Here is a 114,026-nt window from a genome sequence, read left to right as displayed (position 1 = left end):
GGCGCGCCCTGCACCTTGTTGATCTTGGCGAGCATGCGCGCGGCGGCTTTCCGCTCGGCGCGGTAGGACGCCGCCGCCCTGAGCGGCTTACTGGTCTGCATCGGTGGTCTCCTCGACGGCGCGGTAGGTCGGCTCGTCACGACGCAGCCCGAGGGCGCTCAAGATTTTCGGGCCGGGCTCGGCATCGCCGGAGACGACGGCGCCGACGTACGAGGGCGACACGGAGTGCATCCGAGCCCACCGCCGCTGACCGCCGACCGCCGCGCAGGCGTGCACGAGGCGCTCCCGCACCGACACGCTCGACAGCGCCCTTGTTGTTCTTCGCCCTTGCACCCGCGGCCTCTTGAAGTCGCGACGACGACAATATGCGCGCCGAGGTGCTCGATCACAATAGTTCTGACGGCAGATCGAATATAAGCACCATAAACACGTCAAAGGTAGTGTTTCTGGTGGCTTTATGATACCACTTAATCCGTGCAAGAGCGGCGGGTAATCGTGGTTAACGGCGAGGATTGCTTGTTATCGGCCAGTGTCTTGGCTATAACCGTCGAATGATCACAGTCCGCATGAACGCCTCGCGTTGGCTCTGGGGCGCCGAGCTCGCCGACCGCGCCACCGGCCACGTCGCCAATAGTTTTCCACAGCGACCTGTCCGATACGAAGGGAGCGGCCTTGCCATGGTGGCGGTCCACGAGGTCGACGCCGAGCCCGGCACGCTGCTGGTTTCGACCCCGGCCGGGACGTCCTCCCGCGGCGCCGGGCCCTGGGGCGGATCGCATCAGGTCCACCGCCTCGGCGCCGACGGCTCCCTCACGCACGTAGAGAAGGATGTCGCGGCCGACGAACTCGACCCGGCCGGCGCCGAAGCCCGCCGCCACCGCCGGCTCGCCCTGGCCGCGGGGCTCTCCCTGGAGACGACGCGCATCCGGATGCGCGAGGGGCACGGCTACGAGGCCGGCACGTGCACCGAATGGGGTGGCTATTGGGCCGTGATCGAGAAGGCGACCCGGTTACAGGTTTGGGCCCGTGCGCCCAGCCACGCCGAGATGACCGATGCGGGCTTGCCCATCACCCGGTCGGACACACCCGAGGCCCGGGCCGCCGCGGCGAGGATCTGGGGCCCCTGAATAATCCGCACGTGCGCTCTGGTGGGATGCATACGTGCGCGGAGAATGGTGTTCGGGACCACGCACGTACAGGGAAGGGATTACGACATGCGCACACTCAGGAAGGTGGCCGTCCTCGCGATGATGATGATGGCCGCGATGGCCAAGACCGTCTGGGAAGGCGGGAAATGGGTGGCGAAGTCGCTCCTGCCGAACCTTTTTCCCCCGCCCGCCGGCGACGACGTCGAGGAGGCCATGGAGCGGGTCGCGGCCACGCCCCCGGCGGACGGCGGCGCGCCCCTGTCGCTCGTCTCGGTCGACGCCGGCCAGGTCGTCTTCGACTTCGCCCTATCGAGGCTCTCAAACGGTCGCCACCCGGCGCCGTCGATGGCCGAACTCCCGGACGACATCGTGCGGTGGGCCTCGCGGCTCTCCGCCGCTGACCTTCACCGGCTGACGCAGCACGGGCCGCGCAGGATCGGCGAGCACGTCCTGGGCGTCCGGGCGATCCCCGAGATGCCCCTGTGCCGTGAGGCGCGCGTCGAGGCCGGATTCGCAAAAATCGGCAACGAAATCCGCTACATCGGCAAGGTCCACAAGGCCGACATCGGGCCTAACCCGGTCCGGGAGCCGACGCCTCACGAGCACGCCCTGGCGATCCTCGAAGATCTCATCAACGACCAGCCCGAGCCGGTGGGCCTCAAGGCCGCCTGACCAACCCAGCCAGCGCAAACGAACAGGGCCGCCCCGGCATCCGGGGCGGCCCTTCTTTTTTGTGTGAATTCTTGCTTGAGAGGGTTGTGCCTTGCCCTGTGCGCACATCGTCAGCACACGTGCACACACTGTCGTGCGCACACGTGCCGACGTCATGCCGCGCGGCGCGAACCCCTCAGCGTCCGAAGGGCACCGGCGACATCCTCCAGGCGCCCCTCAGCGCCTAGGGCCCGCACGCGCCACTGATCGCTCTCCGCGCGCAGCCGCGCGACCTCCGCCTGCAGGGCCGCGATGGTGGCCGCATCGTCTCGAACCCGGGCGGCGACCCGGCTGACCGCGGACATGGACCGCTCGCGCTGCTCGTAAGCGGCTTCCTGGCGGGCGATGGCGCGATCCTGATGCATGTCGAACGCGAGCCCGACGAGGCGCTGCAGGCCGCTGTCGAACGTGCTGGCGATGGCGTGTGCGGTCATGGCGGCCTCCGTCGTCCCGTACATGAGATCGCTACCCGGCGAATCGTGGCAAGTGCCGAGTCGTGCCGAGGTGAACGCTTCCCTGGCCGGGAATACGTAATTGCCAGCTTCGGGACCTGCCTGCAGGAGGGCGTTCGTATGGTTGAGGAGCGCCCCGTTACGTCCTCGTCCTGTAACGCGGACGGGGCGATCCTGTAACGGAATGTGGGGGAAGTACGTAGGCCTCCCCCGCAGGCTCGCCTGCGTTAGGTTTGCTACAGGGCATCTTCCGCTTTCCGCGTGTACCGAGAGCAGCAGCATGCGCCATCCCCTGAGAGGCGCCTTTCTGCCGGTTATTTGCGAAGCCAGGCGTGAAGCGGCTCGAACGGCCGCGACCCTCTATGGGCCCTCTGGGCCCAGGGGAGAGCGTTCCCCGTTATGAAACGTGTGAAATGGGCGCGCCTTCCCTCTCAGGACGAGTGAGCTAGGCAACCGAACCTTGGCGCGGTCGTTTGGGGCGGGACCAAAACCGAGGCAACCACTGGTCCTGCGTGGCCCGGAACTGGCCAAGGGCGCGCGCCGTTCGGCATCCCAGCCGCGTCGGCGGCTCCCAAGGCCCGTACCGTGCACTGCCCCACTTCAGACATCGCCACCGCGTTCTCGACGACCAGCACCGAAGCCGTCGCCGAGGTCTCCTTCGCCGTCGCCCGCTGCGTCAACCCTGCCACCTACGGCTCCGTGTGGCCGGCCGGCACCGAGGCCAGCTCCGGCACGGTCGCCGTCACCTGCACCCGCTGTGGTTTGACCGGCATCCTCGACCTCGACCTGGTGGCCGAGCTCGACGCCGCGGAGGCGCAGGCGTAACCGGGCTTCAGTTCCAGGGGCTTCACCAGCGCCGCGAGGCCGAGTGGGTCGGGGCCTTCGTCTGCCTCGGCGAAGCCATCACCCTGCTGATGCCGGGGCCGACTTTCTCGCGCTCCACTTTCGGGTCATTTGGGGCCGTCGCTCCGGAAGGCACCTGGGGCATGGTGCTGCTCGCCGTAGCCCTCATCCGCAATCTGACCGAGCATCACGCCGCTCTGCGTGCGCCGCCGTCTCATGCCGATGGCCGCGAGCGGCTTCGCTCCATACTGAAGGACTAAAGCCCGAGCTCGGTCTTCCCGCCGCTATCGGCGGGGGATGACGAGCATGGTGGTCACTTGCGTCGCGCTCTCGTAATGGCCGGCATGGCGCTCCTTGTCGAGGACGACGATGCTTGGGAGCGTGTCGACGCCCTCGTGCGGCGGGTCGCGTTCACGCTGACTCCGAAGGGGTTGCTCGCCATCCCCACGTTCATAGCGGCGCTCGCGCTCGTCCCCGCCGGCCCATGGGACAACACCAGATCGAGCCGCTTCAGCCGTGGCTGAGCCTCGCACCGCCATTGACCGCACTCCTGCGGAGACCGCGGCCCGTATGGTACGTCCCCTTGGCGAGCCTCACATCTCAAGCTCGTCCAGGCGCTGTTGTATAAACTCGGCAAGCTGCCGCGCCGTATAGTGCCGGGCCTCGACGTAACCATCGTTGGGCAGCACGCCCTCGACCGAACCCTCGCCGGTTTTGATGTACATCACCCGGTCACCCTCACGCCTGTTGATGATAGTTCGGATGGCGTGGAACTCGACGCCGCACCAATCTTTGGCTTGATAGCTGCCGCTGATAAACACGACGATCAGTTTCGATCGCTCCCGGTAGATGCCCTGCAGCAGGATATCCATCCCCGGCCGGGCCAGGTGGCCGGTGTAGTTACGGTCGTAGAAGCATCGATCCGGACCGAGGTCATGCTCTAACTCGGCTGCGATCTGTTCGACAAGCTTTCTCTCCTCGCCCGGAAACGACAAGGCGACCTCGAACTGATGCGTTGAGATGTTGATTCGAGGCCGCTGGGCCCAATCCGGGAGAGGGATGCCTTTGCGGGCAAGCTCCCGCACCAGGTTGGCTTCCTTCACGGCCCAGTGGGTCCGGTTCATCTCCATCTTGCCGATCTCGAGCTCGAACTCCATGCCGGCCAGGTCGTCTTGGATCAGGAACGGATTGACCGGCTCGAGCCGGTACTCGACCCGCACTTCGTTATGCCGTCGGGTCACGTCTACGATACGCCCGAAGTGGGGCGGCAGCTCGTGCACGGCCTCATAGGCGAACAGGCAGGGCAGCCGTTTGAGCGCGGCCACCGCTTGCCGGTCGAGGCTGCCGTACCGCTCGGAGATGTCCGGTGCGGTGTACTCCCGAACGCACCGGGACAGCTCGATCTCGAAGGGCTCGCCGTGCCAGGCCTCGTCGTTCCCCGAGACGAAAAGGTTGTACATCTATTCGAGCCTGCGATGCGTGTGCCGACCTTCTACCAACGTCCGGTACGCCGAGACCAGCAGCCCCGGCCAAACGGCCGTCCTCCACATGATGCTCTTGGCCCGCCGCTGGACAGTCGCGTGTGCCGGGGCAACCATGCCCGTTCCAAATTCACCGAACCGACAGAACGGCGACGCAGCGCGATGGCGCAGATTCCTCCTTCGATCATAGCAAGAGCCTCCGACGTCCTCGCCGACTACTACACGCATACCGACCTGGACGGCCTGTTCATGAGCGCCAAATTCCCGGGCGATCCGCCGGTTGGGAACAAAGTTCGGAAGTGTCAGATCTGGCTGCGCAGCGGCAACGAGACTCTCGCAGATCCGCTCTGGTCATTCGGCCGGCTGATCGCCGAGATGATGGACGTGGACCCGATCAAGCGGGCTCCCCCTCCTTGGCTCAAGGAGGCCGATACGCCAGAGCCGCCGGCGCACCGCGACCGGATGCAGGAAGCGCTCGGGCAAGAGGGCCTGAAGTACACCCGCGGCGGCCGCATCATCGGCCACACGCTCGCGGAACCTTCGCGATCGCTGGCGGACAAGCTCAAAGACCACGGCGTGGCCGCGATCGAAGAGGAGTACAACCGGGCGTATCTGGCGATCTCCACCGATCCGCCAGCCGCTCTGACGGCCGCCTGCGCCATCCTCGAGAGCGTCTGTCGAACATATCTTGAAAGTCGGGACATTACCCCGCCGAAGCTGCGCGGGCTCGGGGCTGTCTGGCCCGAGACTGCCCGCCACCTCGGCCTCAGTCCCGGCAGCGTCGCCGACGATGACCTGAGACGCATCTTGCAGGGCCTCTACAGCTTAGCCGACGGTATCGCGGCACTGCGAACACATCAGGGATCGGCTCATGGAAAGGGCGACGAGGAACAACGCAAGTACAAAATTGAGCCACGGCATGCCAGGCTAGCCGTGCACGCCGCGCACACCATGGCGTTGTTTGTCATGGAAACGTGGGAAGCCAAGACGTAGTTTTGGGATGACTTGGCGGCAGGTCGCCCGCCCCACAACGTCCCATTATCAGGCTCTTTGTGGAACATCTATAGAATTACTTGTCGAGACGAAGCGTAGAGCTTCACGAAACAAGGGGTTCGACAAGATGACTCGCAGGAGCTCCAAGAAGGCCGCCGCCCAGACTGTCCTGAGCGCCGGCGACTTCGGTGCCCAAACTTCAGATTGCGCCGACCGCGGGAACCGCAGGGGCCGCGAGGAACGCGCCGTCTCACCCACCCCGACCTTCGCCGCCGAGGGCCTTGAGGAGCGCGACGCCGCGCTCGCGGCCCTTGAGATCCAACCCGAGGATGTTGCCTCCCTGGCGCTCGCCCAAGAGATCGGCGCCCTGGAGCGCTAGCCGAGCGCGGATCAGACCGAAGAGATCGTCGTTCAGCCGATCGAGGAGGTCGAGGACTTTCGGGTACTGATGCTCTCTCACGACGAACTCGCCGTCCAAGGTATGACCGCCGAGATCACGGCGGCGATCGACGCCCGCTCCGCCTTCGAGACGGAGAAGCACGGCGCATCGCACAACATCCACAAGACGCTGTCAAAGGTGCGAAAGGCCCTGATGTGGAATGACACGTCCCGGGTAATGCTCGCGGCGAACGTGGACCCCGCCTTCATCAACCGCACGCTCCACGACGGCTCCCGCTACAACGTTTACACGGTCGACAAGGTCGCGGACGCGGTGAGAGGGCTCGTGGACGGTGCGGTGTCGAACGCGATCAACCGGGCCTGCATGGTCTCGCTCCTCCAGATGCGGAGGGCTGGCATCCCGTTCACCGGGGGGACGCCAAAGCCTGCGCCTCCGACAAGGTCTACGTCGACGTGGCTATCCGCAAGCACCTGCTCCGGCACACGGTCAGCGCCTCCACGGCGCCGACACAGGCCAGCAGCACCATGCAGGCGCTGGAGACGCTCGGGATCGTGCGCAGGGAAGGATCAGCCCGCAACTCGACCTTCCACCTTACCGAAGCGCCCGTCACCCAGCAGCTCGAGGCGGTGCTGTTCGCGCACGCCGCCTGAGAGCTGAACGAAGAGGGGAGGGGCCGGCAAGGCCGCCTCTTCTTCGGGCTCACGCGCGCCGACAGCCGCCGGCGCTGCAGCCGAGGGCCCCAGTCGAACAGCGTCATAAAACTTGCAAATCGCGTTTTGCAAGATTACATGGGTCCCAGGGAGTGAGCGATGACAAACCCTCTGATCGGATTGCGCCTCCGGGCGATGCGCGAGGAACAAAAGGTCAACCAGAGCCGCGTTGCCGAGCTCTTAGGCTTGGCCGACCACCAGAGCGTCTCGAACATCGAGAACGGCGAGCGCCGGGCGAAAGCCGAGGAGCTCAGCATCCTGATCGACCATTTCGGGCTCGATCCCGACTACTTCACCGACCCGTTTCGGTTGGTTGGCGAGGGGAAATTCAGCTGGCGCCAGACGGCGTGCTCCAAGGAAGCCCTTACGGCCTACCAAGCCTCGGCGGGTCGCTGGTTGGCGGCCTATCGCTCGCTGTGCGAGGCGGACCACCGGCTCGGTCCGGCGGAGAGGCGCAGCCTGCGTTTATGGGAGAACTCGACCTACGAGCAGGCGCAGGCGGAAGGCGAGCGCATCGCTCTCGACTACAAGATGAACGACATCCCAGCACTCGAGCTTCCGCGTGTCATGGAGAACGATTTCGGCATCCTGGTGCTGATGGTCGACATGGACGAGGGCATATCCGGTGCGGCCTGCCGGCTGCCAGAGCTGGACGCCGTTCTCGTCAACCGACGCGAGAAGGAGGGACGTCGGAATTTCGATCTCGCCCACGAGTTCTTTCACATTCTGACCTGGGACACGATGCCCCCGAAGCCGATCGAGACGGCCGTCGAGAAGGGCGGGAACCGCGTCGAGCAGCTCGCCAACGCGTTCGCCAGGGCCCTCCTGATGCCGCGTCGCTTCCTGCAGCGTTTCGGTGAGTGGCGGGGGCTCGGCGAAGCCGAACGCGCCGCTCGCATGCGCGAGGCCGCCAATTACTTCCATGTCTCGGTCTCGGCGCTGTTCTGGCGGCTGGTCTCCTTGGGCCTCCTGAGCGCAGAGGCGAAACGTGGGGAGATCGCACCGGCCTCGACCAAGGTCGCTGATACGATGCCGCCCTTGTTCTCGAGGACGTTCGTGACCACGATCGCCAACGCGATCGAGAAGGGTCGATTGTCCGTCGGTAAGACGGTCAAGATCCTCGGGCAGTCCCGGGAACAGCTGCGGGAGATTTTCGCGTCGCACGGCGTGCCAGTCCCGGTGACTGTCTGAGCGGGGCCGGCGCACGATGGCCTCCGCCCGACAGATCGTCCTGGTCGACAACTGCGCCATCTCGGCCTGTGCGGATGCGGGAGGCTGGAAGGCGCTCGTGCATCGCTACCAGGTCGAGACCGTCGAGGAAGTTGCGAGCGAGGCCGGCACCGGCTACCAGCACCGTGAGATCATCGACCCCGAGGAGTTCCGTGCCGAGGTGATGATCCATCCCGTCACGAGAGCCGAGCGCCTCGAGCGTCAGGCCGAACACGCCGGCCTCGGCGTCCTCGACGACGGCGAGCGCGACCTGTGGATCCACGCCCTGGGAAGGAGCGATGGATGGATCCTGTGTGGTCCGGACTCGGCCAGTATGCGCTTCGGCGTGCGGGCCGGCCTCTCGGACCGGCTCATATCCCTCGAGGAGCTGTTCGAGAAGATCGGACAGCCGACCCGGGACCTGGAGGAGCATCACACCAAGCGTTGGTTGCGGGACAAGGTCTCGGAATACAAAGTCGAGTTCGTCTCGGACCAGATGAAGGCCGCCGGCGCCGCGAAGGGGAACGCCACTTCGAAGCGCGGCAGAGTCTTAGGCGGCAGACGCTAGAGCGATGCCCGAGCGGGTTGCCGCGACGAGCAGACAGACCGCACGCGACATTCAGTGGTGAGGGCCTAAAACTCACGATTCCACTCACGCTTGAACGCGCGTCGATGAGGAGGCCGTAGCCCCATGTCCATGTCGATCAGAGCCGAGCGGGCGCTCATAACGCACGACGAGTTTGAAATGCTCGCGCAGATCCATCATCCCGCACTGCACGCCATCTCCGATGACGCCTTGTCAGATGCTCAACGACGCATCCGCGATCTTCGCGCCAAGGAGCGTACCTTCGCCCGAGATCTGCGGCGAACCATCCGCGGCAAGGGCGAGCAGCGGGGCGGCAGCTTCCCGGGCAATGTCGAGAAGCCTGCACGCAGGAAGCAGGTCTTCGCCAGCGCCTTGAAGCGCGTAAACAGCGAAGTAGCCCGGCGACGCGCGGTCGCTGCCCGGGATGCCCTGAAGGAGACCGCACGCCGCGCGATCGGGCTGAAGAATGCCGCGCGCAGTCACCGTGCACCCGCGTACCGAACCAGTCGTTCAGGCATGAGGCGGAGCGAGAACAAGCGCACCCGCGAAACCGTGCAGCCTGCCAAGATTGGCAGCGTCTCCCAGGCGACCAAGAACGCTCAGGCGGCGCGGGACGCACGTGAGTAGAGAAACATCGCACGAGGCCGTGTCGCGTCGGACCGTTCCAATGTGTGCAGATACGGCTTTAGGTCGGCGAGGGCACGGTTCCAACAAAGTCCTCGCTCGCGGACCTTGGTCGAGCGATGGAACGCGCCTATTCGCGAAAGCTACCATTCGCTAAAACGCGCATGGGCGAATGACCGCTTCATCCGCTTCGTGTTGTGACGCGCTGATCAACGATCCGAGGGGATGGGCTCGGCTGTCCCCGGCGACCTCAGGACCAGCGCTCGCCGGAACAGCCCCGCCATCGCGTTCGGCCGGACCAAGGACAGTTTGCTGAGCGTGCCGCATCGCGCCCGTTGCCCGCGCCTACATCCAGCGCCGCATTCAAAAACCGGCTTTGGCAAACGCGGGACGACCAGCAGGTGAGGGGACCCGGCTGCGGGCTTCAAACGGGACGGCCTCAGACGTGGTGCCCATGCGGGTGAGGGACACGAATGCCGGGCCGGCTCCGGGTGGACTCGGCGTGAGAGCCTATTTCAGGAACGGCCGCGTCTTTGTCCGGGATGCGCTCGCCATGGCGGCGTACGGGAGGGGAGTGGGGCTGGAGGCTATGCTTCGGGTTTGCACATCCCACTAGGCATCATCCTTGGGTGTTTAATCCAGCACCTATGTACCGTTCGTCCGCGCGCCGACCCTGACACCCGATACCGGACCGCAGCAGCATGCCTCCAAGAGTGGCTACCTGACCTTGGCCTTCCATCCCGAAGCAGTTGGGGTAGCTGGCTCCCGATCCGGCTGAGGCTGACCTGACCGGCTGGCTTTGCACCGGGCTGATTGGGAGGATCACCCGGGGCCAGGCGATGCTGCCGTAGGTGTCGTTGCAACGAGAATAGATCGTTCCCCTGAGGAATTCTTAATTCCTGCGTAACAACGATGCCGCACAATGTTCCGGCTGCTCTTTACTGCCCAGGGGCTCTCCAAGCATGGCTTCGCTTCCGCTAAAGGCTGCCTTCGCCGGCAGTCTCTCCTTAGCTGCGGTCTTCGCAGCTGGTACCATATTTCTCACGCAGCGTATCGGCTCGTCGTTCGAGGAACAGGCTGCGAGAATACAGTCTGAAACTCTCTCGAACGAAGCTCGCGAGGTCCGCGCTCAGCTCGCCGTTGCTGCTAAAACCGCTGAGAACATCGCCGTTACGGCCGCAGCAATGCGTCAGAGCGGCATCAAGGATCGAGCTGTCTATGACGCGGCACTGCGCGATTTGCTCACCGCAAATCCAAGCCTGATCGGTACATGGACGGGTTGGGAGCCGAACGCTCTTGACCGCCATGACATGGAGTTCGCTGGCACATCGTCATCGGATGCCTCTGGCCGCTTCCTCCCGTACTGGAACCGCGGCAGCGGCGAAGTCAAACGTGAGGTCCTCGCAGGGTACGACACCGAAGCCGATGGCGCTTACTACCAGCAGCCAAAGAAACTCAACCGCTTGGTCGCGGTGGAGCCTTACATCTATCCGGTTGCCGGCAAGGACGTTGTCATGATGTCCTTCGGCGCGCCGATCACGATCAATGGCAAGTACCTCGGTACAGGCGGCATCGACATCGACCTGGGTTCCCTGAATACTGCCCTTGCCTCCGTGAAGCCGTTCGGAACCGGCTACCTGACCCTTGCTTCGGCAAACGGGATCAGCGTGGCTCATCCGGACAGCAAGTCTGCTGGTAAGCCCTTGGGGCAGGTGGATACTTCTGCCGCTGCGGTAGCAAAGCAAGCCATCACGGAAGGGACCAACATCGTGGTCGATGCTCCAGGGCCAGACAGCACAACCTGGCGCTACATGGCGCAGCCTATCCAGGCCGGAGAGACGAAGGACCGTTGGGCTATCGTCGCTGCGGTGCCAGTTGCCACGCTCACGGCAGCGGGTGACCAGGCGAAGTGGATCCTGATCGGCATCTCGGTTGGCTGCGTGCTGGTCGGTTGTGGCGTCCTGTTTGGGCTGATGCAGCGCCTCGTGGGTACTCCCATCCGTGCGCTCGGCCAGACGATCAGCGGCATGGCTGCGGGCAACTACGAGGCGAGCGTGCCTGAGGCAGAGCGCCGAGATGAGGTGGGCCTCGTTGGGCAAGCCGTTTTGCGTCTGCGCGACGGGCTACGCGCGCAGGCAGAGGCTGATACACAGGAAAAGACGGCAGCGCAGGCCCTCGCAGATGCCGGTCGCAAGCAGCTGATGGCGAGCTTGGCTGGCGAGTTCGAGCGAGCTGTGGGCGGCATTGTCGGCACGGTGACCTCGGCAGCCACGGAGTTGCAGGCGACGGCGCAAGGGATGGCGGGCACGGCCACACAGACCGCCAGCCAATCCACGACGGTGGCCGCCGCTGCCGAGGAGGCAGCCTCGAACGTGGGCACCGTGGCGGCTGCAGCTGAGGAGCTTGGCGCCTCCGTACAGGAGATCGGTCGGCAGGTTTATGGATCCGCTCAGCTGGCCCAGGCGGTAGCCAATGAGACAGTGCAGACAGCTGACTTGGTACAGGATCTCAGTGCGGCGGTGACGAAGATCGGGGACGTGGTGACACTGATCAGCGGCATTGCAAGCCAGACCAACTTGCTGGCGCTGAACGCGACGATCGAGGCAGCACGCGCCGGCGAGGCGGGGCGCGGCTTCGCGGTGGTCGCGGCCGAGGTGAAGGAGCTCGCCAGTCAGACCGCCCGAGCCACTGAGGAGATCTCCGCGCAGATCGGCCGCATCCAAGGCTCGACCGGCCAAGCGGTGTCCGCGATCGGCAGCATCACAGCGCGCATCCAGGAGATCAGCGGCATAGCGACGTCGATTGCGGCCGCTGTTGAGGAGCAGGGTGCGGCGACGCAGGAGATCGTGAGGAACGTGGCTCAGGCCGCGGCCGGCACAAGCGAGGTGACCACGAACATCGCTGGGGTGGCGGGAGCGGCCGATCAGACAGGTGCAGCTGCCAGTCAGGTTCTTGCCTCAGCCTCCGAGCTGTCACGCCAATCCGAGCACCTCTCCATCGAAGTCAACCGCTTCTTGGAGACTGTGCGCGCCGCGTGACCTAAACTGCAAGCTTGACGAAGATAAGGGCCGCCTCCCCGGCGGCCCTTTGCTGTTAAGTCTACCCGCTGCCTTGAGAAGACAATTCCACCCCGGGCGAGTGCTGTCAGAAAGGTGCGTGGGCCGATGCGCCGATATGAGCGGCGTGCGTTCGGACCCATAACTGTGGCGCGCTGGCCCAAGGCGTGCCTCAGAGTCTGTCCGGCATCATGATGTTTTCTGACAGAGCTTTCGTGTCATGAGGCGGATGGAGGCCAAGAGGACGAACGCTCGTCCTTTCCGGCTTTTGCATTCCCAATCCTTTGCGAGACGGCGGCAGCGGTTGAGCCAGCCGATGGTTCGCTCGACGATCCAGCGCTTGGGCAGCACGGCGAAGCCCTTGGCTTGATCGGAGCGCCTGACGATCTCGACCGTGAGGGTGCGGCAGACCTTGCGAAGGCCATCTTGGAAGGCCGGTCCCTGGTAGCCGCCGTCGGCGAAAAGCTTGAGCAGGAACGGGTAGAGGCCAAACAGCGTGGCCATCACCAGTACGCCGCCCTACCGATCCTGAATGTCGGCGGGATGACGAGCGCGTGCATCAGCAGGCCCTGGGTGTCGACCAGGATGTGGCGCTTCTTGCCCCTGATCTTCTTGCCCGCATCGTAGCCGGGCGGGTCGATCGAGCGCCCCCTTTTTCCGCGCCCTTCACGCTCTGGCTGTCGATGATGGCCGCCGTCGGGCTGACCTCCCGATCCACCCGTTCCCGGCAGGCGACGTAGAGCGTGTGATGGATCCGCTCCAGCGTGCCGTCATAGTCCCAAAGGTCAAAGTAATCGTGCACCGTCGAGCACGCCGCCAGATCCTTTGGGATCGCCCGCCATTGGCAGCCGGTGCGGAGCCACGTACATCAGGCCGTTCACTACCGCCCGCAGATCGACGCTGCGCTTGCCGCCGCCACGCTTGGCTGGAGGGATCAGGGGCTTGATCAGCGCCCACTCGTCATCCGTCAGGTCGCTCGGATACCGAAGCTCGCTTCGATCGTAGCGAGCCCGGTTCTCGGTCGTCCACATCGGCAGCCTCCATACAGGCTGCCTTGAATCATAAACTCCTCACATCACTCAATATGTCGCCGGACAGACACTCAGGGCTCCTGCAGGTGGAGACCATGGATCAGTTCTGGCTGGCGGACGCACGACGAAGATCCACGCGCTCACCGATCGCTTCTGCCGGCCGCCCGCCGCCTCAGCTTCGCAGGCATCCTCTACCCCACCGCAGCACTCGATTATTTCAGGTGCTGGCGACCGCCTCCAGGGCCCGCGACAGGTCGGCCAGGAGATCGGCCTCGGCCTCCAGCCCCACCGACAGGCGCAGCAGCCCATCGGTGATGCCGGCGATCGTCCGAGCATCCGGATCCATCGCGGCATGCGTCATGGTCGGCGGATGGGCGACCAGGCTCTCGACGCCGCCCAGCGACTCGGCCAGCGTGAACACCCGGAGCGCCGCGACGAAGCGTTTCACCGCGTCGCGCCCGCCCGCCAGCTCGAAGCTCAGCATGGCGCCGAAGCCCGCCTGCTGGGTCTTGGCCAGGGCGTGTCCCGGATGCGTGGGCAGACCCGGATAATGCACGCGGGACACCGCGGGATGCGCGTCGAGGAAGGCGGCCAGGGCCGCGGCGTTCTCCTGCTGCTGCTCCACCCGGACGAACAGGGTGCGCAGGCCCCGCAGGGTCAGATAGGCGTCCAGCGGCGAGCCGGTGACGCCGATCGTGTTCGCCCAGGCGGCCAGTTCCTCGCCCACAGCCTTGTCGGCGGCGATCACGGCCCCGCCGATGACGTCGGAATGGCCGTTCAGGAACTTGGTTGTGGAATGGATGACGAGATCCGCCCCGAGGGCGATCGGCTGCTGCAGGGCCGGCGACAAGAAGGTATTGTCGACCACCGCCAGCGCGCCCACGGCCTTCGCGTCCGCGGTGATGCGGCGGATATCCACGACCCGCATCAGCGGGTTGCTCGGCGTCTCGGCGAGCACAACCTTCGGCCGCTCGGCCAGCGCCGCCGCGAGGGCGTCCGGATCGGTCTGGTCGACGAAGGCCACCCGGTAATGGCCCCGGGCGCTGCGGAAGCTGAGCAGGCGGTGCGTCCCGCCGTAGCAATCGTGGGGGGCGACGAGCAGGTCGCCCGGCCGCAGGCTCGACAGGGCGAGGTCGAGGGCCGCCATGCCGCTCGCGACCATCACGGCTCGGGCGCCGCCCTCGAGCTTGGCGATCGTGTCGGCCAGCGCGTCCCGCGTCGGATTGCCGAGGCGCGAGTAATCGTAGGGTCCAGGCTGCTCGAAGGCTGGGAACTTGAAGGTCGTCGACAGGTGGATCGGCGCGATGACAGCGCCAAAGGCCGCATCCTGGGCCACGCCGTTGGCCGCCGCGATCGTGCGCGCCGCTAATCCCTCGGACATCGGATCTTCCTTTTGGAATCAATCTCTGAATGAGCCTTCTTCATTTGTTAGTTGGCGTGCCTGCAGGGCTAACCATCGCGCGTCGCAAAGATATCGCTGGCTTACAAAGTCGAAAGTTGCAAATCACAGGGCGCTCTTACCAGTGAGCTGCAAATGTCCTGTGTTTGCCTCGCCCCAACGAATTCAGGCCTCGCCCTCGGGCAACTCATGTCCTAACAGCCCAGCAGCGGGCCCACGAGCCAGCATAGCTCTAATGCGGTGATCGCGGCCAACGCGCTGGAGGTTACGAGCAGAGGCTCGCCTGCCCTCAATCGCATTCCTTGCGCCCGCCCTCGTGAAGGCATCAGCGATCTGGTCCAAAAGCTCTGCCTCGCCTAAAAGGCTGAGAATGCGATCATGCTCTGTCACAACCCCAGTCCTACTTCTCACACGCTTACCTCGCCTAGCACTCAAGTAGGTGCAGGCAAGAGCTTCCAATATCGTCCTGCCAGAAATCAATTATTTTCCAGCCAGCCCTGGAGGCGAGAACATGAAAGTCTTTTGGGGTGTATTTGAACGATGTATCAGTAAGTATGCTTTCTCCCGCCTCAAACGTTATTGTCTGACCACCGAGGCGATACTCCGCCGATTTACGTGCCACTAGGTGCGCTTCTACTCGATTAGGATCACGAAGAACCCGTATATTGTGATCAAAATTCTCGACATCGAAATCCGCGTTGCACTCGCGATTTAAGCGTGCGAGTACGTTCAAGTGAAAGGCTGCCATTAGGCCGTCCGGACCCGCATAGGCTCGGTTTAGCCGCTCGGTATCCTGCGTTCCATCTGTACCGATTAGAAAGAGACTTGAGCCAAGTGTTGTCCTTGCACGCTCAAGAAAAGTTCTCGCGTCGTTGGGATGAAAATTTCCAATGCTCGGGCCGGGGTAGAACCCTAGAACCGCACGGTCGGACAAGCTCAGCGGCAAATGCACCGTTTCGGTGTAATCGGCGCAAACCGGGATCATTCGAATGAGTGGGTACTCAGGTCTGAGCTGTTGGATTGCTGCGTTTAGGTATTCACCGGCGATGTCGATGGCAACATAGGTATCTGGCTGAATCAAAGCGTTCAAAAGAATGCGAATTTTACGGCTTGCGCCGCTCCCGAATTCAACAACAGTTGCGCTTTGACCAATCCGCCTTGAAACATCAGATTTTATCGACAATAACAATTCTGTCTCTTGTCGGCTAGTATAATATCCTTCATTGTGACAAATACGATCGTAGAGATCGGATCCGATATCATCCCAAAGATACTTTCCTGGAAGAGTCTTCGGCTGGTGCATCAGTCCTGAAAGCGCATCTCGCAGCATGTCCGCGTGATCGCCTTCAATAGGAGTACCTGCTTGATTGGCCGACATGCTGATGCTCTTCTTGAGTGACAGGTTCTAGGGAAGGCCTCGGAATTAGGGGCGCCTCGTGCCCCAAACCAATCAATGTATGTTGCGGCCACCTGAGCGGCCGTCCATCAAGGCTGTCTCTCAGTTACGACGCTCGTGGAGCTTACCCGAGTCTCTCAACGGTTCTGCTACTCCCTGACATGCAATGGAGTTTGAATTGAAAATTCTCCTATAATCAACCTCCCCGAGCCTCCCTTGAGCAAGAGGATGAAATCGACTCGATGTTTCTTAAATGGAAATGAGTGTTCTTACAAGGAACGAATGCGTGGGGTCGGTGCGTCGTGATGCACTGACAACGGCACGTTGCTCGGTGCTCAGTCGCGGGATCGCCCCGGTGTTCGCTCCGAGACACTCTACCCTCAGACCACGCCGGGGGCAGCCTTGGTTTTGCGGCCCACAAGCAGCTGCAAGCTTGACGCGCAGCCGAGCTCGGCCTGAGGTCGACCTTCGATCCCGCGCATGCGCAGCATCAATGTGTCTGGGCACGCGCACTGGGCCCGCTCAGATTGTTACGCAGCAAAATCAGGCGTTTACGCGCCGCCGCACTGCCAAACGGATCACGGCAGCCCCATGGCCGGTGTCAGGCTCTCACTCATCCGCGGCTAACCGCGAACTTTATGGTTTCGCGGCCTAGTGGTACCCTCGCGGGTCGCTTCATTTCGTGGACTGGACCAACTAACGACATGCTGAACACCGCGTCCAACGCGCCTACCGATGAGAGACGGACTCTCGAGAAGGCTTTAGGCCACCAAATTCGTCTACTTCGGCGCGAGCGTGATCTTTCGGTGGCCGATTTGGGCGCAGCGGCCGGCATATCGCCTGGCATGGTTTCTAAGATGGAGAATGGGCAAATATCTCCGTCGCTTTCATCGATCAACGCGATCGCCAGCGCGCTAAACGTACCCATCACGGCCCTGTTCTCGGCCTTCGAGGAAAATAGAGACTGCTCCTACGTCAAACGCGATCAGGGCGTTGTTATTGAGCGCAGCGGAACGAAAGTCGGGCATGTTTACGAGTTGCTTGGCGCTAGCTTGCGCGGCGAACTCGTCATCGAGCCTTACTTGATCACTCTAAAAGAAGACGCCGAGGCCTACACGAGTTTCCGCCACGTAGGCGTAGAATTTATCTTTATGCTAACCGGAGAGGTGATATACCGACACGCAAATCACGACTATCATCTCGAGCCTGGGGACTCGCTCCTTTTCGACTCAGGAGCTCTGCATGGGCCCGCGAAATTAGTCAAGACTCCCATGACTTACCTCTCTATCATAGCTTACCCGAGAAGATAATCTAAAAATTCCAGCGGTGCTCGGCTCTCAGAGCGCCAGGCCTGCTGAATAGTACCACGGCGATTTTCCAGAACACCGACTTTGACTGGTATCGCCAAGTTTCCAAAATAACGGGCTCAAACTTTCATACTGACTGCGCCCGATGTTGCAATCGGAAGTTCGGTAAGGGACTTTAAACTTCACACGGCGAACCCGAGGTAAGCAGATGCTGGGCGGGCATCTAAAACGTGTGTCGGGAGTTGCTCGGCGTGCTCTGGCAATGGCCTGGCACACGCGCCTTGGTCGCACGCGGAAGCGCGCTTTGCCCCTCGTGCGGTTCGGATCTCGCCGTTTAATCCTCACGGGGCGAAGCGGTTTTGAACGGTTGACTGCAACGAGCTGATCGAGGTGGTGTCGCAACTGCAGCGTTCAGGGAAGTTCCGCAGACCTCTCTGATACTGCCTTCAAGCTCGACTCTGGCCGGTGACCTGACCTGCATGAGCGTGCTGGCAGATGTGGCGACCACGGTAGCCATCGCCGCACCAACATTCTCACCTCTGTAAGCGTAGCTTGCAAATTAGTGGGTCAGGAAGGTGAAGAGCCCGCGCGAGTCCCCCAACAGGGCGGCGCCACGGTGGCTCTCACGCAGGTCGGCGATGGAGACCCGCGCCACGAGCGGGCGGCCGTCCGCGTAGCACAGCGTGGCGCTTGCGTCCGACCACACGTTTGGCCGGACCGTAGTCGCGCTCGCCAGAAACTAGCTTGCGTTTCGTAAAAGGAATGATACTTTCCTTAAGGGATCGGCTGCCGTTTGAGGATTGGCCGACCTATGGGTTTCTTGCAACGACCCAGGAGGGCCTACAAGTGGCTGTAGAGTTGTTGTCGCCTGAGTTCCCTCACACCGTCATCGTGTCCTGTACCGACGAAATGCTTTCGGAACGCCTGTCCCACGCGTGGCTGCTCGGATCCTGCGGCAAGGATTGGACGTGGGGGCGGGCAGGCTTGGAACAGCTGCGGTTCTCCTTCAAGCGCGAGACGGATAGCGCGGAGTTCCGGCTCCGCACGCTCGCTGAAGGTCGTCTTCCCACTGCATTGGCATGCTAGGAATAGCTTATGGCGTGGACCACTTTCCGAGTCACACAATTCCGGGAGAGGGCAAAGGCTAAACTATTTCGGGGCGCTATGCCAACGTCCTGCCGCGGTAACCGCACCAGAAACCACTTTCCGAGCGGCGCCCCGCCAAGTTCATTGGTAGAACCAGGTAAAGGTCATCAAGCACCCGGATTGGATCATCGGGTGTGGGGCGCCCCGCTCGAATTCCGAGCGCTCAATCCTCTGGCTGAACCCCTGTTGGCATCTCGCCAAGCATCAAGGTCGCGGGTTACGTAAGGCACCGGTCTTCCCGACTCACACTTTGGTCTCCATCGGTAGTAGTAAAGTTTTCTAGCTCAACAGCAGAAAACCGAAATGACATCAGATGCATTGGTTCCGAGCATGGGCCCTAAAGGGCGGTATCTTGGGGGTACACCCAAACGTCGGTACATTATTTGTTCGGTCAGGGTGCGCCCGCCGCTTTGAAGCATTTCGCCGGCATACATTCGAAGTGGAGAAATTGAGTCCGGCGGCGCGTTATGACGAACCTTTCTCGACAAGGAGATATCTATGTCAGACCATGTCTATAAGGTGACCGAGCTGGTTGGTTCTTCGACTGTATCGATCGAAGATGCGATCCGAGTAGCGGTCAGTCGTGCGAGCGTCACGTTGCGCAACTTGCGCTGGTTCGAGGTGCTTGAGACGCGCGGGCACATTGAGAATGGAAAAGTTCAGCATTACCAAGTTTCGCTGAAGGTCGGGTTCACAATGGACGACGCGTGAGCGTGCTCAAGGACGCTCCACCTTTCTGGCTGCCCTCTGAAATTAACGCCGCTCTCCGCCAGTATCGGCTTCTCCGCTTCAATGCTCGGTTTGGGAGCATCTGGCGGGGAGGCGACGTACGGCAAATTGCCAATCTATGACCAGCGGCGTCCCACGAAGGTGCGGGAAGAGGATTACAGGCCGAGCGATATAATTGACTTTGCCCACTTACGCGGTCGCGGTTTAATGATTGAAATCAAGCGAGTGGTCAAGCGCAAGCGCCTTTGCGACGAAAATCTAGTTATCTGGGATACACTGTCAAGCAACCGTTCCGAGGAAGCAGACGCAGCGGATCCTGCCAAGCGCTAGCCGTAGTTTGTGACGTATCGGATAAGCTCCCGGTACGCTCTGCCGCCCGGGAACTGATCTGCGCTTCCGACGCAACCGGTTCGCCGATCTACGCCCGAGGCAAGCTCTCGCTTGCTTGAAAATTCAGGTATGGATTTCCTGATACTTGCATTAAAGACGTTCGAGCACCGGCACCGTGCTCGGGCAGCTCAGGTAATTGTTCGGAGCTGCTTAAGACGTCAATCGAGGCGGTTCAGGCAGACGATCCGATGTGATCACCCTGCCTCGGTAAACAGTTGTATTCAGAATTCTAACTTGCCTACAATCTCATCTTCCTCATTGCCCCTGGCAGGGGCTGGGAAGAGAAATTTCGGCTGCGCGGAACCTTCACTTGAGAGAGCAAGGACCGGCGCCGTCTAGTTCAGCGGCTCAAGTACATGCCGACGAGCAGAAAGATGAAGCCGTAAAAACTAAAACTCCCCTCGCGCTGTTTGGTAGCATCGAAGAAGTGAGATAGAGCCCCGCCTGCGCAAAAAAGTGCTCCAGCCGCGATGGTCAACGCCGCCATATCTCCGTTCTCCTTCGTCTTGATCGATTGCAGTTACTGTTTGTTGGCTGGTTAATCTCCGCTTTGCTGGCCAATTACAGTCTATCATCGCAGCTCTTGGACTAGGTTAGTTCCACCAAGCGCACAAATCCTCTCCTTAGGTGAGTCGAAGATAGAGAATTACCCAATGCGTCAAGGCCCGTCCGATCAGCAGTGCGCTAACCGTTGGCAAACTAGAAAGAGAACAAGAGCTATCCGGGCTACCAGCCTACTGAGTCAGCGGGCTCCTAAGATCCACAAGGATAGATCAAGTACCTTGACTGTGCTTCCTTCTTGACGCCGACAGGCAGCGACGACAGACGCTCTGGCCTCGTGGATTGGTACGCGATCGCCGCCGTACCGGTAGACCGTGGCCTCGACCGCGGTCGCGATGTGGGCGAGCACGCAAGCACCGAACAGCGTCAAAGAACCAGTCAGGCTTGCGACGTCGAGATCAGGATTCGACGTTGAGAACGTGGCCGCGTAGATCGAATAAACGAGCAGCACACCGCAAAGTGAGGCCGTCCAGTTACGACGCAACGCCAATGGGACCCAAGAACTCTGGTGCGGCATGGCAGGCATCCCCCAAGGCATCGGTTCTTTAAGGGAGCGAATCGTTCTCGTGCGGAAATATTGTTCAGGGGAAAGATCGGTGTCAACACTGAATTGCGGTGAGCGGCCCGCAGCCTGCTTTTTTTCTGAGCGGCTGGAAAGCGTTGGTACGCTGACACGACTGCTCTCGCGGCGGATTGGGTCTACGGGTCTTAACGTCAGCCGTCATATTTCAGTGCGGCTGGCACAGCGGCGTACTCGACCTGGCTGCGTTTCCGCACAGTCATCCTGGCGACCTGGAAATCGGGCAGCATGGCTCCTCTACAGCCCAACAGTTCGCTCCAATCATTTTGTGAGGCGCGCTGGCCTTACGCCGCACGGTGAAGCGGGGGCAGGGCAGGAGCAGGGACAGGACCGAGTTACACGGAGATGCACTCGCCGCCGGCGGCCACGACCAACATTGCGCGGCCCTTTCAGTCTCAAGTCTGATACTTGGTCCGTGGTATGCGGAACACCAGGGCAACGGACTTACCAAAAACACGATCTAATCTGCCCCAAGATCGGTGCTAAGACTCGGTATCGGCTTTTTTTACGGGAAGTTGCCGCGGGACAGCTTGCCAATTGCACTTTGGTGTGAAATGAGGAGGAGAACCGGACGCGACACCGAGGTCGTGGATGGGGGCATCATATGTTTATCGATAGATTCGAGCTCTTGTCGCCTGACCGCGGCTGGAACTACGAGCCCGAGCGTGCTCAGTTGCTCCAGAAAATTTCTGCTCCCCTATATACTACCGATGCCGAAGGGCGGCTGACCTACTACAACGATGCAGCCGCTGAGCTATGGGGCCGCACCCCCACCATTGGTGAGGAGCGCTGGTGCGGTTCTTGGCGCATCTACGGCACCGACAACGCGCTGATTCCACGCGAGCATTGGCCCCTGGCACTTGCGTTCCGAATCGGCAGCGCACCGCGCTGCCTGCAAGTTGTTCTCGAGCAGCCTGACGGCACGCGAGTGCCTATTATGCCGTATCCGACGCCACTGCGGGACAGACTCGGGAAGATCGTGGCTGGCTCCAGCATCCTCGTGAGAACGAGCCAGCTGTCAGGCCAGCGCGAGCATTCAGCGTACTCACAGAATGTTGATAGGCAAAAATCGAATTAATTCAGACCGCCAATGATGCCCGCCGGTCATTGAGCAAAAAACGGTGCCGACGGCGAAACAGTTCGAGGGCGTATGACAGACGAGAACCGCAAGGCTGCAGCGCAAGAATTCCTAGAGATTATCACTCATCGTGCTCAGCACAGCAGAACCAATTCTGCGCAGAAGTTGCGTGAGCGCCGCCGGCGTTTAGCTCCGCTCGCGGACTTGACCTCGGACGTGCACCTTCAGACGATTCTGGCTGAGCTTGACCGCCAATCGGCAAATTTGGAGTTGGAGTTTGATACGCAATTGCCGACGAAAGCATGATAACACCGCTATTAACCCGTCCGCTCACTGTGATTGGGAATCAGCACGCCACACCTGCAGCTTCGACTTAGTTCAGAGAACATGTGGTGAGCTGCGGTCGAACGTTAGGACCGGCAGATAGCGGTAAAATATGCTCTTTGACTGTGCTGGGCGTGAGAACTTCGAGGTCCTCACCTTGTCGTTGCTCCGCGACTGAATGTAGCTTGAGGTGCTCGGCGCTTGCTTTTCGTCCTCAAGTCGCCTGCAGCTCCTCCAATCTTGGCTGACTATCTTCATCGGCGGCGGTTGAGGCTGGACGTCCAATGACGTCCTCACAAAAGTGAGAAGCACTATGCCTATCCTACGGCGGGCAATTCGACTGCGATTGCATGCATTCCTGCATCGTCCGCGCTGACGTGGTCTGAGATTATGGTACTTGAGTTCGACGAGCTGGTAGACCGCATCTACGAGGCTGCCGCCGTTCCAGATCTCTGGGCTTCCACGCTATCGGAAATCGGCCGGTTCGGTGAGGGCGTTGGAGCTCTATTGTTCATTTTCCAAGGCCACGAGTTCCGCTATGTGGCCTCGCCCGAGCTAGAGCATTGCGTCACCAAATTCATGTCTGAAGGATGGGCGGCTCGCAACGACCGGCCGGCGCGATTATTTTCTAAGCTCGACTTTGGCCACTCATGCGGCTTGGCATAGAGCGTAGGCCCAAGGGCGGGGCAGGACGAAGCGCCGTTTTGGTCTGTGGCGCTGACGGCAAGACAGCACGGAAGCCTGTTCACGCCAGAGCGCGTAGCGCACTGCCGCAAGAGCGTCGACGAAGGTCGGCTTCGGTTTGGCGTACCACGTCGCCGCCGTGACGCGAGTGCGCTCGCGGGTCGGCAGACGGCTGGCGAGCAGTGTCACGATCGAGAACAGCGCGAGCAGGCAGGGAGTGGTGCGAGCGATGGCCTTGTCCGACCACTGCCGCTGCGTCTCCACACCCAGGTGAGCGCGCGCCTCCTGGAAGGTGACCTCGACACTCCAGCGCCGCATGAACCAGGACACGATCTGCACCGGCTCGCGGTCGAGATCTGTGCAGAGCAGGGCCTGCGGTGCGAAGCGGTTCTCAGGATCGCGCACCAGTACCCAGCGGATCGGCACGATCGGGAGGCCGCCGTGCCGCCACACTGCGGTCGCGGAGGCGATCTCAAGGGTGTGCTCACCCGCCCCATACCAGCCGGGCACGACGGTCGCTTGCCAGCCCGTGCTCGCGTCCGCGAGCACGTCAGACAGGCTTGGCAGCCGAGCGCCCTTGGTCCGCGGACGCCCGATCGTGCCGGGCGGCCGCGGCGGGGCCGGCTCGTAGAGAGCAGCATCCAGCCGCAGGCGGGTGATCGCCGTGATGCCACCGCGGCGCATGGCGTCGAGGAACAGCAGTGTGTCGACGCCGGGTGAATGATGGACGGAGGCGCCGACTGAAAAATCCCCAGTTCTGCGCGTGTCCGCAGGGTCGGAGGCGCTGATCTGGGCAGCCGGGCGTCGACACCTCGCCGATGATCGAACCTCGTGAGCGCACGAGGAGTGTCGGCGGTGATCCAGCTCGGAGAACTCGTCATGATCCTGGACCTGCACCGCCAGGGCCTGTCCGTCACGGCCATCGCTCGCCAGCTCAGCCTCGACCGCAAGACGGTACGTCGGTACATCGCCCGCGGCCTCGAACCCCCGGCCTACACGCCACGACCACCCCGCGAACGTCGCCTCGACCCCTTCACAGCCTACCTGCGCGAGCGCGTCGCCGCCTATCCCGCACTGACCGGCTCGCGTCTCTGGCGGGAGCTCAAGGAGCGCGGCTACGCGGGCGGCTACACCGCGGTCACCGACTATCTGCGCGGGATACGCCCGGCGGTGCCCGCCCCGTTCGAGGTCCGCTTCGAGACCCCGCCCGGCCAGCAGGCCCAGGCCGACTTCGCCCGCTTCGTCGTCACGTTTGCGGACGAACCAGGCGTGACGCGCATCGTCTGGCTGTTCTCAATGGTGCTGAGCCACTCCCGCCACGTCTGGGCGCGCTTCGTTCTGCACCAGGATCTGCAGACGGTCCTGCGCTGCCACATCGCCGCCTTCACGGCCCTGGGCGGCGTGCCGCTGGAGATCCTCTACGACCGCATGAAGACCGCGGTGACCGGCGAGAGCGAGGATGGCCACATCATCTACAACCGCTCGCTCGTGGCACTGGCCGCCCACTATGGCTTCCTGCCGCGCGCCTGCCGGCCCTACCGGGCGAAGACCAAAGGAAAGGTGGAGCGGCCGTTCCGCTACGTGCGCGAGGACTTCTTCCTCGCCCGTAGCTTCCGCAATCTCGAGGACCTGAACGTCCAGCTTGGCGATTGGCTCGCCACCGTCGCCAACGTGCGCCTGCACGGCACCACGCTGCGCGTCGTCTCGGAAGCCTTCGCCGAAGAGCGACCCAGTCTGCAGCCGCTGCCGGTCGTACCGTTCCGGGCCGTGCTGCGTCTGGAGCGGCGCGTCACCCACGAAGGCCTCGTGAGCGTCGGCGGCAACCTCTACAGTGTGCCCGACCGGACACGGCGTGTCGTCGAGGTCCACCAGTTCGCCGACGAGATCCAGATCTTCGACGCAGGCCGTTTGGTGGCGGCGCACCCCGTCATCGAGGGGCGTCGGCAGATCCTGGTCGCGCCCGGGCATCGCCGCAGGCCGGAACTGACGCGCCGCACCGCAGCGGGACGCGACGGCCCCATCGTGATCGGCCGCACCGGCGAGCACGTCGCGCGGCGCTCGTTGGAGGTCTACGCCGCCGTCGGCCGCCGCTTGGCCGAGGGGGCCGGCCATGACGGGGCGGCTGGATCCTGCCGCGACCCTGGAGAGCATCCGGCGCAACCTCGTCGGGCTCAAGATGGCTCGGGCATTGGAGGTGCTCGACCAGACCCTGCGCCAGATCGAGCAGGGTCAGATCGGCGCGGTCGAGGCCATCGACGTGCTCCTGACCGAGGAACTGACGCTGCGCCAGACGCGGCGGGTGAAGATGGCGCTGATGACGGCGCGGATCACAACGGTGAAGACGTTGGCCAGCTTCGACTTCGCCTTCCAACCCTCGCTGGACCGCAACCGCGTCCTGGCGCTGGCGGGCCTGGACTTCATCGACCGGCGCGAGGCCGTCCACCTGCTCGGTCCACCCGGCACGGGCAAGAGCCACCTCGCTGTGGCCTTGGGCGTGGAGGCGATCAAGGCAGGGCGCAGCGTCTACTTTGCGACGCTGGCGGACATCATCGCTTCCCTGGCCAAGGCGGAGCGAGAGGGTACGTTGCGCGAGCGCATCCGCTTCCTCGCGGCCTTCGCCCTCCTGATCGTAGACGAGATCGGCTATCTGCCGGTGGTACCGGGCGGGGCAACCTGTTCTTCCAGCTCGTCAACGCGCGCTACGAGCGGGTGCGATGATCCTGACCTCGAACCGTGGCTTTGCGGAATGGGGCGAGGTGTTCGGCGATCCGGTCGTGGCCACCGCGCTCCTCGACCGCCTGCTGCATCACGCGGTTGTCGTACAGATCGAGGGGCGAGCTATCGGCTGCGCCAGCACGCCGACCTGGTACCCGAGCACGTGCGCTCGAAGGCGACGATCACGCCGCCGCCGGCCCCAAGCGCCGCGGTCGTCCGCCAATGCGTCACGAGCCCGAGCCCAATGCGGCCTGACCCACGGGAGTGGGGACTTTTGCTTCGGCGGATCTGAGGACGATGCACTCGGCGTTGACAGCAGTGCGGACAAGCCGCTGTCGCCGACCAGGACAAGGTCGCGTGCGCGCAGCCAACGGCGGGCCTGAAGGGTGAGTTGGCGACCGACTTCGAGCAGCGGCTTGTGCCGGCGCCCGCGCTCCCGACAGGCTCGCTCGGAAGGGACGAGAGCGGTGAGGAACGGCAGGGCCCAGATTCGTCCCGCCCAGGGGACGGGGGCGAGCAGCATCAAGCTCATCCAGCGCAGCCCGCTGGCTTTGACGAAGTGGCTATCGGAGGAGCGGACCGGGTCACGGTAGATGCCTTTGGCCGCGATGCGCTTGCCGCGGCGGCGCTCGATCGTGTCATCGAGCGCAAGGATGACCGGACCACGCGATGCGAAGGCTGAGATGAGCATCCCGAGCAGGATGCGGCTGCCGTTGCGCGGGCACCATGCCGTGCGGTTGAGGATGCGGTGGACGTTCACGAACCGCCGCTCCTGCGCGCGGCCCGTGATGCGCAGGACGCTCGCCACCGTGCGGCGGCCCGGCGTCAGGATCGCGCCGATCAGCAACAGCTGGGCATGGCGCCAGGAGCGGTGGACGAACAGCGGCGCGAACGCCAGGATGATCCCGGCGAAGCGGGCAGGCAGGGGCAGCATGGCGGTGTCTCTTGGCGGGGACGCCAACAGCCTATCCACCACGCCCGCTTCGTCACCTCCGCCCAATCGACGCGCCGCAAATGGCCAAAGTCGAGCTAAGACCCCGTTTCATAACGGGATAAACAGCTTAGCGGTTGGGTGAGCGGCGAGCATCGCGGGCGTTGGGAGAGTGTCTGACGCTCACCCAGGAACCTTGATGTGGACACCCGCCGCCCGCGCGGAGCTTGCGCGCGAGAGCCTGCCCTATGCAACCTGCCTGAGCGATGCCGAATGGACGGTGCTCGCGCCGCTGCTGCCTGCACCGTCCAGCACCGGCCGCCCATGGCGCTGGCCCATGCGGGCGATCCTCGACGGCATCCTATACGTGCTGCGCACCGGCTGCGCGTGGCGGCACCTGCCGCTGGACTTCCCGCCCTGGAGCACGGTGCATCGCTGGTTCTTGCGCCTGTCGCAGGCAGGCGTGTTCGAGCGCCTCGCTCACGCCCTCACGATGGCCGATCGGGAGCGGGTCGGACGCGAGGCCAGCCCGACCGGCTGTGTCGTCGACGCGCAAGCCGCGCGCTCAGGTGGCGTGGGAATGGCAGGCGAGCGCGGTTATGATCCAGCCCGGCGGGCCGTCGGGCGCAAACGCCACGCGCTGACCGACACAGACGGCCGCCTGCTCGTGGCTGGGATCTCCACCGCCGACCTTCACGACAGCCACGGCGGCATCGCCCTGCTGCGAGCCTCACGCGGGCTATTCCCCTTCTTGGCCCACTGCTTCGCTGACCGCGCCTACAGTGGTGAGCGCGTCGGCATGGCCACCGCCATCATGGTCGAGATCGTCGCGGCGGAAGCCGGGCAGAAGGGCTTTGCCGTTCAGCCCCGGCGATGGGTGATCGAGCGGACATTTAGTTGGATCAGCCGCTGCCGCAGGCTCGCGCGCGACCACGAAGCGACCCCGTCCTCCGCGCTTGCCTTCTTCGTGCTCGCTGCGGCCATGATCCTCGTCAGGCGGCTCGCCAAAGCCTTATGAAACGGGGTCTAAGCCGCACACCGGCTTCCTCACCGATCTGGATGTCTACACGCCCGAAGAGATCGAGGCGAACCCGATCTTCACCCAGTTTCTTCGGCCACACGGGCTCGGTTGGGGTGCGGCCACAGCCATTACAGTGCCGAGTGGCGAGCAGATTGTAGTCGATGTCGAGCGAGCTTATGAACGCGGGCCTGTCCCAGCACAGGTGGTAGCGAGGCTTGATCCCCTCCGTCCGCATCTTGCCCGCGCTGCAACTCTCTCCACACGTCTGCGGCTTCAGGTCGTGCAGACCGCGGCCGACGTCCTTGAACTCATCGGACTTCCAGCGGCGGTCCTAGGTCGCAAAGGCCAAGCCGTAGCGATGAATCAGAGTTGCCAGTCGCTGTTGGGTGCAACTGCACGTGACGGTCGCCGTTTCGGCTTCGTGGATGCAGCGGCTGACCGCCTATTGGTAGACGCGCTGCAGGGCTTTGCAGAGCGTGGACTGCCCGGCACACAATCGATCCCCATCCGTGCGAAAGAGGACGCGGCACACGCGGTCGCCCACGTTCTCCCGGTCCGGCGTAGCGCGCGCGACTTGTTTGCCTCCGCATCCGCCGTCGTAATCATCGCGCCCTTAGCCCAGGACGCAGTGCTTGGCCGCTCGGTGCTGGAAGGTCTCTTCGATCTCACTCCTGCAGAGGCGCGCGTCGCTCGCAGCGTCGCAGGCTGCCGCACGGTCGAGCAAATCGCGAATGAAATCGGTATCTCGCCAAACACGGTACGCGCCCAGCTGAAGGCGGTGATGGCGAAGACGGGCGTCAACCGCCAAGCAGAACTTGTAAGACTGCTTTCCGGTCCTGTTCTCGTCTGACTACCCGAGGTCTGAAACCCGATATTTCGTACAGCGCTGGTCGCTTTGACCGACGGACTCAAGCGAGGTCCTCCCGTCTTGGCTGACGTAGATTCAGGCATCGTCCGAGAGGGTCACCTGATAGATGCCGGCAGGAACTGCGAGCGCCGTGGCGAAGCCCCCACAGTTTTCCGGCCTCGGAATGCGCTCTGCGGGAACAAAAAGGCCACCTCGGCAATTGGCTTCAGCTGAAGGTACCCGCCATCTCCTCGGAGCGCAGTGCCGATCGAGGGTCTGAACTTAATCAGCTTGGCCTTGGTGATGTCCGCGACGGGTGGCGAGCCGCCATTGGGTTGCCGCCCGAAAGCCGACATTCCGCTTGGCGCCCAATTCGGCCGTTTATGCGCGTTCAGCAATGGCCTCAAAGCAGACATCAACCGTGCATTCGATCGCATATGCACAGATCGTTGGCAGGCACCGCGCCGTCGTCCTATGCTGAGAATGGGCCGGACACAGTTGGCAATTCAATTAATTGTTGCGTGACTGCGATACAAAAATCTCATAAGCAGCTAATCGAATTATCCTTTAAGAAATCAGCGCATAAAAAAATCTAAGCCATTGGCAGGAATAGTGAAACTTAGCTGAAGCGCCGAGGCGAGGATTAATTGCATCCAACGCTACCACAGAGCGAATTAGTCGCATTGAGCGACGGCGATGTTACCGCAGCGCCGCGCAATACGTTAAGGGAACTTTTGGCTTCTTCGTTGTCAGGCTTCAGACGAAGAACCTCTTCGTAATCTCGGATTGCCGCCTGCGTGTTCCCGAGGGTGATGTTCGCTTTCGCCCTGTTGATGAGCGTATTCGAGAAGGCCGGCCGCATCGCCAGCGCACGGTTGAAGTCGGCGATCGCCGCGGTCGGGTTCTGCAGGCCGGCATAGGCGACCCCGCGATTGTGGAAGGCGTAGGGGTACTGATCATCCGCCCGAATGGCGCTGTTGCAATCCGTCAGAGCGTCGGCAAACGCCCCCCGGTCGATGTTCGCCCAGCACCGTCCATCGAGCGCGATGGCGCGCTGCCGCGGCGTCCGGGCCTCGGCCAGGAGGCGGCTGCATCCGCCGACGCGCATCTCCGGGCTCCCGGACCGACAATCCTGGGCGGCATCAGCCAGAGCGGGGGAACTCGGGAGCGCCATCGACGCGATCAGGCCGGCGTGGACCCATGCAATGAGGGCGAGCAAGGGTGCGCGCATGGTCGATCCGTCCTGCTTCCGGCTTCTCGGGCGGCTCATCGCTCTCAGCCGCAGCGATTGTTGAAGACGTCGCGGCCGGGCAGCTGCATCGAGTTCATCATGCGGAGCAGTTCGGCCCGGTACAGGTCGCTGAACTCGGCAGGGAAACGTCCCCCGATATTCGTGATCGTGCTGCGGTCGTCGCGCCGGATCGTCGCGAAGTCGTAGAAGCTTCTGTCGTCGAAGCTGCCTTGGGCGACGGCCGTCCCGCGGCCTTCGAGCACGAACCCGGCGCGGACCGGCGAGGTGTTGACCTCCTGCGCGCGGCTGATCTGGCTCCGTCGCGGCCGGATCTGCTCCGTGATGAACTGTTGCGCGCTGCCGCAACGCTCGTTCGGGCTGACCTGCACGTACATGGTCACCTGCTGGCCATGCTGGCGCGAGTGCCAGATCGTCGTGTAGGTCTGCTTCTGCGGATCGTACTGGTCGTTGGCCATCGGCGAGATCTCGAGCAGGTTGGTCGAGTAGTTCAGCGTCCAGCCGGAGGCGCTTCCGACCGTGGTGCGCTGCTGCAGCTCACGCTGGCGCCGCTCCTCCTCCGCGCGGCGCTGCTCGTCCTGCTCCCGCTGGCGTCGGGCGTCCGCCCATTGCCGATCCATCTCCTCCTGCCGTCGCCGCCTGTCCTCCTCCTGACGCCGGGCCTCATCCGCCTGACGCCGCGCCTCCTCCTGGCGGCGGGCCTCATCCTGGCGGCGGGCCTCATCCTGGCGATCCCGCTTCCGGATGCATTCGACCGCGAAGGTGTCGACCAGGGCGCGGAAGCGTCCCGCCGGATAGGACGCGCTGTAGCTCGCGGTGGCTGTGGCATCGTCGCAGGAGGCGACCGCCCGCTGATAGGCCCGCTGCTCCCGTCCCGCCTGCAGCCGGTCCTCGAAGGGACGGGCATAGGGATAGGTCCCCGTCATCGCCTCGCAGGCGCGAATCGCTGGATCGAGGCTCGCCCCGCTCAGCGCGGCCGGCTCGGCATTCGGGTCGATTTTGTTGCACTCGGTCCGCAGGCCCGCGAAGAACCCCTGCGGGATGAAGGCGAACGAGGTGGTGAGCGCGCCGCTGGCCCGAGGCTCCAGATCGCTGCCGGCGAGGCCCCGCTTCAGGGTTTCGTGCGATTGCAGGAAGGTCTCACCCTCCTGCGCCATTGCGGCGAGCATGGGATCGCGCAGCGAGGCGCGGCCCGCGAGCGGTCCGCCCGAGGCATTGCGGCGGCCGGCGCGTTCGCCGCCGATGACACTCGCCCCGGAACTCCCCGCCGCGGCATCGAAGTCGCAACGCCCGCCCGCCGCGGATTGACACTCGTCGATCACAACAACGAGTTCGCGGGTCCGGCGGCCGGCGATGCGGCGCAGCACGTCGCTCAGCCGCACGCCCTCGCTGTCGAGCAGGCCCGGGCGCTGTCCGGCGTCGGCCGGGGTGTCCCACGGCATCAGATAGATGTCGTCGGCGCCGCCGATGGTCGGCCCGAGGGCGAAGACCGCCACCTGGGGATCCTCCGGCAGGCGGCCGACGGCCTCGCGCAGTCCGCGATCCAGCTGCGGGCGGTCGGCCGGCCCGACCGTCCACACCTCAAAGCCGATGTCGCGCAGGCGCTTGCGATAGGCTTCCTCGTCGGCGTTGGCCGTCGCCGCCCGGCCGCCGGAGGACGAGGCTTGCGGCACGATCAGCAGCGCGATCCGCTGTCCGGTAACGACGCTGCTGCGCGCGGCGGCGGCCTGGACCGTCAGGCCAGGCGAGGCCGCGTGCCCGGCGGTGGCGGCGGCGACACCGAGCGCGGTCGCGGCGGCCAAGAGCCTCCAGCGACGGCCGGTTCGGGCGGGCGGGGCCATGTCGGGGATCCTGGGCATCGGAGGGGATGAAACGCGCGGGCAGACGGACATCGTGGGATGCGTCGGGACCATCAGGGACGACAGATCGCCCGGAGGCGGTCGGCGGCGGCACTGCCCTCGCACAGCGCCCGGAGCGCCTCGGTGTGGCGGGGGGAGCGGTTGCGCCAGAGGGCGTAGTAGTAGGCGGCCCGCACGACGTCGGGCCGCGCCACCTCGCGGTACGCCGCGTCGGCGTTGCCGGGGTCGTAGAAGCGCGCGAGCTGCCAGGCCGCATCCGCGCTCGTGACCGGATCGGCCTCCTCGAACGCACGGAAGGCCGCACTCCCCTGCCGGGAGGCGAGCGCCGTCTCGCCGAGCGCCAGGAAAGCGCCGGCCGGCGCGCGCTCGTCGACGAGACGGGCGTAGCGCTGCCGCAGCTCGGCGGCCGTCAGGCGGGAATCCGGCTCGGGAGGCGCGGGCGGGGGGCTCGGCTCCGGGGCGGGGGCCTCGCGGCGGGCCACGATATCGGGCAGCCGGTCGCGGTACAGGTAGACGCCGCCCGCGGCCAGCGCGAAAAGCATCAGCGCGACCAGGGGCCAGAGCAGCCGGCTCTTCCGCGCGGCCGGCTCGGGCGCCGGCGGAGCCGCAGGCGCGGCGTCCTGCGGCGGGGCCGGCTCCGGTTCCGGGAGTGGCACGACCGGGACCGCCGGACCGCCGGTTCCGTCCCGGGTCAAAGTCGGAACCGCTGCCGGAAGGCCGGCGAGGATACCCCCGCCGGACGGCGCGGGCGGTATGAAGGGCCACGCGACTACGCCGAAAGAGGTGCCGTCCTGCGCGACAATCTCGATCGGGACCAGTTCCTCGATGCGATCGACGACGTTGGGGCCGAAGCGCGCGACGGCCCGCCCGTCCCGTTCGGTCACCGCGAGCGGCGCGAGCCACGCGACCTCCGGCTGCCAGCCCTCCGCCCCGAGATGCCGCGGCTCGGTGTCCTGTCGGCGGAACGAGAGCAGCGGCGACGTCAGCGGGCGACCGAGATCGATGAAGGCGTAGCCGCCTGACTCGTCCTCGTCCTCGGTGATGCGGATCGTCATGGCGAAGGCTTCTTGGGCAAAGCGGGGCGAGCGGGCGGGGCGGTCAGGCGGCGCGCGCCTGAAGACCGGCGAGGATCGCGCCGATCCGGGCGTTCTGCGCGAGGTCGATCGTGACGCCGGACGCGCTCTTGGCGTTGTCCTCGACGACCCGGTAGAAGCCGTGGAACCAGTCGGTGGCGTAGGTATGGGCGAAGGTCGCGGGGGCCTGCCCGATGCTGCGGGCGTCGTAGCTGACAGGCCGCTGGGCGAAGGCGACCCGATCCCCCGCCTCATCCTGGATCGAGGGACGTTCGCCAGCCGGCGGAACGAGGGTGAACCCGAGGCTGCCGGTCAGCCGGTTGAGTCGGGTCGCCGCGATCAGGGCGAGCTTGACCGTCGACTGCTCGGAGCGCTCGACGGTTGCCAGGTCCCGCAGGTCGGAAGCGATGCCGCCCTCGATGTCGGCGCGGCGGGCCAGGATGATCAGCTCGCTGACCACGATCTCCAGGGCGGTCAGCGGGACAGCGAAGCGGCGTGCGAAGTCCTCGGTCTCGATCGTGCGGCGCAAGGCCCCGATCCAGGCGGCGACCACAGCCCGCGCCATCGCGCGCTCCCGGTCACTGCCTGGGTTTGACGACTCGACGCGGGGTGGCAACGCCGCACCCGGCCGCGGGATAGCCCCGGGGCGAGCAATGCGTGGCGCCGCGACGGGGAGCGCGGCCTCGGTGGTCACGCTCTCCGCCCCGTGCAGGGCGTGCGCGAGCGTCGCGGGGTCCACCATGAGCGCCCGCAGGAGCGAACCGAACTGGCCGGCCGCCACGACCCCGTCGAGCGCGTCGAAGACTTGGCCAGCCGCCTCGCGCCGTTCGGCCAGCCGCGTCTCGATGTCGAGGGCGACGTGGAAGCGGGCGAGCCGCTCCCGCATCTCGGCGCGCAGGGCCTCCAGCCGGGAGGCGATCTGCTGCGCCTTCAGCGCCGGTCGGCAGACCCGCGACAGGTTCTCGACGAGGTAGCTCACGCCGCCGTCATTGAGGCGGAGGGCCTCATCGAAGGCGCGGCCTGGATCCGCGAAATGCGCGGTCGCCTCCGGCAGGGCGGCGAAGCCGGCGCGCAGCTCGGCGATCCGCTCCTGCTTCTCGGGCAGGAACGCCACCTCGCGCCGCCCGTCGTAGCGGATGACCGATTCCGCCGGGTAGTTCGGGTTCCGGAACCAGTAGGTGTTGCGGAACGGCGCGCCCGGCGTCCATTGCCGCGGCCACGTGTGCGCCTTCCCGAAGAAGCCGAGCAGCGAGGCCTCGATCCGGTTGCGGAAGCGCAGGCCCGCATCCTGGCCGACGTCGCCGGCTTTGTCGACGAAGTGGCTGTCGAACCACGTGAGCACGAGGAACAACAGGTTTGGCAGCTGCGCCCGCGCCTCCGGGCTCGATCCATGCGTGAGCGTGATCCAGCGCTCCACGAGGTCGGGCAGCGTCACGACCTCCTGGTTAGAGGGGCGGACGCACAGCATCATCGCGGTCAGCTCTTGCTCGGCGACGTAGCGGTCGAACAGGTAGGCGACCTTGCCGCGCAGGAAGGTCTCCTTCAGCGCGTCCGGGTGGGCGGTCAGGAAATGAGCGAGATCGACCTTCTGCCTGCTGCGGGCGCCGGGGAAATCAAGTAGGTCCGCCTCCTGCAGGAAGGCCCGGGGCGTGTCGGCGATCTCGATGCGCAGCTCCGCGGTGATCGCCGCCACTGTGGCACGCGCCAGCGTGACGGTCCTGCCGCCGGCCGCGTGCACTGTCAGGGTATCGTCCGAGCGAGCCGCCCCGAGACCCGCTAGGGTCGCCACATCGAGGATGCTGCCCTCGCGGGGCACCAGAGCGGCGAGCGGCGCGAAGATTTCCTCCGGATGGTCGAGGCGTTCCAGCGCCTCCGCGAGCTGGCGGTAGAGGGCCGTGAAGGCCGCATGGCCGCCCCAGAGCGGCGCGAACAGGCGGGCGCGCCCGTCAAGGTCGAGGCCCCCGGCCAGGCTGCGGGCCTCATCCCAGTAGCGGGCGAGATCGTCCAGAGGCCGCGTGCCGCGGGCCTGATCGCGCACGTAATCCTGCAGGTCGTCGATCGCGACGTCGCCGAAGCGCGACGTACCGGGACGGGCCTGCGCCTTCAGGCTCGCCAGCAGAGCGGCGATGGCCTCGGGGCCCGGCGGCGTGTCCTTGGTGGCGTCGCCGTCGTGCAGGAAGGTGTTGCACAGGACCTTGACGAGATCGACCTCGCTGAGGACCCGCAGGCGGACCGGCGCACCGGGCGGCGTCTGCTCGGGCAGGGCTCCCGCACCGGCCGTGAAGCGGGTGACCAGCCCCGTGGCCTCCTTCTCGCCGATCGGGTTGATCTCGGCCAGGAAGTCCACCGGCTTGTGCCCGTCGAAGCGGGCCCGCAGGGCACCGTCCTCCGGACGCGCTAGAACCTCGACCAGGTAGGATTTGCCCGCCTGGCTCGGCCCGAACACGCCCGCGCACATTGGCCGGGCCGCCGCGTGGGCCAGCCGCTCGGCCCGGTTGGCCGCCTTCCGGACGTAGCGGATGAGATCCGCACGCTCGCGTCCGACCGCGCCGGCATTGGCCTCGTCGCCGAGCCACTGCTCGGCGTCCTCGGCCAGCCGACCCGTATTCCTGCAATCCTGCGCCAGATGTTCGGTCGACATGCGTGATCTCAATCCAGGGCGAGGATGCCGGTGTCGAGCCAGTATCCCTGCTCCGAGGCCAGGGTATCGAGCACGAGCTCGATCTTGCGTCCGACGTCGAGACCGTCCGCGTCGTAGGCGTCGGTGATCTCGAACTCTTCCTTCATCGACTCCGAGCGCAGCAGGACATCCGGCCCTTCGTCGTCGGGCCGGCCGTCGCCGCTGCGCTCCAGGGTGATCTCGAGGGGCAGCCGCAGCTGTATCGCCTCCTGGCCGGCGCGCATCCGCAAGCGGTAGAGCGGCGTCGCAATCCAGCGCTCCACCGGCAATTGCCGGTACCCTAGGCGCATCGGCGCGTAGTACCGGAGCTTCGCGCTCATCGCCGGTCCCTGGCGCCGGGCCGAGGCCGGCGCGTCGAGATCGACCTCGCGGAAGACTAGGCCCGCGTCGCGGAGTTGGCCGCTCAGCTCCAGCTCGCCGATGTAGCGGGCCGTGGAGCGCAGCGCGAGGCGGCGGGTGAACAGGGTGAAGTTGGTGAGCTGGCCCTCCGCGAGCGCGCAGAGCATGCCGCCCACCGCCGTGGTGGTCTTGGGATCGCCGATGCGGCGGTTGTCCCGCTCCCGGAACGGGTACCACGTGCCGGCCTGATACTGGTGGAGCGGCACGATCCGGTCCGGCGAGACCGCGAGCTTGTCGACGAGGCAGTCTACGAAGGCCTGGAGTCGGGACGGGCGGCCCGAGAGCAGCACCACGTCGACGTCGAGGGCGTGCACGGCCTCGCACAGGTTGTCGAGGACGAGGTCGAGCGTCGCGACCACGCAGGCGCCGACCACGTCGGCCCGGCTCTCGAAGACGCAGTCGGTCAGGGCGAAGTCCGCGGCGCCGCCGGCGCGCGCCGGGATCTCGAGGAAGTCGAGCAGGCGCTGCTGCGGCAGGGCGCGGCGCAGGATCCGGCCGCCGCGTTCGGGGAAGAACTCGGCGAACGGGCGGGCGGTGATCTCCGCGCCCGCCTCGACGTCGCCGAGGATGCGCAGTCCGATCGGTTCCAGCACCCGCGACACAAATTGCCGCCGCAGATGCTTCTCCTGCTCGGCCATGTTGGCGCGGTCGCCGCCGAAGCGCTCCAGCAGCAGGGCGTGCGGGTCGGGATGCCCGGCCGACCGCAGAGCCGCCTCGATCGTGGGCAGGACGAGGCGCTCGATCACCCGCTTGAGGATGTCGTCGCCGGCGATCCGGAACCCCTCGCGGAAGTTCTGCACCGGTTTGATCGCCCGGTTGCCCTCCGCGTAGTAGGTCGTGATCATCAGGTCGGTGGTGCCGCCGCCGACATCGATGCTGGCGATCCGCACCGACGGCTCCGGGCGGATCTCCGGGCCGGGCACGGTGTCGGGCTCCGCGAAAGGCCGGGGGCGGCCGACGAGCCGCAGGAAGCCGTCAACGGCGCCGCCGAGCTTCTGGGTGATCTCCCCGTACAGGTAGACGAACTGGACGCAGCTCGCCTCGTCCCACGCGACGTGGACCTCGGGCTGGGTCAGGCCGGGGGGCGGGTTGTCGGCCCAGCCCATGAGCTGCCAGATGAGCTTCACCGCACCCTCGGCGCGGGACCGGAGCAGGCGCTGCTCCTGGACCGGCATTGCGGGCGGCAGGGTCAGGATGATCCGGCGCAGCTTGCGCGGGGCGTCCTTCGTGCGCCGGCGCTCGCGGACCCCGGCATTGTTGATGGTCGACAGGGCGTGGCAGACCACCTCGGCGACCATGAAGGTGAAGTAGGACGAGCGCGAGAAGGTCAGGCGCGAGGCGCCGACGCGGTCGTCCGGCAGGACTCGGATCCCGTAGCGCTTCCGGTCGGCGTCGAGCTGCGCGATGACGTCGCCGCGGCTGTTGACGAATTGCCGAATCGTGCGGTCGATTAGCGGGCTCGTTCCGTCGGCGCCGTAGTCGCGGTCGGGGAAGCGCCATTCCTGGTTCACCGGGCGGACGTCGCACAGGTAGCGCTTCGGGCTCGACAGGCCGCCCACCGCCTCGGTGCCCTGGGCGAGCTCGCGGAACCGGCTGGCCTCGGGCCCGACCCGGACGGGGCTCGGCCAGAAGAACGCCCGCGGGCGCGCCGACAGGCGCGAGAGGTGATCGCGGCCGAACCGGGCGTGCGACAGCTCGACATGGCTCTCGAACGGCTCGGTGTAGACCTGCTCGGGCTCGGACAGGTCGCGCAGCTGCAGCACGAACGAGTTGTTGAGGTCGACCCGGTCCTCGTTCGGGTGGGACTCGATCAGGATCCCGCAGGTGCGGCTGTTGCCGATATCGAGGATCAGGTCGACCGTGACCGGCCGGATCGCCGGCTCAGCCGTCACCGTATCGGTGAGCCGCAGGGTCCGGGGCCGGACCGCCATCTGCAGATACTCGAGGAAGACCAGATAGCGCGCGTAGTGCTCGAGCGCGTTCGGGATGTCCGTATCGCGCAGGGGGCGGTCGGGCCGCTGCGCCGCCTTGAACTCGCGGTACTGCTCCAGCAGCCAGGCGGGGACCCATTCCTGGAAGCCCGCCAGCCGGCGGGTCTCCTCGTCCTCCCCGGCCGCGCCCAGGAACCAGCCGATGTCACGGAAGCGATGGGCGAAGCGGAACTCGTGCTCGTTGGCGGCATCCTCCAGGCAGGGCGCCGTGTAGGGCCGGTTCGGGCGCCGCTCGAGCAGCTCGGTGTCGAAGGCGAAGATCACCCGGTGGCTGATCGGGCTGTCCGGCGCCCGGTCGGCGACCTCGACGATCCGCACGCGCGCCCAGTTGGTCGGTCCGAGGTCGAGTTCCTCGCCGCCCTCGACGCCGGCCTTGACCCGCAGCATCGGCACCGGGGTCCATTTCTCCAGGAAGACCTCGAGGGCGCCGCGCTCGCCGACCGCGTATTCCCGGTCGTCACCGCGGGCGGTCTCGACCGCGTCGGCACCCGGATCGTCCTCGTTCCAGGTCGGAAGCAGGCGGTAGGTCCGCCGCCCGTCCCCCTGTGGGGCGCCCGTGACCGCGCGCTCGACAAAGCGGCGGGACAGGCGCCCGACCGTGTCGATGTGGAAGGCGTATTCCACGAACTGAACACCGCTGTGCGGGACCAGCCGGATCGTGGGGCCGAAGGGGACGGGATCGACGAACATCGCGGGGGACGGATCTCGTGGGGCGCGTGGCGGCGGGTCGGGGGCAGCTCTGGGCGTCGGGTCGGTCAGGGCACGGCCGCGTTCCCGGTCGGGGCCTGGGGGCCGCTCGGTGGCGTTGCCGCGATCGGCAGGTCGAAGGACAGCACGGCCTGCGCGACCCGCTCCGCCGAGATCCGGCCGGCGCGCTGCTCGACGATCTCGCCGTGGCGCGACAGGATGACCTGGAACGGGATCTCCGGCCTCGCCTCACCGTGACGCGCGAAGAGCCCGACCTCGACGCCGTAGCGGCCCTCGGGGGCGGGGGCGTCGTCCCAGATCACGTGCTCCACCGGCCGGCTGGCGCTGCTCCCGCCCTTCTCGTTCTGGTCGGCCACGAGGCGGGCGCCGCAGGAGGCCCGATGCTCGAAGCTGATGCGCGTGCGGTCCGGACAGACGACCTGGAGGTCGAGATCGGACGCGCCCTCCCACGCGAGCGTCAGTTCAAGACCTTGCCCGCGCTCGATGCCGGTGAGACGCCGCGCGAGGTCGGGCGGGATCACCTGCGGGGCCTCGAGCGCGGCCCGCCGCGGCGGCACCGGGCAGCTCGCGTCGCAGGTGAGCGCCCGGCGCGTGAGGGCGAGTTCGGCGGCCCGCACGGCGTCGTCCGTGGTCTGTATCGTCGCGAGGATCGCCCTGCCGTCGGGATCGAGGGCCACCGACGGCGCGGGGCAGTGATCGGGCTGCACCGCGCGCATCCAGGCGGGCCAGTCGCCGCTGCCGACGGCGCAGGCGCGCAGGAGCCGGTCCGCGAGGACGCCACAGAGCAGCACGAAGACGAGCCAGAGGATCGGCGCGAGCCATGGCCGCGGCGCGGGCGCGAGCCGGACGCCGTGCCGCGGCGCGGCCGCTCCGGCCGTGTCCGGAGGCGGCGCCGGCGGCGCCCAGGGACTGGCCGGGGCTTCCACCGCCGCGGCGCTCGCCGTGATCGCGGCGCCGCGCGCGACGGCCGGGCCGTCCGAGCCGGCGCGCCGGTAGCCCCAGGCCACAAGGACCGGCTGGCCGTCGACCGACCACAGGTGGTCGGCGTCCGGAACAACAAGCGCGTCCCGCAGCAGACGGGCGAGGTCACGCGAGGCCTCGCCCTCGCGCTCCAGTCCGTCCGCGAAGGCGGTGATCTCGGCGATCAGACGAGCCGCGGTCTTGCGCAGGGTCGTGGCGGCGGCGGGATCGAGCGCGGTCACGGGCCGCGCATCGCCGTCGACCGCGGCGAACCACGCGAAGCCGGGACGTCCGGTGCCGGCGACCGCGACGGGGGCCGGTTCAGCGAACAGGTGCGCGTGCGCCGGGCTCAGACGGCGCGCCAGCAGGTCGACTAGCTGCTCGTATTGCTGCGCGAGCTTCGGATTGACTGGGTCGAGGCCGAGGCGCGGCGTCTCGGTGAGCTTCGTGGTCGCGGACATGATGACGGCCCCTCAGCGTGCCGGCGGCCGGGCGTCGCGCCCCGGCCGTGGGGCGGTCCGCGCGTCCGACCGCGGAGCCGTCTGGCTGGTCGGCGCGGCCGGTGCATGGGCGGGCGGCGTCGCGGCAGCCTCGGCCGGCTCCGCCGCGGCGGTCGCCGCCGGGCGGAGCGTCGCTTGGAGATCGCATGGACGGTCGTCGACAGCCGCGGTCACGCCGGCGCGCGCCAGGAACGCCGCGAGACCATCCGCGCCCAGGGCGTAGCGCGCGGTGACCGGCATGCGGTCGTCCGTGCGGCCGAAGGCGTTCACGCCGACGACGCGGCCGCAATAGTCAACGAGCGGGCCGCCGCTGTTGCCCGGCGCGATCTCGGCCCCGTGCAGCACCAGCGTCACGGCGGCCTCGTCGTAGCGCTGCAGGTGGTTGACCACGCCGGTCTGGACCACCGGGACCAGGTCGCGGCTCGCCGCGGCGTCGCCGTCCCGGAGGCGAGCGAAGGTCGGGTCGGTGCCGAGATAGAGGCCCGGGAACCCGGCCGCGACCACCGGCGTCAACGGGCTGCCCGGCTTCGCGAGTGCGAGGGGCCGCCCCCCCGAGTGCGGCGGGACCCGGAGCAGGGCGAAGTCGGTCAGGGTGCCCGGGGCGCCGACCTGCACCAGGGTCGCCGGAACGACGCCGGCGTGCCGCCCGGCGATCATCAGCGTCGAGGCTTGCTCGACGACGTGGCGATTAGTGACGACGAGATCGTCCGCGACGAAGAAGCCCGAGCCGGTGGCGTCGCCGGCCAAAACCAGGACCGTGCTGCGCTCCAGCCGGTCGACCAGCCCGTCGGTGGGCGGCGTGCCGGGCCGACCGGACTCTGCCGGCGGCGCCGACGGCTCGACGGCAGCGCGAGCCGCGGGCGGCGCGGCCGGATCCGCGGGCAAGCGCACGCCGGCGGGGCTCTGCGGAACGAGCCCGGGAAGTTCAGTCCGGAGACGGGGGCAGGCGAAGCTCTCCGCCACGGCGAGGACGTCGCGCCGACGGCGAAGACCGTCGAGCCAGGCCGTCTGGAAGGCTCGGGACTCGGCTGAGACCGCCTGGGGCAGCGGCGGGAAGACCAGAACGCCCGGCACGTAGGAGAGCGCGACCAGGGCCGCCGCAATCCCGGCGGCGACAACCGGCGCGATGCTGCCGCTCCAAGCCAGTCGCGCGGGAACACCGAGCCGCGGTCCGGACTCCGCATCCTGGCCGGCCGAGGCCGCCGGCTTGAAGCGGGCGACCCAGTCGTCACGATCGACCGGCGGATAGGGAAGGTGATCGGGGGCGACCGCGCCAAGTGTCAACGCGTAGTGGCGCACGCGTCCGCGCTCGTCCGCGGCCAATCCCTGAGGGAGCAATCCCCAGTCGACGATGAGCGGGGCGTCCCCGACCGCCAGCACGGCGGAAGGTCCCGCGAGATTGAGGCACGCCGCCGTGAACGCGCCCGCCTCACGGTCTCGCAGCACGGGCTCCAGCGCCGCCAGCGCGACGCCGAGCCGGTGCCTGAGCAGGGCCGCGCTGTCCGGATCGAGGTCGGCCAGCGGCCGGATCGGGCCGTCGAGATTCGTGTACCAATCCACGCGCGCCGGGGCAGCCCCGTTGCTGCGCGAGATGACCGGCTCGGCGAAGAGTTCGGCAGCGGCGTCGCCGCCGTGCTGGCGCAGGATCCGCCGCAGCCGATCATAGGTCTCGATGACCGGCCGGTCATCGGTGCGGACGGCATCCAGTCCGGCCAGCGTCCGGCTGGCGACGAAGCGCGAGGCGCCGGTCATGGCCGCACCGCCCGCGATGCCCGCGGCCGCCGGCTAATCACACCGCACCCCCGTGCCGGTGCCGTCGAGTTCGAGGCGCACGAGCGCGTCGCGCGCCTTCACGGTGCCGCGCTCGGCGGCCTTCACATACCAGGCCCTGGCCGCCGCGGCGTCGGGAGAACCGCCGATCCCGTTGTCCAGGGCGACCGCGTAGCAGTACATCCCTTCCGGGATGCCGGTCTCGGCCGCGTCGCGGAACCACGCGCGCGCCTTGGCGTCGCTCTTCTCGAACCGGCGCCCTTGCTGGTAGAGGATGCCGATATTGACCTTGGCCGCACCGCTGCCCAGTTCGGCCGCGCGCCGATAGGCCTCGAACGCATCCTGGTTGGCGCCCTGCCGGTCGTAGGCGCGGCCGAGCTGGAAATGGAGCCGGCGCAGCAGCGGGGCCTCGGCCACCGCCGCCCGGCAAGCCGTTACGGCCGCGCCGGCGCGCAGATCCCGGAAGTTGACGGTCCGCTGCGCGTCGGGGGCATCCGGATCCCACGGCGCACTCGCAAGACGGTCGCAGGACTGAACAGCCCCGATTCCCGGATCGCCGTCGTGCGCAAAGGATGCAACACAGGACAGAGAACCGACTAGCACAAGGAGTCCAATACTTGCCGCAGATCTCAGCCTGTTCTCGCTAAAATTGCTCAAGGTCGGCACCGGAGGGTCTCTCGAACACGATCGCCGCTTCCACTTATGCGCCCGCAGGTTAATGTGCCTACAATCTAAAGTGGTTAAGACGCGCGCGACGAGATGGCGTGCGAAAACTCAAGGTGATTGTCGTGGGCCGTGGCAGGCTAGCCACACGCGGACCAGGGATCCCCCATCGCGGGGCGGTGCCGCCAGAGTGGTCGGCTACCGGAGAGCAGCCCTGTTACGACCGAGCCGGCCTCAACGGCAGGTGATCTGAACCGTGAAGTCGCGAGCCTTCTCGGCGATCGCGGCGCCGTCCATCGGGTCCGTCATGCGCACGTTGATCGGCGCCTCGACGCCGTTTGCCTCGAGGAAGTTGAGGGCTATCGTCGACTTGATGGCGAAGTTTACGTTCTGCGGCACGTCGCCGGAGGCGAACGCGACCTGCTTGGATTGCACCACCCCGATCACGTTGCCGAACTGGTCAAGGGCCGGTCCGCCGCTGTTACCCTGCTGGACCGGCGCCGAGATCTGGATCTTGCGGGTGTCGTCGCCCGAGCCCGCCGTCGCGGTGACGCTGCCGATCGTGAAATTTCCCGTCGAGGCCAGGACGTTGCTCTGCGGATAGCCGTAGACGTAGACGCTCTCGCCGAGCCGCGCCCGGATCGAGAGCGGCGGCACCACCTTCTGCGGGAAATCGGTGGTGAGCACCGCGAGGTCGTTGGCGGCGTCCCGGGCGACAAGACGGGCCCGGAGGGCGGTATGGCCGGGCTGCTGCACGGAGATATCCGAGCACGCCTCGACCACATGGTTGTTGGTCAGCAGGTGCCCGCGTTCCGACACGTAGAAGCCGGTTCCGGTGCTGGTCATGCCGGCTTCGAGCTTGCGCGGGTTATCCGGCGCGGGCTCTGCCTTCGCGGCCGCCGTCGTCACGTCCTTCTGGCAGCCGATGACGGCGTCGAACGCCTCCGTGGACCCGACGAGGGACAGCACGGCGATCTGCCGGCCTTTGAAAATCACGTTGATGCTGCCGGACTCGGACAGGTCGGCCACGAAGCGTTCCTTCAGCCCCGACTGGTACAGCCCGTGCGCGTCGCCGCGATCGAAGCCCGTGAACGTCCCGTGCCACTTCTGGCGGCCCGCGATCATGTGAAGCTCGTACTGTCCGCCCACCTCCAGCGAGCGCCACTTGGCGTTGGTGAGGGCCAAGTACGACGCGCCGCGGGCACCATTGAAGCCGAACCAAAGCGTCGTCCCGTCGCCGTAGCTCGCCGCCGCCAGGCAGCCGCCGAGGTTCTCGCTGTAGCCGATGGACCAGCCTGCGACCTTGCCGAAGCTCTTGTCGACCGTAAGCTTCGGGGGAGCGGGCGAGGCCGCGGCGGGTTGAGCCACGCCGCCGACGGCCGCCAGAACGGCGAGGGCAACCTTCATGCGAGCCATGCGCGTCGATCCGGCGGGCGTCCTGGAAGTGGTTCTCAGCGAGTCTGGTTGACCGAGGTCGTGGCATTGCCCCGCGGCGATGCGAAGGGGTCTGCCGATGCGTTCACCACCTGCGCTCCTGTCGGGCCGGCGGCTGGCTGCATGGGCTGGCGATTCGCGCGAACAACCTTCCGCCGGGGCGCTGGCACGCGCCGCACCTCATGGATGACGCGAACGGTACGGCGCGGCGCGGCATAGACGACGACGGGGCGCTCACGCGCCGCCTGCGCGGCAATCGAGCCGGCGATGACGCCGCCGAGGACGCCGCCGGCCAAGCCGCCGAATACCGCACCCGCGCTTTGCGCGCGAGAGGGGGTGGGAGCCAGACTCAGTACGATGATCGCACCGGCCGCGCTGGCCGACAACAAGAAACGCGCTACCATCAACTCACCCTCGACAGACCAAGTTCAGAATTAACTGCGGCCTGATCGAAGCTTAGCCATATGTGCGACCCTGTGAAGGGGGATCGACCACCTTTTACCCATTTAAGGTTGCCACTTGCGGAAAAAGGGCAACGGAAAGTTACGTAGACGGGCGACCGATTGCGGCTCAGATCCTCGGATACGCAGAGATTTGTATGGTACTGAACTATTCCCGTGCTACGTGGCCTCAAATTGGGTTGGCGAGCGTTTCGGTCGGTTCGTTACGGACCCGTCTGCTTTTCCGGAAGATCGACCTCGTAGCAGACATTCCGGTTTCGTGAAGAGTTTCGGGCGCCGTGAGGCGTACGAAAGTCTCCGAAGAAGGAACCCGCGGCGACCGAGGCGCTCAGCTATGGAGATTGGTCGTTTCGGCCTGATGGCAGGGTGTCTCGCGACGGCCAGGGCGTGACCGTGTCCCGGCGCGCACGTGCTGGCTGAGACCGGTTCGTTGGCTCGCCAGGATCGCATGAGATGCCGACGCGGGGGCCATACCCTGGCGTGGATGGTCGATGGTGACGTCGGCTGGAACAGGCGTACGACGGTCCACGGCCTGCGGCGTGGTGCTCGCAGCAGGCGACGGGGCTCATGGAGCGCCGGGTCATGTGGCTCTCATCCGGGTTGAAGCCGAGGCGGTCGGCGGACCTCGCGGCTGCATGAAGCGGCCGAAGATCTCGACGACCGTCATGCGTCCGCCGCAGCACCGACAGGGGGTCAGACGGTTGGGCGATAGTGCGGGCTCGCGCGAGATCACCGGCGGCGGGGCGGCGAGCAGGTTGCGGATGCGGGCGAGGTTGGCCCGGCGGCCGGTGCTGGCAAGCAGACCGTAGTGGCGGATGCGATGGAAGCCCTTGGGCAGGACGTGCAGCAGGAAGCGGCGGATGAACTCGTCCGTGCCCAGGGTCGTGATACCGTAGCGCTCGGGCCCGTCGCGGCGGTAGTCCTTGGTGCGGAAGGTGACGCCGGCCCCGTCGAAGGCGACCAGCCGTCGGTTCGAGATCGCCACGCGGTGGGTGTAGCGCGACAGGTAGGCCAGCACCGCCGCGGGACCGGCGAACGGGGCTTTGGCGTAGACGACCCAGCGCTTCGTCCGGGCCGGGGACAGATGGCGCAGGAAGGCCTGGCGCTCGGCCAGGGGCGCCAGGCCGCCGAAGAAGACGAGCCGTCCGGCCGCGTGCAGCGCGCTCAGCCCGACCAGGAACAGGCGGCGGAACAGCTTGGCCAGCACCCGCACCGGCAGGAGGAAGGCCGGCCGCGACGACACCCACCGTGCACCATCAGGCGAGAGCCCGCCGCCCGGCACGATCATGTGGACGTGTGGGTGGTGGGTCAGCGCCGAGCCCCAGGTGTGGAGCACGGCGGTCAGCCCGATCTTCGCGCCGAGGTGCTTCGGGTCGGCGGCGATCGTCTGCATCGTCTCGGAGGCGGCCCGGAACAGCAGGTCGTAGACCGCAGCCTTGTTCTGGAAGGCGATGGCGGCGACCTGCGTCGGCAGGGTGAACACGACGTGGAAGTAGCCCACCGGCAGGAGGTCGGCCTCGCGCTCGGCGAGCCACGTGCGCGCGGCCGCGCCCTGGCACTTCGGGCAGTGCCGGTCGCGACAGGAATTGTAGGCGATGCGCCGGTGGCCGCAGCCGTCGCAGGCCTCGACGTGCCCGCCCAGCGCGGCGGTGCGGCAGGTCTCGATCGCCGCCATGACCTTGAGTTGGGCGAGGCTGACGTGACCGGCCTGGGCCGCCCGGTAGCCGGCGCCCGCGGCCCGGAAGATGTCGGCCACCTCCAGCGTGGAGGCCGGCACGGGGCGTCAGCCGCCGGGCGCGATCTCCCCGATCCGGAACAGCCCGAGCTTGTCCAGCGGACTGGTCACGGTGCGGACCGTTCGGGTGGCGACCTTGGTGTAGAAGGCGGTGTTCTCCAGCTTGGCGTGGCCGAGCAGGACCTGGATCACCCGGATGTCGATGCCGTCCTCCAAGAGGTGGGTGGCGAAGCTGTGGCGCAGGGTGTGCGGGCCGACCCGCTTGGCGATATCGGCCGCCCGGGCCGCCTCGACGACGATGCGGTGGAGGTGGCGGGTGCTGATCGGCTTCATCGGATGCTGGCCCGGGAACAGCCAGCCGTCACGCTGCATGACGCCCTGCTGGCGTCCGACCTTCCACCACTGGCGCAGCAGGGTGAGCAGGTCCGCGGGGAGCAGCGCGTTGCGGTATCGTCCGCCCTTGCCGCGCTCGACCCGGATGAGCATGCGCGCGCTGTCGATGTCGATGACTTTGAGCGCTGCGACCTCGGCCACGCGCAGGCCGGCGCCATAGGCCACCGACAGAGCAGCCTGATGCTTGAGGCAGGTGGCGGCGGCGAGCAGCCGGGTGACCTCGTCGCGGCTGAGCACCACCGGCAGCGTGCGCGGATAGGCGAGCCGGACGAGCCGGCGCGCGAGGTCGGGCCGGTCGAGGGTGTGGGTGAAGAAGAAGCGCAACGCCGAGACGATGGCGTTGAGGGTCGGCACCGGCACGCCGGCCTCGCGCTGCTCGACCTGGAAGCGGCGCAGGTCCTCCGCGGTGGCCGTGTCGGGCCGGCGCCCGAGGAAGGTGGCGAGGCGGCCGACGTCGCGGATGTAGTTGCGCTGGGTCTCGTGCGAGAACCGGCGCAGGCTCATGTCGTCGATAAGGCGCTGGCACAGGGGGCTGACCGCGCTGGCGGGGAGAAGATCGTGCATCGTGGGGCTCCTCGGATGAAGGAGCCGCGATGCTCGGCCCGCCGCCGACGGGCCTCAAACGATGCGCGACGGTCCCGACCCTACCACGCCCTCACCACACGCACCCTCCCGCGCAGCGGGTTCGTTCTCCGGCCAGGAGCTGCCAAAGCCGGCCCACCGTACTGCCTGGAAGCGGACCTTCCGGCCTTCTGCAATAGGTCCAGGCCGTGTCAAAACGCCGGGAATGGGCTTTGCGCTCGGGTGACCCCAATCTTGCGAGAATGGGCGTTCCATCGCTTGGAGCGACCTTTTGCAGTCGAGCGACAATCCGTCTGAGTTGAAGGCGCTGCTGGACGGCTTTTCAGCCCCTCAGTGAGCGATCCAAGGCCCTTGCTCAGGCGGGGATCGCTGCCAAGAGCTTCCGGCTTCCCATGATGTTGAGAACGCGCGTCAGATTGTAGGCCAGGACCTAGAGTGCCATCTCGGTCGAGACGCGCGGCAAGGTCTTGGTCAAGAAGTGCGTCGCCCCCATCCGCGCCTTCAGCGTGCCGAAGGGGTGCTCGACCGTCTCGCGCCGGACCCGCATGGCCAGCGGATCGCCGTCCAATCGGCGCTGCACAGCCTCCAGCACGTCCTCGTGTTCCCACCGGGTCACCCGGCGCTCCTTGCCCGTCGTGCAGGCCCCCCGTCATCGGGCAGGTCGAGCAGACATTCGTCCAGTAACGATGCAGCGTCAGGCCATTTTCCACCGAGGTGTGCCGATAGGACAGCGTCTGACCCGCCGGACACAGGTAGGTGTTGTCCTGACGACGGTAGAGGAAATCATCCTTGCCGAAGCGCCCGACGGCCTTCGCGCCCGAGGTCATCGGCCGGGGCAGCGTCACGGCGATGCCGGTGCGTTCGCAGGCCAGGATCTGTTCACTGGAATAGTAACCCCGGTCAGCCACCGCATCGAGCGTGTCCGCTTCCAGAGCATCTTTGGCCTGCGCGGCCATGCCGCTGAGCTGCGCCCGGTCCGAGCCGGCATTGGTGACCGCGTGCGCGACGATCAGGTGATGCTCGGTCTCGACTGCCACCTGGACGTTGTAACCCACCACGCCCGATCCGCGGCCGCTGGTTGCCATGGACCGCGCGTCGGGATCGGTCAGCGAGACCTGCCGGTCGGGCGCGGCCTTCATCTGCTCCTCCAACTCCGCCAGCCGCTCCATCTCCTGCCCGAGGCGGGCGACCTTTCGCTTCAGCCTCTCCACCTTGGCTGCGAGTTCCGGCGTGGGATCCTGACGATCGGCTGTGTCGAGCTGAGAGAGGTAGCGTGACACGCTCTCCTCGATCTGCTGGCGGCGCTGGTCGAGCTTACCTTGCGTAAAGTTGCGGTCGCGATTGTTGACCGCCTTGAACTTCGAGCCGTCGATCGCGACGCACGTCCCCGTCAGAAGGCCCATCGTGCGGCACAAAGCGACAAAGCGGGCACAGACTCGTCCGATGGCGGGGCCGTTCTGCCGGCGGAACTCGGCAATGGTCTTATGATCGGGCGATAGCTGGCCGATCAGCCACATGACCTCGACGTTGCGGCCCGCTTCGCGCTCCAGCCGCCGGCTCGACGGGACCCGGTTGAGATAGCCGTAGACGTACAGCTTCAGCAGGGCGGCCGGATGGTAGCCCGGTCGACCCGTGCGTGCCGGATCGACGCCCGCAAAGCCGAGCGCGCCGAGTTCCAGGGCCTCCACGAAGGCATCGACGACGCGGACAGGGTTGTCCTCAGCGATCCAGTCTTCCAGGCAAGGCGGAAATAGCGTCGTCTGATCGCGCTCGGCACCGACAACGAACCGTCCCATGCCGCCCTCCGATCGTGCAGAGGAAAGCTACCACCATCGGAGTTTTGACACAGCCCGGGTCGGAAGCAGCCATCTCCTCGGCGCGCAGTGCCGATCTAGAATCAAGCACGAGAAGGTTGGCTACCGCGAACGCAACCTGCTCGCGCCTCACGGACCAAGCGAAGCGGTCGAAAGCGGGTGTCTCATGCGCCGTTGCTGATGTCATTGATGACCCAACGAGGCTTGCCACAAACGAAAGAACGGCCAGGGACCGCATCGTCACACCTCATTCATTGGACGATTGGGAAACTCGAACCCACCGCGGTGGAATCAGACAGCTGCCGGTTCTGTTGCGCCAGCCACAAGTCGCAGCCCTCATCAAGAAAGTTGATGATTGGCAATAGGTTACCAGGTTCAAAGCAAATTCGAGTGTTCGGCCTTGCGTTTCCTGTCAGGCATGGTAGTTTCTTCGTGGGACTTGCACAACCGGGCGGATGTTTTGCCGGTCTCATGGTTTCTCCCAAGGACTTCGCTTCGTCGGTCCCTCCGGCCGACGAGGCTTTTTGTTTTCTGCTTGTACTGCAGGTAAACTGGGTCGAATTCAGTGAGGGTCAGGAGGAGACCAAAAATTCGGAACGATAAGGCGGCGCGAACCAGATCCGATCTGGCCACTGTTCCGCAGAAATCGAAGTTAAAATCTAATTACAATAATGAAAATCGGCCTTTATGCGCGCAAGCACCATCGTTTTCAGACAAATACATTTCTTGATAATTACTGAGACTTGCGTCATGAGCTTGGATATTGATAGCTGAATGCGACCAAAACTATTCGTGATCTGTCGGGCCAGCGCCTGAAGTGCATATGCACTTAACCAAATCGAAGAGTCCCACGTCAGCTACAACGGCTCACATCGATTGGCCTCTATAAACATGCGTTGCCGGATTGTGACACGTCCGGAAGGATAAACGGGGGAGGGCAGGTTACAAGGTTTTTCCTCTTGAGCTTGGCCGGTGACTGTGAGGAAATCGCATGAAGGTCCGGCCGCGCCGGCACCAACCGCGAATGTATTCACAAGGGGCCTGAGGATGATAAGCGTGTCGATGCGGTCGGGATGTTTCCTCGGAGCATTTGCCCTGATTAGTACGGCGGCGGGCGCCGCAGACATGGGTGCCGTTGCGCTACCGCCATCCGCTCCAGAGCACTGCAAGGTCGCGATCTCGACACCCGTTTTCGGGCCGACGATTAAGCCAAACCCCAATCCTGCATGCATTGAGACAGCACTCGGCGACATCTATGTCGGCGGCGTCGTGTCCGGTTTAGCCTATAATTTTTCGCCCCCTTTCAGCCCGCTCTCACCAGTATTTCCCGTTCCGCTGAACTCGGGACGCGACGAGCAGAATCGGGTCGACTTCACAAATATGATGGCCACGGTGCAGAAGGCAGATGGCCAGTTCCAGTTCTACGTTCAGGCCGGCCTTTACTCATTCCCGCTGCTCGGCTTCCCGCTCTACTCCTCATTCGACCAGAATACCCAGTTTTTTGGGCCGGTGCCGATCGCATTTGGCAAGTACCAGATCAACGACGAATGGTCGGTTCAGGGTGGCCGGATGTTCGGAAACATCGGCTCGGAAGGGCTATTCACGTATCAGAGAATCAACATCTCAGGCGGCCTGTTGTTCAACCAGGAAATCTTTCTCAATCAGGGTGTGCAGGTCAATTATTCGAGCGGACCGTGGAACGCCGCGCTTGCAGTAACCGATGGCTTCTTTTCTGGTGATCTTAACTGGGTGACCGGATACATCACATACAAGATCGATGACAACAGCACGGTGGGTATCAACGGCGGCACCCATTTCCAGAATTTTGATAGCCGGTTCCGCGGCTCAAAGTTCCAGGTTGCGACACCAGTCACGCTGCAGAACAGCAGCATTATCAGTGTAAACTACACTTACACGAACGGTCCATGGACGATCACGCCCTACGGGCAGTACACGAGCGTCGATCGGGACGCACGTCTCGGGCTCGGGGGTGCTGAAACCTACGGCGGCGCCCTGCTCGTCGCCTACAACTTCACCGATTGGTTCTCGATCGGTGGTCGCGTCGAGTACATCGCTCAAAACGGCAGCCGGCTAAACCCGGGCACCACCACCAACCTGCTCTATGGTGCGGGTAGCTCGGCGGCATCTTACACGATTACGCCTACCTTCACGTTTGACCGGTTCTTCGTTCGCGGCGAGTACTCGCACGTTGACCTATACGGCATCCAGATCGGCGATCTGGCCTCCGGCACGCTCGGCACCGGCTTTGGCCGCACTGGCAACGTGAGAAGCCAGGACCGCTATATGGTTGAGGCCGGCTTCACCTTCTGAGCCGAACGAATCTCTTCCGAGCGCGGCCGCGGTGCGAGGCGGCTGCGCTACTGGAAGGAGGCAAGAGTCCGTCCGCCGCTGTATCTAGAGCTGTTCCCGCTTAGGTATGGGACGGCCAAGTCGTTCTCGTAGCCCGCTGCGGCAAGGTAGTTGCGGCCCTCCTGCGGGGTGAAACGCATGAATGCCTGTCGGATCGCCGCCCAGTGATCCGGGATCGTGCGGGCGGCCGCACTCCGCAACAGCGCCTTAAGCTTCGCGAAGACCTGCTCGATCGGGTTGAAATCAGGGCTGTAGGACGGAAGGTAGAGCAACCGCGCTCCTGTGGCCTCGATCGCGTCCTTCACGCCGGCAAGCCGGTCGACCTACCGGAGGGTGCTATACTCAGCGTCTCTCGAATGAGTGCCACAGCCCGCGCCGGTAAATCACGCCCACTTTGGACAGGACGATGATCGTCTCGGCGAGAGCGTTACCGTCGATGTCGCCAACGCTGCCGACTGCGGGCTCGACTCCTGCTTCGGCCAAGAGCTCGATGTAGCGGACGCTCACGTGCCGCGATCCGCGGTCCGATTGACACACGAACTGCTGCCGGTGAAGGGGCGCCTCTCGTGCAGAGCCTGTTTCAGAACATCAAGCACGAAGTCCGATCGGGCTGAGCGCGATGCGCGCCAGCCCACAATCCGGCGGACGAAGACGTCGATCACAGAGGCCACGTGGACGAAGCAGCCCCAGGGGGCCACGTAGGTGAAATCCGCGACCGATAGCCGGTTTGGGCACTCGGCCTTGAACCGCCGGATGGACCGGTCGAGAGGACAGGCCGCGGCTGGACTGGGAACGGTCCTGCGAACCCTGCGTCCTCGTACGCCTTGCAGGCACAAGACCCTGTGCTGCCCCACGCCTCACGAGTTCATCTGCCAGCCCAGCTCGAAAGAGCCCGAGCGTTTCAGGCCCGATTCATCACATCACATGCCGGAACCGACCGCCTAATCTCATGCGCATGGGGCATGGCCGAGGTGTGAAACCTCAGCTACCGATTTTCGTTGTGCATTGCCACATAGGGAATACCAATTGAAGATAAAGGCAAGTCCGATGGTCGCCCTGCTCCTCTACTATGTCTTCTGCGCCGGCGTAGCCGCCTCGATGTATTACGGCTTCCGTCTTGCTGTGTCAGCGAGGATCAGTCTCGCTGTTCGCATTGCCGAAAACCTGCGTCCGATTACGAAGGTCCAGAGACCGACGGAGCCTAACTCTTTTAACAACGAAAATATTGTGAGTTCGCGTCATCTCGCTGCGTGACTCTGAGGGCACCCTGAGCGGCGCTCCAAAGTCATGAAAAGGTCCGCCCAGCTAGGCTGCGGCGGGCCTTCGTTTTTGCCACTATAACTGCAGCACGATTGTGTTCGGGCCAGTAAGATGGCTGCCAATCACAAACAGTAGCACGACCCATGCGCCGAAGATTCTCAGGGCACTCAAACAAGCAACGTCTGTCATTCTAGATATTATTCAAAAATTAAAATCGCCCGCTTGGCGGCGACACTCTCGGTATGACAGAGTTTGACTTATCCCAAAGATGACTTGATTGATGTCTCGCACTTGAATTTATGTGCATCCTCAGCGTCCTGCGCTGTGACACGACTCGATGTCTAGTCGTCCAGACCGCATCCGCCGGTAAATTTTCTCGCCCAGCACACGGGGTCCGGTCCGTGCAACGCCCAGCCAGTGTACGACTGAAGCGCGCTCGCGACGCCTCAAGGTATGCCGAGCTTCAGCTAGGACCGCACGCAGAAGCGCAGCACATACCGCTAACGGCTCGTCTTCGGCCGTGGATGGACCGAGCCAACATCCCCATCGATCGCAATAGGCTACCGGACGCCCTTTGGGTCGGCAGATCAAGCGGAGCCGCCAATTTGGAAGGACGGTTCTGGCCAAGCACATGCTCGAGTCGAGGCTGCCAAGAAGGCGAAGATCCTCTTCTCGCAGCCAAGCGTTAGCAGGAGCTGCGTGACCAAAAACTCGTGTAACTATTGAGGCCCACAACTCGTCATCCAACCGATGCGCGTCGAGTGTCCGCGTCAGTAAGCCAGAGAGTATCTCAATCCGTCTTTGGATTTGGTCATCGGCCAAGGCTTCTGCAAGTCGCATGAAGGCTCCTAATCGACATCACCGTTGCCGTCACCGACGCACAAAAGCACCGCTGTCCCAAATCCTTAGAGGGTAACCCTGCGCCATAAATCAGCAAGAGGTCTGGTATGTGGCTATATCTAAATCTTTCCTTCTAAACCCATCGTGTAATATTTGTGGACGATCTTCTCCTGGTTCTCCAACAGCCAGTCGATCGATGGCTCGTTGGTCATCGCCTTGCGGATCGCCTCGGTCATGCCCTTGCGCTGGATCTCGAACAGCGCCTTGTGGTCGACCGTCTGGGCCTCGATCACGCCCGGGCTCAGCCAGACCGAGCAGATGATGCCGAGATCGTTGGCCTTCTCCTTCGGGATGTAGCCCGCCCGCACGGCGTCGAGCACGCCGTTGGCGATGGCGAACTGCACCGTGCCCATCAGGATCGACGTGTACTTGCTCTCGGTCACGCTGACCTTGGAGACGCACAGGGTTACCGGGCGGACCATGATGTCGGTGTTGAGCAGCGCGAAGACGCGGCTGTGGCCAACCACCTGGTCGCCGGTCAGCGTCGCCAGGGCCGTGCCGACCGGCCCGTCGAGCTCGCCGATGATGACTTCCGGCTCGGACGCCGTGTTGGGCGGCCCGCCCGCCACCAGGGCTTCGCCGGCGCGGAGGATGATCCGTTCGCTCATGCGTGAGGCCTTTAGATGTTCTATGATCGGAGCAGTTGCGTCTGGACTAACTTGATCGGTCGCGCCGGGCGGCATGGCCGCCCGGCGAGGCCACGCTTTAGCAATCGAGCGTGTTGTCGCGCTCCCACTCGGTCAGATGACGGCAGTAGGAGTTCCACTCTTCCTGCTTGAGCTTGAGGTAGCTTGGTACGAAGCTTCCGAGAGCGTCATTCAGCACGTCGCAGCGGTCAAGCGCCCGCATCGCATCGAGCATGTTCAGCGGCAGCTGCTTCACACCCTCGACCGTGTGACCCTCGGTGTACATGTTGATGTCGAGACGCTTGCCTGGATCGCGCCGGTTACGCATTCCATCAAGGCCCGCCGCCAGTATCCCTGCCTGCAGGAGGTAGGGATTCGCCGCCCCGTCAGCGAGCCTGAACTCGAAGCGTCCGCCATCCGGAATGCGGATCATATGGGTGCGGTTATTCCCCGTGTAGGTAACGGTGTTCGGAGCCCAAGTGGCGCCAGACGTGGTGCGGGGCGCGTTGATGCGCTTATAAGAGTTCACGCAAGGGTTGGTGATTGCCGCGAGCGCGTCGGCAGAATGGATCAGACCGCCGATGAAGTGGTAGCCCTCCTTCGACATGCCGATCTCGTCGGATTTGTCGCTGAAGACGTTTTGCCCGTCGCGCCACACTGAGACGTGGGCGTGACAGCCTGAGCCCGTCAAATCCATGAAGGGCTTGGGCATGAAAGTCGCTCGCAGCCCATGTTTTTCGGCAATCGAGCGGGTCATGTATTTGAAGAAGGCGTGCCGATCGGCGGTGATGAGCGCGTCGTCGTAGTCCCAGTTCATCTCGAACTGGCCGTTCGCGTCCTCGTGGTCGTTCTGGTACGGCTTCCACCCGAGAGCGAGCATCGCGTCACAGATTTCGGTGATGACGTCGTAGCGGCGCATCAGGGCGGACTGATCGTAGCAGGGCTTCATCTGCTTGTCGGCCAGATCCGCCGGCTCAGAGCCACAGGGCGTAATCAGGAAGAACTCGCATTCGACCCCGGTCTTCATCTGCAGCCCGTCACGGGCGGCGTCCTTAATCAGACGCTTGAGGATGTTGCGCGGGCCCTGCTCAACGGGCTTGCCATCCATCACGAGGTCGGCGGGCAACCAGCCAACTTCCGGCTTCCAGGGCAGCTGGATCAGGCCGTCGGGATCGGGTACCGCGACGAGGTCCGCATCGGCCGGACTCATGTCGAGCCATGTCGCGAAGCCGGCGAAGCCCGCTCCGTTCTTGCAAGTGCTGCGGATAGCAGCGGCCGGTACGAGCTTAGCGCGCTGGGTGCCGAACAGATCAGTGTAGGAAACGAGGAAGTATTTGATGCCGCGTTCTTTGGCGGCGGTCTCGAGATCGAGCGTCATCACGAAGCCCTCCCTAGGGCGGAGATGGATAGAGTGCTTCAATGGAAAAGGCCGCCCCTGGAGGAAGCGGCCTTTGCACTGTTCTCAGAAAGCCGTGTTGCCGGGGACCCAGCCGGTGCCAGCGAGCGGCACCTGAGCCATCGCAGCGGCTTCAATCGTGAGCGCCACCAGATCTTCAGGCTCAAGGTTGTGCAGGTGGCTCTTGCCGCAGGCCCGAGCGATGGTCTGCGCCTCGAGTGTCATGACCGCGAGATAGTTCGCAAGCCGCCGCCCCGCGAGTTCCGGGTCGAGCCGCTTCGAAAGCTCCGGATCCTGCGTCGTAATACCTGCCGGATCCTTACCCTCATGCCAGTCGTCATAGGCGCCAGCCGTTGTGCCCAAGGCTTCGTATTCGGCCTGCCAGCGAGGGTCGTTGTCTCCGAGCGCGATCAGCGCCGCGGTACCGATTGCGACCGCGTCGGCGCCCAATGCCAGAACCTTGGCCACGTCAGCACCCGAGCGGATGCCGCCCGATACAACGAGTTGGACCTTCCGATGCAGGCCGAGATCCTGCAGGGCCTTCACGGCCGGGCGGATTGCCGCCAGCGTTGGGATGCCGACATGTTCGATGAAGACGTCCTGCGTCGCCGCGGTGCCGCCCTGCATACCGTCAAGCACCACCACGTCAGCGCCGGACTTCGCCGCAAGCGCGGTGTCATAGTAGGGCCGCGATGCGCCAACCTTCACGTAGATCGGCTTCTCCCAGTCAGTAATCTCCCTCAGCTCTTCGATCTTGATCTCGAGATCGTCCGGACCCGTCCAGTCCGGATGACGGCAGGCCGAGCGCTGATCGACTCCGGGCGGCAGGCAGCGCATGCCAGCGACGCGCTCAGTAATCTTCTGTCCAAGAAGCATGCCGCCGCCGCCGGGCTTGGCACCCTGACCGATCACAACTTCGATTGCGTCGGCTCTACGCAGGTCGTCTGGGTTCATGCCGTAGCGCGAGGGCAGGTATTGGTAAACGAGCTTCTTTGAGTGACCACGCTCTTCCGGCGTCATACCGCCGTCGCCGGTCGTGGTGGAGGTGCCCGCGAGCGTAGCACCGCGCCCGAGCGCCTCCTTGGCGTTCGCCGAGAGTGAGCCGAAGCTCATGCCGGCGATGGTCACCGGAGTCTTCAGCTCGATCGGCTTCTTCGCAAAACGAGAGCCGAGCACCACCTCGGTGCCGCAGCGCTCGCGGTAGCCCTCCAGCGGGTACCGGCTAATCGAGGCGCCGAGGAACAGAAGGTCGTCGAAGTGCGGCAGCTTGCGCTTGGCGCCAGCGCCTCGGATGTCATAGATGCCGGTGGCCGCGGCGCGACGGATTTCGGACATCACGTCGGGCGTATAAGTCGCGGAGAAGCGCGGCTTGGTGCGCGGGGTGCCGCGTGGATCGTTCGAGTGCTCGGCCATCAGTAGGCTCCGGCGTTGTCGACGTGGAAATGGTAGAGGTTGCGCGCCGAGCCGTAGCGCTTGAACTCGGACGGATCGATTTCGCCCGCGAGTCCGGCGAGCTTCAGTTTGGCGTAGAGCTGCTCGCGGTGCTCGTCGCGCATCTCCTTCTCGATGCAGTCGGCGCCGAGGCTCTTTACCGAGCCTCGAACGAACAGTTTGGCTTCATACAGCGAGTCGCCGAGCGCTTCGCCAGCGTCGCCCAGCACGGTCAGCGTGCCAGCTTGGGCCATGAAGGCCGACATGTGGCCGATCGAGCCCTTCACGACGATGTCGACGCCCTTCATGGAGATGCCGCAGCGAGCACCCGCATTGCCGTCGATCACGAGGAGGCCACCATGAGCCGTGGCGCCGGCCGACTGGCTAGCGTCTCCCCGGACGTGAACGAAGCCGGAAATCATATTCTCGGCGACACCCACCCCCGCGTTGCCATTGATAACAACGCTCGCGAGCTTGTTCATGCCGGCACAGTAGTAGCCGACGTTGCCCTCGATCTCGACGCTAATCGGTGCGTCGAGGCCGGCCGCAATGGCGTGGCGTCCGTCCGGACCCCTCACAGACCAATGCGTCTCGTTGGTGTCCGGCCGCAGCGCATGAAGCGCACGGTTGAGCTCGCGCAAAGGCGCATCGTTCAGGTCATAGGTCGGCATTAGTGGCGCTCCCAGGCGTAGACCTTGGCCGGCTCGGGCTCGAAGACGCGAGCCTTGTCGATGCCGGGTAGGCCGACGAGGGCGCGGTACTCAGAACCGAAGGCAACGTAATCGTCCGTTTCCGCCATAACGGCGGGTTTGCAGGCGATCGGGTCGCGCACGACCGCGAAGCCGGTCTCAGTTCCGACCACGAAGGTGAAGAAGCCGTCGAGGTCGGTCAGGCTCGACTCGAGCGCTTCTTTGAGCGACGCGCCCTCCCGCATGCGCCAGCTCAGGTAGCCGGCAGCAACCTCGGTGTCATTCTTCGTGGCGAAGCTCAGGCCCTCGCGCTCAAGGCGCCGGCGCATGTCGTTGTGATTCGACAACGAGCCGTTGTGCACGAGGCACTCGTCTGAGCCCGTGGAGAACGGGTGTGCGCCGTTCGTGGTCACGGCACTCTCGGTTGCCATGCGGGTGTGACCGATGCCGTGGCTGCCGGACATACCAGCAAGATTAAAGCGCTCGGCGACAGAAGCCGGCAAACCGACCTCCTTGTAGATCTCCATACGGCGGCCCGAGCTGACAACATCGATGCCGGACGTGTTGGCCTTGAGCCACGACCGAATCTGCTCCTCGCGTTCGGCCGGGACGGACAGCACGGTGTGCGTGTCGCGCTCCGTCTTCTCGAAGGTCCGCTTGAGGACCTCCTCAAGACCGGTAACGGCTTTACGCAGCGCGGCCTGATCAGGACCGCGCAAGGTCAGCTTCACGCCCGCGGCATCCGGGCCGTACACCGCGAAGCCGGCACTGTCGGGACCGCGATCGGTCATCGTCTCCAGCATATTAGACAATAGATTGCCAAGCTGCGGCTCAAGCTTGGGGTTTTTCAAAAACAAACCGACAATGCCACACATCGCAAGTTCTCCTTGGCACAGCTCGATGGGAATACTGCTCGCACACTCCGCGCACGTCGTCAACTGTGGGTCACCAAATTTTCTTTGCGGGAAACAAGGCACCGGGGCATCGGGTGGATACGAACCGGTTCGCGGCCATTCGACGTGCGCCCGACGGAGGCCGAAACGGAGCAACAATTTAGGCGGCCCTAATCACTTGCTGTTAGCAACCGCGGCGTTTTCGCAACCCTATTAAGTCCTGCCGGCGCTATAACTCAGCAGCTGCAACAATGAGCCAAAAAATCCTGAGGAGGCCGCAAGGCGGAAGACAGATTATGCATTTTGACAGACGCGGCTTTAGCCTCGACTGTGAGATAAAATTGCCTTCACCGAATCAGCTTTGATTTGAAGTGGTTTAAGCTGCTCGCAATGGGTCCTACGACGAGCGCGACGTTAGCCGGACCACAGGAATATAAGTGCCCAGCGGACGATCGCGCCTTCCTAACGAGAAGCAAACTTTCTCCATAAGCGAGCCGCCGTCAAGCCCTTACGTCGGGCAGAGATGCTAGCAGCCTCATGGGACGGCGAGGCTGTTCGGTTGCCGCTACTGGTGCGAAGACGCGTTCAAGACGTACACGCGGGATGGAATATCGTGCTGCTATTTCAGTGGTTTAGCAAACCCGTCCCGCATCATCTGTCCGCGTCCGTGCACTTGGGCGGACCGCTCAGACGCCACGCCCGTGATGTTCAACGGTGACGCTGGGTAGCCGCGGACAGACCTGCATAAAATTTCGTGTTCGCTCCCGGCCTAACCCGCTTTGGGTCTTGACACAGCCGCCTTTCTGGCAGGATCTTTCCACAAAAGAATGGGCGGTTCCCCGAAAGAAATTATTTTAGTGGAGGGCGTGCCATGCTGCACCAAGATCCCCGGATCTCGTCAATGTTCAAACGTGATTGTGCAGCAGCAGCAAGCTCTGTGTTGGCGGTTTGGCTGCTGTACGCATTCACTTTTTGGAGCATGTGGCGGGTCTTCGAGGAAGCTAATCTGCTGATCCCTATGGCGGCAATCGGGTTTGTCGTTCTGCTGCTCAATACCGCTTCCATCGCTGCTATGATCAAGCACTATGCTGAGGATAAATCGGCAATTTACGGCACTGATATCTTCTATCTCGACCAGCTCCGTGACCTACGTAAGAGCAAGGGAGTGAGCAAGTGAAGAAATTGCCCTACGAGCCGCCCACACAATCTGTTGCCGGTCAGATCTTCGATGCGCTGTTGATGCTCATACTGGTGTTTATTACGCTCTATCTGCCGCTTTGGCTCAAGCTGGCCGGTGGCGGGACGACCACCACTGAATACCCGAACCCTTCATGGCAAGCCCTTCGGCAGAACTCTGTCATGGCGGCACAGTGGGAGAAGCTCGGATTTTCAGCCGAGAAGGCGGCAAGTATTGTCGGTACCCGGTTTGATTATAGTTTTAATTGGATTGCTCTTGCCTTCACTGCACTTATTATCGTTGGATATTTCGTATTCATGTTTGTTTATTCCGATCATGAGTACCGCGATGTTATTGCCGAGCGGTTCGGCGATGATCAAAGCCCCAGGGTGCGCTGAGCTCAGCCTCGTTGCGGGCGCAATCTGGATCGGCCTTACTTCCTTCCTGCGAGGACACTCGTCATGGTCGACATCATGAACTGGAGCGCCTGGGCGATAGCCGGTGCGCTTGCGCTATGGATGAGCGTCAATCTCATTCGCACCAACAAAGCTTTCAGCGAGGACTATCTCCTTTCCTCCGAGGAAGGAGAGATCGTGGATGCCGACGTCGGCGAGACGGCAGCGAGGTCGTGATGCAGAACGTTCAGGTCGCTCCCCGAGCGGGGGTCCACGCCCCTGACATCCGGCTGGCAGAAACCCCTTTGGTGGCGCCAGCTGCACCGGCGAAGAAAATCGCGCTCCTTCGTGTACTCGGGCCCGGTCACGTCTGGGCACTTGGGGTTGGGATCGTTCTCGTCGGCGAGTTCATGGGTTGGAACTTCGCCGTCGGTAAAGGGGGGCCGGTCGCGGCACTCACTGCCTGCTGGCTCGCCGGCATCCTTTACACCTGCGTGGCGATGATCGACTCAGAGATCACCTCGACGGTGGCCGCCGCCGGGGGTCAATATGCGCAGGCCAAGCACATCATCGGGCCCCTCGCTGCTTTCAACGTCGGCCTTTACCTTGTGATGGCCTACACCATGCTTGAGGTCTCGAACGCCATCGTGACGGGCGACCTCATTGAGGCGTTCCTGACCAACCTCGGCGTGGCTGGCGCCGTCGACAAGCGCGCCTTCATGGTGCTCACCATTGTGGCGCTCGCGTTCCTGAACTATCGCGGCGTGCTCGCCTCGCTCACCATGAATCTCCTGATCACGGCCGCAGCTTTCCTCGCCATCGTGGTTCTTTTCGTGGCTGCGCAACCGTGGGCCCCGGGCGCGGTGCTGCAGCACGACGCGCTCCTTGTCGGCCTGCCCTACGGCAACCTCGGCATTCTGGCGGCCATGCATTTCGGCCTGTGGTTCTATCTTGGGATTGAAGGAACGACCCAAGCGGCCGAAGAGGTTCGCTCCCCAGCCCGCGCCCTACCGCTTGGCACCATGACGGGCATGATCACGCTCCTCATTGCGGCGACCGCCACTTGGTACGTCTGTTCCGGCCTGATGCCCTGGGAATATCTCGGACAGGCTGTGACGCCGCTCTACGATGCGGGAAGGCTCACGGGGAACCGCTGGCTCGAGGTCTTCCTGTTCTTTGGGACGCTGTTCGCCACCGTCGCTTCTGCCAATGGCTGCATCAACGACGCGTCCAGAGCCTGGTTCGCAATGGGTCGCGACCGCTATATGCCGGCGTGGTTCGGTGCCGTGCACCCAGTCTACCACACCCCATACCGCTCGATTGTGTTCTTCGTCCCCGTAGCGATCATGTTCGCGGTCTCGACTCCCCTCGACCAGACCATCACCTTCTCGATCTTGTCGGGGCTGCTCGGCTACACCTTGATGGCGCTCTCCATCATCCTGTTCCGCCGCAAGTGGCCGCTGGGAACCATTCAGCGAGGCTACGTTCATCCGCTGCACCCGCTGCCCTCCCTGCTGCTACTGCTCCTGTGCAGCGTGACTTATCTCGCAGTCTTCCTCGGCTACGGGACGCAGCTTGTCGCGATGATGGCCTTCTACATCGCAGCTTCGGCGTGGTTCGTCCTGCACCGCTACAAATATGTTCGGCGCGGCGACCAGTTCACGATGCATTGGCCGAAGCCGAAGGGCTACTAAGGCCGACATGATTGAGTTCCTCGCCCTCCCGATTTTTGGTGCCGCCGGCTACGCGCTCTGCCGGCGTGCACTGGCGGCGTCGGCATGGCGGGCGGGGATGCTCGAGCCCTGCGGCTCGGTCTTAGCAGAACCGGTCTACGGTCGTGACCCTACCGGCTATGGCACACTTAAGGGGCGCTACGCAGGCCTTCCAGTAGAGATCCGGCTAATCCCCGAAGCGCTCGCCTTCCGGCGCCTACCACAGCTCTGGCTCAGCGTTTCTGTGCACCACTCGACAGGACGTTCGGAGATTCTCGACGTTCTACGCCGCGTAGCCGGCGTTGAGTTCTATGCGCCGGGATCCGACCATCTAGCCCGCTACCCCGTCCCGCCCGGCTGGCCGGACGAGACGTTGGTGCGCGGCTCACGAGGAGCCAACGGTCTGCTTCACTACGTCGACGCTCCTATCGCGAAGATCCTTGCCGAGCCACGCGTGAAAGAGGTGCTGCTCACGCCTCGAGGAGTCCGAATTGTGACTCAGCTCTGCCAGGGCGAGCGCGGTGCCTATCTGCTCCTGCGCGAGAACCGGTTTCCGGTCCCGTATGTCGGTCCGGAGCTTCTCCAGCCACTGCTCGCCCAGGCCACTAACCTGGCGCAACATCTCATCGATCAAGGCGCAGCCCATGAACCTGACGACGCCCGTGCGCGCACCGCAGCCTAACCCATACCTTGTCCTTGCAGCGGCACTTCTGCTGCCCGGTGTGGGTCATGTCCTAGTCGGCAAAACACAGCGGGGACTAGGATTCGCATTTTTCACCCTGGTCGGTGCCTGGCTGACCACAAAATTTGCTGCGCCGGACGTCGGTGTTATCGGACGCCATGCGGCGGGTTTCTTCGTTTGGGCTTTGTCGGTCCCCGATGCCTATCGCAGTGCACGACTTCGGGGGCTGAATTTGTCCAGCACCGCCGTATCTGCGCCTCTCGTCCGCTCGATACCGTAATTTCTGCCTACCAGAACCAGCACCGCCGTTGCCGTACTGGGCTCACCTGTTCGGCGCCCGACTCCGCCGCGGACGGGTGCGGGCCACCACTCCGGGATGTGACGCAGGCCATCCAATGACGGGTCTTGCGGCCGGATTGAGCGGACCGCGCGCTCCACATGGTTACGACGCCCGATGGCGGGTGATGCGTCGGCCATTGAGGCCAACCGCGTCAACGTCCACGATTCGACGGCTATGCTGTGGCAAAGCATAAGGCCCTCCAAGTTCGGAGTTGGTGACCAAGGAGGCGATCTTCTTCCGAGCTGTCGAGAGCCCGAACGGAGCAGCCGTATCCAGACTGCCCTAGGACGTATGCGAGCGCCGCTGACCTCGTGTACTGGTAGAGCGTCGAGCACCGCTGCTCCGAGCCAGGGCTGATGTTGATACATCCATTTGAATGAGTGATGTCCCGGTGCAAAGTTCGAGCGGCCGCTGCCGAGGTGGCGTAACAGCTTCCAGCGACGACCAACGCTGTCTGGGTTCTTGGGTGAATTTGCCGCCGCAGGCGGCATACTAGTTCCGACAGTCAATCAAAATGAGCGTGAAGGTTTTGACACAGGAGATTGGGTTTATCCTCATTCCAGGCTTCGCATTGATGTCTTTCGCTGCCGCCTGCGAACCTTTTCGGGCGGCGAACCACCTCGCTGGCAGTTTTCTATACCGCTTACGTTTCTTCGGTGAGGGAACCGCCGGTCGCGTTGCAGCGTCGTCCGGCGCTGAAATTCCTGTTGAGCCATTACCGTCAGACCAATGCCCGTTGCACACGGTCTTCGTTTGTGCAGACGGGGAACCAGTGGCATGGCGGAGACCGGCTGTTTATGCCGTTCTGCAATGTTTGGCTCGCCGCGGAACCCGCATTGGCGGTATATCGGGCGGGCCGTATGTGATGGCGGCAGCAGGGCTTCTTGAAAACTCTGGCTTTACTGTAAGCAGGGAACATGCCGCTGCTCTGACAGAAACGTTTCCTGACTTGACCCCGGAACTCGCCCGCTTTGTTCATGCGGGAGATCGCGTGACCTGCGCTGGCGGCGTTGCCGGTCTTGACATGACACTCGCGCTTATCGCTGATCGCCTGGGTGAGGATTTTGTAAAGCGGATATCGGACCAGCTTCTCCACACCAGGCCTAACGCGCCAGCACACATGCAGGGCGCCTCTCTCGCCGAGCGTTATGGCGCTCATCACCCTGCATTGGTCGCAGCCATCGAAATCATGCAGAGCACTATGGTGGCACCTCTCAGCCGGAGTGACATGGCTGCACGCGTCGGGCTGAGCGAGCGCCAACTCGATCGCCTTTTCCGCGAGAAGCGGCAGTGCAGCTTTTCAGAACAGTACCGGGCGATCCGGGTGAGCCATGCCAAGCGGCTACTGCGTCAGAGCTGCCTGTCAGTCGGAGATATCGCCACGGCGACAGGATTCTCAAGCACCGCGCATTTCTCGCGAAGCTACCGGGCCTATTTCGGCTATAGCCCATCGATAGAACGGCTGCCTGAAGCGGCCTTTCCCGTCGGCGCCCGTAAGGCGGAGCGCGAGGGGAACGCAGTTCCGCGCTGATGCCCTAACAGGCCCCGACGAGTCAGCCGGCCAGAACCCGGTCGCCAAGCTTGTGGTCGACGATCTCGACCGTGCGGTCGATCTCGGCATTCGGCGCGCCGAGCTGGTGCGCGATCAGCTTCACCAGAAGGTCGACGCGCTCGATGTAGGGGGCGCCGTTCGCCACGGCCCGCGCGGCCGAGGACGGCTTCAGCAGGCTCTCGGCGGCCTTGGCGTATTTCTCGAACGGCACCTGATCGGCCGGGTCGGCGCCGAGCTTCCGGGCGATGCCGTCGACGTGGTCGTAGATCGCCCGCGACCGCGCCAGATCGCCGTGGACGGCGTCGTGGATCGATTGCGGCTCGCCGGGCGTGATGCAGCGGTAATTGCCGGTGAGCAGCATCGACCACTTGGCCAGCGGCACGAACAGCGAGTCGAACACCTTGAGCTTCACCGGGACGTCCTGCCCGTCGAGGCGCACGGCGTCGATATCGGCCTCCAGCTCGCGGAGCAGGCGGTTATGCGCCTCGTCGGCGAAGGTCGCGGCCTTGAAGTTCGTCGGCAGCCCGACATGGAGGACGTTCGCCTCCTCCTCGGGCGGCCGGAAGGCCTGCGGATCCGGCGAGCACAGCGACACCAGCCCCGGCTCGAACCGGTCCCAGACGCCGGCATTGGTGTAGGCGTCCTCAAGATCCATGGCGGCGAGCCCCGGAATCCGCTTGAGGTAGGGCAGCGGCGGCATGTTCATGATCGACAGGCACGGCAGCTTCGCCGCCGCGATCTTGATCATGAGGACGCGGATCGTGTGGTTGTTGTACTGCGGCTCCTGCATGGCGAGACCGACGAGATCGTAGCGCGACACGTCGACCTCTTCCGGCGGCATGGCATCGACCTTCCCGGGCAGGTCGCGCGAGTGAATCGCGCGGTGCTCCTTCTCGTCGCGCAGCTTGATGCGGACCTCGGTCCCCTCGCGGTTGATCAGGTCCGCGGTCTTGCGCCGGCACACCAGGGTCACGTTGTGACCGGCCATCAGGAGCTTGGTCCCCAGAAGCGAGCCGTAGGAGGCTCCCAGGATCAAAATGCGGCGTGTCACGGCCAATCCCACAATTCCTTTTACAAGCTGGTCTCAACGCCAACGATTTTCGACCTGGCGTTCCAGATGAGGTGCGCGGAGCTGCTAAGGATCCGGCTCGGATGAGGTTCGCAACTAACTGCGGAGAGTGGCTGAAAACCCTGTTGTCAATACTCGCAGGCTGCTGCAGTTGTAGCCAAAACCTCAAAGGATTTATCATATTGATTCGAAAAGCTACCCACCAAACAAGGCAACCGACGACACAAGTCGGGCACAGCATGCCACATCAAGCGGGACTACTGGGGTATATGATGATCGCGATGTATGTCATTGGCGTTCGTACAAGCTTAACTGGCCCGTGCAGTCCCGCCGAGTCAAACATCAGCGAATCACCAGGCTTGAGGCAGTAATCCTGATTGGCGTGTCTGTAGATCACCTCTCCGGTTAGCATATAGATAAATTCAATGCCGGCATGGCGAAAACTCGTGTAGGGCTCGGCGTCCTCTTCAAGCGTGATGAGGTAAGGCTCGACGACAACGTCCCCCCTTAATGACGCCCCCAGCAGCTCGTAAATATGCCCGGCCTTCGTACCGCCTCTCTCGATCAGAACTCCCTGCCCACCTTTCACAAAAGAGCAGTCACGCTTCTCCTCGAAGGTAGAGAATAGAGAACTGAGCGGCACATTGAGAGCAATTGCGAGCGCGTTGATTGTCGACAGTGAAGGAGATATCTGACCGTTCTCAATTTTCGAAATCATGGCGAGGGAGATACCCGCGGCCTGCCCGAGTTCCGCAGCAGTGAGATCGCGCTCGCGTCGGAGAATTCGTACCTTGTGCCCGAGTGCTTTTTCTAGGGGCCTTGCACTCTCCTGCGGAGCACTGGACGCCGTCGTGAGCTCCACCCCGGGAAACGGTGAGACCGATTTTATCCGGTCACGGGAGCTCGGCGGCACGGAAGATTTGGTGACCTGCGACATATGCCTACCTTCGCCTCATTCCGACAGAACAGGTGATGTTCTGCACTGGCGTGTCGTGGAGAGCCGCAGCATCTGCTATAAATGCAGTGGCCCCGCCGGGATGGGCTGCGGTCGGTCGGTCGGCGATGCGGATGTCGGAGGGTGTTCGTAAGTCACCTCCGATGGACATGGCCGCCGGCGACGCGAGGTCTGCTGGCGGACCATCCAATTGTTCGATATTTTAGCCCTGACAGATCAATGCGCTGGTGCGCGCTCGACCTCGTACCCGAACTCCGCCGCGGCGTGAGTTAGCCAAGACCAGAAGCTATCTGCGAAGCTGCGCGCGACGGTGATGTCGTAAATCGGCGCCTCATCTCGCTGCCAGATCTGCACGTTGATGTGGGCGATGTTCGTAACCGCAGCTTGCCCGCTTCGAAAGACGCGCGGATGCAGGTCGATCGCCATGCCCTTGGCCAGCATCGCGCGGGCTTGTCGGCCTGAGACTCGCACCACGGCGCGTCCATCACTCTGGTCGGTTACCGCCGCCACTCCACGTAGAGCCTCTATGGCAGCCGCCACATCCCGGCGGGAAGCGGAGACTAAAAGCCACTGGCCGGGTGCCGACCAGACAAGGCCTTTCTCGCCTACGATGCTCGTTTTTCCGGCTTCGGGTAGGAGCCAGCCAAGCTGTTCCGCCAAGATCTGCCGGAGCTGGGCCTCCTGGCCATCCGCTACGATGATTGTAGCGAGCCCAATCTCATCCCGAAGTGAGAGCCGGATACCCGCCTCGCCCTGTAAGCGGCCGTGCCGCCCAACTCGAGCGACCCCCGCCCAGGCGCTGCGGGGCTGCCACGCGTTCGTCATCACTGCCTCAGACACGCAGCTTCTCCTCTTTCGGGTCCACGAAGGCGGCCGAGCAGATCTCGACTTCGATGTCCCCGCCGCGCACGGGATCATAGGCACGCACCCGCTCACCGTGGCGCTCAGGCCCGCGCCGGATCAGGCCGATGCCCACCCAATGGCCGAGACTGGGTGAGTAGGCCACCGAGGTCATGTAGCCTTCGTCAGCACCTAGGCTCGGCTCTGCGCCAACGGCGAGGAAGTGGGCGCCGGCACGCAGTCGCTGCGCCGGATCAACCGGACGGAAGCCCACAAGGATCGGGCGATCAGGATCGGTCAGCGCGGGCCGCTCCTTCATCAGGCGCCCGATGTAGTCCTTCTTCTTGGCCAGCATACCCCCGAGGCCGAGATCGCGCGCGGTGGTCTGCCCGTTGACCTCGGCGCCCGCTGCATGGCCTTTTTCGATGCGCATCACCGAGAGCGCCTCGGAGCCGTAAGCCGTGATCCCATGGAGCGATCCCGCCTGCATGATCGCCCGCCAAGCGGCGTCGCCGTAAGCCGCTGGCACCGCGAGTTCGTAGGCAAGTTCACCCGAGAAGGAGATCCTGAACAGGCGCGCCGGGATACCCCCGCCCACTGTTACGTCAGCACAGGCGAGGAACGGGAATGCCTCGTTGCTGATGTCAAAGCCGGGATCGATGACGCCGCGCAAAGTGTCACGAGCACGCGGTCCGGCGACGGCATACTGCGCCCACTGTTCGCTGATCGAGGCGAGCTGCACATCGAGCTCTGGCCAGAGCCATTGGCGACAGAACTCGAGGTGCTGCATTACTCTCGCCGCATTCGCGGTAGAGGCTGTCATGACGTAATGCGTGTCGGCCATTCGGGCGATGGTACCATCGTCCATAACGAGGCCATCCTCGCGCAAGAGCACCGCGTAGCGCGCTTTGCCCACGGTCAGCGTCCCGAATGGATTGGCACACACGCGCTCGATGAATGCCAGCGCATCGCGACCCTGGATGTCGATCTTACCGAGCGTAGTGACGTCGCAGACACCGACTTTGCTGCGGACGGTGTTGACCTCGCGGTTCACGGTCTCGAGCCAGTCGGTCTCCCCGGCTTTCGGGAAGTAGGCCGGGCGCAGCCATAGGCCAGTCTCGACGAAGACCGCGCCTTGCTCCTGGCACCACGCGTGCGAGGGTACGTAGCGGGTAGCCCGGAACTCCTTACCACGATGATGACCCGCGAAAGCGCCGATCGCCACTGGGGTGAAGGGCGGACGGAACACGGTCGTGCCGACGCTCGGCACCGCTTGGCCTGTCAATTCGGCCATGATGCTCAACCCGGCCAAATTCGACGTTTTGCCCTGGTCAGTGGCCATACCGAGAGTGGTGTAGCGCTTGAGGTGTTCGACTGCTCGGAAGCCCTCGCGATGGGCGAGTTCCACGTCCGAGGCCGCCACATCGTTCTGGAAGTCCACGAATGCTTTGCCCTTGGGCTTGGCAACCCTCCAGAGAGGGGTGTGCTCGGTACTCTCGGGGTCCGTCTTGAGGCGGTCGGAAGCCGCCGCCTTGAAGCCAGACTCGGCTGCAGCTTCAGCACCAGCTCGCGAGCCGGTCTCCAGACACTCAGCCAGAGTCAATCTACCGGCAGCCGCGCCAACCGCGACCATGCCGGAGGGCAGCGTGGCCGGCACGAAAGCGTGAATAGCTTCGTTCCAGACCGGGCGGCGTGACAGATGCGAGTCGAGATGAACGATGGGATTCCAGCCATTGGCCATCGCGAGGCAGTCACAGGCGATGGTTTCGGAACTGCCATATTCGTCAACGACCTCGACGGCCTCGAGCGACAGCTTTCCTTTGGTTCCGGAGACGTAGCCGCCGGTGACGACCCGCGCCCCTGCAGCTTCGGCCTCGCGCCGCAGCGCCGACGAAACGGACGACCGGGAGTCGATGACCGCGACGACCTGCCCCCCCGCAGCCTTGACGTCGCTGAGCGTACGCCAGCCATCATCACTTGAGGTGAAGATGGCAACGCGCCGGCCTGGAAGGACACCGTAGCGGTTGAGGTAGGCCCGTACGGCACCCGCCAGCATCACGCCCGGCCGGTCGTTGCCACCGAAAACGTGCGGACGCTCGATCGCGCCGGCGGCGAGCACGGCACGCTTTGCTGTGATACGCCATAGGCGCTGTCGCGGAGCGTTGTCAGCGGGTATGGCCAGGTGGTCGCTGACGCGCTCGACAGCCCCGTAAGAGCCGTGATCGTAGACACCGAACAGGGTCGTGCGGCTGAGGATGCGCACCTCTGCCATACTCTGCAGCTCGGCGACCGCCTCCTCTGCCCAATCCACGCCGGAGCCGGACCCGATTTCGCGGCGCTCAGAGAGCAGACGGCCTCCAAGCTGGTAATCCTCATCGACCAGTATGACCCGCGCGCCTGAGCGCCCAGCCTCGAGCGCCGCTGCCAGGCCGGCCGGGCCAGCCCCGATGACCAGCACGTCGCAAAAGGCGTGCTCCCGATCATAGGTGTCGGGATCAGGCGCATTCGCTGCTCGGCCGAGCCCCGCCGCGCGCCGGATCATGGGCTCGTAGAGCTTCTCCCAGAAGGAGGCCGGCCACATGAAGGTCTTATAGTAGAAACCCGCCGCGAAGATCGGGCTCAGAAGCGCGTTGACCGCCAACGCATCGTGTTTCAGCGACGGCCATCGGTTCTGGCTTACTGCCTCGAGCCCTTGGTAAAGCTCGGCTACAGTGGCGCGCGTGTTCGGCTCGCGGCGCGCACCCGTGCGCAACTCAACGATTGCGTTCGGCTCCTCCGAGCCCGCCGAGAGGATGCCGCGCGGGCGGTGGTACTTGAACGAACGCCCGACAAGACGCACGCCATTGGCGAGAAGTGCCGAGGCCAGCGTGTCGCCCTGAAAGCCCGTGTAGCGGGCACCGTCGAAGCTGAAGTCGAGGGTGCGACGCCTGTCGATTAGGCCGCCGCTCACGGTGCGGAACGCTTGGGTGCGGCCAGCAGAAACTGCGGCGACGTCGGCTTCCGAGCGCCTCAGGCTGATGGTGGTCATGCGGCCTCTCCCATCCGACGGGTGCGGGCGACGTCGCGGGCAGGCGAAACGTCAGTGATTGTATGGGTTCGAGTATCACGGGTGACGACGAGCCAAGTCCGGCAGCCGGCCGCGTGATACCAGAGCTCGCGGTGCTCGCCCGCGGGATTGTCGCGCAGGTAGACGTAGTCGTGCATGGCGGAGGCGTCCGCCTCCATACCATCGGGACGCGTCAGCGTCGCATCGCCAAAATAGCTGAACTCGCCGTTGTCCCGCTCGCCGCAGTAGGGGCATCGAATGCGCATGATCTTTGACCCTCAGTGCAGGTTCGGCTGGGCACCCATGCCCTTCTCGTCGATGATGTGGCCGGTGGAGAAGCGGTCGAGGCGGTAGGCTGCTGCGTCCGCGTGCGGTTCGTCGCGGGCAATCAGGTGGGCAAAGCAGAACCCTGCAGCCGGCGTCGCCTTGAAGCCGCCGTAGCACCAGCCCGCATTCAGGTAGAGGCCGCGGATGTCGGTGCGGTCGATGATCGGGCTTCCGTCCATCGACATGTCCATGATGCCGCCCCAGTGGCGCAGGAGCCGCAAGCGACCAAGGCCCGGCCAGAGAGCCATGCCTCCTTCCATGACATCCTCGATCGTGTGGAGATTGCCGCGCTGCGCATAGGAGTTGTAGCCGTCGATGTCGCCACCGAACACGAGTCCGCCCTTGTCCGACTGGCTGACGTAGAAGTGACCCGCACCGAAGGTCATCACGCAGTCGATGAGAGGCTTCACGCCCTCGCTCACGAAGGCCTGCAGCACGTGGCTCTCGATGGGCAGCCGCATGTCGACCATGGACGCGAGCAACGAACTGGAGCCGGCCACCGACAACGCGACCTTCTTGGCGCGAATGAAGCCACGGCTCGTATCGACGCCAACGACGTGACCGTTCTCACGTCGGATGCCCGTGACAGCGCAGTTCTGGATAATATCGACGCCACGTTGGTCCGCCGCGCGGGCGTAACCCCAGGCGACCGCATCGTGCCGCACGGTGCCGCCCCGGCGCTGCAGGAGTCCGCCCTTCACGGGAAACCGCGCGTTGTCGAAATCGATGAACGGCACCATGGCGCGCACCCCCTCGCGGTCGAGGAGTTCAGCGTCGATGCCCGCCATCCGCATAGCGTTACCGCGGCGCGCATAGGCGTCGCGCTGTCCGTCTGAATGGTAAAGGTTCAGCACGCCTCGCTGGCTGATCATCGCGTTGTAATTGATATCCTGCTCCAGCCCCTCCCAGAGCTTCATGGAGTGCTCGTAGAAGGGAATGTTGCCGGGCAGCCCGTAGTTCGAGCGCACGATTGTGGTGTTGCGACCAACATTGCCCGAACCGATGTGACTCTTCTCGAGCACAGCCACGTTGGTGATGCCATGCACCTTGGCCAGGTAATAGGCCGTGGCAACGCCGTGTCCGCCGCCGCCCACAATGACGACGTCGTATTCTGCCTTGGGCGCTGCATCGCGCCACTGAGGCTTCCAGTCCTTCTGGCCTCGTAAGGCCTGGCCTAGAACGCTGAAGACGGAATAGCGCATGATATAGCCGTTTGCGGTGGCAGCGGTGTGTTGAAGCCTTGATAACCCCCAACCGGGGAGGCAAGCTGGCAATTTGCGACAACATCTCAGCAGATCCCGCAGAAATGAGTGGTGAAGCTCCGGCCTCCACCCGCACAAAGCCGGGGCGCAAGGCGGCGAAGGTTGAGGCTCCATCGACCCTGACGGTCGGCTTTGTGCTCGTGCCCGACTTCCCGCTGATGGCCTACACAGCGGCGATCGAGCCACTGCGAGCGGCCAACACTCTGTCGGCTTGCCGACTGTACGACTGGTGGCACGCGGCGCCGGGCGGTGGCGTCGTCAGAGCTTCGAATGGCGTTACCATCCTGCCAGATGTCGAGGTGGGTGCTACAGCACGGGATGCCGACTGGATCTTTGTCTGCGCCGGCGGCAACCCGGCCGAATTCGACGATCCTGCCTTATCGGCCTGGCTGCGCGATCTTGCGCGCCGAGGTGTGACCATCGGGGGGATTTCAGGCGGTCCCTACATATTGGCCCGGGCAGGACTCCTCGACGGGCGTCGCTGCACCTTGCATTGGGAGCATGTTCCAGCCTTCGAGGAGCGCTACCCGTCGATTGAGGTCGTACGCTCACTCTTCGAGATCCACGGCGATCGCATCACGTGCTCTGGGGGAATTGCAGCCCTGGACCTCATGCTGAACCTGATCGAGCGCGACCATGGCGCTGGGCTCGCTGCAGGCGTCAGTGACTGGTTCCTCCATAACCAAATCCGCGAAGGACTGAGTCCACAGCGGATGGACCTGCGTGAACGCTTCCGCGTGCGTGACCCACGGCTGCTTCGTGTGCTCGGGGCAATGGAAGCGAACCTGGAGACACCGTTACCGCGCGCCACACTGGCGAACCTCGCACGGGTCTCAGTGCGGCAGCTGGAGCGGTTATTCCACGATCTCCTCGGCCAGGGACTCCATCGGCACTATCTGAACCTGCGCCTTGATAGGGCGCACCAACTCGGCCGGGAGAGCTCCTTGAGCCGATCTGAAATTGCGACTGCAACCGGCTTTGCAAGTTCCGGCGAGCTAACACGAGCCGAGCGCCGGCGACGATCGCAAGCGGCGGCATCAGATTGAGGTACACTCAACGAACGGAATAGCCCCCTTTCGCTCCGAACCGAGGCCCCCTGTGCGGCGCCTCTAGCCCACTCGAGATCAAGTAGCGCTTCAGATCCTTCCCGAGCTCAAAGCCAACACAAACACCGATTCGACAGGAGGTGATCTCGCCGGCCGATCTGGTGTACCCCCGCCTCAAACCCGACCTCGTAACCCACTGCTGCTCCGGTAGCCCGGCCTATGAACCGGCTTGACGACGAGCCTTCACGGAAACTCCCATGTCCTGCCGCGCGGAACGAAGCGAGCCGCACTGTTCCCCGTCATTGCGGAGGAAAAAACTGGCCAAGTCTTTTTATGAGGTAACGTTCGGACGTAACCTCGGCCTTACGATAAATTCTTATCTTGCAATTTTTGACAGAACCCTTGCTGATCTTCAACTTCTGGGCGATCTGACCAGTATTGTCACCTTTCAAGATTAGACTCAATATTCCCCGCTCACGCGGAGTGAGCGCCTGAATAATGGCTGCAGCTGCCTGATAATCGACCGGCGCATCCGGGGAAGCTGATTTTGGCTCAAGGGTGAATATACGGCCTCCCGGGGCCAGCAGGAAGTTACGGTCAAATGACTCCGTTCTCAGCAAAAAGTCCCTGGTCGACACCGTCTGAAAATCGGCATTCCCGTTTATAGTTTCAAGCATGGAATAAATAGATGGATCGGCAGTTTGGGCAAGCGCCCACGACTCATTCGCATAAACCTCCGCTCCAAAACGATCACGGATCAAGGTCGGACGAATAATTAAATCCGACGACTTTCCGGAGTCGGTATAACGGAGGTTGTTGAACAGCTGACCTAGGTGGCTCTTGTGAAAACCCTCGAGTGCAGGGAAAATCAGCTTCGCGCGCCGGACGTCAGCTGAGGTAAAAAATCCTTTTTCGCGCTCAAGAAATACGCCGAAACAACAATGTCCGACCGTCGAAAAAATTATTCCCATTTCATCTGTAACATTAGCGGCGGCAGTGAAAATCTTAGCGTAAAGATCCGATTCTTGCCCGGTTCCTGTCAGTTGTGCGAGGGTTAGCACGCCGGAGCGGCCGAATTTCTTCCAATAGAGTGAAAACGGGTCAATGTACAAACATTTTTTATTATAAATATCTACGGCGCGCTGCGGAACATTGGAGGTATATAAAACATCGGGCGGCGCAACCCGTGAATACCTGATGATCCAACCCGAATCGGTCTGAATGCATCGTCCGAGCAGATGAAGCAGGCTCTGATGGAAGCCATCAGTCCCGATCGATGCTGCCAGTCCGCCAAGCTCTTTGAACCACTCACCGTCGGTGAGCTGCAGCGACTTTATCTCTGAACCTTCGTCACTCATTCCCCGGGTGCCTGTACGCTCGCGCTCCCCCATTCTCGCAGATGGCGGAGCCTCCTCGGGGCGAACCTATTAGCACTTTCGGGCCTGCTCAAGGTTGTGGCAAGCCACCCTACCAGGCAGGGAGAGCCTCTTCAAAATGAGGTCGCAAATCTACGGCCAGATACGCGCCATCAAAGTCACAATCTTGCGACCACACTCCTGGGTCCGCTGGGTCAAAGCGGTGCCACAAGTTGAGCTCCGATGGTAGAGCTGTTTGGAAGACCAGCTGTTAAGACAAGGTTGCCGGCGGACTCGTTCTTCGGTGCCGGCACGGATCTCCGTCCCCGTGGCGTCCGGGTCACAAAACTTCCGGAGGTGGGATCACGGTCGTACTGAACGACAAAACCGCCGATGGTGGCGCGGCTAACTCGAAGGCCGAGCCGCCATCGACGGGGAAGATAGAAGTGATACTTGTCTTAGCCGGTCAAGCGGTCCGCTCAGTCATTGGGTGCGTTCGCAGCCGCATCGGATCGTAGAAGGGAGTGCGGACGACATTAGCGGTCAGCTTGCCTTTGTCAGTCTGAACCTCGACCTCTGTGCCAAGCCCGGACAGCTCCGGCGGGAGATGAGCCAAGCCTAACGATTTCATGAGATGGCGGCTATAGGTCGTGCTGTTGACCGTCCCAACCTCTCGACCGTCCTTGAAAATTTTGGCGCCGGGCTCCACCGCCGCATCGTGCTGGATCTCAAGGCCAACCTGCTTGAACCGTTCCTTGCCCTTTTTCGCCTGGAGGGCAGCTTTGCCGCGAAAGTCTGGCTTATCGAGGTCGACCGTCCAATCCGCACCCACTTCCCAGGGCGTTGTGTCGGACTTGGGCATATCAAACGGAAAGAACAGAAGGGCGCCCTCAACCCGAACTATGTCAAGGCAATCCCACGAGGCTGCAACGATGCCGAACGGTTTACCCGCTTCCATGATCGCGTCCCAAATTGCGATCGCATCCTTTGAGGAGCAGAACACCTCATAGCCTCGTTCCGCTGAATAGCCGCCACGAGCCAGCGAAACATCCTTCCCGAACAGCGTTGTGCGGGCATGTTCGAAGTACTTGAGGTCAGCTAGTTTGAATGGCGTGTGCGGCTTTAATATATCGAGCGCGAGAGGTCCCTGCAGAGAAAGGATATGAACGTCGTCGTCCCGGGAGGCCTTCACGTTGCGCCCCTCCGTGAACTCAGGCAGCACCTCCTCCAAGCTGCCGCCACCGTGCGAGATCCGGAACTGCTGCGGGCCATCACAGTAGACGAGCACGTCGTCGATCAGGGAGCCATTCTCGTCTACGATATTGCTGATGGCGGATTGGCCTGGCGATAGTTTGCTGACGTCGCTCGTGAGCATCGCGTTCAGCATCGCCTCGGCGTCGGGCCCCGAGACATTGACGATGCGCAAACCCGTCACGTCGAACAGGCCAGCCCGCGAGCGGACGACAGTCGTCTCCTCGTAGCGGTCCGTACTGTAACTTTGAGGGATGGGCATCCCGTTCCACTCTGCGTCAAGCTTAGAGCCGAGAGCAAGGTGACGCTCGTTCAGGACTGACTGGCGCGGGAGATTTTTGTAGCTCATGTGCTTATTCCTTACAGTACTTCGGCCAACTAAACCGAGAATGTCGCGTGCTTCGGGGTTGTTGAGCGAGCCGGCACAGACTTTCCACAGCTGGACAATGAACCAGCTGCTCGAAGAAATCAGGATTCTGAGCTAGGGATCTCAGCCGCGAAGCGCTTGTGGACTCGCTCGGGCATACGCCATGTGCCGCGGAAACCCTTGCGGATCGCAAAGCCGTCGCCGGGCCCGAACTCTTGAACCACGCCGCTGTCCTCATCCGTGACGATGATGCGTCCTTCAATGATGGTCGCCATCTCGTTGAACGGATAGTGGGTCAGTTTCATGACTCCGGGGGTGCAGGTCCAAACTCTGGCAAGGAAGTTGCCCTTCTCGCTCGTCATGAAGACATCGAGGATCTGCTCACAGGTGCCCTCGACGATTTCGCCCAGAGTTGCGGGACCCCGCACCTCTTTACCGCTCTTACTGCCATTTGGGTCTAATTTGACCAAAACCTGCGTCGTCATTGTTCCCCCTCTAAGCTCGCTGTTCGCGCGAAAGCCAGACCGGCACAACGAGGATCGAATTGTGGAAGGAAGTACATTCGTGGACGCGGCAGGCTTGTTCCACTCGCATGTCCGGTCTCTGAGCGGTCTACGAGGCGCCCTTTCGGCTACAACCTTCCGGCTGTGAATGCGCCGCATCGCAACGGCGCACTTGCCCTGTTCTGTGCCACGGGGGTGCACGGCGGCTGCCGTGCACCCTAGTGAGGCGCCGCGTCAGATCGTAAAGAACCAGTTGGAGAGCAGCAGGACTGCCACGCCGGCGACCAGAGCCAGGTAGGGAAGGACTCCGGCCTTGCGCTCAGCCATCGCCCGCTCTGTCCCGACATGCAGGTCCTCGAACATCTCCGCGGGGAATTTGCCACCGTCCTGGACGTAGTGCCGGAAGCAAAAGACCGGGATGATCATCGCTGCCGTTATGAGCCCTGCCCAAAGAGCCACCGGGTTCCAGACCTTCGCTCCAGCTCCAAGAAAGACAACATTTACGAAGGAGAAGAGCACGCCGAGTCCGAGCACGAATGTCGGTGCCCGGTAAGGGCGCGGAACCGCCGCGGAGTCTATGCGGTGGATCCAGGCCGAGTTCAGGTTGAGGAAGTTGAAGATGATGTAGCCACAGTTTGAGACAGCAAGGATGAAGAAGAAGCTCGTCGCATCGGCGCAGGCGATGGCGAGGATCACCAGGTTGAAGCACAAGTCGGTCCACATAGCGCGGGTCGGAGCCCCGTGGCCGTTGACGTGACTGAGGTAGCGGGGCAGCCAACCGTCGACTGAGCCCTGGTAGAGAGTGCGCGACGAGCCTGCCATCGCCGTCATGATGGACAGGATGAGAGCCAGGATCATCAGCATGACCAGGGCACTCTCGACGATATGACCGCCGCCAACCATATGGGCGAGTGCGGCTGCGACGCCTGAGCCGTCGGCAATCGAAGGATCGAGCATGCCTTCAACGCCCAGCATGCTCTGGAAAGTGAAAGGCACGAGTGTAAACAGCACAAGGCAGAGCAGACCAGAGTAGAAGATTGCCTTGAACGTGTCCTTGGCCGGATCCCGGAACTCGCTCGTGTAGCAGATCGCCGTCTCGAACGCGTAAGTCGACCATGCCGCGATGAACATGCCACCGAGCACCAAGGTCCAGCCCGCGATGTTCCACTCGCCAGATGCCGGCGCATTCGGCGCTGCCAGCGGTACAAGCGGCGAGAAATTAGACCAGTTCACGCCGTTGATCAGAAGCGGGACGACGCCAACGATGAACATCGGAATGATCACAACAAGACCGATGTACTTTTGCACGCTGGCTGTGCCGGAGACACCACGATGCTGGATTGCGAAAACCGCGAGCATCAGAGCAGCGCCAATGAAGAAAGCTGCGTTGAGCGACATTGAAACTGGGCCGAAGCTCGTCTGGAACAGCGACCAGGTCCGGATGCCCGGCGACAGCGCGGCAACTGCAGCGGCCGTCTTCTCGGCGTCCGTCATCTGCAGATTTGCGCCATGGGTCGCGAGCCAATCCGTCACCGCGGCCGACGTTGCTGACGGCTGAGGCGCGAAGGCATTGAGGATGTATGCAGCTGCGATCGAACATCCGAGCGAGAGCACGGGCGACCACGCCACCCAGTTACACCAGACGGACAGGGGGGCAGTGAGTTTCGAGTACCGCACCCATGCGGCCGCTCCGTACACGGAAGCACCACCCGACTTGTTCGGAAATAGACCTGCGATCTCCGCGTAGGTGAACGACTGAAGAAATCCCATGATCATGGACAACGTCCAGATCAGAAAGGCGAGCTTGCCGGTGTTACCAGCGATGCCGCCGACGGAGAACAGGACGAGGGCTGGCACACCGCTGGCCACCCAGAATGCGCCTGTCCAGTTGATCGAGCGGTGGAGTTTGCCCTCCTCTGCGGAATGTATTTTAGGTGTAGCGGCCACTATTGGGGGACCGGCTGTCCCAGACGATACGGTGTTCATGATAGTTCTCCTTGGTTGTATTTTTTGAACCTAGGCTTCAATGGTTCTCTGTTGTCTCTTGATGGTCTGACGGCGTAGAAGCGCCGAGTTCGGCTGGCTGTGCAGCCACGCTTCGATTGCGGACCGGGCCGGAGGTAGGCTTTTCTGCACCGCCCTCTGGCAATCCCAATCAGGGAAAATTTGGCGGGTTTTACTGGCGGCTCCGGCCGATGGTACTTACTATTCTGGTGAGATGCCGCATTACTTCTGCCCCCGTTTCCTCCGGTAACTTAATTTCGCTCACTGCCCGCGCCATGCAGTTGAGCCATAGCGTACGCAAGGTGGGCCCGATCTCGATGTGCTCATGGATCCGCGTCAGGTTGGCATGGCCGAATTTCTCAACGTACAGCTTGGGCCCTCCGAAAAATCCCGACAGGAACCTGAACTGTTCGGACCTGGAATGATTGATGCCGTGGCCGCGCAGATGGAGAAGGTGCAATTCTTCAACCGCCGGATCTTGCTCGACGATGTCGTAGAATTTGTCCACTAGGAGGCGGAGCTTATCCTCGCCTATCTCGCTGTAGAGATTTCGCATGGCACAAACTCCGAACAACGTTACTGAGCACGATCCCTAGGTCGATCTCCAACTGAAAACTGCCGTGGCGGGCGCGCAAGGTGATATGGAGCGCTCCGCACGAACGGTCTGCGAGTCTTTATTGGCGTTATAGCTCGAGCGGATCGAGCGTGTCCTGAGTTTGGGAGCCTATTGTCGCGGGAGGACCTAGTCGGATCCCCCGCGCAGTTGACCGAGATTGTATCGCCGCCTTGAGAGCGCTGCCCTCAGCAGCTTCCAGCGGCAGTGCGCATTGCCGCCTATTCGCATCAGCCTGCACTCGTGCTGCCGGGCCCTAAGCGGGCAACCGAGACTGATCTGGCTGAATTCCTAGCGATAACGCGGCGCCGTCGTCAGTTGCTTCCAAACGCGAGATGACGTGCCCCACGTACCGTGTCAGACCTTTATACTCCGCCAACTCAGGCGGAAGACCTTTCAGGACACGGTGAAGGCGCTTACGCCATTTTTCAACGCGTTCGATGTCTTGGAGGCTGATGAGGTAGCACCGAACACCGAAGAGGATGGCGTTTGACCGAGGCAGCCGGGAGAGAGTCTGAAGCTCGACGCGGAGGTGAACCTTCTGAGCGACGTTCTCGGACGTCACTGTTGTACGGTCGGGTCCCCAGTCTGGATAATTTTCCGGCGACGTGTCGAGGCGAGGATTGATCGTCATCGTCCAGTTCAGCCGCCGCACAGGGTGACCGTACTGTAGCCGGAGCAGGTACTGCAACGCTCGGTCGAACACGCCGATGTCGTGGGCGAGCGGCACGGGCCCATGCCATTCGTGGAAGCTCATGCCAATATCGAACTCAAGCGACCAGTCCGCTTGAGTCGTCACCATACCGCCGTCGACGTAGAGATTGTTGTCTCTATGGTCCTGAAGCGTGAAATCGCCCTGCGCCTGTCGCGTAATATACTCGAACGGCTCGCAGGGAAGTGTGGCGACATCGCCGAAGACAAAGCGCTGATCTATACCTAAGGGCTGATTAACCCAGTGCCAGTTGGACCCGTCTTTCTCCAGCGTGAAGTGCTCGGGATAGTCCGCCGCCAAGCTTTCCATAATGAGCTCGAGGGTGTCCCATTGAGCCGGCATCATGTGCGGCAGCACTTGGCAGCGCTTCGGCTCCTTTTCCAGCACTATCGCGCGCTCGCGACATTCAGCAACGTAGTGCTCGTCAACATCGAATGCGTGATCGAACACGGGGCTTCCGCCACCTTTGACATGCGGCTCGATGTTTACCGAGTACATGTATTTGTCTTCGGCAAACGGGAACGGAAAACGCAAAACAGCCGTATCGCTGTTCTTGTACGAAAAATCGTCCCGGAATGTCTCGTTGAGTTTGAATTGGATACCCATAATTACCTCCTCAGAGATCAAGTACCAGGGACCCGGATTTTGCTCTCGAGACGCATGTCGCTATTAGGCGGCCCTCGGCCTTCTCCGCGTCGGAGAGAACATGATCTCGGTGGTCGGGCTCACCGTCTATTACGGGCACGAGGCAGACGCCGCATGCCCCGCCGCGGCAAAGGCAGGGTGCGTCAACGCCGGCACTCTCGAGAGCTTCGAGTAGGCTCTGCGTCTCGCCGACCTGGATCGTCTTCTGAGATTGGCTTAGCCGGACGATGAAAGGCTCGCCTCCGGCGGCGGCCCCGAAACTTTCCTGATGGATCGAGTTCTCCGGCCAGCCAAGCTGACGCGCCGTCCGGGTCACGGCGTTCATCAGCCCCTCGGGACCGCAAGTGTAAACATGCGTTCCGAGGGGCTGGGAGAAGAGAATGTCCTCAAGCGAAGGCCGCGCGTGCGATCCGTGCACGCGAACTTGGCTGTCGTCACCGACAAGGCTTCTGAAAGCGTCGACCTCGTCCGCGGAGCAGAACTGGTGAAGTTCGAACGCCGCCGAACGGGATTTGAGCACAGGCAGGTAAGACAGGAACGGCGTCAGGCCGATGCCGCCTCCGATCAGGATATGTTTGCGGGCTAGCGATGCGATCGGAAACAAACTTGCGGGAGCGCTAAGTTCGACCTTCTCCCCGCCCTGGATGATATCGTGCAAAAAGTGCGAGCCACCGCGAGACTCCTGCGCCCGACGGACGATGATCGCGTATTGGTCGCGGTGATCGGGCGGCGTCACCAGCGAATAGGCGTTCTTCCAAACGCGATCACGGCCCTTGAGGGTGATCAGAATATGCGCGCCGGGTGCCGCTGTGGGGAATTCACGTCCGTTATCCGGTGCGAATCGGAAGCGCTTGAGCGTCGGGCTAATGCGCTCAATGCCAACCACGCGCGCCGGCAGATTGCCTTGGAGGATCATAGATAGGCCTGCTCTGCGGAAGGAACATCGCCGGGAACTTCTGCGTCGACCTTCACGCCCATGAAGGCGGACAGGCGACGCGAGAAATGGTCTCGCACGAACAGGTTGGCGCCGCAGCCGTCGCAGCGAACGATTGTCGTGGTCACGCGTTCGTTGAAAGTTTGGCAGTGAACACAATGGACGCGACGTGCTTGCGACCCGAAATGGGTCAGAAAGATCTCTCGCTTGCCCATTCCGGCGCGTTGAGCAATGCCATGGACATCCCAAAGAAATCCCTCTTGCCCGGCTGCATACAGCCGCAAACCCATCTGCTCGTGCTCTAAGCGGTGCGCGAGCCGGTCGAGCATCTGCTGGACAGACCGGAAGTTGCGGCCTTTATCCGTCATAGGCCGCGCGGTCACGCCCGCGGCTTCGCGAGAGCCAACGCTCCAAACCTCTAAGCCCTGCGCACCTGCCACGAACGGGTCGGAGAGAAAGGCAGCCGCGTCAGTCGCCAAGAGGTGGCGTAGACCTGTGGGATCGATTTTGAGCCGCTCATAGACTGGGCGACTTTTAATGCCCTGATCAATCATTCATCAGGTCTCCAAAACGGGTTCGCGAAGCTCAGGCGATGCGTGCGAGAGGGGTCTTCAACAAACCGTCCCACGGTTGAGCCCGCCACGTCGCGGAGTGATCGGCATTTCCTTGGAAGAAATTTTCATTGGAGTGAGGAACGTGCGCAATGGTGACTGTTGGCACCATTCCGCCAAATTGCCCACGTTGAGGCGTGCCGGGTTGAAAATTAATGCAGCCTGCTCACTCGTTAGGCTCGGCGGTGCGACCATGCCGAAACCGAACTGTTCGCCGGATCTGCTTCTCTCGACAGGCCTCGGCTGTGACGATCGAGCCTGATGATCAAGGAGCTACGCGACGCCTAATCGTTGAGGCCCAATCGCAGCCCGCTGCCTCTATGGCCGTTCGGCGTCTGAGCCGAGCTCGACCTCAGGTCGGAGGCACTGCAACGGTCTTTCAGCTTGCTCATCCTGGTCGGAGTTGATTAGGAGTGACCAGAGCCGCTCTGCCGCCGGGCTTTACCGGGCACGCGGACGGTAGAGGCGGATCTCGACGGGAATGTCGCTGGCCGGGCCGGCGGCACGCACCAGCCGCCCGCGTTCCAGATCGTCTGCGACGATGCTCAAAGGGGCCCAGGTAAGGCCATGAGTGTTCCGCGCCGTTAGCAAAGGCGGACGTTCCAGCCGTACAGCTCTCGAGGCGCAGGAAGTGCGTCGCCTGTTCCGCAAGCTTGCCGGACTGACTGGCCTAAAACTGAACCGACCACCATCCGAGCACTCGACGCGAGTGCGGGCGGCTCAAGATATGCTTTCGGTCGGTCTTGGACTCGGTGAATTATGCAATCCGTAACTTAAAAGTCAGTTGTCATGGACGCGCAATACGGTGAACATTCGCTCTCTGGGCGTAGTGTCCCAGGGTAATTAGCAGGATTCAAAGTAGAACAAGATATTACTAAACAACTTAAGATTCATCGTTCCAGGATGTGGGGTGATGGGTGGAGCTTGAGGCGTCTAGAAGCCTTCGTCCAGACCTGAAGGTCATGCTTGCAGGCGTTTGACTGCCGCGTCCTTGAGGGTGCTTTTCATCCGCTTAACTTGATCCTGATTCATGGGTGGTTGGGCTTTGTCAGGCGATGCTTGATGCTGTGCTCGTGGCGGACACGACCGTGCAGAATTTGGCCATAAGCCGCATCGCCCGCAGCAAGGTGGTCAACCTCACCACCACACAGCAGGACCAAACCTTCAACTGTTACCCTTAGTGGTTCCGCTGCAGGCGCTGCCCTCTATTCTCACAGTCTCTACATTCGAGGTCGGGCGGCACGCCGGGGGACGTGCCGACGGGTAGTTCGTTCGATCGGCCGCTACTCGGCGGCCATGGGCGTCGCGTGGACGGCGGAGGCCCGGGCCGCGCAGAACTTGAACTCGGGGATCTTGCCCATCGGGTCGAGCGCCGGGTTCGTCAGCAGGTTGGCCGCGGCCTCGGCGTAGCAGAACGGCATGAAGATCATGCCGACCGGCACGTCGCGGTCGGAGCGCACCTTCAGGTGGACGGCGCCGCGGCGCGTCTCCAGCTTCATCGTGTCGCCGGGCTCCAGCCCGAGCCGGTAGAGCTCCTTCGGCGCCATGAAGGCGACCGCCTCGGGCTCCAGCGCGTCGAGGACGCCGGCGCGCCGGGTCATCGACCCGGTGTGCCAGGGTTCGAGCACGCGGCCGGTCGACAGGACCATCGGGTAGTCCTCGTCCGGCAGCTCGTCCGGCGGCACCACGGCAGCCGGGACGATCTTCGCGCGCCCGCTCTCCGTGGGAAAGCCGGCGTAGAAGATGATCTCGTTGCCGGGCTTGTCCGGCGCGTCGACCGGGTAGGTCACGGCGCCCTCGCGCTCCAGGCGCTCCCAGGTGATGTTGTTGAACGACGGCATCACCATGGCCATCTCGCGGAAGATGTCGGCCGGGCCGCCGTAGTTCCAGGGCAGGCCGAGGGGCTTCCCCAGTTCCTGGATGATCCACCAATCCTGCCGCGCGTCGCCCGGCGGGGACACCACCGGCTGCGAGATCTGCACGCGACGGTCGGTGTTGGTGAAGGTGCCGGCCTTCTCGGCGAAGGCAGAGGCCGGCAGCACCACGTCGGCGTGGAAGGCGGTCTCCGTCAGGAACAGGTCCTGCACGACGAGGTGGTCGAGCATCGCCAAGGCGTGACGGGCGTGGTTCAGGTCGGGATCGGACATCGCCGGGTTCTCGCCCTCGACGAACATGCCCTTGATCTCGCCGGCGTGGATCGCCCGCATGATCTCGACGACGGTGAGGCCCCTCTGCGGGTCGAGCTTCTGACCCCAGAACTCCTCGAACATCTCCCGCACCGCGGCCTTCTCGACCGACTGGTAGTCCGGGTAGACCATCGGGATCAGGCCGGCGTCGGACGCGCCCTGGACGTTGTTCTGGCCGCGCAGCGGATGCAGGCCGGTGCCGGGGCGCCCGATCTGCCCCGTGACGAGGGCGAGCGCGATCAGGCAGCGCGAGTTGTCCGTGCCGTGGACGTGCTGGCTGATGCCCATGCCCCAGAAGATGATCGAGGACTTGGCGCGGGCGTAGAGCCGGGCGACCTCGCGCAGCGTCTCCGCGTCGATGCCGCAGACCGAGGCCATCTTCTCCGGCGTGAACTCGACGATCTTCTCCTTCAGCGCCTCGAAGTTCTCGGTGTAGCCGGCGATGTACTGCTCGTCGTAGAGCCGCTCCTCGATGATCACGTTGAGCATCGCGTTGAGCATCGCCACGTCCGAGCCGGGCTTGAACGCGAGGTGCTTGTAGGCGTGCCGCGACAGCACCTGCCGGCGCGGGTCCATGACGATCAGCTTGGCGCCGCGTTGCTTCACGGCGTTCTTGAGGAAGGTCGCCGCGACCGGGTGGTTCACGGTCGGGTTGGCGCCGATCACGATGATGACCTCGGCGTCGAGCGCCGCCGAGAACGGCGCCGACACGGCGCCCGAGTTCAGCCCCTCCATGAGGGCGGCGACCGACGAGGCGTGGCACAGCCGGGTGCAGTGGTCGACATTGTTCGAGCCGAACCCGAGCCGGACGAGCTTCTGGAAGAGGTAGGCCTCCTCGTTCGAGCCCTTCGCGGAGCCGAAGCCGGCGAGCGCCTTGCGGCCATGCGTGTCGCGGACCGTCTTGAGGCCGCCGGCGGCGCGGTCGAGCGCCTCCTCCCAGGTCGCCTCGCGGAAGTGCGTCCACGGGTTGGCCGGGTCGACCTGATCGTTGGCGTCCTTCGGGATGTTGTCCAGGCGGATCAGCGGCGCCGTCAGGCGGTGGGGGTGGTGGACGTAGTCGAAGCCGAAGCGCCCCTTCACGCAGAGTCGGTTGTGGTTGGCCGGGCCGTTCACGCCCTCGGCGTAGACGATCTTCTCGTCCTTCACCTTGTAGGAGACCTGGCAGCCGACGCCGCAATAGGGGCACAGCGAGGTCACCTCGCGGTCGGGATAGACCGTCCGGGTCTTGTGCTCCGCGTCAAGGTAGGCGGACGGCATCAGCGCGCCGGTCGGACAGGCCTGGACGCACTCGCCGCAGGCCACGCAGGTCGAGCCGCCCATCGGGTCGTCGAAGTCGAACACGACCTTGGCGCCCGCCGAGCGGTAGGCCATGCCGATGACGTCGTTGACCTGGACCTCGCGGCAGGCGCGGACGCAGAGGTTGCACTGGATGCAGGCGTCGAGATTGACGCTCATGGCCGGGTGGCTGAAGTCGCCGGTCCAGCGCTCGGCTGCGGGAAAGCGGCTCTCGGATACGTCGAGGAAGTCGGCCTGCACCCAGAAGTGCGATGTCGGGTCGTGCGAGGTCTCGCGCTCGGGCTGGTCGGCCACGAGCAGTTCGAGCACCATAGCGCGCGCCTTGGTGGCGCGCTCGGTCGCAGTCTTGACCTTCATGCCCACGGCCGGCGTGCGCTTGCACGAGGCGGCCAGCACGCGCTCGCCCTCGATCTCGACCATGCAGGCGCGGCAATTGCCGTCCGGACGGTAGCCGGGCTCGGGCTTGTGGCAGAGGTGCGGGATGTGGGTGCCGAGGCGCTTGGCGACGGCCCAGATCGTCTCGCCGGGGGCGGCCTCGACCTGCTGTCCGTCGAGCTCGAACGCGATGGTCGGGGGTGCGGTCGGCCGCCCCTTCAGATCGTGCAGGCCCGACGGCTCCGGTGCGGCCTGGCCGCCCGCCTTCGCGCCTTCCGAGTAGGAGCCGCCGGCCTCCGGCTTCGGGCCCTGCGCGGGACCGCCCGCATCCTGCAGCCCGTCGGCCCGGATCTCGGACTTCTCGGTCTTGTCGCCGTGCTGTTCGGGGGCGTTGCTCATGCGGCCGCTCCTGGCTCGGACATCGGGGTAGAGTTCGCCGGCGCCATCGGTTGCCTCACTCGGCAGCCGCGGCGCGCGGGGCGGGGAACAGGTCCGGGAAATACTTGATGACGCTGCTGAGCGGGTTCGAGGCGGCTTGGCCGAGGCCGCAGATCGAGGCGTCCCGCATGCACTGGGACAGCTCGCCCAGGAGTTCGGTGTCCCAGACGCCCTGCTCCATCAGGATGCGGGCCTTCTGGGTCCCCGAACGGCAGGGGGTGCACTGCCCGCAGCTCTCGTCCTCGAAGAACCGCATCAGGTTCAACGCGGCGCCGCGCACATCGTCCCGGTCCGACAGGATCACGACGGCGGCGGACCCGATGAAGCAGCCGTACTTCTCCAGCGTCCCGAAATCGAGCGGGATGTCGTTCATCGACGCCGGCAGGATGCCGCCGGACGCACCGCCCGGCAGGTAGGCCGCGAAGGTGTGGCCGTCTGCCATGCCGCCGCAATACTCGTCGATGAGTTCCTGGATGGTGAGGCCCGCCGGAGCGAGCTTGACGCCCGGCTCCTTCACCCGCCCCGAGACCGAGTAGGAGCGCAGGCCGACGCGGTCGTTGCGGCCGTGGCTCTTCCACCAATCGCCGCCCCGCTCGATCAGGTCGCGGACCCAGAACAGCGTCTCGATGTTGTTGATCAGCGTCGGACGGTTGAACAGGCCGACCTGGAACGGGAACGGCGGCTTGTGCCGCGGCAACCCGCGCTTGCCCTCGAGGGACTCGATCAGCGAGGATTCCTCGCCGCAGATATAGGCGCCGGCACCGCGGCGCAGGTGGATGCGCGGGCCGCCCTCGGGGAGCTTCGCGATCTCGCGCGTCAGGATCTCGCGGGAGATGGGGTATTCGTCCCGCAGGTAGATGTAGACCTCCGGCGCCTCGACGACGTGGGCGCCGATCAACATGCCCTCGAGGAAGCGGTGCGGGTCGGTGTTGAGGTAGAGCTGGTCCTTGAAGGTGCCGGGCTCGCCCTCGTCCCCGTTGACCGCCATCAGCCGGGGGCCGGGCTCGCCACGCACCGAGCGCCACTTGCGCCCCGTCGGGAAGCCCGCGCCGCCGAGGCCGCGCAGGCCGCCGTCGTCGAGCACCTTCAGGACGTCGTCGACCGGAAGGTCGCCGCTGCGGAGCCGGTCGAGGGTCGCGTACCCGCCGGCGGCCCGATAGGCCTCGTAGTCGACGTAGTCCGGGATGTGAGCGTGCGTGTCGCCCGCCTCGACCGCGGCCCGCACGGAGGCGAGGTCGGCCTTGTGCAGGAAGTTGTGCCCGACCTCGACGGCAGGCGCGTGGTCGCACAGGCCGACGCAGGGCGCGCGCACGACGCGGACGGCGTCGGAGGCGAGTTCCCGCTGGAGCGTCTCCAGCAACGCGTCGGCGCCGAACATCGCACAGGTGATGCTGTCGCAGACCCGGACGGTCAGCCTCGGGATGGAAGCCTCACCCTCCTTCACGACGTCGAAATGCGCGTAGAAGGTCGCGGTCTCGAACACCTCGGCGAAGGCCAGGGCCATCTCGTCGGCCAGCGCCGCCAAGTGCTCGGCGCTGATCTGGCCGTAGGTGTCCTGGATCAGGTGGAGGTGCTCGATGAGCAGGTCGCGCTGGCGCGAGCGGGAGCCGAGAAGCTCCTCGATCTCGACCTTCGCCCGCGGCTCGACCTGGCGCCCCTTGGGTACGCTGCGCGCCTTGTTCCGCCCCCGGCCGGGATGCGAGAAGGTCCTGACTGTCCCCGGTGCCTCACTCATACGTGATCTGTATTCCAGCTTGTCCGACGGGCGAAAGGGTGCTTGCGGTCACTGTCTCGCCTACTGGCCGCCGAAGGCCCGGAGCGGCTGGCCGGCCTCGGACCGGTGCTCCATCGAGGCTGCGCCCGTCGCCGCGTCCAGGGACGTGACCCTGGGCCTACGACGGAGCGGAGCTCGGTCTCAAACGCGTCAAGCGCGGCGTTCAGCCGCTCCAGCAGCACCCAAGGAGCGCCTCCGGCCTGATCTTGAACAGCGTCGGCCAAAAGGGCGTGCAGGCGCGCGGTCAGCTTCTGGGTGAGAGGCGGTTTCGCATCGGCAGCGTAGGCCAGCACGATGACGCCAGCGGCCTGGTAGGCCACCTGCGCGGCGTCCCCGCTCATGCCTGTTCGTTCTTCGGTCTGCGCTGCATGACGTGCCCCGTTCGGGCCGGAGCGGACACGTCTCGCAGGAACGTCTCGGCCTGCCGGCATGTGGATCAACGTCCAAACTCGGCCCACCGCCGACTCGTGCTCAAAGATCTGACCGAAAAGGCTTTTCTTTCACGGAAGTGGGCACCCTTTGGACGCCGATCGGCTCCGAATCGGCACCCACTGTCGGGGGCCAAAACAAATTTTTTCAGATACTTAGGCGCGGGTGACCAGTAGGTCCGTGTTCGACGCCGATCCACATACTGGAAGCGCAGCTTGTGTTTCGGATGCGGTCGGTGTGGGTCGGACAATCCATTCTCGGTGACCGTCCGGCGCCGTATTACAAGGCGCGACTTGCCATCCTTTGAGACCTTATTTAATTCCATCCGTATGGATTGGAAAGGTAGGTAGGTCTGATGGGTCGTCCGAGGAGCATCGACCGCGAGAAGGTCCTCGACATCGCCGAGCGCATCGTGCGCGAGGAGGGCGCCACGGCGCTGACCTTCGACGCCCTGGCCAAGGCCGCCGGCATCACCAAGGGCGGCCTGCAATACTGCTTCGGCAGCAAGGACGACCTGATCGCCGCCATGGTCGAGCGGTGGTTCGCGGCGTTCGACGTCGAGGTCGCGCGCAGTACCGCGGCGGATGCGGGCACCATCGAGCGCGCGCGGGGCTACGTCGTGGCATCAGGCCGGATCGACGAGGCCACACAGACCAAGATGGCCGGCATGCTCGTGACCCTGCTGCAATCGCCCGAGTACCTGCAGCGCGTCCGCTCCTGGTACGCAACATGGATCGGCAGATTCGACCCCGGCTCCGAGGCAGAGCGCCGGGCCCGCACGGCCTTTCTCGCCGCCGAGGGAGCCTTCTTCCTGCGCAGCCTCGGATTGGTCGAGATGAGCCAGAACCAGTGGGACGGCGTCTTCGACGACATCCTCAAGCTCCTCTGAGCCGTCGCGGCCCCCGCATGGCCCGACGCTAGCCGCAACCCAACACGAGTAGAGTGACCGATGAACACGGAGCCTCGCTTCTCCGCGCCTGAGACCCTGCGTGCCATCGCCGGCGCCGGCCGCGCCCTAGGCCGCCGTCAGCGCCGTGACGGCCACTGGGTCTTCGAGCTGGAGGCGGACGCCACCATCCCGGCCGAGTACGTGCTGCTGGAGCACTACATGGACCGCATCACGCCCGAGCGGCAGGCCCGGATCGGCGCCTACCTCAGGAGCACCCAGGGCGAGCACGGCGGCTGGCCCATGTTCCACGCCGGCGAGTTCAACATCTCGGCCAGCGTGAAGGCCTACTGCGCCCTGAAGGCCCTCGGCGACGATCCGCAGGCGCCGCACATGGCGCGGGCGCGCCAGGCCATTCTCGGCCACGGTGGAGCGGAGCGGGCCAACGTCTTCACCCGCATCCAGCTTGCCCTGTTCGGTGCCATCCCGTGGCGCGGCGTACCGGTGATGCCCGTCGAGATCATGCACCTGCCAAAGTGGTCCTTCTTCAACATCTGGGCGATGTCGTACTGGGCCCGCACCTGCGTGGTACCGCTCCTCGTGCTGCAGGCGCTCCAGCCACGCGCCCGCAACCCGCGCCGGGTGAGCTTCGAAGAGATCTTCCGGACGCCGCCGGATCAGGTTCGCGATTGGATCCGCGGTCCCTACCGCTCACGCTGGGGCGTGGTGTTCAAGCACATCGACACAGTGCTGCGCTGGACCGAGCCCCTGTTCTCGAAGGTCGCGCGCGAGAGCGCCATCGCCAAGGCCGTCGACTTCGTTGAGCAGCGCCTGAACGGCGAGGACGGGCTTGGCGCGATCTATCCGGCCATGGCCTACGCACTGATGATGTACGACGTGCTCGGCTACCCCGAGGACGACCCGCGCCGCGTCACGATCTGGAAGGCCATCGACAAGCTGCTCATCGAGACGGACGAGGAGGTCTACTGCCAACCCTGCGTCTCGCCGGTCTGGGACACTAGCTTGTCCGGGCATGCCCTGATCGAGGCGGCACGCAGCGGCGGCGTCGAGGTCCAGAAAGAGCTCGACGCCGCCTGTGACTGGCTGGTGGCGCGCCAGGTCACAGGCGTGCGTGGGGACTGGGCCGAGGTCAGGCCGGACGCAGAGCCCGGCGGCTGGGCCTTCCAGTACCGCAACGACCACTATCCGGACGTGGACGACACGGCCGTGGTCGCCATGCTGCTCCACCGCAACGGTCGTCCCGAGCACGCCGAGGCGGTCGAGAAGGCGCGACGTTGGATCGTGGGGCTGCAGAGCCGCAACGGTGGCTGGGGCGCCTTCGATGCCGACAACGACCGAGAGTTTCTGAACCACATCCCGTTCTCGGACCACGGCGCTTTGCTCGACCCGCCAACCGCCGACGTGACCGGCCGCTGCATCTCCTTCCTGTCTCAGCTCGGCCACGAGGAGGACCGGCCGGCTATCGAGCGCGCCTTGGCCTACCTTCGGGCCGAGCAGGAGCGCGACGGCAGCTGGTATGGGCGCTGGGGCACCAACTACGTCTACGGCACGTGGTCGGTGCTCTGCGCGCTCAACGCGGCCGGGGTTCCGCACGACGACCCGATGGTGCGCCGGGCCGTTGACTGGCTGGTTTCGATCCAGCGCGCGGACGGCGGCTGGGGCGAAGACGAGCGCAGCTACGACCTTGGCCACTACGTTGAGAACGCCGAGAGCCTGCCCTCACAGACGGCATGGGCGGTGCTCGGCCTGATGGCCGTCGGACAGGCTGATCACCCAGCGGTACTGCGCGGGGCGGCCTACCTGCAGCGGACGCAAGGCGAGGACGGCGAGTGGCGGGAGCGGGCCTACAACGCCGTCGGCTTCCCGCGGGTGTTCTACCTCAAGTACCATGGCTACCGGCTGTTCTTCCCGCTCTTCGCTCTGTCGCGTCTTTACAACCTGCAGCGGGGCAACAGCCGGGAAGTTGGCTATGGTTTCTAAGCGCGAGTGGCAGATGGCCTGTCCGTCCGATGAGCCAGAACATCAGATGGCCGCAGCCGCTCTCTCGGGTCCGCTTCACGCTCGGCGTGACGCTCGTGAACATCGTCCTCGCCTTCCTCGTCACGTCCTCCACTGCCCGGACGGCGATCCTCCTGCGGAATGCCTAAGGATCCTGGCGCTGTACGGGACGGCGGGGCGGTCTCCCTTCGCGGTGAACCTCCTCCTGACCCTGACGATGATCAACGCCACCATCGGCGCCGGCATCCTCACCGCCACGGGGCCCAATCCGGTCACCGTCGAGCTCGTCGCCAAGGCAAGCGGCTACACAATCACCTACGCAGGCCGCGTCCGAAATGACCTGCCGAATGACCGGCTACGCGCCGGTTTGACCCAAGGTTGGTCGGGCGCGTTCGGCATGATGTCCTGGGCTAGGATCGGTAAGTTCGGGCTCTCGTGATCGCAGTCGGTCGTCGTGATGAAGCACCGTCAGTCCCATGTCCCCCACTGCCTTGTCGCGCTCGCAGGCCTCGCGCATGTCCGCACGGCGCTGTTCGAGCTCCTCCGATGTCAGGTACACAGGCGCGCCCGCGTACACGTCGCAGGGCTCCTCGGCCTTCGTTAGCCGGGCCCACCACTCGAACGGCCTCTTGATCAGCATCGCGCCCTCCCGCCCCGACCTTGCCGGGCATCGCGGGATGCTATCGCGTGGTGGACGATTCGGGGTCGAACCCACTTGTGCCTTGCCCCGTGCGCATCTGTGCGCACACCACGTGCTGACGGTATGCCGACGTTAGCCCGCCGCCTGTCGGGCCTCGTCTAGCGCGGCCTGGACGATGTCCTCGGCGTCCTCGGGATCGAGCGCGTCGCCGGGTGTCGAATACCGAATGCCGTCGATGAGCCTCCGCTTGCGCAGGCGCAGGCCGTCCAGCCAGTCAGGTGAAAGCCTCGCCGTCAGCCCGGCCTCGTCCAGCCGTGTATCGAGCTCGCTGATCGTGTCGTCGGTCGAAACATCACGCACGATGCGGTCGAGACCCTCGCCGGCCAAGCCAGGCTTGGCCGGCCTGACTGCCCTAGTCCAGCGCATTGTCATCGCACCTTCCTCCCCTTCGCCACGGCGTGCTCCAGCTTGTTCACGAGCTCCTCCTCCATGTAGTCGCCGATCCGCGACGCCGCGCGCTGCATCTCGTCTTCCCACGAGGGCGTCAGGAGCGGCTTGTAGGTCGCGTCGGGCTGGGTGAGGAACAGCAACCTCGGGCGGTCCATGTTGACGACCTTCGGCACGTCGACCTGGCGCCCGCCGGCGGCCGTGAACTGCGTCCGGGGCGCGCTGGCCTGCCCGCGCCGCATCTTGGACTTCAGGCGCTCGCGTCCGTTGATCGCGAGACCCCGCGGGGGCCGGGCATGGACGCCGACCCCGAGGCGCGCCGCGTCCCGGTCGCCGTGCTTGATCTCGAACGCGCCCCACTTCCCGCCGTAGCCGGTGTTCCGTTCGTAGCCCGCGGCCAGCGCCCGGCCGATGATGCGCATGTCGGACGAGCGGTAGTTCCCGGCGCCGTTCGGTCGGATGCCGAAGCTCGCCCGCAGGCCGTCCTCGTTCGGGATGTAGATCTGCGACTGGTTCGGCATGAACGCCTCGATGCCGACGTCGCCGCCGGGTCGGTGCGTCTCACCGAAGGCGTACTTCATCCAGGTCGACTGCAACGGCTGGAGGAAGACCGCCGACACGATGTCGTCGAGGTTCGAGACCGCGCTGAGCCGGGTCTTGTCGAGCTCGTACCGGACGGCCTTCAGCGTGAACGCATTGGCGTGCCGGAGCTCGATGGGCATGCGCTCGCGGAAACGGTTCGTCGCCTCAACGGTCACCCGGTTGAGGCTGTACTGGACGGCGCGCGCGAAGGCCTTCTCGCCGAACTCGGTGAAGGCGTCCTGCACCGCCTCGACGGCTTCCCGGACGCGGATGTCGACGGCCAGCCCGGTCACGGGTCACGCTCCGAAAAAAGAGGCCCCGGCGGCGCGAGCCGGCTCGGGGCCTTGAGGCAGTGTCCATCTCGTCGCTGAACCACCCGAAGGTCGTAGCGGCAGACGTCGCCACGATAACGAATCAGCCGATTCGCGGCAACCGAGGCCATGTCAAGCGGCCCTGGCTCGTGGGGCGAACTGATTGACCGCCGCCTGAATGCGGACGCCGGCAGCATGGGCGCACGACGCATAGTCGCCGCCGGCGGCCCTGCCGGCCTTCCCGCATTGATCGAGGATTGCCGGCACCTGCACGCTGCCTGCGACCGGTGCCTCGGGCCGGTGCCCCGGGGCGCGTGCAATTGCCCTGGCGAGACCGGCGACCACCAGGCAATCGACCTCGGCGTGCGTCACGAGCGCCTCAAGCTCGGCCACGCGCGCGACGAGAGGTTCGAGTTCGGCGACGCGGGCCCGCAGGGCCTCCATCTCGGAGCGCTGGCGCTCCCGGTGCTCGCGGGCGCGGTCGGCCGCATCCCGCTTCTGCCGGGCCGTGCGGGCCGCGGCGGTCTCGTGCGTCTCGGTGCTGGGCATCGGGGTCATGCGGACATTGAAGCACCCGGACACGAAAGTTTCCAACGGGCCGGCGCCAGATCGGACCGCGGCGCAGGGAGGCCTGAGACGTCCCCTCGCACGCGCGGATGGGGAAAGACCCACGGCGCCCGTTCGACCCCGCCAGACGGCGCTCCCTGCCATGCCTCCGGGCCTGTCGCGACGCCGGTGCCGCCCGCCCGTCTGACCCAAGAAACTTCAGCAAAGCTGGGGGTACCCCCAGCACGGAGGTCACCACAGCACGTTTCGGCGCCTCGACGCCAACGGCGGCGCGGCGACTACGGGAAGCCTCAGGGAGGTGACCATAGGTAGGCTCCCCCATGCTGCGCAGGGCGCGGTTGAGGGCTAAACTTCCCTAAGCGGCTCCCCCCCCTATAATCCCCCCCCTCATTTACTCCCTGGGATCACCGCAAGCATCGAGTAGGTTTGCGCTTTTCCCGGAAAACGGGCATTCTACGGGCATGACGAGCCTCGTGCCCCTGTCCCGAACCGTCGCCACCTCCCTCGTCGTGTCCGTGGGCGGCCGCGGCGACGTCGAGGTGACCGCCTCGGCCATGCGGCTGCTGTTCGGCCTGCTGGCCCGGGAGGCGGCCCGCGTGGACGATTGGGACCGCTACGAGAACTGGGAACGCGAGGAGCGGCTCGATCACCACCGCCTCACCGGCGAGGTCGCCTACGACGCCCTCTGGGTCAGCCCGGCCGCGCTTCGGCGGGACCTCGGCGCGGAGCCGGCCGCCGTATTCGCCGACCTGCAGCGCCTCCGGACCATGCGCGTGCACCTGCTCGGCGAGAACCCCGGTCCGGGGACGGCGCCGGTCTCGGGCGACCTCCGCACTGACAAGGGCCGCAAGGCGAAGGCAGGGCCCGCCCGCGTGCTGGTCGAGCGGACGCTGCTGGCCGCGGCCGGGGGGGACGACATCGGGGAATCGGAAGGCGCGGCGGTATGGATCGACCTCGACCGCATGCGGCAAATGCGCTCACGCTACAGCCCGCTGGCGTACGTCCGCATGCAGGCATGGCTCGCCGCCCCGGAGCGGCTGCCCGAGGCCTGGAGGGCGCGCATGACGGATGGGGGCAAGCTCGCCCTGGACGTGCCGGTCGGCGACATGCGGGACGCGCTAGGCGTCGACGGCTACCCGAAGGCGACCGACCTGGCGCGCTTCGTCCTGGAGCCGGTCGCGACCGAGCTCGCCGCGGCCGGGCTGGCCGCGACGTGGTCGTGGGTCCGGAACAGGCGGAACGAGGCGACGGCGCTCCGCCTCCACCTCGCCCTCGACGACGCCCTCAGGCCGCTTCCGCGGGTTCGGACGTCACGCGCAGCGCGCGCAGCCCGGACAGGCCGCGTGATGCCGGCGGGAGAGCAGCGGGCCCGGCGGCAGCGGCCGGCGCCGACGGTGCCGGACGGCCTGACAGGGCTGGCGGCGCTCGACGCGGCTGTACGGCTGGCACGAACGGGACGGAGGCCGCGGCCGGCTGGGTCGGAGCCTCGGCCGACGGCTCCGCCGGCTCCTCCGGGACGAGGCTGACGGCCTGCGTCGCCAGGACGACGTCCTCCGCCACGTCGAACCCGGTCGACCTCGGGGCGACATCGTCGAACACCTTCTGCCACGGATCGGCGAGGATGCCCTCGGCCCTGGCGGCGACGGCGGCGGCGCGGGCGGCTTCCTCGGCGGCGTAGCGCTCGTCCCGGCCGCCGAGCTCGGCGTCGACCTTGTCGAGGGCCTTGACTTGCGACCGCTGCGGGTCCGACCCGGACGCCACGAGGCGCACGCCCCGGACGGACATGCCGGCCGCGTCGTAGGCCTCTGCGGCCGCGCTCGTCGGGTCCTCGTGGTAGGCCGGGATGAGGACCTCCCGATCCGTGCCGTCGGCGTTGACGACGTAGTGGTCGAAGCCCGCCGCGAACGGGCCCGCGGCGCCGGGCCGGTCGAGCCCGATGTTCCGGGCAGCGCCCGGGTGGCCGTAGATCCCCTTCAGGTCCGGGGCCAACTTCGCCAGGAGCTCGACGTCGAGCACGCCGACGCGACGGACGGCGTCGAGCAGCTTGCCGGCACCGTTGAGGTCGGACATCTTCTCCAGGGTGGTCACCGCGTCGATGACGGTGTCCTCCGGTAGGACCTTGGACATCGCCACCCACACCGGGGGCTCCATGGCGCAGTCGCGGTAGACCGGGCGGAGGCGGCCCATCGCCTGGCGCTGCTCCTCCTCCCGGAACTGCCGCTGCACCGCCCGGCCCCAGCGGTGGGGCATCTCGGACACGGGGATAGTCAGGTCCCTGCCGTCCCGTAGCTTATACGTGCGGGCGACCGTATGCGGCTCGCGGGCGGCCCCGGTCTCCGGGTCGATGCCGTCCCCGTTCACGTCGCAGGGTGCCTCGGGCTCGTCGTCGTCGTACGTCAGCGCGGCCGCCAGGGCGTCCACGACCCACACCGGGAATTCGTGCCTTCCCACGGTCATGACGCAGCGGTGCCACTTGGCGAAATCGAGGCCGCGCAAAGCGCCATAGTGTGCGGCGTCGATGTTGGGCGCCTCCCCGTAGGCGATGCGCAGGGCCTTCCGGATGCGCATCGGCGCGACCGTGAGAACCCTGCCTGAGCCGTAGACGTGCGCCAGGATGTTCTCGGCGCGCCTGACCGCCGCGATGCGCTTGGCGATGGCCCGGGCGGCCTTCTCGTCGGCGACCCGGGACACGTCGAAGCTGCTCGTGGCGTAGCTGCCGTCGAGGAGGGCGACGGTCCGGACGTGGAGGTAGGCCGGGACCGAGACCTCGACGACCTCGCGGCCGCCCCAGCACTTCCGGACCATCTCGACGTCGGCCGAGGCGTCGAGCAGCAGCGTCGGCAGGCCGGCGAAGTTGGGGGTCGACCGCCAGGACATGCGGATCGTCCACGGGCTGTCGCGCCCGGTCGTGCCGGGCGCGAGAAGCTGCAGCCGGCGGTCGACCGCGCCATGGGCCTTGATCAGGCCGGGGTCGATGGCACCACCGCCCAGGCTGCGGAGCTCCTCGTCCGAGGCGAGCGCGTCGAGCCGCTCCGAGATGATCTTCCAGAGGCGGGATTCCTTCCGGATGTCCGTCTGGCCCGGCGCGCTGAACAGGCGGAGCAGGTGCTCCACGGTGACGTTGGGCTTGACCTCCATCGCCGCCTTCTGGCCGCGCTGGCAGACGAGCCTGGCGGACCCGACGCATCCGCGCAGGTTGTCCCTGTCGGGGTGGTCCCAGATGGCCTGCGCGGGGCAGCGCCGGTCGGCGAGGGCCTCCCAGACGACGCGGACGACGGCGAGCCGCTCGGCCAGCAGGCCGTCGGCGGTCATCGTCGGGTCGTCCGCTGGGAGGATCGGCGGCGGGGCCCGCGGCAGGTCCAGGGACAGCAGCGGCATATCGGTGTGGTGCAGCAGCTCGAAGACGATGCGCTCGTCGATGGCCACGCCGGCGAGCTCGTTGCCGATGTCGCTCGGGAAGGCGTTCCCGATGAAGGCGTGCGGCGCGAAGATCACGTCGCGGTTGACCAGAGCCCGCCGCGCCAGGATCACCGGGCAGCCGCCCGGGGCGTCCTCATCCGGGTTGTCCGGGTGGTAGTGGCAGTACGCCTTAGGCGCCTTCTTCTGCCCCTCGGCGTCCTCCCCGGCGCGGCGCCGGGCGGCGTTCTCGCGGTTGGTCTTGATGCGCGCCTTCCGCTCGAATCCCGTCTCGTCGTCGGCGACGCACAGCCCGGTCGCGGGGACCTGCCGCTCACGGAGCACCGCCAGGGCCTCGCTCATCCGGCAGCCGCCGCGCTCCTTTCCGGTCAGGACCCCGACGTCGAGGCCGAGGCCCTCCGCCTCGGCCTGGGCCGCCGCGGCCACCTTCCGGAACACCTGGGTGACCTCCTCGGCGGTCGCCTTCGAGCCCCTCGCGCGGGCGATGCTCTCCTCGATGTTGTTGTAGCTCGGCATCAGGACCAGCACGGGGCGCCCCATCGGGCCGCGCTGCCGCTTCCGCTCGGCGAGCATCTCGACGAGCGTCGAGGTCTTGCCGGCGCCGGTCGGGGCCTTGAGCAGTTGAATGGGCTGCACGTCCATGCGGGGGTCCCGGGCCCGCTCGTAGCACTCGTCGATCCAGCGGCCGATGGAGGTCCTGATGGAGGCCGCCACGCGGTCTCGGTCGGCGCGGTGCGCGTCGACGTCGGCGGGCCCGCGGATCGCACGCTGCACCGCCTTGGCCTCGTCCGTGGCGGTCAGGCCGGTGAGGCTGACACCGCCGAGGGCCTGCTCGCCGAGCCAGCGGAGGCCGACCGCCTCGGTCTCGATCTTAACGGCGACGCGCTGGACGAGGAGCGGGCGACCGTTTTCCTCGCGGCCGACGCGGGCCACCACGTTCGGGTTCGCCCTCACGTAGGCGTGCGCCGATTCGATCCGGAGGCGCGCCGCGGACAGGACGTCAGACGCGCCGGAGCCGCCGTGCCATGACCTGAACCTGCTGCCGAGGCCCTCGAACGTCGCGACCGCCTCGGCGTGCAGGTGGGCCGCCAGGGCGGCGCGACCGGCCGGTGTCTGGGCGACGCCTAGGTTGGCCGAGATCCACGAGACGGCCCGGCGCTGCAGGAAGGCCTCGCGACCGTCGACCACGCGGCCCCGCTCGTAGGTTACGCCGCGGACAGAGGTGCGGCCGCCGGGGGTGACGATGCCGTCGGCGCCGAGCGTCGCGGCCTCGACCTCGCCGGTGGCGACGTAGGGGGCGCTGCGGTCGTACTGCTTAACCTTGCCGAGCCGGACCACCTCCGCGTCGACGCGCTCCAGGAACCGCTGGACGCTCTTGGCGCCGACCCGTGCGACGCGGTCGAGACCGACGCGGATCGGGTTGAGGCGGCCGTACGTGAAGCGCTCGCCGGTCCGATGATGGTTGCCCCAGATGGTGAGAGGGCTGCCGTTCGCCAGGATCTCCACAGCCTGGCCGCCGAGGGAACGGCCCTCGTCGTCGAGGAGCGGGAGCGCCCTCTTGGCCTCGACCGGATCGGACGGGTCCAGGCCGAGGATGATGGCGACCTTCACCCCGCCGGACGAACGGACGTAGTGTTCGGGCCCGAACTCCTGCACCGCGATGGCGTAGATCCGGTCGGCGAGCGGCCGGTCGGTGACGTCGATGTCGACCGCGAACACGCCGGAGGCCGGGCCCATGATGGCGGCCACGTTGAGGCCCGGACAGACCGCGGCCCAGTGCGCCACCAGCCGCTCCGGCGGCAGCGCGTGCACGTACTCCTTGTAGGTGATCATCCGGCCGTCGGCGATGCCGGGCATCCGTTGGTTGATGCCCTTGGTCTGGGGGAAGACCGACCAGCCCATGGACCGGAACGCGGGCCCCGCCACGCCGAAGACCGGGCGTCCGACTTGGTTGAGCTCGTCGACGACGCGCTCGTCACGGGCGCCGCCCGCGAGCGAGGCACCCGGGAAACGCCTCAGCACTTCCGCGATTGCGGCGTCCGAGGCAGGAAAATCTTCAGTCCGCACCTGCTCGCCCTTGAATGAGTGGTTTCAGTTCATTGCGGGATGGATCACTGGGCGAAGACTTCTGAACGGTGTTCGACTGTACCGAATTGGCACACCGAATCCGTTTGGTCCCGTCCCTGCAGTGGAGGGTACGGGTCGGCAAGCAACGGTCAATGGAAGAAGTGGGGTTCGAGGCGTCTTCGACGCGCGAAAGCCAAAGTTGACACGGGGGCGCGCGCTCGCGGCGCCCAGGGTTTGACAGGATGCCACAGGCTGATCTTGGGCGGCGCCCTTAAAGGATGGGGCGAACGGTGCCTCGGGGCGCCTAGCCCCTGGAGTTCGATGGACGAATCCGGCCGCGAGGTCTTCCATCCATTCCTATGGAACTTTCGTCCGACATCCGCGTTGTGGCGCCCCATCCGGAGGCCCCCAGGTCGCTCCGCGAGCGTGGCCACTACCGCCTGTCCGATCAGGACCTCGTCCTGCGGGCAGCCCTGGTCCGCGGGCTGGCACGCCACATCCGCGAGCAGCGGCTGACCTCCCCGAAGATCCGGGTGCTCCTCGGCCAGGACGAGAGCAGGGACGGCGGCCTGCGGCAGGAGGTGGCCGCCATCCGCGGGCACAACGCCGACGCCATGACGCAGAAGCGGATGCTCCTGTTCTGCGACGCCTTCGGGCTCGACGCCGCCGAGCTCATCGCGGCCGACTTCGCGTCCCGCTCCGCCCGGCGGGTTCACTGATGGCGCACCTCGGCGTCGACCCCGGCAAGAACGGAGCGTGGGCCCTGCTCGACAGGGACGGACGCCTCGTCGACGCCGACCACTTCCCGCTCGATGCCACCGGCGAGATCGACGCGGCCGCGCTGGCGTCCGCCTGGCGCGGGCTCAAGGCATCCCACGCGACGGTGGAACTCGTCGGCTCTATGGGCGCCGCGAAGGACGGCCGCCGCCAGGGCGTGGCCGGCATGTTCAACTTCGGCCGCCGCTACGGCGCCGTGCTGGCCGTCCTCGACGTGCTCGGCATCCCCCGGGACGACGCCCGGCCGGACGTCTGGAAGCGCGCCGTCGGCGTCACCTCCGACAAGGGCACCAGCCTCGCCGCCGCCCGCGGGCTCTGGCCGGCCCACGCCGAGACCACCTTCCGCCGCGTGAAGGACGAGGCCCGGGCCGAGGCCGCGTTGATCGCCCGGTACGGGATGCGCGCCGGGGTCGCGAAAAAAGTCGCGTCCCATGGTTCGGAGGCCTTGTGCCTTACCGCGTGCACATCTGTGCGCACGCAGTCAGCACCTCGCGTGCGCACGTCGACCCGACGGAGGGCTGCCTGATGGCCCTCGACTTCTCCCTCTTGAAGGTGAGCGACGAGACGTGCCGGGCGATCCCCGGCGGGCATGCGCTCACCGCGACGGCCTACGTCGCCCGCGTCTCAGGCGACCGCCTGGAGCACTACGTCGCCGTCGCCGAGGCCACCGAGAGCTACGTCGGCTGGGGCACCGAGGACTACCAAGCCGCCCACCTCCGGCTCCGTCGCCGGCTCCGTGACCGCGTGCGCGAGCTCGCCACCGTCCACGACCGGGAGGCCGACTGATGTCCGGCCGCCGCAACCCCGTCGCCATGCTGATCGGCAAGCTCGCCGTCGCGGCCGAGATGGCCCGCATCGTCCGGGAAGCCCGCTCCGCCGCGGCGCCGAAGCCGACGGTCGTCCGCCGGGCCCTGTCGCCCAACGAGGAGAAGGCCCTCGCGGTCACCCGCGCGGCCGCCGCCCGCTCGATCCCCTCCTACTGGACCGGCCTCGCGGCCGAGGACGCCGCCCGCCTCGCCATGGCGTGGCCGGCCCAGTGGACCGTCAGCCCGAGGAACCAGTGATGTTCGCCGCCCTGTCCAAGCTCCGGCCGGTCCAGGACATCGACAAGGTCCTGACCAAGGCGTGGAGCGTCCGGTTCCTCATCCTGGCGACGGTGCTCGATGCCGCCCAGACCGGCGTGTCCTTCTTCTCCGGCTCCGAGCTCGTCCGCCCCGGGACGCTGGCCGCCCTCAACATGGTCCTGGCGCTCGCCGCCCTCGGGGCCCGCCTGATCGCGCAGGAGGCCGTATCCGGCCCGGCTCCCTCGACCACCCCGGGAGACGCCTGATGCTCGGCCCGATCCTCGCCCGGCTGCGCCGCCCCGCGTTTGCCGCCGCCGTCGCCGCCGCCCCGCTCGCCCCGGCGCATGCGGCCCCCATCGTGGTCCCGGTGGTCGCCACTGCCCCGGCCGGCCGCCGGCGTGTCTCGAAGCGCTTCATCGTCGGCACGACGCTCGCCACCCTGTGCGTCGGGACAATCACCCAGTTCGAGGGCGTCCGGACCACGGCCTACCGGGACAGCGTGGGAATCCCGACGGTCTGCATCGGCGAGACCAAGGGCGTCCGCATGGGGCAGCAGTTCACCCTGGCCGAGTGCCAGGCGATGCTCGTCGACCGCCTCGGCCGGGACTTCGCCCCGGCCATCGAGGCCTGCGTCACCCGCCCCATGGCCGACGACTTCTACGCGGCCGCGCTTTCGCTCTCGTACAACATCGGCACCGGTGGCTTCTGCCGGTCGAGCGTCGTGCGCCACTACAACGCCGGCGACCGCCGCGCCGCCTGCAACGCCTTCCTCCTCTACGACAAGGCTAAGGGCCGCGTCCTCGCCGGGCTGGTCAAGCGCCGCCAGGCCGAGCGCACCCTCTGCCTGAAGGGGGTCTGACCATGTGCGGCCTCGCCCCCATCGCTGTCGCGGTTGCCCTCGCGGGCCCGATGTGCCCCCGGCTCGACCAGGGCGCCTCGCCGGTCATGGTCGCCCTCGTCGGCTCGGGCGAGGTCGCCTCCGATTCCCGCGTGGTCGACCCCCAGTTCGAGGCGGCCATCCGCGCGATCCGCGCCCCGGCGCCGAAGCCCGCCAAGCGGAGGAAGCGCCGGTGAGCGAGCTCGCGACCATCGTCTCCCATGGCTGGACGGCGTTCTCCTTTGCCGCCACGCTGGCCGGCATCGGCGGGATCGGGCTCATCGCCCTGGCCGTCCTCGCGACCGCCTACCTCCCCTCCTGGCTGAGGCGCCCGCTGATCGGCGCCGGCATCGTCCTGCTGGTGGGCGCGGCCCTGTACCAGGCCGGGCAGGCCAAGGGCGCGCACGACGCCTTCGCCGCCGAGGCCGCCCGGACGCTCCAGCGGGAGAAGGACCGAGCCGAGGCCGCGCTGCGCGAGGAGCGCCGCCAGGTCGCCGAGGCGAACAAGGTCTCGGCCGACGACCGGGCCCGCGCCGATGCGGCGAACGCCGCCGCGAAGGCCTCCGCCAAGCGGCTCGCCGACCTGCAGCGCCACCTCGCCCGGACCCCCGACGGGGCCTGCGCGAGCGACGACGACGCACGCCTGCTGAGGGGCCTGTGATGCGCGCTCACGTCGCCATGGCGCTCGTCGCCTGCCTCGCCCTTGGGGCCTGCAGCCCCGGGGCCCCGGACGTCTCGACCCGCCCGGTCCTGCCGCCCGTCCCGGCGGACCTGGAGGCCTGCATCCACCGCGAGTTCCCGGAGATCCCCGAGCGCGCCTTCGGCCGCCGGGACGCCGTCCGGATCATCGCCGACGCCAAGCTGCTCGACCGGGCCAAGACGGCCTGCGGGGACCGGGCCCTCAGATGGATGGAGGCCGTCGTGGCGGCCTTCGGGAGAACCACGCCGTGAGCGCCGGAGCAGCCCCCGCACCCGCGACGGACTACGAGGTCCGCCTTGCCCGAACCGAGGCCGGCCTCGCCGCGCTCGGGCAGGACGTGCGCGACCTCGTCGGCGCCGTGCGCGGCATCGCCGACAAGATCGACGCGGACCGGTCCTCGTTCGCCTCCGAGCTTTCGAAGCGCGACAAGACGAACTGGGCCCTCGTGGTTTCCATCGTCGTGGCCAGCATGGGCGGCATGGCCTTCATCGGCTCCGGCTGGCGGGAGCCGCTCGTCCAGCGGCAGGACGCCATCGCGACGCAGGTCGCTGCCCTGCAGCAGGCGGTGGTCCCCCGTGCCGAGGTCACGAGCCTGATGACCCAGGCCCAGCGGGACAACGACCTCATCCGGCAGCGGATCGAGCGGACCGAGGCCCGGAACGAGAAGCGGCTCGACAGGCTGGAGGGGATGACCTTCGTCCCGGCGTGGACCGCCACCACCAGGCGGAGGTCCTGATGCGCGCCGCGGCCGCCTTCGTCGTGCTCCTCGCGGCGTCCCCGGCGGCCGCGGCGTGCAGGCCCGTCCCGCAGGGGATGGACGCCATCAGCCTGATCGCCGGGCCCGAGGCCGTCGTCCGGGTCCTGCCCGCGAGCGTCGCCCCCGGGATCGCCGAGTGGCTGACCGACGCGCAGGTCCCCGGTCAGGAGGGCGCCGATGGCTACGTCGCCGCGGTGACCGCGACCGGCATCGTCCTGTTCCCGTCCCGCCGCGGCGTGCTCTGCGACGGGAAGGCCGGCCTCGTCAGCGTCGAGGAGACGCCCCGCTTCCTCGCCTGGCTCCGCGCCTGGATGGACGCCCGGGGCATCCAGAAGGACCGCTCCGCATGACCGCCGCCGAGCGCTCCCTCCTGCGCGCCGAGATCGCGCTGCTCCGGTCGATGAGCCCGACCAAGGGCCCGGCCGCCCGCTACGCCGACCACGACTGGCGCCGTGCCCTCGCCAAGGTCTCCCACCGGCTGACATGGGCCGCCTACCTGAGGACCCGCTGATGACCCCCGTCACCACCGAGGCGGTCGTCTCCGCCTACCTCGCCGCCGGCTCGTTCGCAGGTGCCGCGAAGGCGCTCGACATGCCCGAGGCGACCGTCCGGTTCAGGGTTTCCAAGGTCTCCGGACCCGCGCGGGAAAAAGGTAGTGAAGACCGCTTCGCTACGGTTCGGGCTTGGGCGGCCGAGCGCGGGCTGCTGGGATTCAACCCTGTCCTGCCGGGGTTCGCGGTCAAGCGGACCACCACCCAGTTCGACGCCGACGGCGAGGTCTCGGGCCGGTTCGTCACCCAGGCGAAGGCCCCGGGACCCAAGGGCGAGGTCCCCGCCGGCCACGTGGTGAAGGGGGTCAGCCAACTCCTCGATGCCGAGGGGCGCGTCACCCAGCAGTGGGTGAAGACGAGGGAGGCCGGGGCCGACCCGGTGGCGTTCGCCGCGTCCCTCCGCGAGGCCATGCTCGATGCCCGGGGCGCCGCGGTCCTGGCGACGCCGCCGGCCGCGCAGGACGAGGACCTCCTGACGGTCTACGTGATCCCCGACCTGCACCTCGGCATGCTGGCGTGGGCGTTCGAGTGCGGGGAGAGCTACGACCTGCGCATCGCGGCCGACATGGCCCGGCGCGAGCTCGCCCGGCTGCTCGCCATGGCGCCCCCGTCCCGTCATGCCGTGATCCTGTTCCTCGGCGACTACTTCCACATGAACGACCGGCGGAACGTCACCCCGCGGTCGGGCCACACCCTCGACGCCGACGGTCGCTGGCGGAAGGTCTACGACATCGGCGCCCGCTTAGCGGTCGGCCTGTCGAAGGCCGTCGCCGAACGCCACGAGAGGGTCGAGGTCGCCTTCCTCCCGGGCAACCACGACGAGGACGCGGCGAAGACCCTCGCGGTCGCCCTCGACCTCTACTTCGAGGACCACGAGCGGGTGACCGTCGCCGGCGCGCCCGGGGACCACTGGTTCCGCCGCTTCGGCAAGTGTCTGCTCGGGGCGACCCACGGGCACACCATGAAGCCCCAGCAAATGGCCATGATGCTGGCGACGGATCGCGCCCGCGACTGGGGCGAGACCGACCACCGGCACATGTTCTTCGGCCACATCCACCACGAGACGGCCAAGGAGTGCGGCCCCGTCCGCGTCGAATCATTCTCGTCCCCGGCCGGGAAGGACGCCCACGCCGCGGCCGGCGGGTACCGGTCCAGCCGGGCCCTGAACGCCGTCACCTTCCACGCCGAGGACGGCGAGGTCTGCCGCCATCGGGTCAACATCAAGGGAGCTGTTCAGTGACCATCACCTGCGAGACCGTCCTCTTAGTCGGTGACGAGACCGACGACGCTGTGGTCGAGGCCCTCGGGCTGCATTCGCATCCCGTCGACGGCATGACCCTGGGCGACCTCGTGGACGAGGCGAACCAGACGCGCAGCAACCTGGAGCACCTCATCTACGCGGTGACGGGCGGCGCGATGTCCAAGGCCCGCTGGGCGGAGGACACGGACGCAGTCGTCGAGGCGGGCGCCCCGGTCGCCATGCGGGCGTTCGTCTACGAGTACCCATCGCTCCTCGACTGCGAGCCGTTCCGTAAGGCGGTCGACGAGTGGTTCGGCCCGGACCTGCTCGCCGACATCCAGGCGGACCGCCGCCCGACCATCGTGGGGACGGGACCATGACCATCACCATCGGCCTCTGGGGCATCCCCCTCGCCGTGACGCTGGCCGCCGTCGCGTGGGCGTTCCTCATGCCCATGCCCCGGCCCCATGGCGGCGCCTTCGACTTCGGAGGGATGCTGTCCGCGTTCGCGCGCCTCGCCGCCGTCGTGTTCGTCACCCTGGTGGCGTGGCTGGTCTGGGCGCTGCTGCGATTATCGCAACCTACCTGCCCTGGCTCCTGTCGGCGGTGACGCTCACCGGCATGTGGTTGGCCGGGAACCGGCATCCGGCCGCTTGGCTCGTCACCCTCGGCAACCAGGCCCTGTGGGGCACGTGGATCATCTCGACGGGTGCGTGGGGACTCCTGCCGGCGACGCTCGCCATCGCCGCCATGGCCGTCCGCAACCACCTGAAATGGTCCGCCGCGTGAGCGAGAACCCGAAGACGGCCGCCGGCCTGCGCAAGCTGCCGATGGACCTCATCCCGCCCATCGCCCTGGTGAAGATGGCGGCGGTGCTCGGGCTCGGCGCCGACTGCCCGGCGAAGGCGTACGGACGCTGGAACTGGCGCGATCAACCGGTCGAGGCCGAGACCTACGTCGCGGCCCTTGAGCGGCACATGCTCCGGTGGCGCGCCGGCGAGGAGATCGACGAGCAGACCGGGGTCTCCCACCTGGCGTCGGCCATGTGCTGCCTCGCCATCGTCCGGGATGCCCAGGAGGCCGGGACGCTGATCGACAACCGGCGCGGGAGCCCCGGCGTCCTGGCGGTCATGGACCGGTACGACGCGAGCTCGATGCCGGTCGTGAAGCCTCAGCCGGTCGCAGGCTGACCCCGAAATAATTCGCGGTTTCTTGCTTGAGGGGCTTGTGCCTTGCCCCGTCAGCATCTGTGCGCACGTTGTCAGCACGCGAGATGCCGACGTCGTGCTGAGGGTATGCCGCGTAGACCGTGACGGCCGCCCCGACGACGTAGAGGGCGACCACGAAGGCGAAGTCCGAATCCCGCATGGTGCCCTCCCGGGCCGAACCCGCGAGGGCACGGTAGGCGATCAGTCCCCGGACGATAGTGCGCCCACGCCACGCCGGGGGCACTCGCTGACCCCGTCCATCTCGCCGTACAGCGACAGGTTCTCGGGGTTCTTGTCGTCCTGGGTCACGATGTACGAGCCGCACCGGCCATCGGGCAGGTCCCACCGACCCCCGAACCCGGGCATGCGCCCGCGGGTACCCTCGCCGGTCCCGATGACGCGCTTGAGGACCTTCCCGGTGCGGGGATCCTGGAGGCCGCACTCGACGCGGACGCGCCACCAACCGGGGCGCCCAGGCTCGCCGTCGACATAACCGTAGCGCTGCAGGCCGCCCGGCGCGGGCTCGGTGACGGCCCACCGCCAGCCGGTGTCGAACGTCGGGAAGAGGTCGCCGGCGAGGGCAGCCGAAGGACTGGCGACCGCGAGGGCAAGGATCAGGGTGCGCATTCTTGGAGGCTCTCTCAGGAAGGGTTGAGGGCCCATGCCGAGCCGTCGGCGCACAGCCAGACTAGGTCGGCGCGGGTGATGACCTGGCCGGTGTCCCGGCGCCGGAAGCCGGGCTCCTCCAGGCGGTACCCGACGCGGACCGCGTGGGCGGGCCTGGGCGCCTCGCAGGGTTCGCCGGTCACGACTGCATGAACGTCCCGAGACCCCTGCTGCAGGCACCTCAGCCGGCCGGCCTCCGAGGCTCGGAACCGGCAGCCCGCGAGCGTCAGGGCGGGCACGTGGGCGACGACGCGACCGTCGCGGCGGACCGAAAACAACCGCCGCGTCCTGTTCCAGTACGCCTCTACAGCCTCGGGAGAGGGGGGAGGCACAGCGCCACCGCCTCCGCCTCCCGGGCCATCCGGACAGCGTCCGACCGGCTGATCCGGCCGGCCTCGTCCAGGGCGATGATGCGCTCGACCCGGAGCGTCATCGCGATGCCGATGAGGCCGCAGACCCGGCGGGTCGCCCATGCGGAGTGGACGCTGTCGCGGATGGCGTGGAGGTCCTCCTCAGGCTGCCGCATCGGAGGCCTCCTCGGTCTCGACGGGGGCCTCGGGCAGCGCGTCGCGGACGGCGCGGATGGCCTCGACGACGGCCAGGGCGTCGGCGCCGTTCAGTTCGCCTGCCATGGCCCACCGGGTCACGTTGAGCCCGAGCACGCGGAGTTGCTGGCGACGGAGGGCGAGATCGGTGTCGTTGTTCTGCATCTTCCCCTCCCTCAGTTGGCCAGCCGCGGGTCGGACCGAAGCGCGACCAGCCGTTCGATTGCCCGGCGGAGCGGGCGCATGCTGCCCCCGCGCCAGCCGTCCAGGGCCCGGAGCTCCGAGGGGTCGAGATCGGGTAGCCACGCCGCATCCAGGCCTCCCTCCCGGCGCAGCACCCGAAGGATGCCGCGCGCGACGACGGGAAGGTCCTGGCGCCGCGGGGCGGGCCACTGGACGACCGTGAACCGGTCCAGCAGCGGGCCCTTGAGCGGCTCCACGGAGTTGGCCGTCGCCAGGAAGCTGACGCCGGACAGGTCGCACGCCGCCTCCAAACCCGGGTCGTGGTAGACGTGGCGCCGCGTCGGTTCGAGCATCCCCAAAAGGGCAGAGTGGTGCGACCCGTTGTGATCGGACCGGGCGCACTTATCGAACTCGTCGTGGACCGTGGCGACGGTCATGCAGCCGAACGTCAGGATCTGCTGGCCGGCCCCGTTCATGCGCGCCGTCGAGTACGCTCGCGACGTACCACCCCACATGCCGTCGCCGAGCCCCCCACAGGGCACGACCGTGGTCGGCAGGCCAAGGGCCTCGGCGACGGCTACCGCCCCTTCGGTCTTGCCCGTGCCCTGGCCGCCCACGAACAGGTACGGTCCTAAGACCACCCGGTCCCGGCCGGCGAGCGGCGCGAGGATGCGGGCGATCCCGGACGCGGCCCAGGGCATGCCCTCGACGAGCCGCTCGCGGACCTCGGCGAGATCGGGAACGGGGACCGACCGGAGGGGCTGCGTGGCGCTCAGACGGTAATCCTTGAGGGGGCCGCCCTTGAGATGATCCAGGCTCCCCGATACGAGCGGACGCAGGGCCGGGCCGGGCTCCGGTTCGGGTTCGGACCCAGCCGGCTGGATTGCCTTTGGCGACGCCTTGGGCGCGGGCCGGAGGGGCGCCCTGCGCAGCGGGCCGGGCCGCTCCAGGTCGGTCATGTCCACGACGTCGGGGTCCGCTTCGAAGACGAGCATGTCCGTCGCGGCCTCGTGCAGCAGCACGACCTCGGCCAGCATCGCCAGGTGCTGCTGGGCGATGAGCCTGGCGCTTTGGCGGCGGACGGGCTTGTAGGCGTAGTCCGGCTGGTCCTCCGGGCCCCGTCCATGGGCAGCGACGTCGAGGGCCTCGACGAGGGTCGTCCACGTCTCGTAGTAGCCGAGCGAGGTGTGGTCGTCCTTCTCGATCATGGCGTAGGCGCGGCGGGCGATCATGCGGGCGCCGGTGCGGTCGCCGAGGAGCATGAGGATACCGGCCGAGTGGTCGCGCCACTGCATGTGCATGATGCGCGAGACAGGCACGGTGTCCTCGTCCTGGAGGACGGCGTCGCACGCGCAGGCGAGTTGACGTAGCCCCTGCGGCGTAGCGTCTGCGGCGACGGCCACGAGGGCGTCCTGGACCTCGTGTCCCAGCCTGTAGGGAAGCGGCGCGGCCAGGGCGGCGCGGGCGGCGAGCTCGGCCTGCCGGAGTGGCTCGTCCGGCACGGCCCCGTGGATGAGGTCCTGCGCGCTGAGGACGGTGTCCTCGGCCCGCTTCTGGGTGGTCCGACTGGCGGCCTGGATCTCGGCGCGCATCAACGCGGCCGCTGCCTCGAAAGGCGTGCGCTTGGTCATGTTCGGTCCCCTTGGCCAGTCGCCTCGGACGTTCCGCAGGCGCAGCTCAGACACCATAGTAGCAGGGATTCCCTACCGGTCGGTTAAGGGCTTGCCACTGTAATCCCACTCGGGGTCCTTCCGACGCCGGAAGGCTTCGCGCTCGGCCAGGACCTCGTCGAGCACGTGGAGGGCGCGGCGGTACGTGGTGGCGGTCGCCGAGTTTCGCTCGGCGATGTCGACGGCGGCCGGGCGCCCGCTCGTGTGCGTCGCGGTCGTGTGCGCCTCCTGGAGCTCCACGACGCACAGCAGGGCATGACCGAGGGCGCGCGGGTGGTCATGCGCCGCGGCCTCGCCGAGGAACAGGAGCGTGTACTCGGGCAGGCCCGACTTCGCGATGCGGTCCTTGGACGTCGACCGCCGGTTGATTTGCATCAGCCTGGCGAGGGAGGTGACCCATTCGTGCCCGAGGACGCGCGTCGCCGCGTCGTCGACGGCCTCGACGAGGTCCTCGCCGATCTCCGCCTGGGGGATGACCCGATCACCGACGTGGTAGTCCCGCCCGACGAGCATAAGCGGCTCGCCGTCGAGGGTGCCGATGCACGCGCCCCGGGGCGGCTGGGGCATGGGGCGGAGAACGAGGCGAGGCATAGGTGGCTCCCGGCATGCGGAAGGGCGGCCCCGGCCGGGACCGCCCTGAGTATAGGGGATTCGAGATGTGGGGCGGTCAGTCGACGTCCTGCAGCGCGAGGAAGTCCTCGACGGTGGTGTCGTCGGCGTAGCGGTTCGTGCCGCGCCCGATCCACGCCCGCCGGTCCCGGTCGTAATCGTGGACCTCGTAGGTCTCCAGGCCGATGTACCAGTAGCGCGCCTCGTTCCCCATGCCGTCGAGGTGGACGAACACGTGGGGGAGCCTGGCGTCTCCGTCGAGCAAGGTGTCGTCATCGTAGACACCGGGCTCCTTGCCGAGGGGTCCGGCCTCCGCCTCCAGACGGGCGAGCAGTTCCGCCGTGGCGGCTTGGTAGTCCCCATCCTCGGGGGTCCGGTGCGCGATGTGCTGCTCGATGGCCTCGGCGGCGACGTCGCGGCCGGACTTCGTGGTCGCGGCCTTCCAGGCGGCGATGGCGGTGTCGATAGTGGTCTCGGACATGGTCTCGATCCTCGGTGTCGGCCCACCCGGAGGACCCGCGGCGGGGAAGTCGCCCTGTCGGCGCTCCCCGCTCCCCCGCCGGTGACCGACGGGGGAGAAGGGAGCGTCGCGCTCAGGCGGCGAAACCGGCGTTGATCGCGGCGAGGTCCCGCTCGGAGAGGATGTCCCGCAGGGCCTTGACCAGCGGGTCGGCGTCGAGACCGTGGAGTTGGGCGAGCGAGTGGACCACGTCGCCATCCTCGCCCTTGATGCACCAGTCCGCCCAGTCGCGGGCGCTGGCGAACGGGTCGACGCCGTCCTCGGCCGGGTCCGAGGCGAGGGCCTCGTTGGCGATGTCGCGGACGATGTCGGCGGCGGAGACGTGGTCGATGACGAGGTCGGCCATGGCCTCGTCGGGGGTCTTGCCGATGGTGTCGGCGAGTTCGGCGTAGGAGTCGTACCCGGCGCAGCGGGCGAACTCGGCCAGCGCGGCCTCCTTCGTCTCAACCTCGAAGAAGTGGTCGTCGGCCTGGGTGGAGATGCGGACGTAGGACTTGGACATGATGGCGATCCCTTGGTCGTTCCACCCGGCGGTGCCGCGGCGGTAATGTCATACTTAAAGCGACATTAATGGGATTGCAAGCCCCGAAACGAAAAAGGCCCGCCTCGCGGCGAGCCCCATTCGGTGTGCCCTCCCACGGGGAGGTTGGCGCGGTCTTTGGTCGGCCGCTGTCGTCACGTGGTTCGCCCTCCCACCGGGAGGGTCACATCGACTTGGCCTGAGCGTTTGCCAGTCCGGGTTTGCCCACCCGCAAGCGGGTGGATCAGCGTAACGGTCACCCTAAAGCAGGGCTGGAGTGGTTTGCCCTCCCGCCGACGGAAGGCACAGGAACGAAGCGGTCGTAGTATCCGTCGGTTGGTTTGCCCCCACCGGAGCGGGAACCGACTCAATCCAAGACCGAAACTTCCCCCGCCGTCAAGCGCCCCTGTGGCCGAATCGGCATGTCGGGGGCACGATCCCTGTGGGAAGGGATCACGACATGCTCAGGGACGACGAACTGGACGGTCTAGCGCGCGCCGTCGCGGCGCACGGGGACGAGGATGCCTTGAGCCCCGACGGCAAGATCGACGTCTTGGGCAAGCGCCTGAAGCTGACGCGCGTCGGCGTCCGTGAGTACGCGAGGCACGTGGCGCGGCGCATCGAGACCACCGAAGAGTTCGCCATGAGGATGGTGCACGTGACGCCCATGGTTCGCGCGCTCGCCGGCCTCACGGAGCAGGGGCCGAACCGGGCCGCCCGGCGCGCCGCCGCTGCGGAGGCACGGAGATCGCCGACAGAGGGTGCTGACCTGCCGGCGGTGGGGTCCTTCCATGTCTGAGCGCACCCCCGCGACCGACAAGGGCACCGCCGACCGCATTGAGGCCGACGACGGCGGCTACTGGGTCCGACTCGTCACCAAGCAGGCCCTCAAGCGCGAGGGCGCCTGCATGGGCAACTGCCTCGACAGCATGGGCTACGGCAGCCGCACAGCCGGCGACGAGGACATGGTATCGGACGGGCTGTGGTCCCTCCGCCAGGCCAATGGCGTCAGCTATCTGCTGGTCGAGGTCGACGTATCGTACGACAGGGACAGTGCGAGCGTCACCGAAGCTAAGGGGCCGATGAACTCGGACCCGTCGGCGTGGGCCTGTCGCCAGTTCCGCCATCTCGTCGCGGCGTTCCTCAGCGCCGGCTGCGTCCTGGCGGTCCGAGACCAATTCGCCCTTACCGGCGCCGACGGGATGACATGGCGGCCGGACAAGGCGCCGGAGCCTCTCAGACTGGCACACGAGGAACGCCTGCGCCGCGTGCGGGAGGAGCGTGAACGAGTACGGGCGGAGATACACGCCCGGTACGAACGCCGGGCCGAGGAGCGTCGCAACCGGCAAGCCGGTGGCTGGGAACCGCCATTCGGCATCTTCACCATGCAGTCGATGGCCGACGCGATCATCGGCACCGGTAGTCCGGTGGTCTCGTACGAGCGCGCTGACACATGGTTCGAGTGGGGCAGCCATGAGGTCACCAGCGACCGCATCATCGTTGACCCGGCGCGGGGCTACTACGCCCCGCTTGACCAACACGGTTCCTCTGGCGGCGCGCCCCTGAGCCCATGGGCGGTCCGGGAACTGGAGCGGGTGAGGCGTGACCACCCGTTGCCAGAACCCACCGTCCAGCAGCGTCTTATGACGGGCTTCGCCCAGGCCAGCCTGACGCCGGACACGAGCCCTAGGCCGCGCGAACCCCCGTCAGTGCCCCGGAGCCCTAGTGGGCATCCCGGCGGTGGGGGCGGGCAGGTCGTCACGCCAGCCGACGTACGGCGGTTGCGTCGCTACCAGTCCGTCGTGGGCGCGATGGCGGCCCCGGTTCGGTGGCTTACCCGGCGCCCGCGGGTCAGCGTGGAGAGTGAGATGGAAGCCATGCGTACGGCACTACGGCATGGCCTCGTGTCCCGGGAGGCGGTTCTAGCGGAGCAGGCACCCCGACCGGCGTGCAGGATCGCCGTCGATTGGTCCGGGTCCATCCAAATGGAGCCGATGAGTTTCGAGGCTCTCAGGACCGGGCTGGAGATGATGGCGGGGCCAAGGTCGAGCCGGGACGGCGGCGCTGAGCCTACAGCAGCCTGAAGTCACGGGCGTTGTCGAGCCGCCACTGCCTCGTCCGGTCGAGTTCGCCGTAGACCGAGATGGGGCGCCCCTCGGTGTGTGCCTCCACGGCCTGGAGGTACTCTTCCGGGCCGAGGCTGACCCGGACGTTGCGCCGACCGAACTCTTCGCTCTCCCATTCTACAATGACGTCCTGCAGGCCGGAGATGCTGTAGAGGTCGGCCGGCGTATCCATTGAATGCAGCGTCCGCACCCGGCCGACGATGGTCCTTCGACGCTCGTAGTCGACGGCACGGAGGACCTTCGCCGCCTCCTGCAGCACGGCCACTCCTCGGGCCTGACTGAGCGTCACCGACGGGGCGTCGCCGAGTTCCGGCGGCACGCCCCATTCCGGCGAGAACAGGATCTGGAAGTGCAACTCACTGACCTGCGGCTCGGCGACCAGGGCGGTGATCTCCTCGACGGCGTTGGCATTGAGGCCGGTCGCATAGCCCTGCGCGATCATCGCAGGATCCTCTTGCTCGATGGCCGCCTCGACCATGCGCAGGCCCCTAGCCAAGCGCTGGACCGCCCTCCGCTCCAGGGGCAGCGCACCGAGCTCGCCGCCGAGCGCCAGCGTCTCCACCTCGCCTTCATCGAGCGTTCGAGAGCCGCATGGGGACTCGACCGTGAATCCGAAGCTGCCCCTGAAGGTGTGGCCGAAGCGGCAGTCGTCCGCGTACCTAGACGCTACGCTGCTGACGCGCTGATAGAACGGGCCTACGTGCAGCTCGGCATGGGCCACGGCTTCGAGCGCTCCGTGCATCCGCTTGATGAACGCCTCGGCTGTTCCGAGGCGGATGGTGTCCTGCCGAATGGGTGAGACCGGCAGGCGCGAGCGGACGAGGTCATAGGAGATCGCGCGAATGGCCGCGGCGACGACGTCGAACGGTCTCGCCTCCATGTCCGTGAGGGTCACGAGCGCGGAGGTCAGCCTTTCACGCAGGTCACGGACCTGAGGGGTGGCTGGCAGGAAGATCTCGACCGGGTCCCCGTCGCCCTTCGCGAAAAGCACGG

104 protein-coding genes and 9 pseudogenes (1 of these 113 cut by a window edge) are annotated in these 114,026 nt (G+C 65.5%); 50 read left to right on the top strand and 63 right to left on the bottom strand.

Features of this window, described 5'->3' with window-relative positions; translation table 11 throughout:
• Positions 1–101, bottom strand: partial view of a hypothetical protein gene (locus A3862_RS04720; protein ID WP_111473318.1) — the 5' portion only. The gene continues 85 nt to the left of window position 1, outside the view; 101 of the gene's 186 nt are visible here — the first part of the coding sequence; it begins with the start codon at positions 99–101; its stop codon lies off the left edge, out of view.
• Entirely contained in the window at positions 88–222 is a 135-nt protein-coding gene (locus tag A3862_RS32330) for a hypothetical protein (RefSeq protein ID WP_257791606.1), read from the bottom strand. Before A3862_RS32330 ends, A3862_RS04720 begins: the two co-directional genes overlap by 14 nt.
• Before the next feature lie 344 nt (positions 223–566).
• Here A3862_RS32330 and A3862_RS04710 point away from each other — a divergent pair, with 344 nt between their 5' ends.
• Both A3862_RS04710 and A3862_RS04705 read left to right on the top strand, forming a co-directional pair.
• Positions 567–1,127, top strand: coding sequence for a hypothetical protein (locus A3862_RS04710; protein WP_124262932.1), 561 nt, complete (start codon positions 567–569; stop codon positions 1,125–1,127).
• A gap of 87 nt (positions 1,128–1,214) precedes the next feature.
• Positions 1,215–1,820, top strand: coding sequence for a hypothetical protein (locus A3862_RS04705; protein WP_111473315.1), 606 nt, complete (start codon positions 1,215–1,217; stop codon positions 1,818–1,820).
• A gap of 152 nt (positions 1,821–1,972) precedes the next feature.
• On the opposite strand, the gene A3862_RS04700 is transcribed toward A3862_RS04705, so the two are convergent.
• Positions 1,973–2,293 carry a response regulator receiver protein gene (locus tag A3862_RS04700; protein WP_111474300.1) on the bottom strand — a complete coding sequence of 107 codons (321 nt, stop codon included), beginning with the start codon at positions 2,291–2,293 and terminating at the stop codon, positions 1,973–1,975.
• A gap of 603 nt (positions 2,294–2,896) precedes the next feature.
• On the opposite strand from A3862_RS04700, the gene A3862_RS32430 reads away from it, so the two are divergent.
• On the top strand, positions 2,897–3,136 hold the full coding sequence (locus A3862_RS32430; protein ID WP_261341611.1) for a hypothetical protein: 240 nt from the start codon (positions 2,897–2,899) through the stop codon (positions 3,134–3,136).
• Between the two features lie 362 nt (positions 3,137–3,498).
• Positions 3,499–3,678, top strand: coding sequence for a hypothetical protein (locus A3862_RS04690; protein WP_124262931.1), 180 nt, complete (start codon positions 3,499–3,501; stop codon positions 3,676–3,678).
• 69 nt (positions 3,679–3,747) lie between these two features.
• On the opposite strand, the gene A3862_RS04685 is transcribed toward A3862_RS04690, so the two are convergent.
• A complete protein-coding gene (locus tag A3862_RS04685) occupies positions 3,748–4,614 on the bottom strand; it encodes a TIR domain-containing protein (protein WP_111473313.1) in 867 nt (288 codons plus the stop codon).
• Between the two features lie 183 nt (positions 4,615–4,797).
• On the opposite strand from A3862_RS04685, the gene A3862_RS04680 reads away from it, so the two are divergent.
• Complete coding sequence (locus A3862_RS04680) at positions 4,798–5,628, top strand: abortive infection family protein (protein WP_164706339.1); 831 nt, start codon at positions 4,798–4,800, stop codon at positions 5,626–5,628.
• A 250-nt stretch (positions 5,629–5,878) separates the two neighbouring features.
• Here the strand turns inward: A3862_RS04680 and A3862_RS31005 are convergent, their stop codons facing one another.
• The gene (locus A3862_RS31005; RefSeq protein WP_124262930.1) at positions 5,879–6,169 is read right to left on the bottom strand and encodes a hypothetical protein; all 291 of its coding nucleotides are present in this window, start codon (positions 6,167–6,169) and stop codon (positions 5,879–5,881) included.
• 311 nt (positions 6,170–6,480) lie between these two features.
• Here A3862_RS31005 and A3862_RS04665 point away from each other — a divergent pair, with 311 nt between their 5' ends.
• The 5 genes from A3862_RS04665 to A3862_RS04645 all read left to right on the top strand — a co-directional run bounded on the left by A3862_RS04665 (position 6,481) and on the right by A3862_RS04645 (position 12,195).
• A complete protein-coding gene (locus tag A3862_RS04665) occupies positions 6,481–6,678 on the top strand; it encodes a hypothetical protein (RefSeq protein ID WP_111473309.1) in 198 nt (65 codons plus the stop codon).
• A gap of 159 nt (positions 6,679–6,837) precedes the next feature.
• Positions 6,838–7,929, top strand: coding sequence for a helix-turn-helix domain-containing protein (locus A3862_RS04660; protein ID WP_111473308.1), 1,092 nt, complete (start codon positions 6,838–6,840; stop codon positions 7,927–7,929).
• 16 nt (positions 7,930–7,945) lie between these two features.
• The gene (locus A3862_RS04655; protein ID WP_111473307.1) at positions 7,946–8,515 is read left to right on the top strand and encodes a hypothetical protein; all 570 of its coding nucleotides are present in this window, start codon (positions 7,946–7,948) and stop codon (positions 8,513–8,515) included.
• A gap of 123 nt (positions 8,516–8,638) precedes the next feature.
• Positions 8,639–9,160 (top strand): hypothetical protein, encoded by a 522-nt coding sequence (locus A3862_RS04650; protein ID WP_124262929.1) that lies wholly within the window; start codon positions 8,639–8,641, stop codon positions 9,158–9,160.
• A gap of 959 nt (positions 9,161–10,119) precedes the next feature.
• Entirely contained in the window at positions 10,120–12,195 is a 2,076-nt protein-coding gene (locus A3862_RS04645; protein ID WP_111473305.1) for a methyl-accepting chemotaxis protein, read from the top strand.
• 207 nt (positions 12,196–12,402) lie between these two features.
• Here A3862_RS04645 and A3862_RS04640 read toward each other — a convergent pair.
• A pseudogene (locus A3862_RS04640) lies at positions 12,403–13,244 on the bottom strand (IS5 family transposase).
• Between the two features lie 73 nt (positions 13,245–13,317).
• Here A3862_RS04640 and A3862_RS32565 point away from each other — a divergent pair.
• Positions 13,318–13,413, top strand: a pseudogene (locus A3862_RS32565) (IS5/IS1182 family transposase); the annotation flags it as partial.
• 48 nt (positions 13,414–13,461) lie between these two features.
• On the opposite strand, the gene metB reads toward A3862_RS32565, so the two are convergent.
• Positions 13,462–14,625: a cystathionine gamma-synthase gene (gene metB, locus A3862_RS04635; RefSeq protein ID WP_111473304.1), complete on the bottom strand. Its 1,164-nt coding sequence runs from the start codon at positions 14,623–14,625 to the stop codon at positions 13,462–13,464.
• 442 nt (positions 14,626–15,067) lie between these two features.
• Positions 15,068–16,021, bottom strand: coding sequence for an L-histidine N(alpha)-methyltransferase (gene egtD, locus A3862_RS04630; RefSeq protein ID WP_111473303.1), 954 nt, complete (start codon positions 16,019–16,021; stop codon positions 15,068–15,070).
• A 722-nt stretch (positions 16,022–16,743) separates the two neighbouring features.
• Here egtD and A3862_RS04625 point away from each other — a divergent pair.
• Positions 16,744–17,349: a helix-turn-helix domain-containing protein gene (locus A3862_RS04625; protein ID WP_111473302.1), complete on the top strand. Its 606-nt coding sequence runs from the start codon at positions 16,744–16,746 to the stop codon at positions 17,347–17,349.
• 556 nt (positions 17,350–17,905) lie between these two features.
• On the opposite strand, the gene A3862_RS31380 is transcribed toward A3862_RS04625, so the two are convergent.
• On the bottom strand, positions 17,906–18,052 hold the full coding sequence (locus A3862_RS31380) for a hypothetical protein (RefSeq protein ID WP_164706338.1): 147 nt from the start codon (positions 18,050–18,052) through the stop codon (positions 17,906–17,908).
• Between the two features lie 938 nt (positions 18,053–18,990).
• On the opposite strand from A3862_RS31380, the gene A3862_RS04615 reads away from it, so the two are divergent.
• Positions 18,991–19,203 carry a dodecin gene (locus tag A3862_RS04615; RefSeq protein ID WP_111473300.1) on the top strand — a complete coding sequence of 71 codons (213 nt, stop codon included), beginning with the start codon at positions 18,991–18,993 and terminating at the stop codon, positions 19,201–19,203.
• A gap of 748 nt (positions 19,204–19,951) precedes the next feature.
• On the opposite strand, the gene A3862_RS31375 is transcribed toward A3862_RS04615, so the two are convergent.
• Both A3862_RS31375 and A3862_RS31000 read right to left on the bottom strand, forming a co-directional pair.
• Positions 19,952–20,098: a hypothetical protein gene (locus tag A3862_RS31375; RefSeq protein WP_164706337.1), complete on the bottom strand. Its 147-nt coding sequence runs from the start codon at positions 20,096–20,098 to the stop codon at positions 19,952–19,954.
• A gap of 255 nt (positions 20,099–20,353) precedes the next feature.
• On the bottom strand, positions 20,354–20,689 hold the full coding sequence (locus A3862_RS31000; RefSeq protein WP_124262928.1) for a hypothetical protein: 336 nt from the start codon (positions 20,687–20,689) through the stop codon (positions 20,354–20,356).
• Positions 20,690–21,356: 667 nt separating this feature from the next.
• Between A3862_RS31000 and A3862_RS04610 the strand changes: the two genes are divergently transcribed.
• Complete coding sequence (locus A3862_RS04610; RefSeq protein ID WP_111473299.1) at positions 21,357–21,830, top strand: hypothetical protein; 474 nt, start codon at positions 21,357–21,359, stop codon at positions 21,828–21,830.
• Between the two features lie 72 nt (positions 21,831–21,902).
• A complete protein-coding gene (locus A3862_RS30995) occupies positions 21,903–22,136 on the top strand; it encodes a hypothetical protein (protein ID WP_124262927.1) in 234 nt (77 codons plus the stop codon).
• Positions 22,137–22,802: 666 nt separating this feature from the next.
• Here the strand turns inward: A3862_RS30995 and A3862_RS04605 are convergent.
• Entirely contained in the window at positions 22,803–23,735 is a 933-nt protein-coding gene (locus A3862_RS04605; protein ID WP_236961745.1) for a hypothetical protein, read from the bottom strand.
• Between A3862_RS04605 and istA the strand changes: the two are divergent.
• Together istA and istB are read left to right on the top strand one after the other, a co-directional pair.
• Positions 23,694–24,947, top strand: a pseudogene (gene istA / locus A3862_RS04600) (IS21 family transposase); the annotation flags it as partial. The gene A3862_RS04605 and the pseudogene istA overlap by 42 nt on opposite strands.
• Before the next feature lies 1 nt (position 24,948).
• Positions 24,949–25,808: pseudogene (gene istB, locus A3862_RS04595) on the top strand (IS21-like element helper ATPase IstB).
• A gap of 142 nt (positions 25,809–25,950) precedes the next feature.
• Here the strand turns inward: istB and A3862_RS32315 are convergent.
• Positions 25,951–26,487, bottom strand: a pseudogene (locus tag A3862_RS32315) (transposase); the annotation flags it as partial.
• A 196-nt stretch (positions 26,488–26,683) separates the two neighbouring features.
• On the opposite strand from A3862_RS32315, the gene A3862_RS04585 reads away from it, so the two are divergent.
• Both A3862_RS04585 and A3862_RS04580 read left to right on the top strand, forming a co-directional pair.
• Positions 26,684–27,502: an IS5 family transposase gene (locus tag A3862_RS04585; protein WP_111473298.1), complete on the top strand. Its 819-nt coding sequence runs from the start codon at positions 26,684–26,686 to the stop codon at positions 27,500–27,502.
• Between the two features lie 283 nt (positions 27,503–27,785).
• The gene (locus tag A3862_RS04580) at positions 27,786–28,355 is read left to right on the top strand and encodes a helix-turn-helix transcriptional regulator (protein ID WP_124262926.1); all 570 of its coding nucleotides are present in this window, start codon (positions 27,786–27,788) and stop codon (positions 28,353–28,355) included.
• Positions 28,356–28,995: 640 nt separating this feature from the next.
• Here A3862_RS04580 and A3862_RS04575 read toward each other — a convergent pair.
• From A3862_RS04575 to A3862_RS04520, 13 genes and pseudogenes are all read right to left on the bottom strand, one after another.
• Positions 28,996–29,583 carry a tetratricopeptide repeat protein gene (locus A3862_RS04575; RefSeq protein WP_111473296.1) on the bottom strand — a complete coding sequence of 196 codons (588 nt, stop codon included), beginning with the start codon at positions 29,581–29,583 and terminating at the stop codon, positions 28,996–28,998.
• A 44-nt stretch (positions 29,584–29,627) separates the two neighbouring features.
• Positions 29,628–31,442, bottom strand: a complete 1,815-nt coding sequence (locus A3862_RS04570; RefSeq protein ID WP_205782322.1) for a hypothetical protein — start codon at positions 31,440–31,442, stop codon at positions 29,628–29,630.
• 71 nt (positions 31,443–31,513) lie between these two features.
• Positions 31,514–32,515 (bottom strand): hypothetical protein, encoded by a 1,002-nt coding sequence (locus A3862_RS04565; RefSeq protein ID WP_111473295.1) that lies wholly within the window; start codon positions 32,513–32,515, stop codon positions 31,514–31,516.
• 43 nt (positions 32,516–32,558) lie between these two features.
• Positions 32,559–35,174, bottom strand: coding sequence for a virulence factor SrfC family protein (locus tag A3862_RS04560; protein WP_111473294.1), 2,616 nt, complete (start codon positions 35,172–35,174; stop codon positions 32,559–32,561).
• A gap of 8 nt (positions 35,175–35,182) precedes the next feature.
• Positions 35,183–38,293 carry a virulence factor SrfB gene (locus A3862_RS04555; protein WP_111473293.1) on the bottom strand — a complete coding sequence of 1,037 codons (3,111 nt, stop codon included), beginning with the start codon at positions 38,291–38,293 and terminating at the stop codon, positions 35,183–35,185.
• 65 nt (positions 38,294–38,358) lie between these two features.
• Positions 38,359–39,732: a hypothetical protein gene (locus tag A3862_RS04550; protein ID WP_111473292.1), complete on the bottom strand. Its 1,374-nt coding sequence runs from the start codon at positions 39,730–39,732 to the stop codon at positions 38,359–38,361.
• Between the two features lie 12 nt (positions 39,733–39,744).
• Complete coding sequence (locus tag A3862_RS04545; RefSeq protein WP_111473291.1) at positions 39,745–41,523, bottom strand: trypsin-like peptidase domain-containing protein; 1,779 nt, start codon at positions 41,521–41,523, stop codon at positions 39,745–39,747.
• A 33-nt stretch (positions 41,524–41,556) separates the two neighbouring features.
• Positions 41,557–42,207, bottom strand: a complete 651-nt coding sequence (locus tag A3862_RS04540) for a tetratricopeptide repeat protein (protein ID WP_236961741.1) — start codon at positions 42,205–42,207, stop codon at positions 41,557–41,559.
• Positions 42,208–42,438: 231 nt separating this feature from the next.
• Positions 42,439–43,620: a S1C family serine protease gene (locus A3862_RS04535; RefSeq protein WP_111473290.1), complete on the bottom strand. Its 1,182-nt coding sequence runs from the start codon at positions 43,618–43,620 to the stop codon at positions 42,439–42,441.
• Between the two features lie 35 nt (positions 43,621–43,655).
• On the bottom strand, positions 43,656–44,042 hold the full coding sequence (locus A3862_RS30990; RefSeq protein ID WP_124262925.1) for a hypothetical protein: 387 nt from the start codon (positions 44,040–44,042) through the stop codon (positions 43,656–43,658).
• A gap of 637 nt (positions 44,043–44,679) precedes the next feature.
• Positions 44,680–45,876, bottom strand: a complete 1,197-nt coding sequence (locus tag A3862_RS04530; protein ID WP_111473289.1) for an IS91 family transposase — start codon at positions 45,874–45,876, stop codon at positions 44,680–44,682.
• Positions 45,877–45,882: 6 nt separating this feature from the next.
• Positions 45,883–46,791, bottom strand: coding sequence for a tyrosine-type recombinase/integrase (locus A3862_RS04525; RefSeq protein WP_111473288.1), 909 nt, complete (start codon positions 46,789–46,791; stop codon positions 45,883–45,885).
• Between the two features lie 373 nt (positions 46,792–47,164).
• A pseudogene (locus tag A3862_RS04520) lies at positions 47,165–48,605 on the bottom strand (IS1182 family transposase).
• A gap of 1,080 nt (positions 48,606–49,685) precedes the next feature.
• Between A3862_RS04520 and A3862_RS04515 the strand changes: the two are divergent.
• Positions 49,686–50,954: an outer membrane beta-barrel protein gene (locus A3862_RS04515; RefSeq protein ID WP_442919059.1), complete on the top strand. Its 1,269-nt coding sequence runs from the start codon at positions 49,686–49,688 to the stop codon at positions 50,952–50,954.
• Between the two features lie 47 nt (positions 50,955–51,001).
• Here A3862_RS04515 and A3862_RS04510 read toward each other — a convergent pair.
• The 7 genes and pseudogenes from A3862_RS04510 to A3862_RS04480 form a co-directional block, all read right to left on the bottom strand.
• Positions 51,002–51,304 (bottom strand): annotated as a pseudogene (locus A3862_RS04510) (transposase); the annotation flags it as partial.
• A 40-nt stretch (positions 51,305–51,344) separates the two neighbouring features.
• Positions 51,345–51,814, bottom strand: a pseudogene (locus tag A3862_RS04505) (DDE-type integrase/transposase/recombinase); the annotation flags it as partial.
• Positions 51,815–53,212: 1,398 nt separating this feature from the next.
• A complete protein-coding gene (locus A3862_RS04500) occupies positions 53,213–53,761 on the bottom strand; it encodes a formaldehyde-activating enzyme (RefSeq protein WP_111473287.1) in 549 nt (182 codons plus the stop codon).
• A gap of 97 nt (positions 53,762–53,858) precedes the next feature.
• Positions 53,859–55,157: a type III glutamate--ammonia ligase gene (glnT, locus tag A3862_RS04495; protein ID WP_111473286.1), complete on the bottom strand. Its 1,299-nt coding sequence runs from the start codon at positions 55,155–55,157 to the stop codon at positions 53,859–53,861.
• Positions 55,158–55,241: 84 nt separating this feature from the next.
• Positions 55,242–56,588 carry an FMN-binding glutamate synthase family protein gene (locus A3862_RS04490; RefSeq protein ID WP_111473285.1) on the bottom strand — a complete coding sequence of 449 codons (1,347 nt, stop codon included), beginning with the start codon at positions 56,586–56,588 and terminating at the stop codon, positions 55,242–55,244.
• Positions 56,588–57,277, bottom strand: coding sequence for a protein glxC (locus A3862_RS04485; protein ID WP_111473284.1), 690 nt, complete (start codon positions 57,275–57,277; stop codon positions 56,588–56,590). Before A3862_RS04485 ends, A3862_RS04490 begins: the two co-directional genes overlap by 1 nt.
• Positions 57,277–58,170, bottom strand: a complete 894-nt coding sequence (locus tag A3862_RS04480; protein ID WP_111473283.1) for a class II glutamine amidotransferase — start codon at positions 58,168–58,170, stop codon at positions 57,277–57,279. Before A3862_RS04480 ends, A3862_RS04485 begins: the two co-directional genes overlap by 1 nt.
• 889 nt (positions 58,171–59,059) lie before the next feature.
• On the opposite strand from A3862_RS04480, the gene A3862_RS04475 reads away from it, so the two are divergent.
• The 6 genes from A3862_RS04475 (at position 59,060) to A3862_RS04450 (ending at position 64,025) form a co-directional block, all read left to right on the top strand.
• Positions 59,060–59,365 carry a hypothetical protein gene (locus tag A3862_RS04475; RefSeq protein ID WP_111473282.1) on the top strand — a complete coding sequence of 102 codons (306 nt, stop codon included), beginning with the start codon at positions 59,060–59,062 and terminating at the stop codon, positions 59,363–59,365.
• On the top strand, positions 59,362–59,763 hold the full coding sequence (locus A3862_RS04470; RefSeq protein WP_111473281.1) for a hypothetical protein: 402 nt from the start codon (positions 59,362–59,364) through the stop codon (positions 59,761–59,763). The genes A3862_RS04475 and A3862_RS04470 overlap by 4 nt, the downstream gene beginning before the upstream one ends.
• Positions 59,764–59,826: 63 nt before the next feature.
• Complete coding sequence (locus A3862_RS31370) at positions 59,827–59,997, top strand: hypothetical protein (RefSeq protein WP_164706336.1); 171 nt, start codon at positions 59,827–59,829, stop codon at positions 59,995–59,997.
• Positions 59,997–61,454 carry an APC family permease gene (locus tag A3862_RS04465; RefSeq protein WP_111473280.1) on the top strand — a complete coding sequence of 486 codons (1,458 nt, stop codon included), beginning with the start codon at positions 59,997–59,999 and terminating at the stop codon, positions 61,452–61,454. Before A3862_RS31370 ends, A3862_RS04465 begins: the two co-directional genes overlap by 1 nt.
• Positions 61,455–61,461: 7 nt before the next feature.
• Positions 61,462–62,154 (top strand): hypothetical protein, encoded by a 693-nt coding sequence (locus tag A3862_RS30980; protein ID WP_124262923.1) that lies wholly within the window; start codon positions 61,462–61,464, stop codon positions 62,152–62,154.
• Positions 62,155–63,008: 854 nt separating this feature from the next.
• Complete coding sequence (locus A3862_RS04450; RefSeq protein WP_111473277.1) at positions 63,009–64,025, top strand: GlxA family transcriptional regulator; 1,017 nt, start codon at positions 63,009–63,011, stop codon at positions 64,023–64,025.
• A gap of 22 nt (positions 64,026–64,047) precedes the next feature.
• Here A3862_RS04450 and A3862_RS04445 read toward each other — a convergent pair whose 3' ends face one another.
• The 6 genes from A3862_RS04445 to A3862_RS04420 all read right to left on the bottom strand — a co-directional run bounded on the left by A3862_RS04445 (position 64,048) and on the right by A3862_RS04420 (position 71,485).
• Positions 64,048–65,097: a ketopantoate reductase family protein gene (locus A3862_RS04445; protein WP_111474297.1), complete on the bottom strand. Its 1,050-nt coding sequence runs from the start codon at positions 65,095–65,097 to the stop codon at positions 64,048–64,050.
• Positions 65,098–65,362: 265 nt separating this feature from the next.
• The gene (locus A3862_RS04440) at positions 65,363–66,052 is read right to left on the bottom strand and encodes a helix-turn-helix domain-containing protein (RefSeq protein ID WP_111473276.1); all 690 of its coding nucleotides are present in this window, start codon (positions 66,050–66,052) and stop codon (positions 65,363–65,365) included.
• Positions 66,053–66,286: 234 nt separating this feature from the next.
• The gene (locus tag A3862_RS04435; protein WP_335645398.1) at positions 66,287–66,895 is read right to left on the bottom strand and encodes a sarcosine oxidase subunit gamma; all 609 of its coding nucleotides are present in this window, start codon (positions 66,893–66,895) and stop codon (positions 66,287–66,289) included.
• Between the two features lie 7 nt (positions 66,896–66,902).
• The gene (locus A3862_RS04430) at positions 66,903–69,938 is read right to left on the bottom strand and encodes a sarcosine oxidase subunit alpha family protein (protein WP_111473274.1); all 3,036 of its coding nucleotides are present in this window, start codon (positions 69,936–69,938) and stop codon (positions 66,903–66,905) included.
• Complete coding sequence (locus A3862_RS04425; protein WP_111473273.1) at positions 69,935–70,222, bottom strand: sarcosine oxidase subunit delta; 288 nt, start codon at positions 70,220–70,222, stop codon at positions 69,935–69,937. The genes A3862_RS04430 and A3862_RS04425 overlap by 4 nt, the downstream gene beginning before the upstream one ends.
• A 12-nt stretch (positions 70,223–70,234) precedes the next feature.
• Positions 70,235–71,485, bottom strand: a complete 1,251-nt coding sequence (locus A3862_RS04420) for a sarcosine oxidase subunit beta family protein (protein WP_111473272.1) — start codon at positions 71,483–71,485, stop codon at positions 70,235–70,237.
• 104 nt (positions 71,486–71,589) lie between these two features.
• Between A3862_RS04420 and A3862_RS04415 the strand changes: the two genes are divergently transcribed.
• Positions 71,590–72,591, top strand: a complete 1,002-nt coding sequence (locus A3862_RS04415) for a GlxA family transcriptional regulator (RefSeq protein WP_111473271.1) — start codon at positions 71,590–71,592, stop codon at positions 72,589–72,591.
• A 299-nt stretch (positions 72,592–72,890) separates the two neighbouring features.
• On the opposite strand, the gene A3862_RS04410 is transcribed toward A3862_RS04415, so the two are convergent.
• From A3862_RS04410 to A3862_RS32560, 11 genes and pseudogenes are all read right to left on the bottom strand, one after another.
• Positions 72,891–73,949, bottom strand: coding sequence for a helix-turn-helix transcriptional regulator (locus tag A3862_RS04410; protein ID WP_111473270.1), 1,059 nt, complete (start codon positions 73,947–73,949; stop codon positions 72,891–72,893).
• A 463-nt stretch (positions 73,950–74,412) separates the two neighbouring features.
• Positions 74,413–75,546, bottom strand: coding sequence for an aminomethyltransferase family protein (locus tag A3862_RS04405; RefSeq protein ID WP_111473269.1), 1,134 nt, complete (start codon positions 75,544–75,546; stop codon positions 74,413–74,415).
• 119 nt (positions 75,547–75,665) lie between these two features.
• The gene (locus A3862_RS04400) at positions 75,666–76,049 is read right to left on the bottom strand and encodes a cupin domain-containing protein (protein ID WP_164706335.1); all 384 of its coding nucleotides are present in this window, start codon (positions 76,047–76,049) and stop codon (positions 75,666–75,668) included.
• 252 nt (positions 76,050–76,301) lie between these two features.
• The gene (locus A3862_RS04395; protein ID WP_111473267.1) at positions 76,302–78,053 is read right to left on the bottom strand and encodes an APC family permease; all 1,752 of its coding nucleotides are present in this window, start codon (positions 78,051–78,053) and stop codon (positions 76,302–76,304) included.
• Between the two features lie 190 nt (positions 78,054–78,243).
• Positions 78,244–78,627, bottom strand: a complete 384-nt coding sequence (locus A3862_RS04390) for a globin domain-containing protein (protein WP_111473266.1) — start codon at positions 78,625–78,627, stop codon at positions 78,244–78,246.
• Between the two features lie 313 nt (positions 78,628–78,940).
• Positions 78,941–80,002: a heme-dependent oxidative N-demethylase family protein gene (locus tag A3862_RS04385; RefSeq protein WP_111473265.1), complete on the bottom strand. Its 1,062-nt coding sequence runs from the start codon at positions 80,000–80,002 to the stop codon at positions 78,941–78,943.
• A 10-nt stretch (positions 80,003–80,012) separates the two neighbouring features.
• Positions 80,013–80,957, bottom strand: coding sequence for a PDR/VanB family oxidoreductase (locus A3862_RS04380; RefSeq protein ID WP_111473264.1), 945 nt, complete (start codon positions 80,955–80,957; stop codon positions 80,013–80,015).
• Positions 80,954–81,529, bottom strand: coding sequence for a dimethylamine monooxygenase subunit DmmA family protein (locus A3862_RS04375; protein ID WP_111473263.1), 576 nt, complete (start codon positions 81,527–81,529; stop codon positions 80,954–80,956). Before A3862_RS04375 ends, A3862_RS04380 begins: the two co-directional genes overlap by 4 nt.
• Positions 81,530–82,869: 1,340 nt before the next feature.
• Positions 82,870–85,842 carry a formate dehydrogenase subunit alpha gene (gene fdhF / locus A3862_RS04365; protein WP_111473262.1) on the bottom strand — a complete coding sequence of 991 codons (2,973 nt, stop codon included), beginning with the start codon at positions 85,840–85,842 and terminating at the stop codon, positions 82,870–82,872.
• Positions 85,843–85,897: 55 nt separating this feature from the next.
• Positions 85,898–87,616, bottom strand: a complete 1,719-nt coding sequence (locus A3862_RS04360) for an NAD(P)H-dependent oxidoreductase subunit E (protein WP_111473261.1) — start codon at positions 87,614–87,616, stop codon at positions 85,898–85,900.
• A gap of 60 nt (positions 87,617–87,676) precedes the next feature.
• A pseudogene (locus A3862_RS32560) lies at positions 87,677–87,996 on the bottom strand (hypothetical protein).
• A gap of 443 nt (positions 87,997–88,439) precedes the next feature.
• Between A3862_RS32560 and A3862_RS04350 the strand changes: the two are divergent.
• From A3862_RS04350 to A3862_RS31795, 4 genes are all read left to right on the top strand, one after another.
• Positions 88,440–88,973, top strand: a complete 534-nt coding sequence (locus A3862_RS04350; RefSeq protein ID WP_111473260.1) for a TetR/AcrR family transcriptional regulator — start codon at positions 88,440–88,442, stop codon at positions 88,971–88,973.
• A gap of 60 nt (positions 88,974–89,033) precedes the next feature.
• Positions 89,034–90,971 (top strand): squalene--hopene cyclase, encoded by a 1,938-nt coding sequence (shc, locus tag A3862_RS04345; protein WP_111473259.1) that lies wholly within the window; start codon positions 89,034–89,036, stop codon positions 90,969–90,971.
• 29 nt (positions 90,972–91,000) lie between these two features.
• Complete coding sequence (locus A3862_RS31800; protein WP_205782321.1) at positions 91,001–91,138, top strand: hypothetical protein; 138 nt, start codon at positions 91,001–91,003, stop codon at positions 91,136–91,138.
• A gap of 68 nt (positions 91,139–91,206) precedes the next feature.
• Positions 91,207–91,428, top strand: a complete 222-nt coding sequence (locus A3862_RS31795) for a hypothetical protein (protein ID WP_205782319.1) — start codon at positions 91,207–91,209, stop codon at positions 91,426–91,428.
• 333 nt (positions 91,429–91,761) lie between these two features.
• Here the strand turns inward: A3862_RS31795 and A3862_RS04335 are convergent, their stop codons facing one another.
• From A3862_RS04335 to A3862_RS30975, 4 genes are all read right to left on the bottom strand, one after another.
• A complete protein-coding gene (locus tag A3862_RS04335) occupies positions 91,762–92,016 on the bottom strand; it encodes a hypothetical protein (protein WP_124262922.1) in 255 nt (84 codons plus the stop codon).
• 41 nt (positions 92,017–92,057) lie between these two features.
• A complete protein-coding gene (locus A3862_RS04330) occupies positions 92,058–92,951 on the bottom strand; it encodes a hypothetical protein (RefSeq protein WP_111473257.1) in 894 nt (297 codons plus the stop codon).
• Positions 92,952–93,101: 150 nt separating this feature from the next.
• Positions 93,102–93,527, bottom strand: coding sequence for a hypothetical protein (locus A3862_RS04325; protein ID WP_111473256.1), 426 nt, complete (start codon positions 93,525–93,527; stop codon positions 93,102–93,104).
• A gap of 1,293 nt (positions 93,528–94,820) precedes the next feature.
• Positions 94,821–98,975 carry a hypothetical protein gene (locus tag A3862_RS30975; RefSeq protein WP_124262920.1) on the bottom strand — a complete coding sequence of 1,385 codons (4,155 nt, stop codon included), beginning with the start codon at positions 98,973–98,975 and terminating at the stop codon, positions 94,821–94,823.
• 404 nt (positions 98,976–99,379) lie between these two features.
• Here A3862_RS30975 and A3862_RS04315 point away from each other — a divergent pair, with 404 nt between their 5' ends.
• Genes A3862_RS04315 through A3862_RS04240 form a run of 17 tightly spaced genes read left to right on the top strand, consistent with a single transcriptional unit; the run spans position 99,380 to position 106,176 of the window.
• Complete coding sequence (locus A3862_RS04315) at positions 99,380–99,739, top strand: hypothetical protein (protein WP_111473255.1); 360 nt, start codon at positions 99,380–99,382, stop codon at positions 99,737–99,739.
• On the top strand, positions 99,739–100,323 hold the full coding sequence (locus A3862_RS04310; RefSeq protein WP_111473254.1) for a hypothetical protein: 585 nt from the start codon (positions 99,739–99,741) through the stop codon (positions 100,321–100,323). The genes A3862_RS04315 and A3862_RS04310 overlap by 1 nt, the downstream gene beginning before the upstream one ends.
• Positions 100,323–100,583: a hypothetical protein gene (locus tag A3862_RS04305; RefSeq protein ID WP_111473253.1), complete on the top strand. Its 261-nt coding sequence runs from the start codon at positions 100,323–100,325 to the stop codon at positions 100,581–100,583. Before A3862_RS04310 ends, A3862_RS04305 begins: the two co-directional genes overlap by 1 nt.
• The gene (locus tag A3862_RS04300; protein WP_111473252.1) at positions 100,583–100,861 is read left to right on the top strand and encodes a hypothetical protein; all 279 of its coding nucleotides are present in this window, start codon (positions 100,583–100,585) and stop codon (positions 100,859–100,861) included. The genes A3862_RS04305 and A3862_RS04300 overlap by 1 nt, the downstream gene beginning before the upstream one ends.
• A complete protein-coding gene (locus A3862_RS04295) occupies positions 100,861–101,127 on the top strand; it encodes a DUF7940 domain-containing protein (protein WP_111473251.1) in 267 nt (88 codons plus the stop codon). Before A3862_RS04300 ends, A3862_RS04295 begins: the two co-directional genes overlap by 1 nt.
• Entirely contained in the window at positions 101,127–101,720 is a 594-nt protein-coding gene (locus A3862_RS04290; RefSeq protein ID WP_111473250.1) for a lysozyme, read from the top strand. Before A3862_RS04295 ends, A3862_RS04290 begins: the two co-directional genes overlap by 1 nt.
• A gap of 2 nt (positions 101,721–101,722) precedes the next feature.
• Positions 101,723–101,935, top strand: coding sequence for a hypothetical protein (locus tag A3862_RS04285; RefSeq protein WP_111473249.1), 213 nt, complete (start codon positions 101,723–101,725; stop codon positions 101,933–101,935).
• Positions 101,932–102,399, top strand: coding sequence for a hypothetical protein (locus tag A3862_RS04280; protein ID WP_111473248.1), 468 nt, complete (start codon positions 101,932–101,934; stop codon positions 102,397–102,399). The genes A3862_RS04285 and A3862_RS04280 overlap by 4 nt, the downstream gene beginning before the upstream one ends.
• Complete coding sequence (locus A3862_RS04275) at positions 102,399–102,689, top strand: hypothetical protein (RefSeq protein WP_111473247.1); 291 nt, start codon at positions 102,399–102,401, stop codon at positions 102,687–102,689. Before A3862_RS04280 ends, A3862_RS04275 begins: the two co-directional genes overlap by 1 nt.
• Entirely contained in the window at positions 102,686–103,174 is a 489-nt protein-coding gene (locus tag A3862_RS04270; RefSeq protein WP_111473246.1) for a hypothetical protein, read from the top strand. Before A3862_RS04275 ends, A3862_RS04270 begins: the two co-directional genes overlap by 4 nt.
• On the top strand, positions 103,174–103,545 hold the full coding sequence (locus A3862_RS04265) for a hypothetical protein (protein ID WP_124262919.1): 372 nt from the start codon (positions 103,174–103,176) through the stop codon (positions 103,543–103,545). The genes A3862_RS04270 and A3862_RS04265 overlap by 1 nt, the downstream gene beginning before the upstream one ends.
• Complete coding sequence (locus tag A3862_RS31365; RefSeq protein ID WP_164706334.1) at positions 103,542–103,706, top strand: hypothetical protein; 165 nt, start codon at positions 103,542–103,544, stop codon at positions 103,704–103,706. Before A3862_RS04265 ends, A3862_RS31365 begins: the two co-directional genes overlap by 4 nt.
• Positions 103,706–104,986 (top strand): metallophosphoesterase, encoded by a 1,281-nt coding sequence (locus A3862_RS04260; RefSeq protein ID WP_111473244.1) that lies wholly within the window; start codon positions 103,706–103,708, stop codon positions 104,984–104,986. The genes A3862_RS31365 and A3862_RS04260 overlap by 1 nt, the downstream gene beginning before the upstream one ends.
• Complete coding sequence (locus A3862_RS04255) at positions 104,983–105,366, top strand: hypothetical protein (protein WP_111473243.1); 384 nt, start codon at positions 104,983–104,985, stop codon at positions 105,364–105,366. Before A3862_RS04260 ends, A3862_RS04255 begins: the two co-directional genes overlap by 4 nt.
• Positions 105,363–105,596 carry a hypothetical protein gene (locus A3862_RS04250; protein ID WP_111473242.1) on the top strand — a complete coding sequence of 78 codons (234 nt, stop codon included), beginning with the start codon at positions 105,363–105,365 and terminating at the stop codon, positions 105,594–105,596. The genes A3862_RS04255 and A3862_RS04250 overlap by 4 nt, the downstream gene beginning before the upstream one ends.
• Complete coding sequence (locus tag A3862_RS04245) at positions 105,593–105,775, top strand: hypothetical protein (protein ID WP_111473241.1); 183 nt, start codon at positions 105,593–105,595, stop codon at positions 105,773–105,775. The genes A3862_RS04250 and A3862_RS04245 overlap by 4 nt, the downstream gene beginning before the upstream one ends.
• Positions 105,772–106,176 (top strand): dATP/dGTP diphosphohydrolase domain-containing protein, encoded by a 405-nt coding sequence (locus A3862_RS04240; RefSeq protein ID WP_124262918.1) that lies wholly within the window; start codon positions 105,772–105,774, stop codon positions 106,174–106,176. The genes A3862_RS04245 and A3862_RS04240 overlap by 4 nt, the downstream gene beginning before the upstream one ends.
• A gap of 219 nt (positions 106,177–106,395) precedes the next feature.
• On the opposite strand, the gene A3862_RS04235 is transcribed toward A3862_RS04240, so the two are convergent.
• From A3862_RS04235 to A3862_RS04200, 8 genes are all read right to left on the bottom strand, one after another.
• Positions 106,396–106,821 carry a hypothetical protein gene (locus tag A3862_RS04235; protein ID WP_111473239.1) on the bottom strand — a complete coding sequence of 142 codons (426 nt, stop codon included), beginning with the start codon at positions 106,819–106,821 and terminating at the stop codon, positions 106,396–106,398.
• Between the two features lie 14 nt (positions 106,822–106,835).
• Complete coding sequence (locus A3862_RS32555; RefSeq protein ID WP_111473238.1) at positions 106,836–107,192, bottom strand: hypothetical protein; 357 nt, start codon at positions 107,190–107,192, stop codon at positions 106,836–106,838.
• The gene (locus tag A3862_RS04225; RefSeq protein WP_111473237.1) at positions 107,165–107,386 is read right to left on the bottom strand and encodes a hypothetical protein; all 222 of its coding nucleotides are present in this window, start codon (positions 107,384–107,386) and stop codon (positions 107,165–107,167) included. The genes A3862_RS32555 and A3862_RS04225 overlap by 28 nt, the downstream gene beginning before the upstream one ends.
• Positions 107,373–107,570, bottom strand: coding sequence for a hypothetical protein (locus tag A3862_RS04220; RefSeq protein WP_111473236.1), 198 nt, complete (start codon positions 107,568–107,570; stop codon positions 107,373–107,375). Before A3862_RS04220 ends, A3862_RS04225 begins: the two co-directional genes overlap by 14 nt.
• 11 nt (positions 107,571–107,581) lie before the next feature.
• Positions 107,582–109,219: an AAA family ATPase gene (locus A3862_RS04215; protein WP_111473235.1), complete on the bottom strand. Its 1,638-nt coding sequence runs from the start codon at positions 109,217–109,219 to the stop codon at positions 107,582–107,584.
• 72 nt (positions 109,220–109,291) lie between these two features.
• Positions 109,292–109,849 (bottom strand): hypothetical protein, encoded by a 558-nt coding sequence (locus A3862_RS04210; protein WP_111473234.1) that lies wholly within the window; start codon positions 109,847–109,849, stop codon positions 109,292–109,294.
• Between the two features lie 76 nt (positions 109,850–109,925).
• Positions 109,926–110,348 (bottom strand): hypothetical protein, encoded by a 423-nt coding sequence (locus A3862_RS04205; RefSeq protein ID WP_111473233.1) that lies wholly within the window; start codon positions 110,346–110,348, stop codon positions 109,926–109,928.
• Positions 110,349–110,460: 112 nt separating this feature from the next.
• On the bottom strand, positions 110,461–110,889 hold the full coding sequence (locus tag A3862_RS04200) for a hypothetical protein (RefSeq protein WP_111473232.1): 429 nt from the start codon (positions 110,887–110,889) through the stop codon (positions 110,461–110,463).
• Positions 110,890–111,367: 478 nt separating this feature from the next.
• Between A3862_RS04200 and A3862_RS04195 the strand changes: the two genes are divergently transcribed.
• Both A3862_RS04195 and A3862_RS04190 read left to right on the top strand, forming a co-directional pair.
• Positions 111,368–111,706 (top strand): hypothetical protein, encoded by a 339-nt coding sequence (locus A3862_RS04195; RefSeq protein ID WP_111473231.1) that lies wholly within the window; start codon positions 111,368–111,370, stop codon positions 111,704–111,706.
• Positions 111,699–112,991, top strand: a complete 1,293-nt coding sequence (locus A3862_RS04190) for a hypothetical protein (protein ID WP_111473230.1) — start codon at positions 111,699–111,701, stop codon at positions 112,989–112,991. Before A3862_RS04195 ends, A3862_RS04190 begins: the two co-directional genes overlap by 8 nt.
• Here the strand turns inward: A3862_RS04190 and A3862_RS04185 are convergent.
• Positions 112,978–114,024, bottom strand: a complete 1,047-nt coding sequence (locus A3862_RS04185; RefSeq protein ID WP_124262917.1) for a hypothetical protein — start codon at positions 114,022–114,024, stop codon at positions 112,978–112,980. The two genes, A3862_RS04190 and A3862_RS04185, sit on opposite strands and share 14 nt — an antisense overlap.
• Between the last annotated feature and the right edge of the window lie 2 nt (positions 114,025–114,026).

Origin of the sequence: Methylobacterium sp. XJLW (assembly GCF_003254375.1) — a bacterium.
In the GTDB taxonomy this organism is placed as follows: domain Bacteria; phylum Pseudomonadota; class Alphaproteobacteria; order Rhizobiales; family Beijerinckiaceae; genus Methylobacterium; species Methylobacterium fujisawaense.
This window is presented reverse-complemented; position numbering and strand designations above follow the sequence as displayed.

Bases quoted from the DNA above. Each gene is read 5' to 3' on its own strand.
- A3862_RS04390 (WP_111473266.1), bottom strand. From the start codon at position 78,627: ATGCGAAATCTCTACAGCGAGATAGGCGAGGATAAGCTCCGCCTCCTA.
- shc (WP_111473259.1), top strand. From the start codon at position 89,034: ATGAACACGGAGCCTCGCTTCTCCGCGCCTGAGACCCTGCGTGCCATC.
- A3862_RS04485 (WP_111473284.1), bottom strand. From the start codon at position 57,277: ATGCCGACCTATGACCTGAACGATGCGCCTTTGCGCGAGCTCAACCGT.
- A3862_RS04215 (WP_111473235.1), bottom strand. From the start codon at position 109,219: ATGACCAAGCGCACGCCTTTCGAGGCAGCGGCCGCGTTGATGCGCGCC.
- A3862_RS04700 (WP_111474300.1), bottom strand. From the start codon at position 2,293: ATGACCGCACACGCCATCGCCAGCACGTTCGACAGCGGCCTGCAGCGC.
- A3862_RS04285 (WP_111473249.1), top strand. From the start codon at position 101,723: ATGTGCGGCCTCGCCCCCATCGCTGTCGCGGTTGCCCTCGCGGGCCCG.
- A3862_RS04430 (WP_111473274.1), bottom strand. From the start codon at position 69,938: ATGACCACCATCAGCCTGAGGCGCTCGGAAGCCGACGTCGCCGCAGTT.
- A3862_RS31000 (WP_124262928.1), bottom strand. From the start codon at position 20,689: ATGCCGCACCAGAGTTCTTGGGTCCCATTGGCGTTGCGTCGTAACTGG.
- A3862_RS31375 (WP_164706337.1), bottom strand. From the start codon at position 20,098: ATGGCGGCGTTGACCATCGCGGCTGGAGCACTTTTTTGCGCAGGCGGG.
- A3862_RS04435 (WP_335645398.1), bottom strand. From the start codon at position 66,895: ATGACGAACGCGTGGCAGCCCCGCAGCGCCTGGGCGGGGGTCGCTCGA.
- A3862_RS04200 (WP_111473232.1), bottom strand. From the start codon at position 110,889: ATGTCCAAGTCCTACGTCCGCATCTCCACCCAGGCCGACGACCACTTC.
- A3862_RS04375 (WP_111473263.1), bottom strand. From the start codon at position 81,529: ATGATTGATCAGGGCATTAAAAGTCGCCCAGTCTATGAGCGGCTCAAA.
- A3862_RS31370 (WP_164706336.1), top strand. From the start codon at position 59,827: ATGGTCGACATCATGAACTGGAGCGCCTGGGCGATAGCCGGTGCGCTT.
- A3862_RS04555 (WP_111473293.1), bottom strand. From the start codon at position 38,293: ATGTTCGTCGATCCCGTCCCCTTCGGCCCCACGATCCGGCTGGTCCCG.
- A3862_RS04315 (WP_111473255.1), top strand. From the start codon at position 99,380: ATGGAACTTTCGTCCGACATCCGCGTTGTGGCGCCCCATCCGGAGGCC.
- A3862_RS04705 (WP_111473315.1), top strand. From the start codon at position 1,215: ATGCGCACACTCAGGAAGGTGGCCGTCCTCGCGATGATGATGATGGCC.
- A3862_RS04235 (WP_111473239.1), bottom strand. From the start codon at position 106,821: ATGCGCACCCTGATCCTTGCCCTCGCGGTCGCCAGTCCTTCGGCTGCC.
- A3862_RS04570 (WP_205782322.1), bottom strand. From the start codon at position 31,442: ATGGCCCCGCCCGCCCGAACCGGCCGTCGCTGGAGGCTCTTGGCCGCC.
- A3862_RS04515 (WP_442919059.1), top strand. From the start codon at position 49,686: ATGCGGTCGGGATGTTTCCTCGGAGCATTTGCCCTGATTAGTACGGCG.
- glnT (WP_111473286.1), bottom strand. From the start codon at position 55,157: ATGACGCTCGATCTCGAGACCGCCGCCAAAGAACGCGGCATCAAATAC.
- A3862_RS04465 (WP_111473280.1), top strand. From the start codon at position 59,997: ATGCAGAACGTTCAGGTCGCTCCCCGAGCGGGGGTCCACGCCCCTGAC.
- A3862_RS04550 (WP_111473292.1), bottom strand. From the start codon at position 39,732: ATGTCCGCGACCACGAAGCTCACCGAGACGCCGCGCCTCGGCCTCGAC.
- A3862_RS04615 (WP_111473300.1), top strand. From the start codon at position 18,991: ATGTCAGACCATGTCTATAAGGTGACCGAGCTGGTTGGTTCTTCGACT.
- A3862_RS04225 (WP_111473237.1), bottom strand. From the start codon at position 107,386: ATGCGGCAGCCTGAGGAGGACCTCCACGCCATCCGCGACAGCGTCCAC.
- A3862_RS04475 (WP_111473282.1), top strand. From the start codon at position 59,060: ATGCTGCACCAAGATCCCCGGATCTCGTCAATGTTCAAACGTGATTGT.
- A3862_RS04680 (WP_164706339.1), top strand. From the start codon at position 4,798: ATGGCGCAGATTCCTCCTTCGATCATAGCAAGAGCCTCCGACGTCCTC.
- A3862_RS04410 (WP_111473270.1), bottom strand. From the start codon at position 73,949: ATGAGTGACGAAGGTTCAGAGATAAAGTCGCTGCAGCTCACCGACGGT.
- A3862_RS04260 (WP_111473244.1), top strand. From the start codon at position 103,706: ATGACCCCCGTCACCACCGAGGCGGTCGTCTCCGCCTACCTCGCCGCC.
- A3862_RS31800 (WP_205782321.1), top strand. From the start codon at position 91,001: ATGAGCCAGAACATCAGATGGCCGCAGCCGCTCTCTCGGGTCCGCTTC.
- A3862_RS04195 (WP_111473231.1), top strand. From the start codon at position 111,368: ATGCTCAGGGACGACGAACTGGACGGTCTAGCGCGCGCCGTCGCGGCG.
- A3862_RS04655 (WP_111473307.1), top strand. From the start codon at position 7,946: ATGGCCTCCGCCCGACAGATCGTCCTGGTCGACAACTGCGCCATCTCG.
- A3862_RS04565 (WP_111473295.1), bottom strand. From the start codon at position 32,515: ATGACGATCCGCATCACCGAGGACGAGGACGAGTCAGGCGGCTACGCC.
- A3862_RS04305 (WP_111473253.1), top strand. From the start codon at position 100,323: ATGGCCCTCGACTTCTCCCTCTTGAAGGTGAGCGACGAGACGTGCCGG.
- A3862_RS31795 (WP_205782319.1), top strand. From the start codon at position 91,207: ATGATCAACGCCACCATCGGCGCCGGCATCCTCACCGCCACGGGGCCC.
- A3862_RS04220 (WP_111473236.1), bottom strand. From the start codon at position 107,570: ATGCAGAACAACGACACCGATCTCGCCCTCCGTCGCCAGCAACTCCGC.
- A3862_RS04380 (WP_111473264.1), bottom strand. From the start codon at position 80,957: ATGATCCTCCAAGGCAATCTGCCGGCGCGCGTGGTTGGCATTGAGCGC.
- A3862_RS30990 (WP_124262925.1), bottom strand. From the start codon at position 44,042: ATGGTAGCGCGTTTCTTGTTGTCGGCCAGCGCGGCCGGTGCGATCATC.
- A3862_RS04420 (WP_111473272.1), bottom strand. From the start codon at position 71,485: ATGCGCTATTCCGTCTTCAGCGTTCTAGGCCAGGCCTTACGAGGCCAG.
- A3862_RS04190 (WP_111473230.1), top strand. From the start codon at position 111,699: ATGTCTGAGCGCACCCCCGCGACCGACAAGGGCACCGCCGACCGCATT.
- A3862_RS04395 (WP_111473267.1), bottom strand. From the start codon at position 78,053: ATGAACACCGTATCGTCTGGGACAGCCGGTCCCCCAATAGTGGCCGCT.
- A3862_RS04310 (WP_111473254.1), top strand. From the start codon at position 99,739: ATGGCGCACCTCGGCGTCGACCCCGGCAAGAACGGAGCGTGGGCCCTG.
- A3862_RS04325 (WP_111473256.1), bottom strand. From the start codon at position 93,527: ATGACCCCGATGCCCAGCACCGAGACGCACGAGACCGCCGCGGCCCGC.
- A3862_RS30980 (WP_124262923.1), top strand. From the start codon at position 61,462: ATGATTGAGTTCCTCGCCCTCCCGATTTTTGGTGCCGCCGGCTACGCG.
- A3862_RS04690 (WP_124262931.1), top strand. From the start codon at position 3,499: ATGGCGCTCCTTGTCGAGGACGACGATGCTTGGGAGCGTGTCGACGCC.
- A3862_RS04265 (WP_124262919.1), top strand. From the start codon at position 103,174: ATGCGCGCCGCGGCCGCCTTCGTCGTGCTCCTCGCGGCGTCCCCGGCG.
- A3862_RS04210 (WP_111473234.1), bottom strand. From the start codon at position 109,849: ATGCCTCGCCTCGTTCTCCGCCCCATGCCCCAGCCGCCCCGGGGCGCG.
- A3862_RS04490 (WP_111473285.1), bottom strand. From the start codon at position 56,588: ATGGCCGAGCACTCGAACGATCCACGCGGCACCCCGCGCACCAAGCCG.
- A3862_RS04450 (WP_111473277.1), top strand. From the start codon at position 63,009: ATGAGCGTGAAGGTTTTGACACAGGAGATTGGGTTTATCCTCATTCCA.
- fdhF (WP_111473262.1), bottom strand. From the start codon at position 85,842: ATGAGCAACGCCCCCGAACAGCACGGCGACAAGACCGAGAAGTCCGAG.
- A3862_RS31365 (WP_164706334.1), top strand. From the start codon at position 103,542: ATGACCGCCGCCGAGCGCTCCCTCCTGCGCGCCGAGATCGCGCTGCTC.
- A3862_RS04585 (WP_111473298.1), top strand. From the start codon at position 26,684: ATGTGGACACCCGCCGCCCGCGCGGAGCTTGCGCGCGAGAGCCTGCCC.
- A3862_RS04205 (WP_111473233.1), bottom strand. From the start codon at position 110,348: ATGTCCGAGACCACTATCGACACCGCCATCGCCGCCTGGAAGGCCGCG.
- A3862_RS04545 (WP_111473291.1), bottom strand. From the start codon at position 41,523: ATGACCGGCGCCTCGCGCTTCGTCGCCAGCCGGACGCTGGCCGGACTG.
- A3862_RS04440 (WP_111473276.1), bottom strand. From the start codon at position 66,052: ATGTCGCAGGTCACCAAATCTTCCGTGCCGCCGAGCTCCCGTGACCGG.
- A3862_RS04500 (WP_111473287.1), bottom strand. From the start codon at position 53,761: ATGAGCGAACGGATCATCCTCCGCGCCGGCGAAGCCCTGGTGGCGGGC.
- A3862_RS04560 (WP_111473294.1), bottom strand. From the start codon at position 35,174: ATGTCGACCGAACATCTGGCGCAGGATTGCAGGAATACGGGTCGGCTG.
- A3862_RS04400 (WP_164706335.1), bottom strand. From the start codon at position 76,049: ATGACGACGCAGGTTTTGGTCAAATTAGACCCAAATGGCAGTAAGAGC.
- A3862_RS04385 (WP_111473265.1), bottom strand. From the start codon at position 80,002: ATGGGTATCCAATTCAAACTCAACGAGACATTCCGGGACGATTTTTCG.
- A3862_RS04480 (WP_111473283.1), bottom strand. From the start codon at position 58,170: ATGTGTGGCATTGTCGGTTTGTTTTTGAAAAACCCCAAGCTTGAGCCG.
- A3862_RS04360 (WP_111473261.1), bottom strand. From the start codon at position 87,616: ATGAGTGAGGCACCGGGGACAGTCAGGACCTTCTCGCATCCCGGCCGG.
- egtD (WP_111473303.1), bottom strand. From the start codon at position 16,021: ATGTCGGCCAATCAAGCAGGTACTCCTATTGAAGGCGATCACGCGGAC.
- A3862_RS04350 (WP_111473260.1), top strand. From the start codon at position 88,440: ATGGGTCGTCCGAGGAGCATCGACCGCGAGAAGGTCCTCGACATCGCC.
- A3862_RS04535 (WP_111473290.1), bottom strand. From the start codon at position 43,620: ATGGCTCGCATGAAGGTTGCCCTCGCCGTTCTGGCGGCCGTCGGCGGC.
- A3862_RS04425 (WP_111473273.1), bottom strand. From the start codon at position 70,222: ATGCGCATTCGATGCCCCTACTGCGGCGAGCGGGACAACGGCGAGTTC.
- A3862_RS04610 (WP_111473299.1), top strand. From the start codon at position 21,357: ATGTTTATCGATAGATTCGAGCTCTTGTCGCCTGACCGCGGCTGGAAC.
- A3862_RS04415 (WP_111473271.1), top strand. From the start codon at position 71,590: ATGAGTGGTGAAGCTCCGGCCTCCACCCGCACAAAGCCGGGGCGCAAG.
- metB (WP_111473304.1), bottom strand. From the start codon at position 14,625: ATGTCCGAGGGATTAGCGGCGCGCACGATCGCGGCGGCCAACGGCGTG.
- A3862_RS30995 (WP_124262927.1), top strand. From the start codon at position 21,903: ATGACAGACGAGAACCGCAAGGCTGCAGCGCAAGAATTCCTAGAGATT.
- A3862_RS04575 (WP_111473296.1), bottom strand. From the start codon at position 29,583: ATGCGCGCACCCTTGCTCGCCCTCATTGCATGGGTCCACGCCGGCCTG.
- A3862_RS04645 (WP_111473305.1), top strand. From the start codon at position 10,120: ATGGCTTCGCTTCCGCTAAAGGCTGCCTTCGCCGGCAGTCTCTCCTTA.
- A3862_RS04685 (WP_111473313.1), bottom strand. From the start codon at position 4,614: ATGTACAACCTTTTCGTCTCGGGGAACGACGAGGCCTGGCACGGCGAG.
- A3862_RS04660 (WP_111473308.1), top strand. From the start codon at position 6,838: ATGACAAACCCTCTGATCGGATTGCGCCTCCGGGCGATGCGCGAGGAA.
- A3862_RS04295 (WP_111473251.1), top strand. From the start codon at position 100,861: ATGTTCGCCGCCCTGTCCAAGCTCCGGCCGGTCCAGGACATCGACAAG.
- A3862_RS04275 (WP_111473247.1), top strand. From the start codon at position 102,399: ATGCGCGCTCACGTCGCCATGGCGCTCGTCGCCTGCCTCGCCCTTGGG.
- A3862_RS04405 (WP_111473269.1), bottom strand. From the start codon at position 75,546: ATGAGCTACAAAAATCTCCCGCGCCAGTCAGTCCTGAACGAGCGTCAC.
- A3862_RS04525 (WP_111473288.1), bottom strand. From the start codon at position 46,791: ATGCACGATCTTCTCCCCGCCAGCGCGGTCAGCCCCCTGTGCCAGCGC.
- A3862_RS04625 (WP_111473302.1), top strand. From the start codon at position 16,744: ATGCTGAACACCGCGTCCAACGCGCCTACCGATGAGAGACGGACTCTC.
- A3862_RS04710 (WP_124262932.1), top strand. From the start codon at position 567: ATGAACGCCTCGCGTTGGCTCTGGGGCGCCGAGCTCGCCGACCGCGCC.
- A3862_RS04250 (WP_111473242.1), top strand. From the start codon at position 105,363: ATGACCATCACCATCGGCCTCTGGGGCATCCCCCTCGCCGTGACGCTG.
- A3862_RS04300 (WP_111473252.1), top strand. From the start codon at position 100,583: ATGTCCGGCCGCCGCAACCCCGTCGCCATGCTGATCGGCAAGCTCGCC.
- A3862_RS04290 (WP_111473250.1), top strand. From the start codon at position 101,127: ATGCTCGGCCCGATCCTCGCCCGGCTGCGCCGCCCCGCGTTTGCCGCC.
- A3862_RS04650 (WP_124262929.1), top strand. From the start codon at position 8,639: ATGTCCATGTCGATCAGAGCCGAGCGGGCGCTCATAACGCACGACGAG.